This is a genomic window from Isoptericola halotolerans, from assembly GCF_003003075.1.
GTDB classification, from domain to species: Bacteria; Actinomycetota; Actinomycetes; order Actinomycetales; family Cellulomonadaceae; genus Isoptericola; species Isoptericola halotolerans_A.
Window position 1 is genome coordinate 166310 of sequence record NZ_PVTX01000001.1, and the last position, 112378, is coordinate 278687.

104 protein-coding genes (2 of these 104 cut by a window edge) are annotated in these 112378 nt (G+C 73.5%); 60 read left to right on the forward strand and 44 right to left on the reverse strand.

The annotated features are described in order from the left end of the window. From BCL65_RS00820 to BCL65_RS00845, 6 genes are all read right to left on the reverse strand, one after another. Positions 1–543, reverse strand: the 5' portion of a protein-coding gene (locus BCL65_RS00820) for an FAD-dependent oxidoreductase (RefSeq protein ID WP_243401092.1). It extends 453 nt beyond the left edge of the window; 543 of the gene's 996 nt are visible here — the first part of the coding sequence; its start codon is at positions 541–543; the stop codon falls past the left edge of the window. Between the two features lie 108 nt (positions 544–651). Beyond that, complete coding sequence (locus BCL65_RS00825) at positions 652–1608, reverse strand: NmrA/HSCARG family protein (RefSeq protein ID WP_106264302.1); 957 nt, start codon at positions 1606–1608, stop codon at positions 652–654. A 45-nt stretch (positions 1609–1653) separates the two neighbouring features. Continuing rightward, entirely contained in the window at positions 1654–2127 is a 474-nt protein-coding gene (locus tag BCL65_RS00830; protein WP_106264304.1) for a MarR family winged helix-turn-helix transcriptional regulator, read from the reverse strand. 101 nt (positions 2128–2228) lie between these two features. Continuing rightward, entirely contained in the window at positions 2229–2990 is a 762-nt protein-coding gene (locus tag BCL65_RS00835; protein WP_106264306.1) for an amino acid ABC transporter ATP-binding protein, read from the reverse strand. Further along, positions 2983–3636: an amino acid ABC transporter permease gene (locus BCL65_RS00840; protein WP_106264307.1), complete on the reverse strand. Its 654-nt coding sequence runs from the start codon at positions 3634–3636 to the stop codon at positions 2983–2985. Before BCL65_RS00840 ends, BCL65_RS00835 begins: the two co-directional genes overlap by 8 nt. Before the next feature lie 111 nt (positions 3637–3747). Next, the gene (locus BCL65_RS00845; protein WP_106264309.1) at positions 3748–4554 is read right to left on the reverse strand and encodes an amino acid ABC transporter substrate-binding protein; all 807 of its coding nucleotides are present in this window, start codon (positions 4552–4554) and stop codon (positions 3748–3750) included. 205 nt (positions 4555–4759) lie between these two features. On the opposite strand from BCL65_RS00845, the gene BCL65_RS00850 reads away from it, so the two are divergent. Both BCL65_RS00850 and BCL65_RS00855 read left to right on the forward strand, forming a co-directional pair. Further along, positions 4760–5239 carry a heme-degrading domain-containing protein gene (locus tag BCL65_RS00850; protein ID WP_106265122.1) on the forward strand — a complete coding sequence of 160 codons (480 nt, stop codon included), beginning with the start codon at positions 4760–4762 and terminating at the stop codon, positions 5237–5239. A gap of 19 nt (positions 5240–5258) precedes the next feature. Further along, positions 5259–6764, forward strand: a complete 1506-nt coding sequence (locus BCL65_RS00855; protein WP_374956666.1) for an amidohydrolase — start codon at positions 5259–5261, stop codon at positions 6762–6764. 63 nt (positions 6765–6827) lie between these two features. Here the strand turns inward: BCL65_RS00855 and BCL65_RS00860 are convergent, their stop codons facing one another. Continuing rightward, positions 6828–8711 carry a glycerophosphodiester phosphodiesterase family protein gene (locus BCL65_RS00860; protein WP_106264313.1) on the reverse strand — a complete coding sequence of 628 codons (1884 nt, stop codon included), beginning with the start codon at positions 8709–8711 and terminating at the stop codon, positions 6828–6830. A gap of 121 nt (positions 8712–8832) precedes the next feature. On the opposite strand from BCL65_RS00860, the gene BCL65_RS00865 reads away from it, so the two are divergent. The 8 genes from BCL65_RS00865 (at position 8833) to BCL65_RS17875 (ending at position 17133) form a co-directional block, all read left to right on the forward strand. Continuing rightward, positions 8833–9216, forward strand: coding sequence for a TraR/DksA family transcriptional regulator (locus BCL65_RS00865; RefSeq protein ID WP_243401091.1), 384 nt, complete (start codon positions 8833–8835; stop codon positions 9214–9216). Positions 9217–9286: 70 nt separating this feature from the next. After that, positions 9287–9907: a uridine kinase gene (locus BCL65_RS00870; protein WP_106264315.1), complete on the forward strand. Its 621-nt coding sequence runs from the start codon at positions 9287–9289 to the stop codon at positions 9905–9907. 164 nt (positions 9908–10071) lie between these two features. Continuing rightward, a complete protein-coding gene (locus BCL65_RS00875) occupies positions 10072–10815 on the forward strand; it encodes a hypothetical protein (RefSeq protein WP_106264317.1) in 744 nt (247 codons plus the stop codon). Beyond that, the gene (locus BCL65_RS00880; protein WP_106264318.1) at positions 10799–11287 is read left to right on the forward strand and encodes a phage holin family protein; all 489 of its coding nucleotides are present in this window, start codon (positions 10799–10801) and stop codon (positions 11285–11287) included. The genes BCL65_RS00875 and BCL65_RS00880 overlap by 17 nt, the downstream gene beginning before the upstream one ends. Beyond that, complete coding sequence (locus BCL65_RS18410; protein ID WP_106264320.1) at positions 11284–11865, forward strand: DUF3618 domain-containing protein; 582 nt, start codon at positions 11284–11286, stop codon at positions 11863–11865. The genes BCL65_RS00880 and BCL65_RS18410 overlap by 4 nt, the downstream gene beginning before the upstream one ends. Positions 11866–12054: 189 nt before the next feature. Further along, complete coding sequence (locus BCL65_RS00890) at positions 12055–13452, forward strand: class-II fumarase/aspartase family protein (RefSeq protein ID WP_106264321.1); 1398 nt, start codon at positions 12055–12057, stop codon at positions 13450–13452. A 76-nt stretch (positions 13453–13528) separates the two neighbouring features. Beyond that, positions 13529–15280, forward strand: a complete 1752-nt coding sequence (locus BCL65_RS00895) for a hypothetical protein (RefSeq protein WP_106264323.1) — start codon at positions 13529–13531, stop codon at positions 15278–15280. Between the two features lie 83 nt (positions 15281–15363). Continuing rightward, the gene (locus tag BCL65_RS17875) at positions 15364–17133 is read left to right on the forward strand and encodes a hypothetical protein (RefSeq protein WP_181340688.1); all 1770 of its coding nucleotides are present in this window, start codon (positions 15364–15366) and stop codon (positions 17131–17133) included. Positions 17134–17239: 106 nt separating this feature from the next. On the opposite strand, the gene BCL65_RS00905 is transcribed toward BCL65_RS17875, so the two are convergent. Next, the gene (locus BCL65_RS00905) at positions 17240–17581 is read right to left on the reverse strand and encodes an ArsR/SmtB family transcription factor (protein ID WP_243401090.1); all 342 of its coding nucleotides are present in this window, start codon (positions 17579–17581) and stop codon (positions 17240–17242) included. An 80-nt stretch (positions 17582–17661) separates the two neighbouring features. Here BCL65_RS00905 and BCL65_RS00910 point away from each other — a divergent pair, with 80 nt between their 5' ends. Together BCL65_RS00910 and BCL65_RS00915 are read left to right on the forward strand one after the other, a co-directional pair. Beyond that, complete coding sequence (locus BCL65_RS00910; protein ID WP_106264327.1) at positions 17662–19044, forward strand: FAD-dependent oxidoreductase; 1383 nt, start codon at positions 17662–17664, stop codon at positions 19042–19044. Between the two features lie 53 nt (positions 19045–19097). Beyond that, entirely contained in the window at positions 19098–19415 is a 318-nt protein-coding gene (locus tag BCL65_RS00915; protein ID WP_106264329.1) for a hypothetical protein, read from the forward strand. 20 nt (positions 19416–19435) lie between these two features. On the opposite strand, the gene BCL65_RS00920 is transcribed toward BCL65_RS00915, so the two are convergent. From BCL65_RS00920 to arsB, 5 genes are read right to left on the reverse strand one after another with little or no spacing between them, the layout of a single operon-like run. Next, a complete protein-coding gene (locus BCL65_RS00920; protein ID WP_106264330.1) occupies positions 19436–20710 on the reverse strand; it encodes an APC family permease in 1275 nt (424 codons plus the stop codon). A gap of 46 nt (positions 20711–20756) precedes the next feature. Beyond that, complete coding sequence (locus BCL65_RS00925) at positions 20757–22481, reverse strand: FAD-dependent oxidoreductase (protein WP_106264332.1); 1725 nt, start codon at positions 22479–22481, stop codon at positions 20757–20759. Continuing rightward, positions 22481–22894 (reverse strand): arsenate reductase ArsC, encoded by a 414-nt coding sequence (locus BCL65_RS00930; protein WP_106264333.1) that lies wholly within the window; start codon positions 22892–22894, stop codon positions 22481–22483. The genes BCL65_RS00925 and BCL65_RS00930 overlap by 1 nt, the downstream gene beginning before the upstream one ends. Before the next feature lie 47 nt (positions 22895–22941). Further along, positions 22942–24027: a metalloregulator ArsR/SmtB family transcription factor gene (locus BCL65_RS00935; protein ID WP_106264335.1), complete on the reverse strand. Its 1086-nt coding sequence runs from the start codon at positions 24025–24027 to the stop codon at positions 22942–22944. Continuing rightward, positions 24024–25133: an ACR3 family arsenite efflux transporter gene (arsB, locus tag BCL65_RS00940; RefSeq protein ID WP_106264337.1), complete on the reverse strand. Its 1110-nt coding sequence runs from the start codon at positions 25131–25133 to the stop codon at positions 24024–24026. Before arsB ends, BCL65_RS00935 begins: the two co-directional genes overlap by 4 nt. A 113-nt stretch (positions 25134–25246) precedes the next feature. Here arsB and BCL65_RS00945 point away from each other — a divergent pair, with 113 nt between their 5' ends. The 5 genes from BCL65_RS00945 (at position 25247) to BCL65_RS00965 (ending at position 30924) form a co-directional block, all read left to right on the forward strand. Further along, positions 25247–25996, forward strand: coding sequence for a TetR/AcrR family transcriptional regulator (locus tag BCL65_RS00945; RefSeq protein WP_106264339.1), 750 nt, complete (start codon positions 25247–25249; stop codon positions 25994–25996). Then, positions 25993–27024, forward strand: coding sequence for an ABC transporter ATP-binding protein (locus tag BCL65_RS00950; protein ID WP_106264341.1), 1032 nt, complete (start codon positions 25993–25995; stop codon positions 27022–27024). The genes BCL65_RS00945 and BCL65_RS00950 overlap by 4 nt, the downstream gene beginning before the upstream one ends. Further along, a complete protein-coding gene (locus tag BCL65_RS00955) occupies positions 27021–28706 on the forward strand; it encodes an ABC transporter permease (RefSeq protein ID WP_106264343.1) in 1686 nt (561 codons plus the stop codon). The genes BCL65_RS00950 and BCL65_RS00955 overlap by 4 nt, the downstream gene beginning before the upstream one ends. Positions 28707–28828: 122 nt before the next feature. Next, positions 28829–30253 carry an amino acid permease gene (locus tag BCL65_RS00960; RefSeq protein WP_279340827.1) on the forward strand — a complete coding sequence of 475 codons (1425 nt, stop codon included), beginning with the start codon at positions 28829–28831 and terminating at the stop codon, positions 30251–30253. Further along, positions 30250–30924 (forward strand): MOSC domain-containing protein, encoded by a 675-nt coding sequence (locus BCL65_RS00965; RefSeq protein WP_308701003.1) that lies wholly within the window; start codon positions 30250–30252, stop codon positions 30922–30924. Before BCL65_RS00960 ends, BCL65_RS00965 begins: the two co-directional genes overlap by 4 nt. Before the next feature lie 59 nt (positions 30925–30983). Here BCL65_RS00965 and BCL65_RS00970 read toward each other — a convergent pair whose 3' ends face one another. Further along, complete coding sequence (locus BCL65_RS00970) at positions 30984–31913, reverse strand: alpha/beta fold hydrolase (RefSeq protein WP_106264345.1); 930 nt, start codon at positions 31911–31913, stop codon at positions 30984–30986. A 285-nt stretch (positions 31914–32198) separates the two neighbouring features. On the opposite strand from BCL65_RS00970, the gene BCL65_RS17880 reads away from it, so the two are divergent. Together BCL65_RS17880 and idi are read left to right on the forward strand one after the other, a co-directional pair. Then, positions 32199–33740: an HNH endonuclease signature motif containing protein gene (locus tag BCL65_RS17880; RefSeq protein ID WP_165800040.1), complete on the forward strand. Its 1542-nt coding sequence runs from the start codon at positions 32199–32201 to the stop codon at positions 33738–33740. A gap of 18 nt (positions 33741–33758) precedes the next feature. Continuing rightward, positions 33759–34352 carry an isopentenyl-diphosphate Delta-isomerase gene (idi, locus tag BCL65_RS00980; RefSeq protein ID WP_106264346.1) on the forward strand — a complete coding sequence of 198 codons (594 nt, stop codon included), beginning with the start codon at positions 33759–33761 and terminating at the stop codon, positions 34350–34352. A gap of 7 nt (positions 34353–34359) precedes the next feature. Here idi and BCL65_RS00985 read toward each other — a convergent pair whose 3' ends face one another. Beyond that, complete coding sequence (locus tag BCL65_RS00985) at positions 34360–34890, reverse strand: PH domain-containing protein (protein ID WP_106264348.1); 531 nt, start codon at positions 34888–34890, stop codon at positions 34360–34362. Between the two features lie 4 nt (positions 34891–34894). Beyond that, complete coding sequence (locus BCL65_RS00990) at positions 34895–35542, reverse strand: histidine phosphatase family protein (RefSeq protein ID WP_106264349.1); 648 nt, start codon at positions 35540–35542, stop codon at positions 34895–34897. 116 nt (positions 35543–35658) lie between these two features. Here BCL65_RS00990 and BCL65_RS00995 point away from each other — a divergent pair, with 116 nt between their 5' ends. Together BCL65_RS00995 and BCL65_RS01000 are read left to right on the forward strand one after the other, a co-directional pair. Then, on the forward strand, positions 35659–36129 hold the full coding sequence (locus BCL65_RS00995; protein WP_106264351.1) for an NfeD family protein: 471 nt from the start codon (positions 35659–35661) through the stop codon (positions 36127–36129). Between the two features lie 44 nt (positions 36130–36173). Next, the gene (locus tag BCL65_RS01000; RefSeq protein ID WP_106264353.1) at positions 36174–37634 is read left to right on the forward strand and encodes a flotillin family protein; all 1461 of its coding nucleotides are present in this window, start codon (positions 36174–36176) and stop codon (positions 37632–37634) included. Positions 37635–37693: 59 nt separating this feature from the next. Here the strand turns inward: BCL65_RS01000 and BCL65_RS01005 are convergent, their stop codons facing one another. Continuing rightward, on the reverse strand, positions 37694–38323 hold the full coding sequence (locus tag BCL65_RS01005; protein ID WP_106264355.1) for a ribonuclease H family protein: 630 nt from the start codon (positions 38321–38323) through the stop codon (positions 37694–37696). Between the two features lie 200 nt (positions 38324–38523). Here BCL65_RS01005 and BCL65_RS01010 point away from each other — a divergent pair, with 200 nt between their 5' ends. After that, a complete protein-coding gene (locus BCL65_RS01010; RefSeq protein ID WP_106264356.1) occupies positions 38524–39633 on the forward strand; it encodes a VIT1/CCC1 transporter family protein in 1110 nt (369 codons plus the stop codon). 76 nt (positions 39634–39709) lie between these two features. Beyond that, entirely contained in the window at positions 39710–40006 is a 297-nt protein-coding gene (locus BCL65_RS01015) for a GNAT family N-acetyltransferase (protein WP_106264358.1), read from the forward strand. Between the two features lie 33 nt (positions 40007–40039). Here BCL65_RS01015 and pgm read toward each other — a convergent pair whose 3' ends face one another. Beyond that, positions 40040–41725 carry a phosphoglucomutase (alpha-D-glucose-1,6-bisphosphate-dependent) gene (gene pgm / locus BCL65_RS01020; RefSeq protein ID WP_106264360.1) on the reverse strand — a complete coding sequence of 562 codons (1686 nt, stop codon included), beginning with the start codon at positions 41723–41725 and terminating at the stop codon, positions 40040–40042. A 63-nt stretch (positions 41726–41788) separates the two neighbouring features. Here pgm and BCL65_RS01025 point away from each other — a divergent pair, with 63 nt between their 5' ends. Next, positions 41789–42262, forward strand: a complete 474-nt coding sequence (locus BCL65_RS01025) for a nitroreductase family deazaflavin-dependent oxidoreductase (RefSeq protein ID WP_243401089.1) — start codon at positions 41789–41791, stop codon at positions 42260–42262. Here BCL65_RS01025 and BCL65_RS01030 read toward each other — a convergent pair. Together BCL65_RS01030 and BCL65_RS17885 are read right to left on the reverse strand one after the other, a co-directional pair. Then, the gene (locus BCL65_RS01030; protein ID WP_106264363.1) at positions 42245–43855 is read right to left on the reverse strand and encodes a Na+/H+ antiporter NhaC family protein; all 1611 of its coding nucleotides are present in this window, start codon (positions 43853–43855) and stop codon (positions 42245–42247) included. The two genes, BCL65_RS01025 and BCL65_RS01030, sit on opposite strands and share 18 nt — an antisense overlap. Before the next feature lie 9 nt (positions 43856–43864). Further along, positions 43865–44041: a hypothetical protein gene (locus tag BCL65_RS17885; RefSeq protein WP_165800039.1), complete on the reverse strand. Its 177-nt coding sequence runs from the start codon at positions 44039–44041 to the stop codon at positions 43865–43867. Positions 44042–44187: 146 nt separating this feature from the next. Here BCL65_RS17885 and BCL65_RS01035 point away from each other — a divergent pair, with 146 nt between their 5' ends. Further along, complete coding sequence (locus BCL65_RS01035; RefSeq protein WP_125206553.1) at positions 44188–45387, forward strand: SH3 domain-containing protein; 1200 nt, start codon at positions 44188–44190, stop codon at positions 45385–45387. A 12-nt stretch (positions 45388–45399) separates the two neighbouring features. Here BCL65_RS01035 and BCL65_RS01040 read toward each other — a convergent pair whose 3' ends face one another. Beyond that, positions 45400–46167, reverse strand: a complete 768-nt coding sequence (locus BCL65_RS01040) for an SDR family oxidoreductase (RefSeq protein ID WP_106264367.1) — start codon at positions 46165–46167, stop codon at positions 45400–45402. Positions 46168–46281: 114 nt separating this feature from the next. Between BCL65_RS01040 and BCL65_RS01045 the strand changes: the two genes are divergently transcribed. Continuing rightward, the gene (locus BCL65_RS01045) at positions 46282–47127 is read left to right on the forward strand and encodes a helix-turn-helix transcriptional regulator (protein WP_106265129.1); all 846 of its coding nucleotides are present in this window, start codon (positions 46282–46284) and stop codon (positions 47125–47127) included. 16 nt (positions 47128–47143) lie between these two features. Here the strand turns inward: BCL65_RS01045 and purB are convergent, their stop codons facing one another. After that, positions 47144–48628 carry an adenylosuccinate lyase gene (purB, locus tag BCL65_RS01050; RefSeq protein WP_106264369.1) on the reverse strand — a complete coding sequence of 495 codons (1485 nt, stop codon included), beginning with the start codon at positions 48626–48628 and terminating at the stop codon, positions 47144–47146. Positions 48629–48751: 123 nt separating this feature from the next. Between purB and BCL65_RS01055 the strand changes: the two genes are divergently transcribed. Together BCL65_RS01055 and BCL65_RS01060 are read left to right on the forward strand one after the other, a co-directional pair. After that, the gene (locus BCL65_RS01055) at positions 48752–48982 is read left to right on the forward strand and encodes a hypothetical protein (protein WP_106264371.1); all 231 of its coding nucleotides are present in this window, start codon (positions 48752–48754) and stop codon (positions 48980–48982) included. After that, positions 48979–50532, forward strand: coding sequence for a hypothetical protein (locus BCL65_RS01060; protein ID WP_106264373.1), 1554 nt, complete (start codon positions 48979–48981; stop codon positions 50530–50532). Before BCL65_RS01055 ends, BCL65_RS01060 begins: the two co-directional genes overlap by 4 nt. A 5-nt stretch (positions 50533–50537) precedes the next feature. Here the strand turns inward: BCL65_RS01060 and BCL65_RS01065 are convergent, their stop codons facing one another. Continuing rightward, entirely contained in the window at positions 50538–50927 is a 390-nt protein-coding gene (locus BCL65_RS01065; RefSeq protein WP_106264375.1) for a phage holin family protein, read from the reverse strand. Positions 50928–50944: 17 nt separating this feature from the next. On the opposite strand from BCL65_RS01065, the gene hisC reads away from it, so the two are divergent. Next, positions 50945–52036 (forward strand): histidinol-phosphate transaminase, encoded by a 1092-nt coding sequence (hisC, locus tag BCL65_RS01070; protein ID WP_106264377.1) that lies wholly within the window; start codon positions 50945–50947, stop codon positions 52034–52036. A 4-nt stretch (positions 52037–52040) separates the two neighbouring features. Here hisC and BCL65_RS01075 read toward each other — a convergent pair whose 3' ends face one another. Continuing rightward, positions 52041–53780 (reverse strand): pyruvate dehydrogenase, encoded by a 1740-nt coding sequence (locus tag BCL65_RS01075; RefSeq protein ID WP_106264379.1) that lies wholly within the window; start codon positions 53778–53780, stop codon positions 52041–52043. Positions 53781–54163: 383 nt separating this feature from the next. Between BCL65_RS01075 and BCL65_RS01080 the strand changes: the two genes are divergently transcribed. Continuing rightward, positions 54164–54505 (forward strand): nuclear transport factor 2 family protein, encoded by a 342-nt coding sequence (locus BCL65_RS01080; protein ID WP_106264381.1) that lies wholly within the window; start codon positions 54164–54166, stop codon positions 54503–54505. Positions 54506–54526: 21 nt separating this feature from the next. Here BCL65_RS01080 and BCL65_RS01085 read toward each other — a convergent pair whose 3' ends face one another. The 4 genes from BCL65_RS01085 to soxR form a co-directional block, all read right to left on the reverse strand. Further along, positions 54527–55189, reverse strand: a complete 663-nt coding sequence (locus tag BCL65_RS01085; RefSeq protein ID WP_106264383.1) for an SDR family oxidoreductase — start codon at positions 55187–55189, stop codon at positions 54527–54529. A gap of 78 nt (positions 55190–55267) precedes the next feature. Beyond that, positions 55268–56191: an RNA polymerase sigma-70 factor gene (locus BCL65_RS01090; RefSeq protein ID WP_106264385.1), complete on the reverse strand. Its 924-nt coding sequence runs from the start codon at positions 56189–56191 to the stop codon at positions 55268–55270. 4 nt (positions 56192–56195) lie between these two features. Continuing rightward, complete coding sequence (locus BCL65_RS01095) at positions 56196–57419, reverse strand: NAD(P)/FAD-dependent oxidoreductase (protein WP_106264387.1); 1224 nt, start codon at positions 57417–57419, stop codon at positions 56196–56198. 40 nt (positions 57420–57459) lie between these two features. Beyond that, the gene (gene soxR / locus BCL65_RS01100; RefSeq protein WP_106264389.1) at positions 57460–57945 is read right to left on the reverse strand and encodes a redox-sensitive transcriptional activator SoxR; all 486 of its coding nucleotides are present in this window, start codon (positions 57943–57945) and stop codon (positions 57460–57462) included. A 53-nt stretch (positions 57946–57998) separates the two neighbouring features. Here soxR and BCL65_RS01105 point away from each other — a divergent pair, with 53 nt between their 5' ends. The 3 genes from BCL65_RS01105 to BCL65_RS01115 are packed head-to-tail and all read left to right on the forward strand — an operon-like array spanning position 57999 to position 60030. Continuing rightward, a complete protein-coding gene (locus BCL65_RS01105) occupies positions 57999–58694 on the forward strand; it encodes a thiamine pyrophosphate-dependent enzyme (RefSeq protein ID WP_106264390.1) in 696 nt (231 codons plus the stop codon). After that, positions 58691–59656, forward strand: a complete 966-nt coding sequence (locus BCL65_RS01110; protein ID WP_106264392.1) for a transketolase family protein — start codon at positions 58691–58693, stop codon at positions 59654–59656. The genes BCL65_RS01105 and BCL65_RS01110 overlap by 4 nt, the downstream gene beginning before the upstream one ends. After that, positions 59653–60030, forward strand: a complete 378-nt coding sequence (locus BCL65_RS01115; RefSeq protein ID WP_106264394.1) for a class I SAM-dependent methyltransferase — start codon at positions 59653–59655, stop codon at positions 60028–60030. Before BCL65_RS01110 ends, BCL65_RS01115 begins: the two co-directional genes overlap by 4 nt. 9 nt (positions 60031–60039) lie before the next feature. Here BCL65_RS01115 and BCL65_RS01120 read toward each other — a convergent pair whose 3' ends face one another. Both BCL65_RS01120 and pdxR read right to left on the reverse strand, forming a co-directional pair. Beyond that, entirely contained in the window at positions 60040–61245 is a 1206-nt protein-coding gene (locus BCL65_RS01120; RefSeq protein WP_243401087.1) for a Fic family protein, read from the reverse strand. A gap of 36 nt (positions 61246–61281) precedes the next feature. After that, the gene (gene pdxR, locus BCL65_RS01125; RefSeq protein ID WP_106264397.1) at positions 61282–62745 is read right to left on the reverse strand and encodes a MocR-like pyridoxine biosynthesis transcription factor PdxR; all 1464 of its coding nucleotides are present in this window, start codon (positions 62743–62745) and stop codon (positions 61282–61284) included. A 71-nt stretch (positions 62746–62816) separates the two neighbouring features. Between pdxR and BCL65_RS01130 the strand changes: the two genes are divergently transcribed. The 4 genes from BCL65_RS01130 to BCL65_RS01145 all read left to right on the forward strand — a co-directional run bounded on the left by BCL65_RS01130 (position 62817) and on the right by BCL65_RS01145 (position 66959). After that, on the forward strand, positions 62817–63527 hold the full coding sequence (locus BCL65_RS01130) for a pyridoxamine 5'-phosphate oxidase family protein (protein WP_106264399.1): 711 nt from the start codon (positions 62817–62819) through the stop codon (positions 63525–63527). Between the two features lie 60 nt (positions 63528–63587). After that, complete coding sequence (locus tag BCL65_RS01135) at positions 63588–64802, forward strand: pyridoxal phosphate-dependent aminotransferase (RefSeq protein ID WP_106264400.1); 1215 nt, start codon at positions 63588–63590, stop codon at positions 64800–64802. A gap of 77 nt (positions 64803–64879) precedes the next feature. After that, positions 64880–66133: an MFS transporter gene (locus BCL65_RS01140; protein WP_106264402.1), complete on the forward strand. Its 1254-nt coding sequence runs from the start codon at positions 64880–64882 to the stop codon at positions 66131–66133. Next, on the forward strand, positions 66126–66959 hold the full coding sequence (locus tag BCL65_RS01145) for a MerR family transcriptional regulator (protein ID WP_106264404.1): 834 nt from the start codon (positions 66126–66128) through the stop codon (positions 66957–66959). Before BCL65_RS01140 ends, BCL65_RS01145 begins: the two co-directional genes overlap by 8 nt. Here the strand turns inward: BCL65_RS01145 and BCL65_RS17890 are convergent. Then, a complete protein-coding gene (locus BCL65_RS17890; RefSeq protein WP_165800038.1) occupies positions 66914–67075 on the reverse strand; it encodes a hypothetical protein in 162 nt (53 codons plus the stop codon). The two genes, BCL65_RS01145 and BCL65_RS17890, sit on opposite strands and share 46 nt — an antisense overlap. A gap of 310 nt (positions 67076–67385) precedes the next feature. On the opposite strand from BCL65_RS17890, the gene BCL65_RS01150 reads away from it, so the two are divergent. The 6 genes from BCL65_RS01150 (at position 67386) to BCL65_RS01175 (ending at position 75897) form a co-directional block, all read left to right on the forward strand. Further along, the gene (locus tag BCL65_RS01150) at positions 67386–69068 is read left to right on the forward strand and encodes an ABC-F family ATP-binding cassette domain-containing protein (protein ID WP_106264406.1); all 1683 of its coding nucleotides are present in this window, start codon (positions 67386–67388) and stop codon (positions 69066–69068) included. A 354-nt stretch (positions 69069–69422) separates the two neighbouring features. Beyond that, positions 69423–70460 carry a hypothetical protein gene (locus tag BCL65_RS17735; protein WP_125206552.1) on the forward strand — a complete coding sequence of 346 codons (1038 nt, stop codon included), beginning with the start codon at positions 69423–69425 and terminating at the stop codon, positions 70458–70460. Positions 70461–70712: 252 nt separating this feature from the next. Continuing rightward, positions 70713–71879 (forward strand): pyruvate dehydrogenase (acetyl-transferring) E1 component subunit alpha, encoded by a 1167-nt coding sequence (pdhA, locus tag BCL65_RS01160; RefSeq protein ID WP_181340690.1) that lies wholly within the window; start codon positions 70713–70715, stop codon positions 71877–71879. Continuing rightward, a complete protein-coding gene (locus BCL65_RS01165) occupies positions 71876–72886 on the forward strand; it encodes an alpha-ketoacid dehydrogenase subunit beta (protein ID WP_106264413.1) in 1011 nt (336 codons plus the stop codon). The genes pdhA and BCL65_RS01165 overlap by 4 nt, the downstream gene beginning before the upstream one ends. Positions 72887–72909: 23 nt before the next feature. Further along, the gene (locus BCL65_RS01170) at positions 72910–74388 is read left to right on the forward strand and encodes a dihydrolipoamide acetyltransferase family protein (protein ID WP_106264415.1); all 1479 of its coding nucleotides are present in this window, start codon (positions 72910–72912) and stop codon (positions 74386–74388) included. Between the two features lie 216 nt (positions 74389–74604). Further along, a complete protein-coding gene (locus BCL65_RS01175) occupies positions 74605–75897 on the forward strand; it encodes an ABC transporter substrate-binding protein (RefSeq protein WP_243400779.1) in 1293 nt (430 codons plus the stop codon). Positions 75898–75991: 94 nt separating this feature from the next. On the opposite strand, the gene BCL65_RS01180 is transcribed toward BCL65_RS01175, so the two are convergent. Then, complete coding sequence (locus tag BCL65_RS01180) at positions 75992–77062, reverse strand: LacI family DNA-binding transcriptional regulator (protein WP_106264417.1); 1071 nt, start codon at positions 77060–77062, stop codon at positions 75992–75994. A gap of 143 nt (positions 77063–77205) precedes the next feature. Here BCL65_RS01180 and BCL65_RS01185 point away from each other — a divergent pair, with 143 nt between their 5' ends. The 3 genes from BCL65_RS01185 (at position 77206) to BCL65_RS01195 (ending at position 83092) form a co-directional block, all read left to right on the forward strand. Next, positions 77206–79245, forward strand: a complete 2040-nt coding sequence (locus BCL65_RS01185; protein ID WP_243400780.1) for a DUF2264 domain-containing protein — start codon at positions 77206–77208, stop codon at positions 79243–79245. Beyond that, entirely contained in the window at positions 79242–80243 is a 1002-nt protein-coding gene (locus tag BCL65_RS01190; RefSeq protein WP_106264420.1) for a hydroxyacid dehydrogenase, read from the forward strand. Before BCL65_RS01185 ends, BCL65_RS01190 begins: the two co-directional genes overlap by 4 nt. A gap of 119 nt (positions 80244–80362) precedes the next feature. Next, positions 80363–83092, forward strand: coding sequence for an exo-rhamnogalacturonan lyase family protein (locus BCL65_RS01195; RefSeq protein ID WP_106264422.1), 2730 nt, complete (start codon positions 80363–80365; stop codon positions 83090–83092). An 18-nt stretch (positions 83093–83110) separates the two neighbouring features. Here BCL65_RS01195 and BCL65_RS01200 read toward each other — a convergent pair whose 3' ends face one another. After that, positions 83111–83371, reverse strand: coding sequence for a hypothetical protein (locus tag BCL65_RS01200; protein ID WP_106264424.1), 261 nt, complete (start codon positions 83369–83371; stop codon positions 83111–83113). 121 nt (positions 83372–83492) lie between these two features. Between BCL65_RS01200 and BCL65_RS01205 the strand changes: the two genes are divergently transcribed. Beyond that, positions 83493–85523, forward strand: a complete 2031-nt coding sequence (locus BCL65_RS01205) for a cytochrome c oxidase assembly protein (RefSeq protein ID WP_106264426.1) — start codon at positions 83493–83495, stop codon at positions 85521–85523. A 42-nt stretch (positions 85524–85565) separates the two neighbouring features. Here BCL65_RS01205 and BCL65_RS01210 read toward each other — a convergent pair whose 3' ends face one another. Continuing rightward, entirely contained in the window at positions 85566–86738 is a 1173-nt protein-coding gene (locus BCL65_RS01210) for an FAD-dependent oxidoreductase (protein WP_106264428.1), read from the reverse strand. Positions 86739–86957: 219 nt separating this feature from the next. On the opposite strand from BCL65_RS01210, the gene BCL65_RS01215 reads away from it, so the two are divergent. Together BCL65_RS01215 and BCL65_RS01220 are read left to right on the forward strand one after the other, a co-directional pair. After that, positions 86958–89093: a S9 family peptidase gene (locus BCL65_RS01215; RefSeq protein WP_106264430.1), complete on the forward strand. Its 2136-nt coding sequence runs from the start codon at positions 86958–86960 to the stop codon at positions 89091–89093. A gap of 176 nt (positions 89094–89269) precedes the next feature. Continuing rightward, complete coding sequence (locus BCL65_RS01220; RefSeq protein ID WP_106264432.1) at positions 89270–90760, forward strand: mannitol dehydrogenase family protein; 1491 nt, start codon at positions 89270–89272, stop codon at positions 90758–90760. Here BCL65_RS01220 and BCL65_RS01225 read toward each other — a convergent pair. Both BCL65_RS01225 and BCL65_RS01230 read right to left on the reverse strand, forming a co-directional pair. Beyond that, entirely contained in the window at positions 90691–91824 is a 1134-nt protein-coding gene (locus BCL65_RS01225; RefSeq protein ID WP_207767664.1) for a protein kinase family protein, read from the reverse strand. The two genes, BCL65_RS01220 and BCL65_RS01225, sit on opposite strands and share 70 nt — an antisense overlap. Continuing rightward, positions 91811–92776 carry a sugar-binding transcriptional regulator gene (locus BCL65_RS01230; RefSeq protein ID WP_106264433.1) on the reverse strand — a complete coding sequence of 322 codons (966 nt, stop codon included), beginning with the start codon at positions 92774–92776 and terminating at the stop codon, positions 91811–91813. Before BCL65_RS01230 ends, BCL65_RS01225 begins: the two co-directional genes overlap by 14 nt. A gap of 155 nt (positions 92777–92931) precedes the next feature. Between BCL65_RS01230 and BCL65_RS01235 the strand changes: the two genes are divergently transcribed. The 3 genes from BCL65_RS01235 to BCL65_RS01245 are packed head-to-tail and all read left to right on the forward strand — an operon-like array spanning position 92932 to position 96172. Beyond that, positions 92932–94344: an ABC transporter substrate-binding protein gene (locus tag BCL65_RS01235; RefSeq protein ID WP_106264435.1), complete on the forward strand. Its 1413-nt coding sequence runs from the start codon at positions 92932–92934 to the stop codon at positions 94342–94344. Next, complete coding sequence (locus BCL65_RS01240) at positions 94344–95300, forward strand: carbohydrate ABC transporter permease (RefSeq protein WP_106264437.1); 957 nt, start codon at positions 94344–94346, stop codon at positions 95298–95300. The genes BCL65_RS01235 and BCL65_RS01240 overlap by 1 nt, the downstream gene beginning before the upstream one ends. After that, positions 95297–96172: a carbohydrate ABC transporter permease gene (locus tag BCL65_RS01245; RefSeq protein WP_106264439.1), complete on the forward strand. Its 876-nt coding sequence runs from the start codon at positions 95297–95299 to the stop codon at positions 96170–96172. The genes BCL65_RS01240 and BCL65_RS01245 overlap by 4 nt, the downstream gene beginning before the upstream one ends. Here BCL65_RS01245 and BCL65_RS18090 read toward each other — a convergent pair. Then, entirely contained in the window at positions 96165–96839 is a 675-nt protein-coding gene (locus BCL65_RS18090) for a TetR/AcrR family transcriptional regulator (RefSeq protein ID WP_207767665.1), read from the reverse strand. The genes BCL65_RS01245 and BCL65_RS18090 overlap by 8 nt on opposite strands. Positions 96840–96981: 142 nt before the next feature. Between BCL65_RS18090 and BCL65_RS01255 the strand changes: the two genes are divergently transcribed. Further along, positions 96982–99906: an MMPL family transporter gene (locus BCL65_RS01255; RefSeq protein ID WP_106264440.1), complete on the forward strand. Its 2925-nt coding sequence runs from the start codon at positions 96982–96984 to the stop codon at positions 99904–99906. Beyond that, entirely contained in the window at positions 99903–102278 is a 2376-nt protein-coding gene (locus tag BCL65_RS01260) for a YhgE/Pip domain-containing protein (protein ID WP_106264442.1), read from the forward strand. The genes BCL65_RS01255 and BCL65_RS01260 overlap by 4 nt, the downstream gene beginning before the upstream one ends. A 1-nt stretch (position 102279) precedes the next feature. Here the strand turns inward: BCL65_RS01260 and BCL65_RS01265 are convergent, their stop codons facing one another. Next, the gene (locus tag BCL65_RS01265) at positions 102280–102504 is read right to left on the reverse strand and encodes a hypothetical protein (protein ID WP_106264444.1); all 225 of its coding nucleotides are present in this window, start codon (positions 102502–102504) and stop codon (positions 102280–102282) included. 129 nt (positions 102505–102633) lie between these two features. On the opposite strand from BCL65_RS01265, the gene BCL65_RS01270 reads away from it, so the two are divergent. Beyond that, complete coding sequence (locus BCL65_RS01270) at positions 102634–103710, forward strand: hypothetical protein (protein WP_181340691.1); 1077 nt, start codon at positions 102634–102636, stop codon at positions 103708–103710. A 20-nt stretch (positions 103711–103730) separates the two neighbouring features. Here BCL65_RS01270 and BCL65_RS01275 read toward each other — a convergent pair whose 3' ends face one another. Together BCL65_RS01275 and BCL65_RS01280 are read right to left on the reverse strand one after the other, a co-directional pair. Further along, a complete protein-coding gene (locus BCL65_RS01275) occupies positions 103731–104450 on the reverse strand; it encodes a GntR family transcriptional regulator (RefSeq protein WP_165799928.1) in 720 nt (239 codons plus the stop codon). Between the two features lie 7 nt (positions 104451–104457). Then, on the reverse strand, positions 104458–104919 hold the full coding sequence (locus BCL65_RS01280) for a PTS sugar transporter subunit IIA (protein ID WP_106264448.1): 462 nt from the start codon (positions 104917–104919) through the stop codon (positions 104458–104460). Positions 104920–105049: 130 nt separating this feature from the next. Here BCL65_RS01280 and ptsP point away from each other — a divergent pair, with 130 nt between their 5' ends. Continuing rightward, a complete protein-coding gene (gene ptsP / locus BCL65_RS01285) occupies positions 105050–106723 on the forward strand; it encodes a phosphoenolpyruvate--protein phosphotransferase (RefSeq protein WP_106265135.1) in 1674 nt (557 codons plus the stop codon). Here ptsP and BCL65_RS01290 read toward each other — a convergent pair. Further along, positions 106704–106991 (reverse strand): HPr family phosphocarrier protein, encoded by a 288-nt coding sequence (locus tag BCL65_RS01290; RefSeq protein WP_106264450.1) that lies wholly within the window; start codon positions 106989–106991, stop codon positions 106704–106706. The two genes, ptsP and BCL65_RS01290, sit on opposite strands and share 20 nt — an antisense overlap. 48 nt (positions 106992–107039) lie before the next feature. Continuing rightward, positions 107040–107792 carry a TetR/AcrR family transcriptional regulator gene (locus BCL65_RS01295; RefSeq protein WP_106264452.1) on the reverse strand — a complete coding sequence of 251 codons (753 nt, stop codon included), beginning with the start codon at positions 107790–107792 and terminating at the stop codon, positions 107040–107042. Between the two features lie 91 nt (positions 107793–107883). Between BCL65_RS01295 and BCL65_RS01300 the strand changes: the two genes are divergently transcribed. Both BCL65_RS01300 and BCL65_RS01305 read left to right on the forward strand, forming a co-directional pair. Beyond that, complete coding sequence (locus BCL65_RS01300; protein WP_106264453.1) at positions 107884–108897, forward strand: ABC transporter ATP-binding protein; 1014 nt, start codon at positions 107884–107886, stop codon at positions 108895–108897. Then, complete coding sequence (locus tag BCL65_RS01305; protein WP_106264455.1) at positions 108894–109733, forward strand: ABC transporter permease; 840 nt, start codon at positions 108894–108896, stop codon at positions 109731–109733. Before BCL65_RS01300 ends, BCL65_RS01305 begins: the two co-directional genes overlap by 4 nt. A gap of 89 nt (positions 109734–109822) precedes the next feature. On the opposite strand, the gene BCL65_RS01310 is transcribed toward BCL65_RS01305, so the two are convergent. Beyond that, the gene (locus BCL65_RS01310) at positions 109823–110665 is read right to left on the reverse strand and encodes an aldo/keto reductase (protein WP_106264457.1); all 843 of its coding nucleotides are present in this window, start codon (positions 110663–110665) and stop codon (positions 109823–109825) included. 80 nt (positions 110666–110745) lie between these two features. Between BCL65_RS01310 and BCL65_RS01315 the strand changes: the two genes are divergently transcribed. After that, complete coding sequence (locus BCL65_RS01315; RefSeq protein ID WP_106264459.1) at positions 110746–110967, forward strand: hypothetical protein; 222 nt, start codon at positions 110746–110748, stop codon at positions 110965–110967. Between the two features lie 8 nt (positions 110968–110975). Here the strand turns inward: BCL65_RS01315 and BCL65_RS01320 are convergent, their stop codons facing one another. After that, complete coding sequence (locus BCL65_RS01320; RefSeq protein WP_125206473.1) at positions 110976–111851, reverse strand: potassium channel family protein; 876 nt, start codon at positions 111849–111851, stop codon at positions 110976–110978. A 101-nt stretch (positions 111852–111952) separates the two neighbouring features. Between BCL65_RS01320 and BCL65_RS01325 the strand changes: the two genes are divergently transcribed. Further along, positions 111953–112378, forward strand: the start of a protein-coding gene (locus BCL65_RS01325) for a GNAT family N-acetyltransferase (protein WP_106264463.1). 762 nt of this gene lie beyond the right edge of the window; only the first 426 of its 1188 coding nucleotides appear in the window; it begins with the start codon at positions 111953–111955; its stop codon lies off the right edge, out of view.

Below are 112378 nucleotides of genomic sequence, written 5' to 3' on the forward strand. Positions count from 1 at the left end.
GGGCAGCGCGTCCAGCGACGCTCGCACGATCGTCCCGCCGAGCGTCTCGACGCGTCCAGCGAGCCAGGCCAGGTAGACGGGCATGTCGACCAGCGGCGCCGTGAACGTCCAGCCCGCGGCGTACGACGGCGGCACGTCGGCCGTGCGGTCGAGCCGCGGCACGGCGTCGCGCCACCACGGGTCAGTCGGTGTCCCGGTGAACACCTCGGTGCCGGGGCGCATCCGCACGCCTGCCGCCGGGTCGTCGTCGGCGATCCCCGCGAAGACGTCGAACGACCGGGCCGCCCACGCGGTGACGCGGTCCTGGGGCAGCGCGAGGTACGGGTACCAGAGGGCGGCCGCGACCGCGGAGGTCGTGTCCTGGGGCAGCTCGCGGGCGCGGACCGCGACCCGGTGACCGGCCTCCAGGAGCCGGACGGCGCAGCTCAGGCCCATGACCCCGGCGCCGACGACGGTCACGTCCACCATGTCCCCCCCTGATGCCACCGCACCGTGCAGCGGTCGGTCCTCCTCGTGGAACGAGAGCCACGTCGGCCCGGTCACGAGACCTGCCCAGTGTTCCAGGAGGACGGTCCGCGGGACACCCCGGCCGGGACCGCCTGCCGCGCGGATACGGCCGCGTCGGCAGGCGGTCGACGGGACCCCGGCCGATCAGCTGATCGCGGCCTTCAGCGCCTCGGCATGCGCGGTTGCCCACGTGCGGAAGTCGCGCAGCGCGGGGTTGAGCAGGCGAAGCTCGTCGAGATCGCGGGCACCCGTGAACTGGTCGTCGAAGTCGCCGTAGTACTGGAACATGTTCGCGATCTCCTCCGCGGCGGGGATGGGAAGAGCGCGGAACGTGTCGTAGGGGACAGCCTCGAACCGGACGGTCTCCCCGATGACCTCGCCGATGATCTCCGCGTAGTCGGCGCCCGTCAGGTGGTCGCCGGCCAGGCTGACCGTCCGCCCGACGTACGTGTCTCCGGCGGCGAGGAGGGCGAACGCGGTGCGGCCGATGTCGTCGACGTCGACGCCGGCGAGGCGCTTCCCGGGCTCGAAGGGCAGCGTGAGCGTGACCACGCCGTCCTCCGCGCGACGTGGCGCGAACGCACCGACGAATCCTTGGAAGTAGTACGTGGTGTTCAGGAACGTCGTGGGCACCCCGGCCTCGGTGAAGAGACGGTTGCCCTCGCCCTTGGCGTCGAAGTGGGGCACGTTGTAGCTGTCCTGCAGGACGGGCATGCGCGGGTCGCTGACGGGGAGCAGGTCGCGGGTGTCCTCGAGCGTGGACCACACCACGTGGGAGAGCTTCGCGGAGGCTGCCGCCTCGGCGAGGTTGGCGATCTCCTGCGTCTCCTGGGCGGCGGAGAGGTGCGCCCAGAAGTTGGTGACGAGGAAGGCCCCGTCGGCGCCCGCGAACGCTGTCTTGAGAGTGGTCGGGTCGGTGAAGTCGGCCTGGACGACCTCCACGCCCCGGGCAGCGAGAGCCTGTGCGGCCGGAGACTGCGGGTCGCGGGTGATGGCGCGGACGGCGAAGCGCTGCTGCGGGTCCTCCAGGAGCGCGGTGACCATCCCTCCGCCCTGAGACCCGGTGGCACCTGCGACGACGATGATCGGCTTGCTGGTCATGATGCTTCTCCTGTCGATGAGTTCGGAACTTCGGAAGATCGGGGGTCAGGGGGCGTCGAGGTCGAGGTGTCGACGGATGGCGACGGCGGCCTCGTTCAGGTCGGTGAGCTGCTGGGGAGTGAATGCGTCGATGAAGACCTCCTTGATCGCCTGGAGGTGGGGGATGGTGCTGGCGTGGAAGGCGCGGGCGCCTTCGTCGGTGAGGAGGACGTGTGACCCGCGGGCGTCGTCCTCACAGGGTTCGCGGCGTACCAGTCCGCGCTTCTCCATCCGCCCGAGGTGACCTGACAGGCGGCTGCGTTCCCACTCGATGTGCGCGGCGAGATCGGAGGACCGCACCGTTCGCCCGTCCGCCTCGCTCAGGGCGAGCAGCACCTTGTAGTCCCCGCTCGAGAGCTTCGAGTCCTGCTGCAGCCGGGACTCGATGCGGGCGCGGACGACGTCGAAGGTCTCGACGTGCGCACGCCAGGCCGCGAGCTCCTCGCTCGTCGGGAGGTTCCTACGTCCTGCTGCACCCATCGCGTCTCCTCGGTAGTTGACATGTGAATCATATGGGCAAGTGATTCACATGTCAATCAACTGATGAGAGTGCCCCGATGGTCAGGCGCGGTCGATCCGCCTCAGTCGAGCGGCCGCAGGATCCGGTGCAGGAACTGCTTCGTCCGCTCCTCGCGGGGGTGGGTGAAGAGCTGCGCGGGCGCACCGCGCTCGGCCACCACGCCGCCGTCGAGGAACAGGACCTCGTCGGCGACCTCGCGGGCGAACTGGAGCTCGTGGGTGACCACCACCATCGTCCAGCCCTCGTCGGCGAGGCTCTTCATGACGTGCAGCACCTCGCCGACGAGCTCGGGGTCCAGGGCGGACGTCGGCTCGTCGAAGAGCAGGAGGTCGGGCTGCAGGGCGAGCGCCCGCACGATGCCGACCCGCTGCTGCTGCCCGCCGGAGAGTTCGCGCGGGTACGCGTCGCGCTTCTCGGCGAGCCCGACCCGGGCGAGCAGGTCGGTCGCCCGCGCCTCGGCCTCGGCCCGGGGGACCTTGCGCACCTGGACGGGGCCCTCGGTGACGTTCTGCAGCACCGTCTTGTGCGGGAACAGGTTGTGGTGCTGGAACACCATGGCCGACCGGTCGCGGGCCGCGAACCGCTGAGCCGCCGGCACGGGCCGCGAGAAGTCGATCTCGGGGCCGCCGTCGAACGCCAGGGTGCCGGCGTCGGGCATCTCGAGGCCGTTGAGCGAGCGCAGCATGGTCGTCTTGCCGGACCCGCTGGGGCCGATGAGTGCGACCACCTGACCCGGCCGCACGTCCAGATCGACGCCGCGCAGCACGTGGTTGTCCCCGAACGACTTGTGGATGCCGCGGGCGGACATCAGGGGCTCAGACATACTGCTCCAGCTTCTTCTCGATGCGGTCCTGCCCGAACGACAGCACGGTGCAGATGATCCAGTAGATGACCGCTGCCTCGGCGTAGATCAGCAGGAACTCGGTCGTGGACGCCGCGATCTCCTGCGCCTTGCGGAACAGCTCGGTCACGAGGATGAGCGAGGCGAGCGAGGAGTCCTTCACCAGCGAGATGAACGTGTTGGACAGGGGCGGCACGCTGACGCGGGCGGCCTGCGGCAGGATGATGCGCCGCAGCGTCCTGGCGTGCGACATCCCCACGACGTAGCCGGCCTCCCACTGCCCCGTCGGCACGGAGAGGATGGCGGCGCGGATGACCTCGGCCGCGTACCCGCCCACGTTGAGCGAGAAGGCGACGACGGCGCTCGGCCACGGGTCGATCGTCACGCCGATGGTCGGCAGCCCGTAGAAGATCACGAAGAGCTGCACCAGCAGCGGGGTGCCGCGGATGATCGAGACGTAGACCCGCCCGATGCCGGACAGGAGGCGTCGGGAGGACAGCCGCAGCAGCGCGACGCCCAGCGCGAGGACCAGCCCGAGCGCGAACGAGATCAGGGCCAGGGGGATCGTCCCGAGGATCGCGTCGCGCCACATCGGCCACCACGAGTCTTGCAAGAGCTGGACGTCCATGTGCTCACCTCACCATCGGCGCGCCCGTGGACGACGACGGCGCGCGGGAGACGTGCGGGAGCGCCGGTACCCGTGGGGTACCGGCGCTCCTGCGCAACGGTCGGGGACGACTTACTCGGAGACGTCCTCGCCGAAGTACTTGTCCGACAGCTCGGCGAGGGTGCCGTCCGACCGCAGCTCGTCCAGGGCGCCGTCGATCGCCTCGGCCAGCGCGGCGCGCTCCGGGGTGACGACGAACCCGGACTCCGAGGTCTCCTCGGTCTCCGCGGCGATCTCGATCGGCGCGTCGGGGTGCTCGTTGAGGTAGTCGAGCACCGTCAGGGAGTCGTTGATGGTGGCGTCCACCCGGCCCTGCTCGATGAGGGCGACGGACTGTGCCCAGCCCTCGACGGCCTCGATCTGCGCGCCGGACTCCTCGGCGAGGGTGCGCCAGTTGCTCGTGAGCGACTGCGCGGTGGTCTTGCCGTCCAGGTCCTCGAAGCTCGAGATCGACGTGTCGCCCTCGGGGACCACGACGACGCCGCGGGAGATCGTGTACGGCTGGGAGAACTCGTACTTCTCGACCCGCTCCGGGGTCATCGAGACCTGGTTCGCGATGGTGTCGACGCGGCCGGCGTCGAGTGCGGCGAAGATGGCGTCCCACTGGGTCTCCGCGAACTCGATCTCGAGCCCGAGCTTCTCGGCGACCGCTTCGGCCACCTCGACGTCGTAGCCGACGAGCTCGCCCGAGTCGTCGTGGAACGTGAACGGCCGGTACGTGCCCTCCGTGGCGACGGTCAGCGTGCCGTCGTCGGTGAGGTTCAGGTCCGAACCGGCGTCCGCGCCGTCGGATCCGTCGCCGGAACCGCCGCACGCCGCGAGCGCCAGGGCGGTCACGGTGGCCGTGGCGGTGGCGAGGATGGCGCGGTGGCGTCGCATGGAGGTCTCCTGTGTGCTGGTGGCCGTCGGCGGGATGTACCGCGGCGCGGGGGTCCGGATCGTCGCATCGAATCCGTCGATCGGTCGGATCGACGCCTGCGATGCTCGCAAGGCGTCAACAGGGTGGCACGCAGCACGCATTCCCGCTGTGAGCGAGGACACGGCCGTGTGCACCCGGTCGGGCCCGGCGTGGCAGGCTGGCCCGATGAGCACCGACGTCACCGCCCTGATCGCCGAGGTCGAGTCCGCCGAGCGCCAGCTCGTCCTGTCCCGCTTCACGCACGACGACGCGTGGCGGCTTGGCTGCCTGCTCGTCGAGCTGGCCACCGAGCGGGACCTGCCGGTCACGATCGACGTGCGCAAGGGCACCCAGCAGGTGTTCCACGCGGCGCGAGAGGGCACGACGGCGGACAACGACTCGTGGGTGGAGCGCAAGGTGCGTGTCGTGTACCGGTTCGGGGCGTCGTCGTACCTCGTCGGTCTGCGCGCCCGCGCCCAGGGCCGGGACTTCAACGAGACGCACCAGCTGCCGCTGCAGGAGTACGCGGCGCACGGCGGGGCGTTCCCGGTCCGGGTCGAGGGTGTCGGGATCGTCGGGGTGGCGACCGTGTCCGGGCTGGCCCAGGGCGACGACCACGCGCTCGCGGTGGAGGCCCTGCGCTCCTTCGCCCCGCCGACGGCCTGACGCACCGTACGGTGTGCCCGTGACCGCACTCCTCCTCGCGAACGCGCGCCGCGCGGGCCGGTTCGACGGACTCGTGGACGTCGCTCTCGACGGTGGCCGGGTCGTCGCCGTCGTCCCGGCCGGCGAGCGCTCGGCCGCCGGGCTGCCCTCGGGCCCGCCGCCCGAGACCGTGGACCTCGACGGGCGTGTGCTGATCCCGGGCCTGTGGGACGCCCACACCCACCTCACGCAGTGGGCGCTGGTACGGCACCGCCTGGACGTCTCGGAGGCCACCAGCCCCGCGCACGCCGCGGCCCTGGTCCGCGCGCGGGTGCACGGCGCGACGACGCCGGTGCCGCAGGGCCAGCCGCTCGTCGGCTACGGGTTCCGCTGGGCCGGCTGGGACACCGAGCCCACGGCCGCCCACCTGGACGAGGCCGTCGGCGACGTGCCGGTCATCCTGCTCTCCGGTGACCTGCACAGCGCGTGGGCCTCCTCGGCCGGGCTGCGCTACCTCGGGATCGCCTACCACCCGACGGGGCTGCTGCGCGAGGAGGAGTGGATGCCCGCCAGCCCGCGCATCGTCGCGGTGGACGACGACGTCGCCGACGAGCTGGTGGCCGACGCCGCCCGCGCGGCCGCCGAGCGGGGCGTCGTGGGCGTGGTCGACTTCGAGGTGGCGGACAACCTCGCGGTCTGGCGCCGCCGGCTGGCACGCGGCTGGGGCGGTCTGCGGGTGCGTGCCGCGGTGTGGGAGCAGTACCTCGACGCGGTCCTGGCGGCCGGCCTGACCGACGGCGACCCGCTGACGGACGGCGCCGGGCTCGTCACCCAGGGTCCGCTGAAGGTCATCAGCGACGGCTCGCTCAACACCCTCACCGCGTTCTGCTTCGACGAGTACGCGGGGCTGGCGGGCGACGGGGCCCACGGGATCCTCAACATCGCGACCGACCAGCTCGTGCCGCTGATGTCCCGCGCCCGCGACGGCGGGCTGCGCTGCGCGATCCACGCGATCGGCGACCGCGCCAACTCCCTGGCGCTGGACGCGTTCGCGGCGTCGGCGGCGCGCGGCTCGATCGAGCACGCGCAGCTCCTGCGGCCCGACGACGTCGCCCGGTTCGCGGCGCTGGGCGTCACGGCGAGCGTGCAGCCCGAGCACGCGATGGACGACCGCGACATCGCCGAGGAGCTGTGGCCCGACCGCACGGCGCGGGCGTTCCCGCTCGCCGACCTGCGCCGCGCCGGGGTGCGGCTCACCCTCGGGTCGGACGCCCCCGTCGCCCCCCTCGACCCGTGGGCCGCGGTCGCCGCGGCCGTCACCCGCTCGCGGGACGGCCGCGAGCCCTGGCACCCGGAGCAGAGCCTCGACCTGCGCACGGCCCTCGAGGCCTCGGTGGACGGCCGGTCGCTGGACCTCGACGCCGGAGGGCCGGCCGACCTGGCGGTGCTCGACGTCGACCCGCTCTCCGTCGACCCGGACGGCCTGCGCGAGATGCCGGTCGCCGGCACGCTCGTGGCGGGGGAGTGGACGCACCGGACGTTCTGACGGGCCGACCCCGCGACGCCGCCGCGCACCGGCCCCGGGGCGCGGCCCGGGGCCGGTACCCGGTCAGCCGCCGACGGCCGCGATCTCGCCGACCTCCGCGAGCAGCGTGTCCCGCGCCGCGCCGTCGGGCACGTGCTTCGTGATCGTGGCGGTGAGCCGCTCCCAGTCCTCGGCGTCGAGCGCGGACAGCAGCTGCCGGAGCTGCCCGGTGCTCACGTCGAGCCCGGCCAGCCGGGACCGGAGGCCCGCTGCCGTGACGACGACGGCGAAGGTGCTCGTCGCGGTCGCCTCGCCGCCCTCGCCGGCCACGGTCGCGACCACGGAGTGCTCGCCGAGCGCGAGGTCGGCGGCGGCGACCGAGGTGCCGTTGTCCACCGGGTCGCCGTCGAGGGTGAGGGACACCTCGTCGGCGTCGGTCGCGGTCGCCGCGACGACGACGGTGTCGCCGCGCTCGACGGCGGCACCGTCGGCGGGGGCGACGACCCGCACCGTCGGCGTGGCGGGCTCGGGCGCCACGACCTGGCCCTGCGCCGTCTTCCAGCCCGCGAGCTCGCCCGCACGGTCCGTGATGATGCCGTCCACGCCGACGTCCGTGAGCTCGCGCCACTGGCCGGCGCTGTTCGCGGTCCAGGCGAAGACGCCGACACCGGCGGCGTTGAGGTCGGCGACGGCGCTCGGCCGGGCCAGGGCGTCGGCCGCGGGCGGGTTGTAGTAGTCGAGGCCGAGCTCGGCCGCCGTGGCGACCGGGTCCGCCGACAGGTTGCCCAGCAGGCCGATCGGGATCTGCGGCGCACGCTCGCGGGCGTACCGGAGGGCGTTCGCGTCGAAGGACTGGACGACGACCCGGTCGTCGAGGCCCGCGTCCACGATCATGTCGACCACCCGGTGCACCTCCGCGCGCGTCTCCGGCCCCTTGATCTCCAGCAGCATCCCGGAGGGCCCGGTCTCCATGAGGTCGAGCATCTGGGCGAAGGTCGGTGCCGGCTGCCAGCGGTACGCCGGGCTGAACCACGAACCCGCCTCGAGGCTCGTGAAGTCGTCGGACGCCAGCGCCGCCACGTCGCCCGTGCCGTCCGTCGTGCGGTCGACCCGCTGGTCGTGCAGCACGATCGGCACGCCGTCGGCCGTGGTGTGGACGTCGATCTCGACCCACTCGGCACCGGTCCGCATCGCCGCGGCGTACGCCGCCAGGGTGTTCTCCGGCGTGACGGCGGAGTAGCCGCGGTGGGCGGCCACCTGGGGCAGCTCGCCGTCGTCGAGCACGGGGGAGCGCGGCTCGATCTCGGTCACGACGACGTCGTCGATGCTGATGCGGGCGCCGTCGTACGAGAAGCCGAGCACGCCGTCGTCGGACCGTCCGATGCGGCCCTCGAGGACCTCGGTGCCGTCGAAGATCCACGTGGCGTGCGCGCCCTGCACCTCGATCGCGATGCGAACGTCGTCCCCGACCCCGGCGTCGGACGGGGCCGCGGCCGTGGAGGGCACGTTCCACGCGTTGCCCGCGGTGCGCTCGGCGATCTCGATGCCGTTGCTCGCCGTCGTGGTGCTGCGCATCGCGGCCTGCCACCAGGGCACACCGCCGGAGGGGTCGATGTCGAGGATCGGCGCGAGCCACCGGCTCGGGTTGTTGACCGCCTCGAACCGGACGGTGGCCTCGAGACGATAGTTGTCCAGGTGCGGGCCGAACGTGATCCGGCCGATGCTCGCGGGCTGGGCGACGAGCCGGCCGTCCTGCACGGCCCAGTCGCCGGCCACGGCGTTCCAGCCCTCGGGGAGCTCGCCGTCCGCGACGGCGTCGAAGTCCTGGGCGTAGGCGACGTCGCCGGGCTCGGCAGCCGCGGTGGTCGTCACGGTGGTGAGCGGTGCGGCGACGGCCAGTGCGAGGACGGTGGCCGCGCCCGTGAGGGCGGTCCGTCGGCGTCGGCGAACGGTCGGGGTACGGGGCACGATGGCACTCCTCCTGCGTCGGGGATGGCCCTTCGGACGCTATGGACGCCGGGTGAGCAGCGACCCGACCAGGGGGTGAAGCGCGGTCGACCGGCAGGGGAACACCTGGTTGGCTGGGTGCATGGCCGCCGACAGCGACCCCGTGAGCGACACCGACGGCGGTATGCCCGACGACGTCGCGACCGCGCGCCTGCGCTCGCGGCTCGCAGAGGTCGAGGCGCGGATCACCGCGCAGCGCCGTCTCGTCGACGGGATCGTCGCCTCCGTGCGCGGCGAGAACGTCGACGACGAGCACGACCCCGAGGGCGCCACCCTGGCGTGGGAGCGCCAGCAGGCCGTGGCGCTCGCCGCGGAGGCCGCCACCGAACGGGACGAGCTGCTCGCGGCGCTCGACCGCGTGGCCGCCGGGACCTACGGCGTCTGCGAGGTGTGCGGCCGCCCGATCCCGGCGGGGCGGCTGGAGGTCCGGCCGGCGGCGACCCGCTGCGTGGAGCACGCCCGCTGACCCCGGCGCGGAGGGCGACCGGCGGTGCAGCGAAGATCCGGGGCTGCGCGCGGCGTGGCAGCATGGCCGGGTGCAGGTCCAGCCGATGACGTCCGACGGCGTGGTGGGGCACGTCGTCGCCCTGGTCCTGGCGCGTCCCGCCGACCGGCCGGTGCGTCTCCTGGTCGACGGCCACCCGTCGACCCAGCCTGCGGTCCTCGCTGACGCCCTGGTCGATCCGCTCCAGACGGCCGGGCGGCCCGTCGCGCGCGTGCGGACCCGGGACTTCTGGCGGCCCGCGTCGCTGCGGCTCGAGCAGGGCCGCCGCGACCCCGACGCGCTGCTGGACGAGTGGATCGACGTCGACGGCCTCAACCGGGAGGTCCTCACCTCCGTGGCCCGGCGGGGCCGGTGGCTGCCCACGCTGCGCGACCCGGAGACCGACCGGTCCACACGCGCGGCGCCCGTCGACGCCCTGCCCGGCACCGTCGTCGTGCTCGACGGATCCCTGTCCCTGGGCCGCGGGCTGGACGTCGATCTCACCGTCCACCTCGCGCTGCGGCCCGCGACCGAGACCCGCAACACCCCCCTCGAGGACGCCTGGACCCTGGCCGCGTACGGGCGCTACCGGCGGGAGACCGGCCCCGAGCGGATCGCCGACGTCGTCGTCCGCTCCGACCACCCGGACCGGCCCGCAGTGGTGGTGCACTGACCCGCCGCGGTCCCAGATGTGAGCATCGGCGACCTGCGTGATGGTCGAGTCAGGTCAGGAAGCGGCCACGGGAGATCGGCACGGACCGGCGGACGTCGGTACCGGACCGGTACGTGTCGGCTCCCTCCGTGCGAACGCCCCCAGCGGGCGGAGCGGAGGCAATCATGAGTGACACGTCCTACCCGCCGAGGTCCGGCGCAGCCCCCACGACCGGCCCGGCGCCGGGATCGTCGAGCGGCAGCAGCCGGGGTGACGGCGCTCGCGAGCGCGCGTCGCAGACGGCGTCGCACGCGGCCGACGCCGGCCGTGACGTCGCCCACGAGGCCCAGGAACGTGCGGGGGAGGTCGCGCACGAGGCGGCCGACCGCGCCAAGGACCTGTTCGGCGAGGCGCAGAAGCAGGCCTCGTCGCAGGTGTCCGAGCAGCAGGGCCGGTTGGCGGAGGGCCTGCGTCATCTCGGCTCCGAGCTGGACCAGATGAGCCGGAGCAGCGACGACCCCGGGTACGCGAGCCAGGCGGCCGATCGCGGCTCGCAGGCCGCGAACCAGCTCGCCGACTGGTTCGAGCAGCGCGAGCCGGGCGACGTCCTGCACGAGGTCGAGGACTTCGCGCGACGGCGTCCGGGAGCGTTCATCGCGATCGCCGCCGGAGCCGGCCTCGTCGTCGGGCGCCTGCTGCGCGGCGCCAAAGACGGCGGCACGTCGGGCTCGTCGGGCTCGTCGAGCAGGTCCGGGTCCTCCCCGGCGCACCTGTCCACGGGCGTCGGCCCCGACGCCAGCGCTGCCACCGGGCCCGTCACCGGTGTCCCGACCGGCAGCCCGACCGGCACGTCGACCGGTGGCTACGGAACCACCCCGGGCGCCGTGCCCGCGACGACGGGAGGTATCTCCGATGTCGACCGACCCTGACGCGCACCGTTTCAGCGAGGCGGACCGGACCGTGCCGCGTCGCACGGGGACGTTCAGCGGCGCGTCCGGCACCGCGGGCACCGACCCCGGGCAGCGGAGCCTCGGCGAGCTCGTCTCGGAGGTGACGCAGGACCTCTCGACGCTGATGCGTCAGGAGATCGAGCTGGCCAAGGCCGAGGCCACCGAGTCCGCCAAGAACGCGGGCAAGGGCGCCGGGCTGCTCGGGGGCGCCGGCTACAGCGCCGGGATGACCGCCTTCTTCCTCTCGGTGGCGCTGTGGTGGGCGCTCGGCACCCTGATGGGTCTGGGCTGGTCCGCCCTGGTCGTGGCGGTGATCTGGGCCGTCGTCGCCGGCGTGCTCGCTGCCGTGGGCCGCAAGGAGGTCCAGCGCACGCAGGGCCTTCCCCGCACCACGGACTCCCTGAAGAAGATTCCCCACGCACTGCGAGGACAAGAGGAGAAGAACCCATGAGCACCACCGACCCGGACCAGGTCCGCGCTGACATCGAACGCACCCGCCGCGAGCTGAGCGAGGACGTCGACACGCTGGGTGAGCACGTCCGGCCCAGCTCGGTCGCGCACCGCCAGACCGATCGCGCCAAGGCGGGCATGCACCGCCTGCGCGACCGCGTGATGGGCTCCGCGAAGTCCTCGAGCCACCAGGCGGGCGACTCCGTGAAGAACGCGGCGAGCAACGTCGGTGACAAGGTCAGCGGCGCACCGCAGGCCGTCAAGGAGCAGACCCGGGGCAACCCGGTGGCCGTGGGCGTCGTGGCGTTCGGCCTCGGCCTCCTGGCGGCCTCGGTGCTCCCGGCCACGCGCCAGGAGGCGGAGGCGGCGACCAGGGTCAAGGAGGCCGCCGAGCCGCTCGTCGAGGACGTCAAGGAGGCAGGCAGCAGCATGGCCGAGGGCCTGCGCGGCACGGCCCAGGAGCACGCCCAGGGCCTCAAGGAGTCCGCCACGGAGGCCGGCCGTGACGTCGCCGGGCACGGCAAGGAGTCCGCGCAGGACGTGGCCGGCGAGGCGCGGGGCGGGTCCTCCGGGACCTGACCCGGCGCCCGGCCGGTTCGAGGGGCCACGACGGCGGCAGCCCGTCCCCGCGGAGGGGGCGGGCTGCCGCTGTGCCGGGGCGAGCGGTCTCGCGGGCCGGTCGGGGCTCGCATTTGGCGGCGATGAGGACGATCATGCTGCCCACCGCCGTCGGCCCGCCGGCCGCGGGCGGCGGCCCGAGGAGGAACCATGATCGTCGCACCGTTCGGCCGCTTCACCGAGGGCCGCGTGCCCGACCCGGGGATCGCGGCGCTGTTCACGCGCGAGAACCGGTGGCAGGCCCGGCTCGACGTCGAGGCCGCGTTGGCGCTCGCCGAGGCGGACGCCGGCGTCATCCCGAAGGAGTCCGCCCGCGCCATCGCGTTGACGGCCCGCATCGAGAAGCTCGACATCAAGCGGGTCCTCGCGGCGACGGCGGAGGCCAGCCACCCGCTGGTGCCGCTGATCGAGGAGTTCGCCCGCGCCGTCGGCTCCAAGCACGGCGGCTGGGTGCACTGGGGCGCGACGACGCAGAACATCACCCAGACCGCCGACGTCCTGGTGCTGCGCGACGCCCACCGGGTGCTCCTGCACCAGCTCTCCCGGGTGCTGCGCTCGGCGGCGGGTCTGGCCGAGCGGTCGGCGGAGCTGCCGATGGCGGGCCGCACCCACTCGCAGCACGCCGTCCCGGTCACGTTCGGTTTCAAGGTCGCCGTGTGGATCGACCAGCTCGTGGCGCACACCGAGCGCCTCGAGCGCCTCGACGACCGGCTGTTCTGCGTCCTGATGGGTGGCGCGGCCGGGACGTTCGCCTCCTTCGGGGACGCCGGCCGGGTCATCGAGGCGGGAGTGGCGCACCGGCTGGGCCTGCACCCGATGCGCGTCCCGTCGCGGTCGATCAACGACGGGATCGTCGAGCTCGTGCTCGTCCTCGCGCAGCTCGCCGGCACCATCGGCAAGATCGCCAAGGACGTCTACGCGCTCATGCAGCCCGAGTTCGCCGAGGCCTTCGAGCCGGTGCCCGAGGGCACCGTCGGGTCGTCGACCATGCCGCACAAGCGCAACCCGCAGCTCGCGCTCGACCTGCTGACGATGTCCGCGGAGCTGCGGGCGCTCGCCGCCCCGGCGCTGGAGTCGATGCTGCACGACCAGGAGGCCAACGGCGCCATGACGGCGCTGCTGGAGGACGTGGCGGCGTCGGCGGCGGTCCTGGCGGGGGACATGCTCGCCCGGATGGAGGTCATCGTGGGCGGGCTGGTGCTCGACCCGGCGCGGATGCGGGACAACATCAGCCTCTCGGCCGGGATGATCGGCTCGGAGTCGCTGATGCTCGCCCTCGGGGAGAAGATCGGGCGCCAGAAGGCGCACGACGTCGTGTTCGACGTCGCGCAGGCGGCCGCGCGGCGGGACCGCCCGTTCGTCGAGATGCTGCTGGACGAGCCGGTGGTCGCGGGGGCCTTCGACCGCGCCGAGCTCGGCGAGCTCATCGACCCCGCCGCCTACCTGGGGCTGAGCGCGGAGATCGCTGGCGAGCTCGCCGCCTGCGCGACGACGACGGCCGACCGGCTGGACGCTCTGCCGGCGCGCGCGCCGCTCATGACCCGCTGACGGAGCTGCTGTTGCGCAATGTCGACCGAGGCGCCAAAGTGGTACGCGTCACGGTCTGACGAGCAGGGGGCTCTGCATGGCACGCGCAGGCGGCAGCACGGGGGCGACCGGCCTCCGCCGCTGGACGCTGCGCGCCGCCGGGGTCGCGCTCGGGACCGCCGTGACCAGCCTCTGCCTCGCCACGGGTGCATCGGCCGACGACGGCGGGTCCGACGACCGCTCCGGCGGCGGCCTGCTCGCGGGGGTCGTGAAGGCGACGACCGACCACGTCACCGACCCGCTGCTGGACACGGTGGGCAAGACGGTCGAGCAGGTGACCGAACCCGTCACCAAGACGGTCGAGAAGGTGACCGAGAAGGCCACGCCGCCCGCTGAGAAGCCGGCCGCTGAGAAGCCGGCCGCTGAGAAGCCTGCCGCTGAGAAGCCTGCGGCGGAGAAGCCAGTGAAGCCCGCGGAGAAGCCGGCCGACAAGCCGGTCGAGAAGCCCGCGGAGAAGCCGGCCGACAAGCCGGCCGACAAGCCGGTCGACAAGCCCGCGCCGAAGCCGGCCGCCGAGCAGCCGGACAAGCAGCCGGCGACGACTGACGGATCGGCGGCCCAGCCGGACGAAGCGTCCGCAGAGCCCGCCGAGGCCGACGGCACCGAGCCTCCCGAGGATGCCACCACGGAGACCTCGGGGACGACGACGGAGCCGACCGAGGAGCCGACCGAGGCGCCGAGCGGCCCGGTCAGCGGACTCCTCGACACCGTCGCGGGCGGCGTGGTGGCGCCGGTCACCGAGACGGTCGGCGGGACGCTCGAGGCCGTCGTCGACCCCGCGACCGGTGGGCTCGCGCCGGTGACCGACGCGACCGGCGAGGTCGTGGCAGGTGTCACGGGCCCGGTGACCGAACCGCTCCAGCCGGTGACCGACGCCGTCGGCGAGGCGCTCCGCCCCGTCACGGAGGCGACGGCGCCCGTGCTCGAGCCGGTGGGCTCCCTGGTGGTATCGGTGACCGACGGGCTGGACCCGGTGGTCGCGCCCGTCGCGGCCGTCGTCGAGCCCGTGGTCGATCCCGTGCTGGATGCCGCTTTGCCGGCCGTGGGTGCCCTGGTCCCGGTCGTGGACGTCCTGGAACCGGTCCTCGAGCCGGTCGTGCGGCCCGTCGTCGACGTGGTGCGCCCCGTGGTGCGCCCTGTGGTCGATGCCGTCGAGCCGGTCCTGGACCCTGTGGTCGACCTCGTCGAGCCGGTGGTGCGGCCCGTGGTGCGCCCCGTCGGTCCCGTCATCGACGCGGTGGACCCGGTCCTCGATCCCGTGGTCGACGTGGTCGACCCGGTGCTGGACCCGGTGGTCGACGTCGTCCAGCCCCCGGTGACCGCCGGCCCGGACGAGGGCCTCCCGGCCGTCACCGTTCCCTCCGCACCGGCCACCTCGCCGGCGCCCGCCGTCGAGGCGGCGAGCGGTGCCCCGGAGACGGTGGGCGCCCGGACCGCACCGGCCGCCACGCCGGTCGTGGTTCCCGACACCTCGGCCCTCCAGGGACCGGCCGCGCCGGTCCTCGCGGGGACCACCACCTTCACGGCCGACGAGGCCTCGTCCGCCCCGTCCGCCCCGCACGACGCAGGCACGTTCGGGCACGACGCGCCCGAGGCCCCGGCCGGCACCGCCGCCGTGGGCACCACCAGCTCCTCCACCTCTGCGCGCGGAGGTGCGGGCCACGGCGACCTGGTCGCGCAGCTCGCTCCCGCGTCGCACGCCGGCGCCGGCCACTGGCTGCTGCCGGCCGACGAGGCCTTCGCACCGCTGCCGGTGCGCGACTTCGAGATCCCTGTCTCTCCTGCCTGACGTGGCCACGTCGCGCCGCTGAGCGCGACCAGCCGCGGGTGGCGTCTGCTGCCCGTTCCTACGTCACACGGCAGGAGAGAACTATGCGTACGAACGCGCGACGGGTGCTGCAGGCAGTGCTCGTCACGGGCGGCCTCGTGGTCGCCGGGGCCTATTCGGCCCATGCTGCGGAGGACGACGTCGTCGACGTCGAGATCGGCGAGGACACCTCGGTCGACCTGAACCTCGAAGAGGTCTCGGAGGAGGTGTCGGACGCGTCCCTGGACACGCCCGTCGACCTCCCCGAGGTCGACACCCAGCCGGTCGAGACCGTCGTCGACGACCTCGTCGGCGAGGACGGCCCGGTGGACGACCTCCTCGGTGCCGACGAGCCGAGCGAGACCACCACGGACGACGTCGTCGACGTCGTCGCGGAGGACGTCAGCCAGACCGTCGAGGACGTCACCTCCGGTGACGTCGAGGCCGTCGTGGACGACGTCGTGGCCGAGGACGGCGTCGTGGACGACGTGCTCGAGGACGGCGGCGCAGACGCCGCCGTCGAGGACGTGGTCGAGACCACGGAGACGGTCGACGAGGCGCTCGGGACGGACGGTGCCGTCGAGGAGACTGCGTCGTCCGTCCTCGGGGAGGACGGGCTGGTCGACGACGTCGTCGGTCCGGACGAGCCGGAGGAGGGCGTGACGGACGGCGTCGTGGAAGAGGTCGTCGAGGACGTCGACACGACGGTCGACGACGCCCTGGAAGGTGACGTCGAGGCGGTCGTGGACGACGTGGTCGCCGAGGACGGCGTCGTGGACGACGTGCTGGAGGACGGCGGGGTGGACACGGTCGTCGCGGACGTCGTGGACACGACCGGTGCGGTCGACGAGGTGCTGGGTACCGATGGTGAGGTCGAGGGCCTGGTCGACGGGCTGGTGGGTGACGAGGGCGTGGTGGACGACGTCGTCGGTGCCGACGAGCCCGAGGCCGGTCTGACCGACGAGGTCGTCGAGGAGCTGCTCGACGACGTCGACTCCACGCTGGACAGCGCCCTCGAGGGTGACCTCGACGGTGTGGTCCGCGACGTCCTCGACCAGGACGGCGTCGTGGACGACGTGCTGGAGGACGGCGGGGTGGACACGGTCGTCGCGGACGTCGTGGACACGACCGGTGCGGTCGACGAGGTGCTGGGTACCGATGGTGAGGTCGAGGACCTGGTCGGCGGACTGATCGGTGAGGACGGGCTGGTCGACGACATCGTCGGTCCGGACGAGCCGGAGGAGGGCGTCACGGACGGCCTGCTCGACGAGCTCCGCAACGACCTCAACGAGACGGTCACGGACCTGCTGGAGCTCGATCTCGTCGGCGTGGTGGACGACGTCCTCGCCGAGGACGGCATCGTCGACGACATCCTCGAGAACGGGACGACGGACACGGATCCGGGCACGGACCCGGGCACGGACCCGGGAACTGACCCGGGAACTGACCCGGGCACGGACCCGGGGACCGATCCGGGCACGGATCCGGGGACTGACCCGGGGACCGATCCGGGCACGGATCCGGGCACGGATCCGGGCACGGACCCGGGGACCGATCCCGGTACGGACCCCGGTACTGACCCGGGCACCAACTCGGGTGACGGCACCGGCACGGATTCCGGCTCCACGCCGGGCACCGGGTCGTTCGGCGGCGTGACCGGCACCGTCTCGGGCGGGGGCCCGGGCACGGTGACGGTTGCCGCCGAGGGGACGACGGGAGCGGAGGCGCTGGCGACGACCGGCGCGAGCTCCGGTCAGCTCGCCGCCCTGGCCGTGCTGCTCATGGTGGCGGGCACCGTGCTCGCCGCTCGACGTCGCCGGCTGCCGGTCGGCTGACACCGCGCACCACTGAGCCGGTGCGGGCGTGGGACGTCGCAGGGGGGCGACCCACGACCGCACCGGCTGTGCGCCCGGGTCATGCCGCAGGCCCGGGAGGTGTGCGTCAGGCCAGCTCGCGCAACGTGTCGGCGAGGCGGTCGAGCGCCCCGGGCACCGGCGCGTAGTAGGACCACCGGCCGCGCTGCGTGCGGCTGAGGAGCCCGGCGTCGACCAGGATCTTCAGGTGGTGGCTGACCGTCGGCTGGCTCAGTCCGACGGGTTCGGTGAGGTCGCAGACGCAGGCCTCGCCCTCGGCGGCCGCGGTGACGGTGGACAGCAGCAGCACACGCGTCGGGTCGCCCAGCGCCTTGAAGACACGAGCGACGCGCTGCGCCTCCTCGGTGTCGACGGCGGCGCGCGCGGGCGTGCAGCAGGTCGGGGACGCGAGGGGCAGCGCGGTGGTCATGCCCTCTATGTTGCCACGCATCGAAGTTTGTGGATACGTTGTGGTCGACACATTGAAGTTCTTCGATGAGGGAGCGTGGCATGGAGACGACGACGCAGCACCCGGTCGTGGTGATCGGCGCGGGGCCCGTGGGGCTCGCCGCGGCGGCACATCTGCTGGAGCGTGGGCTCGAACCGCTGGTGCTCGAGGCCGGCGCGGGACCGGGGGCCGCCGTCGGCGACTGGGGCCACGTGCGCCTCTTCTCGCCGTGGCGCTACTGCATCGACGCGGCCGCACGTCGGCTGCTCGAGGCGGGCGGGTCGTGGCGCGAACCGGACCTGGACTCGCTGCCCACGGGCGCCGATCTGGTGCGCGACTACCTCGCCCCCCTCGCCGCGACGCCCGCCCTGGCCGACCGCGTCCGCTACGGCACCCGCGTCACCGCCGTCGCCCGCCAGGGCGCCGACCGCACGCGCTCGCTCGGACGGGAACGCCAGCCCTGGTTGGTCCGCACGGAGGCCGACGGCGTCACGCAGGACGTGCTGGCCGCCGCCGTCGTCGACGCCTCGGGCACCTACGGGCAGCCGAACCCTCTCGGTGGCAGCGGGCTGCCGGCCGTGGGGGAGCAGGAGGCGGAACCGTTCCTCGCCGGCCCGCTGCCGGACGTGCTGGGCCGCGACCGCGACCGCTTCGCCGGCCGCCGGACCCTCGTGGTCGGGATGGGGCACTCCGCGGCGAACACGCTGCTCGCGCTGACCCGCCTGGCCGAGGAGGTCCCCGGCACCGAGGTCGTCTGGGCCATCCGTGGCGGGTCACCGCGCCGGCTCTTCGGCGGTGGCACCGACGACGAGCTGCCCGCCCGCGGGCTCCTGGGAACCCGGCTGCGCGAGGCCGTCGAGGCCGGCCGGCTCGAGCTGTGGACGCGGACCACGATCGAACGCCTCGCGGCGGCCGACGGACAGGTCGTGGTCTCCGGCGTCGGGCGGGCCCCGGGCGCCCGGGAGGGAGGCGCGTTCGAGTGGCGCGTCGACGTGATCTCGGCGGCCACCGGGTTCCGCCCCGACCTCGACATGCTCCGCGAGGTCCGTCTCGACCTGGACGACGTCGTCGAGGCCCCGGCGCGGCTGGCACCGCTCATCGACCCGAACCTGCACTCCTGCGGCACCGTGTCACCGCACGGCGAGAGCGTCCTGGCCCACCCCGACGAGGGGTTCTACCTCGTGGGCATGAAGTCGTACGGCCGGGCGCCCACCTTCCTGCTCGCCACGGGCTACGAGCAGGTGCGCTCCGTGGCCGCAGCCCTGGCCGGCGACCGCGCCGCGGCGGACGCCGTGGAGCTGGAGCTGCCCGAGACCGGCGTCTGCTCGTCGGACCTGGCAGGCGACGAGGAGCTCACCGGCGGCGCGTGCTGCGGGACGGCTCCGGCAGAACCGGCGGCCGCCGCCGGGCCCCAGCTCGTCGAGCTCACGGTCGGGCCCCGCTGAGCCACGCCCCGCGGGTGCTCGCGTGTGCGCAGCACCCGTGGGAGTCTGGGGTCATGACCGGCGACCGGGCGCGCAGGCTCCTGCCGACGGCGGCGCTCGCCGTCGTCGTCCTCGTCGCCCTCACGGCGTGCGCGGCCGGGCCCAACCCCACCCTCGACACCGCGTCGACCGTGCTCGGCGAACCGGCCGGCTTCTGGCTCGGCCTCTGGCAGGGGATGATCCTGCCGGTCACGTTCGTGGTCTCGCTGTTCACCGACACGGTCTCGGTGTACGAGGTCCACAACAACGGCAACTGGTACGACGTCGGCTACGTGCTCGGCATCTCGTTCGTCTTCGGCGGCCCGCTCGGCGCGAGCCGAGCGCGTCGCTGACTACCTCGGCAGGGGCGGTACTACCTCGCGGGGCGGAGGCGGAGACGCAGCTCCCGCAGCGCGATCCCGACGGCGAACACCGCGAGGCCGGCCAGCACGGCCGACGGCGGCAGCGTCACCACCAGCACCACGCACGCCACGAGGCCCAGCACCTGCAGCCACCGCGGGTAGAGCCGGTCGCTCCCCGTCTGGGTGAAGGCCGCCGCGTTGGCGACGGCGTAGTACAGCAGCACGCCGACGCTCGAGAACCCGATCGCGCCCCGCAGGTCCACCGTGAGCACGAGCACCACCACGACGGCGGCCAGGGTCACCTCGGCCCGGTGCGGCACCCGGAAGCGCGGGTGCACCGCCGACAGCCACCGTGGCAGGTCGCCCTCCCGCGCCATCGCGAGCGTCGTCCGGCCGATCCCCGCCACCAGGGCCAGCAGCGCACCGAGCGACGCCGCCGCCGCCCCGACGCGCACCACGACCCCCGCCCAGGACGAGTCCTCGACCGCGACCGCCAGGGGCGCCGTCGTGCCCGCGATCCCGTCGAGGCCCAGCGCGGCCAGCAGCGTCAGGGCCACCACGGTGTACACGACGACGGCGCCGCCGAGCGCCAGCAGGATCGCCCGCGGGATGGTCCGGCGCGGGTCCCGCACCTCCTCGCCCATCGTGGCGATCCGCGCGTAGCCGGCGAACGCGAAGAACAGGAGCCCGGCGCCCTGGAGCAGGCCGTACGCAGCGGTCCAGCCGCCCGCCACGCTGTCCACCGCAGCCCCGCCGTCGACCGCGACCGGTGCGGGCGTCCCGCTCCACACGACCGCCGTCCAGGTGGCCAGCGCCAGCAGCACGAGCGCGACGATCCATCGCGTCAGGCGGGCCGTGCGGGTGACGCCGCGGTAGTTCACCGCCGCCAGCGCGACGACGGCCGCCGCGGCGACGGGACGTTCCCAGCCGGTGGGCGCGGCGTAGGCGGCGAAGGTCAGCGCCATCGCGGCGCAGCTCGCCGTCTTGCCCACCACGAACCCCCAGCCGGCGAGGTAGCCCCACCGGTCGCCGAGGCGCTCGCGGCCGTAGACGTACGTGCCGCCGGCCACCGGGTACTGCGCGGCGAGCTGGGCGGACGACGTCGCGTTGGCGTAGGCGACGACGCCGGCGATCGCCAGGGCGCCGAGCAGCGCCCACCCGGTGCCGGCGGGCAGCACGGCCGCGGCCGCGGGGCCGAACGCGGCGAAGACGCCGGCACCGATCATCGAGCCGAGGCCGATGGCCACGGCGTCGCGGGTGCCGAGCCGGCGGGCGAGCTGGGTCACGGGTGGAGGGTCCTCTCCGGGACGTGCACGGGGGCCTTCCCCGTGGTCATCCTGCCGGTGGGTGGGGTGTGCGGGCGAACTGCTGGTAGTTCTTGTTGCCGCCGGACAGGTTGGCCACGTCGGTGAAGCCGAGGTTGCGCAGCACGTTCTGCCCGGCGTTGCCGGTGACGCCCTTGTTGCAGTACGTCACGGTGGGCAGCGTGGGGTCGAGCTCGCCGGCGCGCGCCCGCAGCTCGGCCAGCGGGATGTGCACCGAGCCCTCGACGAACCCCTTGGCGCGGTCCTTGGCGGAGCGGACGTCGACCACCTGGATCTTCTCGCCGGCAGCGCGTCGGCGGTCCAGCTCGGCGGGGGAGAGGAGCGGGGCGGATCCCCGCACGGCGTTGTCGAGCGCCATGCCCGTGTAGTGCACCGGGTCCTTCGTGGTGGCGTACGTCGGGGCGTAGGCGAGGTCGAGGTGGAACAGGTCGTCCACCGTCGCGCCGTACGTGATCGCGGTGGCGAGCACGTCGATGCGCTTGTCGACGCCGGAGGGTCCGATCGCCTGTGCGCCGAGCAGCCGCCCGGTGGCGCGGTCCGCGACGGCCTTGATCAGCATCTCGCGCCCGCCGAGGTACGGCGGACGGTCGGGCTTGATGTTGTGCACGACGACGACATCGTGCCCGGCGGCGCGGGCCCGGTCCTCGGTGAGCCCGGTCTGGGCGACCGCCTGGTCGAACACCCGCACGATGGACGTGCCGAGGATGCCGCGGTGCACCAGCGAGCCACCGGTGAGCGCGTCGCCGGCGACGCGGCCCATCTTGTTGGCGGTCGAGCCGAGCGGCACCCAGGTGGGCTCGCCGGTGATCACGTCGAAGCTCTCGGCGACGTCCCCGACGGCCCAGACGTGCGGCACGTCGGTGCGGCCCTGCCGGTCGACGGCGACGGCCCCGGTGGGTCCCACGGTGGCGCCGGCGGCGCGGGGCAGGTCGAGGTTCGGGCGTACTCCGACGGCGACGAGCACCAGGTCGGCAGGGAGGGTGCGCTCGCCGTCGGCGTCCTGCACGACGACGGCGCTCACGCCGCCGGACGGGTCCGCCTCGCCCGGAGCGCCCGGGGAGCCCGGCGTCCCGGCCCCCTCGACACGGACCAGGCGCGTGCGGGTGAGCAGTTCCACGCCGTGGGCGCGCAGCTCGGCGTCGACGCGTGCGGACATGTCGCCGTCCATGCGCGGCATGGCGTGCTCCTGGGCCTCGACCACCGTGACGTCGAGGCCGCGGCCGACGAGCTGCTCGGCGGTCTCCAGGCCGATGTACCCGGCCCCCACCACGACGACGCGGGTGACGTCGCGGTCGGTGAGCCAGGCATGGACGCCGCGCGCGTCACGCGGGTTGCGCAACGTGAACACACCGGGTCGGTCGACGCCGGGGACGGGCGGGACGACGGGGGAGACCCCGGTGGCGAGCACGAGCTCGTCGTAGGTGTCGGTGAAGGTCTCGCCGGTCGCCAGCTCGCGCACGCGGACGGTCCGGGCGTAAGGGTCGACCCCGGTGACCTCGTGGCCCGTGCGGACGTCGACGCCGTAGCGCTGCGCGAACCAGGCGGCGTCGCGCGGGGTCAGGTCGTCGATGCTCTCCACCTCGCCGCCGAGGTAGTAGGGCAGGCCGCACCCGGAGTACGAGATGTCGGTGTCGCGCTCGTAGATCGTGATCTGCGCGTCCTCGGTGTTGCGGCGGGCCTTGGCCGCGGCGGACGTTCCGGCGGCGACGGATCCCACGACGACGATCTTCATCAGGCGACCGCCTCGACGTCGAGGGACGCGAGCAGGCCGCGGACGCGCCGCTCGATCTCGTCGCGGATGGGGCGCACCGCCTCGATGCCCTGGCCGGCCGGGTCGTCGAGCTGCCAGTCCTCGTACCGCTTGCCGGGGTAGATCGGGCAGGCGTCACCGCAGCCCATGGTGATGACCACGTCGGACGCCTCGACGGCCTCGGTGGTGAGGACCTTGGGCTGCTCGGCGCGGATGTCGATGCCGCGCTCGAGCATCGCCTCGACGGCGACCGGGTTGATGGTGTCCTTCGGCGCGGAGCCGGCCGAACGGACCTCGACGGCACCGCCGCCGAGCTCGCGCAGGAACCCGGCGGCCATCTGCGAGCGCCCGGCGTTGTGGACGCAGACGAACAGGGCGGAGGGTGTGGTGGGCATGGTGTGCTCCTCGGCGGCGGGGCGGGTCGGTCAGCAGACAGGGGCGGTCAGCGGGGCAGGATCAGGTCGGGCAGCAGGTCGGTGAGCAGGGCGCGGACCCGCACGTCGAGCTCGTCGCGGATGGCGCGCACCCCGGACGGCGAGGCGAGGGCGGGGTCGCCCACCGTCCAGTCCTCGTACCGCTTGCCGGGCAGCACGGGGCAGGTGTCCCCGCACCCCATCGTGACGACGACGTCCGCGGCCCGCAGCGCGTCGTCGGTCAGGGGCTTCGGGTACGCGACCGCGGCGGCGGCGTCGGCAGCGTCGGCGGGGTCGGGCTCGAGCCCGAGCTCGGCGAGGAACGGGGCGACCGCCGCGTGCACGCCGCCCGTGGGAGCCGACCCGGCGGACCGGACGACGACGCGGTCACCGGCGTAGTGCCGGAGCAGGGCGGCGGCGAGCTGGGACCGGCCGGCGTTGGCGACGCAGACGAAGAGCACCTGCGGGGGTCTCGCCGCCGCCGAGGTGCCGCCGTCGGCACGCTCCGCCGCGTGGGCCGCGGCGGCGTCGACGAGCCGCTGCCGGGCGAAGTGCTCGGTCAGCGGCACGAGGTGGGCGGTCATCCCCCCGCGCCGGGCGAGCGCCGTGTACGACTCGCGGACCACACGCAGCGCGTCGGCGGGGTCCGTTCCCCGGACGCGCTCGGCGAGCGACCCGGCGAGCCGGACGAGCTCGGGCTCGACGTCGGACAGGCCGGTGAGCGCCGGCGGGCGATCGGCCCGCTGGTGCTCGAGCGCGGCCGGCGCGAACCGGTCCAGGAGCGTCGTCACGGCGCCCCGGTAGTCGGGCGCGATCCGGTACCAGACCCAGGTGCCACGCCGCTGGGACGTCAGGACGCCGACGTCGCGCAGCACCTTGAGGTGGTGGCTCACGGTGGGCTGGGAGACGTCGGCGAGCTCGGCGAGGTCGCACACGCACGCCTCGCCGTCGGCCGTGGTGGCGATGGCGGACAGCATGCGCAGCCGCAGCGGGTCGGCGAGCGCCTTGAGCGTCGTGGCGACGACCTCCGCGGCGTCGGCGCCGATGGCGTGGTCGGCCGCGGTGAGCCGGGGTGCACAGACGGCGTCGTCGGTCGCCGGGGTGAGGGTGGTCATGGCTGGGCCTCCACGGATGCTGGCTGCGGTGCGGCGCTCGCCCGTGGGTCGACGCCGAACCAGCGGCGCCCGGCCCACAGGCCGACGTAGACGAGGCCCACGAGCACGGGGACCTCGATGAGCGGCCCGACGACGCCGGCGAGGGCCTCGCCGGAGGTGGCGCCGAAGGTCGCGACGGCGACGGCGATGGCGAGCTCGAAGTTGTTGCCGGCCGCGGTGAAGGCGAGGGTGGTCGTGCGGGCGTACCCCAGGCCGAGCGCCTTGCCGGTGACCATGCCGATGCCCCACATGAGGCCGAAGTAGACGAGCAGCGGCAGCGCGATCCGGGCGACGTCGGCCGGGTGGGAGGAGACCTGCTCGCCCTGCAGGGCGAAGAGGAGCACGATCGTGAACAGCAGGCCGTACAGGGCCCACGGGCCGACGCGCGGCACGAAGCTCGCCTCGTACCAGTCCCGGCCGCGCGTGCGCTCGCCGATCGCGCGCGAGGCGAACCCGGCGGCGAGCGGGATGCCGAGGAAGACGAGCACGTTGAGCGCGATCTGGCCGATCGAGACGTCGAGGCCGGCGGTGTCGAGGCCGAGCCAGCCCGGCAGCACGGTGAGGTAGAAGTAGCCGAGCAGGGAGAACATCACGACCTGGAACACGGAGTTGATCGCCACCAGGACGGCGGCGGCCTCCCGGTCGCCGCAGGCGAGGTCGTTCCAGATGACCACCATGGCGATGCAGCGGGCCAGCCCGACGATGATGAGTCCGGTGCGGTAGGCCGGCAGGTCCGGCAGGAAGATCCACGCGAGGGCGAACATGAGCCCGGGGCCGACGACCCAGTTCAGCACCAGCGAGCTGACCAGCAGCCGCTTGTCGCCCGTGACGGCGGCCATCCGGTCGTAGCGGACCTTGGCCAGCACCGGGTACATCATGACCAGCAGGCCCAGCGCGATGGGCAGCGAGATGCCACCCACCTCGAGCGTGGCGAGCAGGTCGCCGAGGGCCGGGACGAAGCGTCCGAGGAGGAGACCGGCCACCATCGCCAGCCCGATCCAGGCGGGCAACCAGCGGTCGAGGGTGGACAGGCGGGGGCTGACGGGCGCCTCGGCGGTCGTCGTCATCGTGCTCCAGACGTGGTTGTTTCGAAGGATCTCAATATAGACGGATCTCGATACAGAGGTCCAGCCGCCGGAGGTCTTGCGGACCGGCTGAACACTTGTTTAGTCTGTTGAACATGAGTTCAGCCGAGGCCGGTCCGGTGCCGGAGGGGACGTCGTCGACCGGGCGGCCGCCGTCCGACGGCTCGACGCGCGACCGCATCCGCGACGCCGCCGTGCTGCGCTTCGCGCGTTCCGGGTTCGGCACCTCCGTGCGCACCATCGCCGCCGACGCCGGCGTGAGCCCCGCGCTGGTCATCCACCACTTCGGGTCCAAGGACGCGCTGCACCGCGCCTGCGACGACTTCGTGCTGCGCTGGATCGTCGCGGCCAAGCGGCAGAACATGGGCAGGGCCGCGGGCGGTCAGCTCCTGCAGGTCATGGCCGAGGTCGACGAGTTCGCCCCGCTCCTGGGCTACGCCGTCCGGTCGCTGCAGGCCGGCGGCGAGGTCGCCCGGGCGTTCGTGCAGCACATGATCGAGGACGCCCAGGTCTACACGCGCGAGGCGGTGGCCGACGGGATCGTCAAGCCGAGCCTCGACGAGGACGCCCGGGTGCGGTACCTCGTGCTGTCCTCCCTCGGCACCCTGCTGCTCTCCCTGACCCTCGACCCGCCGGACGACCCGGAGGACTTCGGGGCGAACGTCCGCGCCTTCATGACCGAGCAGTACCTGCCGATGATCGAGCTGTTCACCCAGGGCTTCCTCACCAGCCGCCGCATGCTCGACGACTACCTGCTCTACGTCGGGGACCCGCCGTCCGGAACCGGGACCGATCCCGAACCCGACCCCGAGCACGTCCCCGAGACCACGAGCGAGGAACGATGAACAGCACCACCACGGGCACCACGGCGCCCGCGATCGAGATCCACGACCTGCACAAGTCCTTCGGCGCGGTCCAGGCCCTGGACGGCCTCGACCTCACCGTCACCCACGGCCAGGTCGCCGGCTTCCTCGGCCCGAACGGCGCCGGGAAGTCCACCGCCATCCGCGTCCTGCTGGGGCTGCTGCGCAAGGACTCCGGGCAGGTCCGCCTGCTCGGCGGCGACCCCTGGTCCGACGCCGTCGCGCTGCACCGGCGGCTGGCCTACGTCCCCGGCGACGTCAGCCTGTGGCCGAACCTGTCGGGCGGCGAGTCGATCGACTACCTCGCCCGCCTGCGCGGCAAGGTCGACACGAAGCGCAAGGACGAGCTGCTGGAGCGGTTCGGCCTCGACCCCACCAAGAAGACCCGCACCTACTCCAAGGGCAACCGGCAGAAGGTCGCCCTCGTGTCGGCGTTCATGTCCGACGTCGACCTGCTCGTCCTCGACGAGCCGACGTCCGGCCTGGACCCGCTCATGGAGGCCGTGTTCATGGAGTACGTCCGCGAGGCCAAGGACCGCGGCACGTCGGTGCTCCTGTCGAGCCACATCCTGTCCGAGGTCGAGAAGGTGTGCGACACCGTCACGATCATCCGCCAGGGCCGGGCCGTCGAGTCCGGCACGCTGGAGGAGCTGCGCCACCTGACGCGCTCGAGCGTCACCACCGTGGTGGCGGGCGACCCGGCGGCGCTGTCCGCCCTGCCCGGGGTGCACGACGTCGCCACGGTGGGCACCGACGAGGGCACGCGCGTCACGTTCGACGTGGACAACGCGCAGATCGGCGGCGTCCTGACCGCGCTGAGCACCCTGGACGTGCGCAGCTTCACCGCGGCCCCGCCGTCGCTCGAGGAGCTGTTCCTGCGGCACTACGGCGAGGACGTCTCCGACGCCGCGGCCGGCTCCGACGCCGGGTCCGACGACGGTACCCACGTCCGCCCGGACGACCGGCCCGGCAAGCACACCCGGGCCGGCAGCAAGGCGGGTGCGCGATGACCGCGACCCTCGAGCGCACCGCACCCGCGGCGTCGTCCGCCGCCGGCCGGGGTGGGTCGACCCTGACCGGGACCGGCAGCCTCGTCCGCTTCATCCTGCGCCGGGACCGGGTACGGCTGGCCGTGTGGACCGGCTCGCTGGTGCTGTTCTACGCGTACTTCACCGCGGCGCTCGGCATCATGGGCGAGACGGAGGGCGCCCTCCAGGCGCGCGGGGCCCTCATGGAGACGCCGTCGGGCATCGTCATGGGCGGTCCCGGATACGGCGTCGAGAACTACACCGTCGGCGCGGCCATGGCGAACGAGGGCACGGTCTGGGTCGTCCTCGCGCTCGCGCTGATGAGCATCCTGCACGTGGTGCGGCACACCCGCGCCGAGGAGGAGTCCAGCCGCTCGGAGCTGGTGCGCGCCGCACCGGTCGGCCGGCACGCCCCTGCGGTCGCGGCGGTCGCCACGCTCGTCCTCGTCAACGCCGTCATCGCCGTCGTCTCGGCGCTCGCGATGACCGGCGTCGGCGGCGCGGAGGAGATGCCCCTGGTCGACTCGCTCGGCATGACGGTGGGCTCGGGGCTGAGTGCCATGGTCTTCGGCGCGATCGCCCTCGTGTTCTGCCAGCTCGTCGAGCACGGCCGGGGCGCGACCGGCCGCAGCGTGGCCGTGTTCGGTCTCGCGTTCGCGATCGAGGTCGCCGGCAACCTGCGCGAGGTGCCGGGCGGCAGCACGCTGTCCTGGTTCTCCCCGATCGCGTGGGCGCAGCAGACCCGTGCGTTCGTCGACCTGCGCTGGTGGCCGATGGCGCTGAGCGTCGTCGCGATCGTCGTGCTGCTCGTCGCTGCTTCGATGCTCGCGTCCCGGCGGGACTTCGGCGGCGGCATGATCGCGACGCGGGCCGGTCGGCCCGACGCCCGCGAGTCGTTGCGGGGCCCGCTCGCCCTCGCCTGGCTGCAGCAGCGCACGGCACTGCTGTGGAGCTGCCTCGGCCTGGGGCTGATGTGGCTGGCGTCCGGCACGCTCATCCCCGAGATCGGCGACATGATCGGCGACCTCGTCGTCGAGAATCCGGCGATGCAGGCGTTCTTCGGCGGGGACACGTCGCAGCTCGAGGCGGCGTTCCTCGGCGCGATCATGCTCTACGGTGCCCTGTGCGCCGCCGCGTACGCCATCGTCATGGGGTTGCGCCCCAAGGCGGAGGAGACGACGGCGCGGGCCGAGGTCGTGCTGTCCGCCCCGGTCTCCCGCGGGCGCTGGCTCGGCGCGCAGCTCCTCGTCGCGGGTGCCGGCACCGTCGTGCTGCTGGCGGTGGGCGTGTACGCCCTGTGGGCCGGTGCGGCCTCCGTCGGCGTGACCGAGCCCGGGCTGGGCACCTACACGGAGGTGCTGGTCAGCTATGTGCCCGCCGTGCTGATCTACCTGGGACTGACGGCCGCGCTGTTCGCCTGGATCCCGAGGGCCACCGCCGCCGGGTGGGCGCTGCTGGCCTACACGTTCGTCATCGGCATGTTCGGCGGGCTCATCGAGGACCTGCCCGAGGCTGCCCGCTGGATCTCGCCGTTCCACTGGGTGCCGGAGCCGTTCGTCGCGGACTTCGACGCCGGGTCCTTCGCCGGTCTCACCGCGGTCGCCGCGGGGCTGCTCGTCCTGGCGTTCGTCGGCTTCCGCCGTCGGGACCTGCAGTCCACCTGATCCCGTCGACCGGTCGGAGCGGGGCGCGGGGAACCGGCGCCCCGCTCCGGCCGGTCAGCGGTCGGTGTGCATCGCATCACTGGCGGTCTGCTGCGCCGGAACGGGTACTACCGTGGTTCGCCGTGACCACACCTGATCGGGCGACCGGCCCTCACCTGGACGTCCCGGACGAATCGCTCGCGCACGGGCTGCGTCCGCGGCACCTGACGATGATGGGCCTGGGGTCTGCGATCGGCGCCGGGCTGTTCCTCGGCTCGGGCGAGGCGATCGCCACCGCCGGCCCGGCCGTGCTCATCAGCTATGCCATCGCCGGCGCCATCGTCGTGGCCGTCATGCGGATGCTGGCCGAGATGGCGTCCGCGCTGCCCGCCTCCGGCTCCTTCTCCGTCTACGCCGAGGTCGCGCTCGGACGCTGGGCCGGGTTCCTGCTCGGCTGGCTGTACTGGTTCACGCTGATCATGGTGCTCGGCGTGGAGGTCACCGGCGTGGCGGAGATCGTCGCCGGCTGGTGGCCGGCCGTGCCGCAGTGGGTGGTCGCCGGCGTCGTCGTCGTGGTGCTCGGCGGCATCAACCTGATCGGCGTGCGGCAGTTCGGCGAGGCCGAGTTCTGGTTCGCGCTGATCAAGGTGGGCGCCATCGTGGCGTTCCTCGCCGTGGGCGCGCTCATCGTGCTCGGGGTCATCCCGGTCACGGGCAGCGTGCTCGGGCAGTGGGCCGAGCACGGCGGGTTCGCCCCGGCGGGCGTCGGCGGCATCGCGGCCGGGCTGCTGGCCGTGGCCTTCGCGTTCGGCGGTATCGAGATCGTGGCCATCGCCGCGGCCGAGGCGCGCGACCCCCGGGACGCCGTCGCGCGCGCCACCCGCACGATCCTGTGGCGCATCATGCTCTTCTACATCGGCTCCGTCGCGATCATCGTGGCGCTCCTGCCGTGGGACGACGCGACCGCGCTCACGTCGCCGTTCGTCGGGGTCCTCGAGCTGGCAGGGTTCGACGGCGCGGCGCGGCTCATGGAGGTCGTCGTCGTGCTGGCGCTGCTCAGCGCGTTCAACGCCCAGGTGTACGGCACGTCGCGGATGCTCTTCTCGCTCGGCGAGCGGGGTGACGCTCCCGCGGCGGCCACCCGGGTCTCGCGCCGGGAGGTGCCGTGGGTGGCCGTCCTGGTGTCCGTGTTCTTCGGCGTCGTGGCGGTGCTGCTGAACTGGCTGCTGCCGGAGGCGCTGCTCTCCGTGCTGCTCAACGCCGTCGGCTCCGCGCTCTTCGTCGTCTGGCTGCTCATCACCCTCTCGCAGCTTCGTCTCCGGCCGCGCCTGGAGGCCGAGGCGGAACGCTCCGGCGAGCCGATGCGGCTGCGGATGTGGGGCTACCCCTGGCTGACCTGGGTGACCCTCGCGGCCCTCGTGGGGCTCGCCGCGCTGATGCTCACCGACGACGCCGCACGATCGCAGCTGGCCGCCACCACCGGGCTGGTGGTCGTCATCCTGGGTGCGTACCTCGTGCGCCGTGCTCGCGGCCGGCGCCAGGCCTCGTCGCCGGAGGTGGGAGCATGAGCGCCATGGGAGAGCTCCTCGCCGTCTGCCGCGTCCACCAGCTGCTGCCCGATCCGGGGACCGTCGGGGTCACCGCCATCGACAAGCGGCCCGTCCAGGACCGGGTGCGCGCCGGTCGGTACGGGCTCTACGGTGACGTCCAGGCGGACCGCGCCGACCACGGGGGCCCGGACCAGGCCGTCTACGCCTACGCGGCCGAGGACGCCGCGTTCTGGGAGCCGGAGCTCGAGCGCGAGATCCCGCCGGGCCTGTTCGGCGAGAACCTGCGGACCCGCGCCGTCGACGTCTCCGGGGCGCTGATCGGCGAGCGCTGGCGGATCGGGACGGCGCTGCTCGAGGTGACCCAGCCCCGGACGCCGTGCGCCACGTTCGCGCGCCGCCTCGGTTCGCCCCCGCGATGGGTGCGGCGCTTCACCGAGGCGAACCGCACCGGGGCCTACCTGCGGGTCGTGGAGCCGGGAGAGCTGGGCGCGGGCGACGCGGTCGAGATCGTCTCCCGGCCCACCCACGGCGTCTCCGTGGCGGACTGGTACGGCACCTGGAGCGCCGGCGCTCCGGCGTTCGCGGCGGCGGCCGAGCTGGCCGGGGCGCTGCGGACGGCTGCCGTGGCCGGCGAGGTGCGGCTGAGCGACGAGATGGATGCACGCGTCACCAAGGCTCTGTCGCGCTGAGGCTCTGTCGCGCTGAGGCGGTCGGGCTCCCCGGTCGGCTGTCAGGGCTGTCAGGGCTGTCAGGTCGCGATCGCGGCGATCGCCCTCTCGAGCTCGGCCGCCGAGCGCGGGCCGCCGTGGCCCTCGTCGAGGATGACCAGCTCGCTGCCCGGCCAGGCGCGGTGCAGCTGCCACGCCGTGACGGCCGGGCCAGAGATGTCGCGGCGTCCGTGGATCAGGACGCCGGGGATCCCGGCGAGCCGGGGCATCCGGCCGGGGATCTGGTCGCCCCCGAAACCCGACCGCGACCAGTAGTGCGTCACGAGGGTGGCGAGGACGTCCCGGGTCGGCGGGGTGTGCCATCGAGGGTCGGGCTCCCAGCCCGGCCCGAGCGAGACGTGCACGTCCTCCCATCGCCCCCATGCGGCCGCGGCGCGGTCGCGCACCTGGACGTCGGCGTCGCGCAGGGAGCGGGCGTAGGCGTCCACGACGCGCTCGCCGGGAAGACGATCGACGGAGTCCCTGAAGAGTTCCCACTCCTCGGGGAAGACCCGACCCATCGACTCCGTGATCCACTCGACCTCCGCCGTCGACGTCGTCGTCACCGCGAAGAGCCCGAGGCCGGTGACCCGCTCCGGGTGGGCCTGGGCGTAGGCGAGGGCGAGCGTCGTGCCCCAGGACGCCCCGGTGACCATCCATCGTTCGATCCCCAGGTGCTCCCGCAGCTCCTCGATGTCCTCGATCTGTGCGGGGGTCGTGTTCGTGTCCAGCAGATCCAGGCGTTCGGTCACCAGGGGTCGGCTGCGGCCGCAGCCGCGCTGGTCGAAGGTGACCGACTGCTGCCGCGCTGGATCGATCCTTCGTCGGTGCCCTGCCGTGGCACCGCTGCCCGGGCCGCCGTGCAGCCACAGCACCGCCGGACCTTGCGGGTTGCCGACCGCCTCCCAGTACAGCTCGTTCCCGTCAGCGACGCGGAGGTGGCCGGTGCGCAGCGAGGTCTCGACAGGCATCTGGCGAGGATATCCAGTCGCCGGTGAGGTGACCGGTCACCGATGGCCGGGCGCTGTCTCCTGTCGTCGCTGGTCAGGCACCCGGTCTCTCCCTGAGACCTCTTGCGCTCCCTGTCGACCTTCGCTAGGGTCGAACACATGTTCGAAGACGACGCTTCCCACCCGGCGCGGCACGCCGTCGGGGCTCGTCGTGCGCGAACCCCAGGTCCCGGTGCGGTCGGTGCCCCGACCGCACCGGGACCGACTCTTCCTGATGCGCGGCCGACCGTCGGGGACGCAGCGTTCGTGGACGACGGCGGCACGGGTCTCGAACGTGAGCTGGCCGACCTGCTGGCGGTCCGTATCGGCGCGGCGCACCCCTACACGGCGCTCGAGCTGTCGCCCGCCCTCGGCCCCGGCGCCGACGGTGGGGTGCGCGTCCACGGTCATGCTGCCGCCAGTCGGGCGCTCACCCACGACGGCGGCCTGACGGCTGGGGGCCCGGCGATCGAGGCCGCGCTCGCGGACGCTCCGGGGCCGTCCCTGGCGGCGAAGCTGGCGGGTGCGGAGCCCGCGGACCTCGACGACACGTCCCTCGTCGAACTGTTGGCCGCCTGGGAGCGGCTGGCGGCCTGGGCGCAGGCAGGTTCCGCCGCGGCGCTCGGCGAGCTGCTGCACCGGACGCGAGGCTCCTCCCGGCACGAGTTCGTCGTCGACGAGGTCTCGGCCAGCCTGGGGCTGAGCCGGCACGCCGCGGCGCAGCACGTCGCGGTGGCCCACGGGGCGCACGCGATACCCGAGGTCGCGGACGCGATGTCGGCGGGAGCGGTCGACCGGCGCAAGGCCGAGGCGCTGGTCTCGACCGGCCGGCTCGACGACGCCCGCCGGCGCGAGGTCGTCCGCGAGCTCCGGCCCGACCTCGAGCACCTCACGGTCCGGCAGATCCGCGACCGGCTGCGGCGGGCCGAGATCGCTGCGGACCCGGCCGGTGCCGCTGAGCGTCACACGGAGGCGCGGCGCACCCGCTCGGTGGTGCTGGAGCCGGTCGACGACGCGATGGCCTACCTGACCGCCTACCTCCCCGCCGACGACGCCGCGCGGGCCTTCGCGGCGATCGACGGGACGGGCGTCGCGATGCACAGGACCCCGGGAGAGGTGCGACGGCTCGACGAGTGCCGGGCCGATGCGCTGGTCGCCCTCGTGACGGGAGCCGTCGAACCTGCCGCCGCGGGCGTCACGCCCAGCGCCCGGCCGTCCGGCACCCGGCCGTCCGGCACCCACCCTTCCAGCACCCACCCTTCCAGCACCCAGGCGTCCGGCGTGCAGGTCACCATCGCGGCCTCGACGCTGCTCGGCACCGACGACCTCCCGGCGATCCTGGCGGGCTACGGCCCCATCCCGGCCCCGATGGCGCGGACGATCGCCACCGACCCCGACGCGACGTGGCAGCGGATCCTCACCGATCCGGTCTCCGGGGTGCTGACCGACCGCTCACCGCTCTCGTACCGACCGAGTCCTGCGCTGCGCGCCGCCGTGGTGGCCCGCGACGCCACGTGCACGTTCCCCGGCTGCTTCGTGCCGGCGTCGCGCGGCGACCTGGACCACATCGAGCCGTTCGAGCGGGGGCACGACGGTCCGCAGACCCACGGCGACAACCTCCACCCGCTGTGCCGCGCGCACCACCGGGCCAAGACGACCGGCGGCTGGTCGGTGGCGCGGGACCCCGTCACGGGGGCGAGTACCTGGACGTCACCCACGCAGCACCGGTATGTGCGCGCGCCGTACCGGGCGGACCCGGCGCGCTCCCGGCCGCGTCTGCGGGCCGGCGATGCCCCGCCGCCCTTCTGAGCGTGCCAGGATGGACCGATGGAGTCGCACACGCCCGTCACGGCCGACCATGTCGTGACCTGCGACGACGCCGGTCGCAGGATCGGTACCGTCGCTCGCGCCGAGGTACACACCACCGACACACCGCTGCATCTCGCCTTCTCCTGCTACCTGCTCGACGCCGAGGACCGGCTGCTCGTCACCCGACGTGCCCTGGTGAAGCGCACGTGGCCGGGGGTGTGGACCAACTCGTTCTGCGGGCACCTGCGGTGGACGGAGAGCACCGAGCAGTCCGTGGTCCGGCACGCCGCGCACGAGCTCGGTGCCGAGGTGGCGGGCATCGAACCGGTCCTCCCGGGCTTCCGCTACCGCGCCGTGGACGCCTCGGGGATCGTCGAGAACGAGATCTGCCCCGTCTACGTCGCGCGGGTGGTCGGGGGAGTGACGCCCAACCCTGACGAGGTGTCGGAGCACGTGTGGGCTCCCGCGGACCAGGTGCGTGCCGCCGTCGAGGCGACGCCGTGGGCGTTCAGCCCGTGGATGGTGCGCCAGCTCGCCGACGCGGCCGCCCTCCCCGCGGCAGACCGGTCCGCCGGCGCGCAGGAGCTCGCCCACGCCCTCGGCCTCGCCTGACGGCTGGCTAGCGGACCCGGCGGCGCGGCTCGCGCGGCGGCCACTCGCCGTCGTCGGAACCGTCGTCGGCCGCGAAGAGCAGCTCCTGCAGCCGGCGGTGCACGTCCTCGACGTCGGGGACGTCGTGCAGCACCATGCCCTGTTTCTCGGTGGCGTCGGAGACCACGAGGGTCCCGCAGCCGAACATGCGGTCGACGATCCCCTTCTCCATGGAGACGTCGTTGATCCGGTAGAGCGGGATGTCGCGTCCCACGCGAGTCACCAGCCCGGAGCGCATGGCGATCCGCTGGTTCGTCACCGAGAAGGACGTGGTACGCCACTTCAGCCACGGCAGGAACACCCAGACCACCGCGACGAGGGCGAGCACCCCCAGCCCGACCCATCGGCCGACGCCCTCGGGCGCCAGCGTCACGACGGCGACGGCGCCGACCAGCACCCCGACCAGCAGCGCCGCAGGCCATACCAGAGCCTTCGGGTGCTCCCGCAGCTCCATGACGACGTGCTCGCCGTCGATGAGGTTCTTCTCGCTCAGCGCCATGGCGTCATCCTGCCACCAGGTTCCACGCCTCGATCGACTCCAGGCCGTGCGAGGTGCCGAGCGCGCAGATCGCCGCGGTGCCGAGCTCGAGCCGGGCCCCGAACGCCGGGTCGACGTCCAGCCACGCCGTGGCGAGGACGCGCAGCAGGTGGCCGTGCGCGACGACGAGCACCGTGCCGCCGTCGTCGAGCGTGGGACGCGCCCGGGCGACGAACCGGTCGGCGCGCGCGCGGACCTCGGCGAGCTCTTCGCCGCCCGGCGTGCCCCCGTCGGGCGCGCTGCCGGCCGGGCCGGCCGGCAGGACGCCCACCCCCTCGCGGAAGATGTCGAACTCGCGGCCGATGACCTCCGAGATCTCGGCGCTGGTGCGGCCCTCGACGGGTCCGTAGTCCCACTCGGCGAGGTCCGGGTCGACGACGGCGTCGGCGAACCCCGCGAGCTCGGCCGTGCGGCGGGCGCGCAGGAGCGGCGAGGTGTACACCGCCGCGGGGTCGAGGTCTCCCAGACGGTGCCGGGCGCCCCGGGCCTCCCGCTCCCCGGCGGCCGTGAGCGGCAGGTCGGTGCGGCCGGTGTGCTTCCCGGCGGCCGACCAGGTGGTCTCGCCGTGCCGGAGCAGGACGAGGCGGGCGGTGTCGGAGGGTGGCAGGTCCATCGTCCGATCGTCGCGCACTTCCGACCGGATCGCGGAGGGGGTCGCGCCGGAACGTCCGGATCTGGCATTCTTCACACGCTCGACACATTCTCGAACCTCGACGCTCGGAGTCCTGCGTGCTCGTCTTCGTCCTCATCGGTGCCGCCGGACTCGTGCTGCTCCTGCTCTCCCTGGTCGTCGGAGAGCTCCTCGACCTCGGCGACGGCGCGCTGTCCGGCACCTCGCTCGGCGTCGGGGCCGTCGTGTTCGGCGCCGTGGGAGCGATCGTCACCGTCAACGAGCTGTCCCTGTGGGTGGCCTACGCCGCGTCCGCCGTCGTCGGCCTGCTCGCCGCCGGCGTCGCGCAGCTCATGATCCGCCGGCTCAGCGCCACCGAGGACAACGCGAACGTCTCGCTCGTCGGGGTGCAGGGGACGGCCGTCACGGACATCACCCAGGCAGCGGGCGAGGTCTCCCTCGACGCCGTGAGCGAGCTCGAGCGCCGCCTCGCGTGGTCGCTGGAGCCGATCGCGGAGGGCACGCGCGTCGTGGTGCTCGAGCACCAGCCCAACAGCGTGCGCGTCGGGCCCTACCGGCCCGAGGCGTAGTCCCGCACCACCCTCCCGGAAGGAGCCGCGCTCCGGCGCGCACCATGACCGACTCGTCCAGCTTCGTGACCACCCTCGCGGTGGTCGCCATCGTCATCGCGTTCCTCGCGGTGGGGATCTTCGTCGCCCAGCGCATCCGCCGGGTGCCGCCCAACCAGGCACTCGTCATCGTCGGCCGGGGAGCCGGGCGCAAGGAGGTCAGCGGGCAGAAGGTCGTCATCGGCGGCCGGACCTTCGTGTGGCCCATTCTGCAGCAGGGCTTCGCGATCTCCCTGGAGCAGCGCCAGATCGGCATGACCGTCGAGGGTGTCGACGCGAACCGCATCAAGATCGCCATCAAGGCGTCGATCAACTTCAAGGTGCGCGGTGACGAGGAGGGTGTGCGCCGGGCGGCGCAGCGCTTCCTGTCCCAGCAGGAGCTCCTGACCGAGATCATCGCCGAGTCCCTCGAGGGCTCGCTGCGCTCCATCGTCGGCGACATGTCGATCGAGGAGATCATCTCCGACCGCAAGGGCCTGTCCGACCGCGTGGTCGAGTCGACGAAGAAGGACCTCGCCGAGCAGGGCCTGCAGGTCGACATCCTCAACATCTCCGACATCTCCACGCCGGGGTCCGACTACCTGGCCAACCTGGGCCGCGCCGAGTCGGCACGCGCCCGTCAGGTCGCCGAGGTGTCCGAGGCCGAGGCGCAGCGTGCCTCGGAGTTCGCCGTCATCGAGGCCGCCGAGCAGATCGCCGAGCGCCAGAAGGCGCTCGACCTCAAGAAGGCCGCGATCAAGGCGGAGACGGACCGTGCGCAGGCCGAGGCGGACGCCTCCGGCCAGCTCGCGCGCGCCGAGCAGGACCGGCTCGTGGCGCAGCAGGAGCGCGAGGCGCTGTCGGAGAAGGCCCGCGTGGAGCAGGAGCGCCTCGACATCGAGGTCCGCAAGCCGTCCGAGGCCAAGGCGTACGCCGAGGTCCAGGAGGCCAACGCGCGGCGCGACTCGGAGAACGCCGCCACGGAGGCGGAGGCCTTCAAGCGCAAGACGATCGCCGAGGCCAACAAGACGGCGGCCATCCAGGACGCCGAGGCCGCCGCCGAGACGGTCCGCCGGTCCGGCGAGGCGGAGCGTGACCGCCAGGTGGCGCTCGCCGCCGGTATCCGGGCCGAGGGCGAGGCCCGTGCCGCCGCCATCGAGGCCGAGGGGCGCGCCGAGGCGGCTGCCACGGACGCCAAGGCCATCGCGCTGGAGAAGTACGGCGAGGCGGCGCTCGTCCAGGAGCTCATCGAGCGCCTGCCGGAGATCGTGCGCGCCGCGGCCGAGCCGATCGGCAGCATCCAGGGCATGACCGTCATCTCGACGGACGGTGCGTCCGCGATCACCAAGAACGTCAGCAGCGTCCTCGGTGAGGGCCAGGCCGTCGTCAAGGAGCTCACGGGCGTGGACATCAACCAGCTGATCGCCGGCATCGCGAGCAAGAACGGCGCGGCACAGGCCGTGGCGACCAACGGCACGGCGAACTGACCGCTGCAGCGTACGAGGCCCGCACGACCCGACCGGGTCGTGCGGGCCTTCCGCGTCCGTCAGTCGAAGAGCGTGTCCAGCTCCCAGCCGGGGCCGGAGGTCGCGGAGGTGCGGGAGCGGTCGCCGTCCCCGGAACGCGCGCCGACGGGCTCGGGGTCCCGCGCCGACTGCTCGGCGGCGGTGCGTCCGGACGGCTCGTCCCGCCCCGCGCCGGCGTCCGCCGCGTCCAGCAGGAGGCCGTCGACCGCCCCGCGCCCGGCGGCCCAGTCCTCGGCGGCGAGCCGCGCGAGCTGCTGGGCCCGTTCCGTGAACGGGCTGTCGACGTGGCCCCGCACCCAGCGGAACCGGACCGGGCCCGAGCGGTCGGTGATCGCCTGGTCGAGGGCCTGCACCAGCTCGAGGTGCTGCACCGGGCCGCCGGACGCCGTCCGCCAGCCGTGGGCCTTCCACCCCTCGAGCCACTCCGAGGCGCAACGGATCGCGTACTGCGAGGCGGACTCCACGAACAGCGGTTCCTCGCCCGGGTGGGCCTCGACGGCGCGTCGCAGCGCGGTGAGGTCGGCGACCTGGGGCGTGCCGTCGACGGCGCCGCCGGAGTCGAAGCGGCCTGAGCCGTGAGCGACCCACGCCCAGCCGATCGCCCCGCCCGTGTCGGTCAGGCTGGAGCCGTCGGTGCTGACAATGATCACGCCGTTGTCCCTCGGTGTTCCTCGGTTTCCCACGGAGTATGCCGCCTCGTCGGGCGACGGGGAACATTCTGCCCTGCCCCGGTGACATCCGGGTGAATCCCCAGCATACGGATCACCGAAACCGCGCGTCCGACCCCCCGGAAGGCCGCTGGTCGGGCCCCGGAACCGCGGGCCGCCGTCGACGGGGATCATGGTGACCCATGGAAGACGCCACCCCTGCCCCCGACCGCACCCCGGCCGACGTCCGGCGGTGGCGCCGGTACCTGGCCGCCGAGCGGGCCGAGGCCGCCGTCTACCGTGATCTCGCCTCCCGCCGTCGCGGCGAGGAGCGCGAGATCCTGCTCGCGCTGGCCGCCGCCGAGAAGCGGCACGAGCAGCACTGGATCGACCTGCTCGGCGACGACGTCGGCATGCCGCTCCAGGGCGACCTGCGCACCCGGTTCCTCGCCTTCCTCGCGCGGAGGTTCGGCGGCGTCTTCGTGCTGGCGCTCGCCCAGCGGGCCGAGGCCCGGTCGACGTACGAGCTCGACGAGCACGCCACCGCGCAGATGGCCGCCGACGAGCAGATCCACGAGGAGGTGGTGCGCAGCCTCGCCACGCGCGGCCGCAACCGGCTCTCCGGCACGTTCCGCGCCGCCGTCTTCGGCGCGAACGACGGGCTCGTGTCCAACCTCGCGCTGGTGCTCGGCATCGGGGCGTCCGGCGTCGCCACGGGGACCATCCTCGTCACGGGCGTCGCCGGCCTGCTCGCCGGCGCGCTGTCGATGGGTGCGGGGGAGTACGTCTCGGTGCGCTCGCAGCGCGAGCTGCTCGAGGCGTCGACGCCCGACCCGGAAGCGACCAGGGCGCTGCCGCACCTCGACGTCGACGCCAACGAGCTCGCTCTCGTCTACCGGGCCCGCGGGCTGGAGGCCGAGGCGGCGCAGACCCGTGCGGACGCCGTGCTCGCCCGGCTCGCCGCGACCGGTGCCGTGGAGGGCCTCGGGGACGACGGCGGGGAACCGGCCGACGGCGACGACGTGCACGAGACGCACGGCACGGCCTGGGGTGCCGCGATCTCCAGCTTCTGCTTCTTCGCCTCCGGGGCGGTCGTCCCGGTGCTGCCGTACCTCGTCGGGATGGAGGGGCTCGGTGCCGTCGTCGCGGCGTGCGTCCTGGTCGGCGTGTGCCTGGCCGTCACGGGTGCCGTGACGGGACTGCTGTCCGGCACCTCCCCGGTGACCCGGGCGCTGCGTCAGCTCGCCATCGGGTTCGGCGCGGCGGGCGTCACGTACGTGCTGGGACTCGCCTTCGGGACCACGGTGGCCTGAGCGCGCTGCGCCGACGCTCGCCGACGCTCGCCGACGCTCGCTGGCGCGCGCCGGACGGCACGGCCAGGATGGACGGATGAACGACACGCGACCCACGGTGACCGTCCGCTCCGATCCCGCCCGCAACGCCTACCTCGCCCTGCTCGACGACGGCACGGAGGCCGGTGGCGCCTACTTCCGCCGGCACGACGGCGTCGTCACGTTCACCCACACCGAGGTCTCGCCGGAGCTCGAGGGGCAGGGCGTGGGCTCGGCGCTCGCGCGCGGCGCCCTGGACGACGTGCGCTCGCTCGGCGAGAAGATCGTCCCCCGGTGCCCGTTCATCAAGGCGTACGTGGACGAGCACCCGGAGTACCAGGACCTGCTCGCCTGACGCCGGACCGCCCGGTCCGGCGTCAGGCGTACCTCAGGAGAGGGCGTCGCCCACGACCTGCTTCGCCTCGGCCTGGACCTCGGCGAGGTGCTCGGCGGAGACGAACGACTCGGCGTAGATCTTGTAGACGTCCTCCGTGCCGGAGGGGCGGGCCGCGAACCAGGCGTCCGCCGTGGTGACCTTGAGCCCGCCGATCTTCGCGCCGTTGCCCGGCGCCTCCGTGAGCTTCGCGGTGATCTCGGAGCCCGCGAGCGTCGTCGACGCCACCTGGTCCGGGGAGAGGGCCGCCAGCCGGGCCTTCTCGTCACGGGACGCCGGGGCGTCGACCCGGGCGTACCAGGACTCGCCGTGCTCGGCCACGAGCTCGGCGTGGTGCTGCGACGGGGACTTCCCGGTCGTGGCGATGATCTCCGCGCCGAGCAGCGCGAGGAGCAGACCGTCCTTGTCGGTGGACCAGACGCGACCGTCGCGGCGCAGGAACGACGCACCGGCCGACTCCTCGCCGCCGAACCCGATCTCGCCGGTCAGCAGGCCGGGCACGAACCACTTGAAGCCGACCGGCACCTCCGTCAGCCGGCGGCCCAGCCCCGCGGCCACGCGGTCGATGAGCGCGGAGGAGACCAGGGTCTTGCCGATCGCGGCGTCGGCCGGCCAGTCGGGCCGGGCGCCGCCGTACAGGTACTGGATCGCCACGGCCAGGTAGTGGTTCGGGTTCATCAGGCCGGCGTCCGGCGTGACGATCCCGTGGCGGTCGGCGTCCGCGTCGTTGCCGGTCGCGATGTCGTACGGCGCCGCACCTCCGCCGTCGGGCGTCATGGTCGTCACGAGCGACGCCATGGCGTGCGGGGACGAGCAGTCCATGCGGATCTTGCCGTCCCAGTCCAGGGTCATGAAGGCCCAGCGCGGGTCGACGCGCGGGTTCACGACGGTGAGGTCGAGCCCGTAGCGTTCGCCGATCGCCCCCCAGTACTCGACCGACGCCCCGCCGAGCGGGTCGGCGCCGATGCGCACGCCCGAGGAGCGGATCGCGTCCAGGTCGAGCATGTTCGCGAGGTCGTCGACGTACGTCGACAGGTAGTCGTGCCGGTGCGTCGTGGCCGCGGCCAGCGCGGTCTCCAGCGAGACCCGGTGGATCCGGGACAGTCCGCCGGCGCGCAGCAGCTCGTTGGCGCGGTCCGCGATCCAGCCCGTCGCGTCGGAGTCCGCGGGGCCGCCGTGCGGCGGGTTGTACTTGAAGCCGCCGTCCCGCGGCGGGTTGTGCGACGGGGTCACGACGATCCCGTCCGCGGCGCCCGGCCCGGAGGTCCGCAGTCCCTCGTCGGACGCCGCCCCGTTGTGGATGAGGATCGACTGCGAGACCGCGGGCGTCGGGGTGAACGAGTCGCGGGCGTCGATCATGACGGTCACGCCCGCGCCGGCGAGCACCTCGAGGGCGGTCTGCCAGGCGGGCAGCGACAGCGCGTGGGTGTCGCGGCCGAGGAACAGCGGGCCGTCCGTGCCCTGGGAGGCCCGGTACTCCACGATCGCCTGCGTGATCGCGGCGATGTGCGCCTCGTTGAAGGCGGTGTCCAGGCTGGAGCCGCGGTGGCCCGAGGTGCCGAACGCGACCTGCTGCGCCGGGTCCTCCACGTCGGGCCTGCGGTCGTAGTACGCGCCGACCACCTGGTCGACGTCGATGAGGTCCTGGTCCTGGGCCGGCTGCCCTGCGCGCTCGTGCATGCCTCGATACTGCCAGCCGCGAGGGGGTGTGTCTCCCCCCTCGTGTGCCGGTACGGTCGAACGGTGAACCTCGCCGCGCGCCTCCTGCACACCCGCGCGCTGGTCCGCGCGCCGATCTGGCTGTATCGCGCCGGGCTCGGCTTCCTCCTGGGGGACCGGCTCCTGCTGATGCAGCACCGGGGCCGGGTCAGCGGGCAGGCACGGTCGGTGGTGCTCGAGGTGGCGGACCGCCCCGCGCCGGACCGGCTCGTCGTCGTCTCCGGGATGGGACCCACGGCCCAGTGGTACCGCAACGTCCTGGCCGAGCCGAGGGTGCTGGTCTCGGTCGGGACGCGCCGCGACGTCCGGGCGCTGGCGCACGCCCTGTCCCCGGCCGAGGCTGCCGCCACCCTCGAGGCGTACGCGCGGGACCGGCCCCGGCCGTGGGCCGCGCTGCGGCCCGTCCTGACCGAGTGGGCCTTGCCGCTGGCCGCGGCGACGGGCGAGGACCGCTGGGAGCGCGTCGTGCCCGTGATCGAGCTACGGCTGCTCGACTGAGGTGGCGCGCTCGGCGCCCTGGTCGGCCTCCTCGACCGGTCGGCGCAGCACCCGGGCGACGACCACCACGACCACCAGCGCGACCACCGCGACGAGCAGCCCGACGGCGGTGCCCGCCCCGAGCGCGACCGCCACGTAGCCGGCGAGCGCGGCGAGACCCGCCGCACCGGCGTAGGGCAGCTGGGTCAGCACGTGCGTGATGACGTCGGACCCGGCGCCGGTGGACGACAGGATCGTGGTGTCCGAGATCGGTGACGCGTGGTCGCCGAGGACCGCGCCCGCCAGGACGGCGCCGAGGGCGGGCAGGAGCAGATCGGTCTCCCCGATGGTGTTCATGATGCCGCCGACCAGGGGCAGCAGGAGCGCGAACGACCCCCACGACGTGCCGGTGGAGAACGCCATCGCGGCCGCGAGGACGAAGATCACGGGCACGAGCCAGGAGGCCGAGAGGTCGGCGTCCTCGACGAGTCCGCCGAGGTAGGCGCCGGTGCCGAGCTGATCGATCAGGCCTGTGAGCATCCAGGCCAGCACGAGGATGCTCACGGCCGGCCACATCGCCTTGACGCCCTCGACCCATCCGCGGCCGAAGTGCTTGCCGGAGAAGCGCGGGTTGGGCGCCGTGTAGCGGAGGTAGTAGTAGACCGCCGCGACGAGCCCCAGGGTCCCGCCGACCACGAGCGCCGCGCTGGTGTCGGTCTCGGCGAGGATGTCGACCACCGCCCAGGAGCCGGCCGCCGCGTAGCCCGTCCAGACGATGCCGCCGAACACGCCCAGCACCAGCAGCACGAACGGGACGAAGAGCGCCCGCCGGGCGCCGGGCTCGTGGACCGGCAGGTCCTCCGAGAGCTGGCCGGGCACGGTGGCGTCGTCGGCGAAGGTGCGGCCGTCGGCGACGGCCCGCCCCTCCTCCTGGCGCATCGGGCCGACGTCGAGCCGCAGGGCGACCGTGAGCCACACGAGGAGGACGGCGACGATCCCGTAGTAGTTCGCGGCCGCGGCGCCGAGGAACGCCTGCACGCTGGACATGGACAGCGCCGATGCCGCGACGATCGGGGCGAGCAGCCCCATGATGTAGGCGCCCCAGCTCGAGAACGGCGCGAGGACGGCGACCGGTGCGGACGTCGAGTCGATGATGTAGGCGAGCTTCGCGCGGGACACGCGGTGCCGGTCCGTGACCGGCCTCGCGACCTGCCCGACGGCCAGGGCGTTGAAGTAGTCGTCGATGAAGACGACGATCCCCATCACGGCGGGCAGGACCTGCGCCCCGCGGCGGGTCCGGATCCGTTCCACGGCCCAGTCGGCGAACGCCTTGGTCCCGCCCGACATCATGATGAACGCCGCGATGACGCCCAGCATCAGCGTGAAGACGAGGATGTAGACGTACCAGGTGTTCACGGCGCCGTCGGTCCAGAAGATCGCCGCGAACGACTCCCAGACCAGCCGCAGGGTCTCCAGGGGGTCCAGGTCGGCGACGAGGAGCGCCGCCGCCAGGATCCCCGCTCCCAGGCTGACGAGCACCCGCTTGGTGATCACCACCAGCACGATGGCGATCACCGGGGGCAGCAGCGTCAGGATCGGGTAGCTCTCGAGCATGGGTGACCGTCAGCCGGCGTCGAACCGGCGCTCTCCCGCCTGCTCGCTCGTCTCGTAGCGCGCGTCCTCCGCCGGGGGCGCGTCGGCGAACCTCGGGTCGGTCACCGTCGGGTCGCGCCGGACCAGCTCGAGGGCGAACGCGCTCGCCGGGACGCGCGGGTCCCGCTCGGGTGCCTGGGTCGTCATCGTGTCTCCTCTCGTCGGTGCCACCGTGATGACACCGTAGGCGTGCCGCCGCAGGCCCGCAGCGTCGACGCGCGCGACGGCGTGACTCGCCGTACGGTGATGTGCGCGAGCAACAGTTCTCGCCACGACCGGCACGGAGGCTGGCCATGACTCAGACCCGACGCAGGGCCGCCACGATGTTCCTGGCCGCCGTGACCGCCCTTGGCCTCGCGCTGACCGGAGCGGTCGCCGCGGCCCCCGCCCAGGCCGCGGCCCCCGTCGCCGCGCCGCTGAAGGACAAGACGTACGCCCTCTCCTCCTACTACGGGCCCCGTTGCATGCCCGTGCGCGGATCCTCGACGTACCACCTCGGGCAGGACTTCGGGGCGTCGTCGGGCAGCGACGTGCGCGCCGTCGCCGACGGCACCGTGTCGCGTGCCGGGACCGTCAGCGGGTTCGGCCAGTGGGTCGTCGTCGACCACGTGGTCGACGGCGTGCGGTTCTCCTCGCTGTACGCCCACGTGATCGACGGCGACCAGCGCGTCAGGAAGGGCCAGAAGGTCCGCAAGGGGCAGCACATCGCCGACGTCGGGTCCACCGGGACGTCGACGTCACCCCACCTGCACCTCGAGATCTGGCGTGGCGGCTACCCGAACGGCAAGGCCGTCGACCCGCTGCGGTTCCTGAAGAAGCGGGGGATCGACCTCACCCAGCGCTCGACGCGCAACTACGCACGGACCGTGGCGACGTCGTGCCGGTACTTCACGGCGGCGAAGGTCCGCCTGCGCAGCGGCCCGGGGACCGGATACGGCGTCCTGCGCACCCTGCAGCCGAACGTGGTGCTCACGGCCAAGCCGGGCGACGGTTCCGGCGAGTGGCGCAAGGTCACCCGGTCCGGGAGGACCGGCTGGGTGCACCGGGACTACGTGTCGCCGAGCTACACCTCGCAGGGCACCCGCTACACCCTGACGTCCCTCAACATGCGGGCCCGGCCGAACACGTCGTCCCCGGTGCGCCGCACGATCCCGGCGGACACGAGCCTCACCATGCTCCGCGACGTGAAGGGCGACTGGCAGCGCGTGCGCTACGGCAGCACCAACGGGTGGGTCTCCGCGCAGTACCTCTCGGACACCCGGGACGGTGCCCGCGTGGTGCCGAAGAAGTCCGGCAACACGCACTCCTGGGTGGACGTGAAGAAGCTCTACCTGCGCAAAGGGCCTTCCACCTCGACGTCCAAGGTCATGACGCTGCGCCGGGACCAGCGCGTCCGGCACCTCGGCAAGATGCGCAACGGCTGGCTCGAGGTCAAGCACGGCGGCAAGCGGGGATACGTCGCCTCGCGGTACCTGACCTCGAACAAGCCGTAGCCGCGGACGCGGTCAGCCGGCGGCCGCCGGCACGTCCAGGCCGTTGAGCTGTGCGATCGTCTCGGCGTACCGGCCGTCGACCTCGGCCCGCCGCAGGGGCTGCACGGCGTCGACGAGGATCTCGTGCGCGTCCGGGTCGGCCGCCAGCAGCGCCATGACCTCGTCGGCGAACGCGTCGAGCGGCATCGCACCCGGGTGCTCCTCGAGGATGGGCGTCAGGCTCGTGGACACGGCCGGCGGGACGATCTCGACCAGGCGGACCCCTACCGGCTCCAGCTGGAGCCGCAGCCCCTCCGAGAGGCTGTGGATCGCGGCCTTCGTCGCGTTGTAGACGGGCGTCGCGGCGAGCGGCACGTGCGCCAGGCCGGACGACACCGTGACGAACGTGGCCCCGTCGCGGCCCTGCAGGTGCTCGGTGAAGGCCGCGAGCAGCCGCAGCGGGCCGAGGAGGTTCGTGGTGACGACCTGCTCGGCCGTGGCGAGCACGGCTGCCGAGCGCCAGTCCTCCAGCGGCATGATGCCCGCCATCGCGACGACGACGTCCAGGTCCGGGTGCTTCGCGAGGACCTCGCGGGACGCGGCCTCGACGCTCGCCGGGTCGGCGGTGTCGATCTCCACGGTGTCGATCCCGGGATGGTCCGCCGCGATCGTCGCGAGCCGCTCGGTGCGGCGCCCACCCACGATCACGGTGCTGCCGGCCGCGTGCAGGCGCTGGGCGAGAGCGAGGCCGATACCGCTCGTGGCGCCGGGGATGAAGACGGTGCTGTGCGTGATGTCCATGGCTCCACCGTGCGCGCGGCGGTCCGGCGGCGGGAGAGGACCCCTCATCGGGGGACCGGCGATCCCTGGTTGGGCACTGGCGCACGGGGGCGCCGTCGTCGGACCATGGTGGACATGGACCGCGCCGCGCTCGCCGCCTTCCTCCGCCGCCGCCGCGCGGCCGTGCAGCCCGCCGACGTCGGGCTCGCGCCCGGTGCCCGACGACGGACCGCCGGCCTGCGCCGCGAGGAGGTCGCCGCGCTCGCCGCCATGTCCGTCGACTACTACACGCGCCTGGAGCAGCAGCGCGGCCCCCAGCCGAGCGAGCAGATGCTCGCGGCGATCGCCCGGGCGCTGCGCCTGACCGACGACGAGACGGACTACCTGTTCCGCACGGCCGGGCGCGGCACGCCCGACCGCATCGTCTGCCACCCCCACGTGGCGCCCGCCCTGCAGCGGGTGTTCGACCGGCTCCAGGACACGCCCGCGGTGATCATGTCCTGCGTCGGCGAGGCGCTGGTCGCCAACGACCTCGCCGTCGCCCTGTTCGGCGACCACTCGCAGGCCCGCGGCTGGGAGCGCAGCGAGTTCTACCGGTGGTTCACCGACCCCACGAGCCGGGAGATCTACCCGGTCGCGGACCGGGACCGCCACGGCCGGGCCGTCGTCGCGAACCTGCGCGCCGCCGTCGGGCTGGTCGGCGCGGACTCGCCCGCCGGTGAGCTCGTGCGCGTCCTGCAGGCGGCCAGCCCCGAGTTCGTCGAGCTCTGGGAGCGGCACGAGGTCGCCCGGCGGTACGAGGACCACAAGGTGCTCGTGCACCCGGAGGTCGGACCGATCGAGCTGGACTGCCAGGTGCTGTTCACGCAGGACCAGACGCAGTCGCTGCTCGTCCTCACTGCCGCACCGCGCTCCGCCGACGCCGAGAAGCTCGCGCTGCTCTCCGTCGTCGGGCAGCAGGAGATGACGCGGTCGCGCTGACCGCGGCCGCCCCGCGTCAGGCCAGGTGGTCCTCGACCAGTCGTGCCGCGATGCCGGTGTACGTGGCCGGGGTGAGCTCGGCGAGGCGGGACGCGACGTCGTCGGGCAGCCCGAGGGTGCCGACGAACTCGCGCATGCGGGCGGCGTCGACGCGCTGACCGCGGGTGAGCTCCTTGAGCCGCTCGTAGGGGTTCTCCATGCCCTCGACCCCGGCGACGGACGCGGCGCGCATCGCGGACTGGACCGGCTCGCCGAGCACCTCCCAGTTGTGGTCGAGGTCGTCGGCCATGAGGTCGGCGTTCACGGCGAGGGCCTTCAGGCCGCGGCGCACGTTGTCGATCGCGAGCAGCGAGTGGCCGAACGCCGGGCCGATGTTGCGCTGCGTGGTGGAGTCCGTGAGGTCGCGCTGCAGGCGGCTCGTGACCAGCGTGGCCGAGAGCGTGTCGAGCAGGGAGCAGGAGATCTCGAGGTTGGCCTCGGCGTTCTCGAACCGGATCGGGTTGACCTTGTGCGGCATCGTCGAGGAACCGGTGGCGCCCGCGACGGGGATCTGCGTGAAGAACCCGAGCGAGATGTACGTCCACACGTCGGTCGCGAGGTTGTGCAGGATCCGGTTGAAGCGAGCCATGTCGGCGTAGACCTCGGCCTGCCAGTCGTGCGACTCGATCTGGGTGGTCAGCGGGTTCCAGGTCAGGCCCAGGTGCTCGACGAACGCCTGCGAGACGGCCGGCCAGTCGGCTCCCGGCACCGCGACGGTGTGGGCGCCGTAGGTCCCCGTGGCGCCGTTGAGCTTGCCGAGGAACTCGGCACCGGCGATGCGACGGAGCTGGCGGCGGAGGCGGTGGGCGAGCACCGCGATCTCCTTGCCCATCGTCGTCGGGGTCGCGGGCTGGCCGTGGGTGCGGCTCAGCATCGGCACGTCCGCGTGCTCGCGGGCCATGTCGGCGAGCTGGTCGGTCAGCGTCTCGGCCGCGGGGAGCCACACGTCGACGACGGCGCCGCGCACCATCAGCGCGTAGCTGAGGTTGTTGATGTCCTCGGACGTGCAGGCGAAGTGCACGAGCTCGCTCGCCGCCGGCAGGCTCGTCTCGCCGAGCTCGTCGGGGGCGGCGGCGATCCGGCGCTTGATGAAGTACTCGACCGCCTTGACGTCGTGCACGGTCTCGCGCTCGATCGCGCCCAGCTCCGCGATCTCCTCCGCGCCGAACGTCGCCGGGATGCGGCGCAGGTAGGCGGTCTCGGCGTCGGTGAGCGCGGGCGCGCCGGGGACCACGGCTCCGGGCGTGCCGGCGGTCCCGTTGCACAGCGTGATCAGCCACTCGACCTCGACGTGGATGCGTGCGCGGTTCAGCGCGGCCTCGCTCAGGTGGTCCACCAGCGGCGCCACCGCACGGCGGTAGCGGCCGTCGAGCGGTCCCAGCGCGATCGGCGGGGTGACGTCGGCGAGGTCGACACGGGCGGGCTGGTCAGGCTGCGGCACGGTGGAGGTCACGCCCGGCATTCTCCCACGGGCCGGTCACCCACGGTCGCGCCGAGGGGGTCGAGGCCACCCGGGGAGGTCGTTCTCCACAGGTCGACGGGGCTGCCCGACGGCGGCACCGGCGGCCCGCCTAGCGTCCCGGCCATGCTGATGCCGACCTCCGACGTCGCCGTGGCGGCCGCCCGGCTGCGGGACGCGCGCGCCGCGCTCGACGACTCCGCCGACCTGCTGCGCCGCGCCGCCGACCTCGACTGGGACTCGGCGGCCGGTGCCGGCTGCCGCACCGCCGTCGGCGACCTGCTCGCGACGATCGTGGCCGACGCCGGCACGGTCGACCTGGCCGCGCGGGTCACCGCCGGCGTCGGGACGCCGTGAGCCGGGACCCCCGCGACACGCTCGTCGTCGTCGGCGGGCGACCTGTCGCGCACGTCGACGCCGCGGGGATCCGCGCCGCGGCGCTGCGCCTCGCGGACGCCGCGGAGGACCTGCGCGTCGCCACCGCCGCGTGCGCGGCCGCACGGTCCGCGCTGGACCGGGACCTGTGGAGCCCGCCGCCCCTCGGCGCGCCGGACCCGACGCGGACCGGTCGGGTCCGCTGGGCGCGGGCGCTCACCGACGACGCCGCGGTCGCGCTCGCCGCCCGGGCGGAGACCTGCGCGAGCCTGCAGCACCGGCTGCTGCTCGCCGCGGGGCTCTACGAGCACGCCGAGTCCACGGCGGAGCGGGCCCTCGGTGCCGTGGTGACGGTGGGTTCCGGCGCCGCCGGAGCCGTCATCACCGGGTGGGTGAACGACCCCCTCCAAGGGCTCCCGCTGCGCTGGAGCGGCGTGCTCGGTCTGGGCCTGCTCGCTGCGCTGTCCGACGACCCCGACGCCCCGCGCGAACCGCCGGTCGCCGTCGCGCCCGACGCCGAGCCCTCCGGCGACGGAGGGCTCGGCGGGTCGGTCCTGCGGGGCACGGCCCCGTTCGTCGACGAGGCCCTCCGGGGCGCTGGCTTCGGGGTCGCGCTCGCCGCGCCGGTCGCCGCGCACGGAGACCTCTCCGTGACCGGCGGTGCACGCGTGCTGTCCACCGCCGTGCGCAGCGCGCTGCCCGACGTCGAGGTGAGGGTGGAGCCGCTGGACGCGGGGCGCTTCACCGGGGGAGTGCCGGCGTGGCAGGGGACGGCCGCCGGCAGCGTCGCCGAGGCGCTGGCCCGCACCGCCGACCTCTACCCCCACGGCAGCAGCATCCCCGGGCGTCCGGCGCCCGGCCCGCCACCCGGCACGATCGGGGTGGAGCGCGTGGTCCACGGCGACGGCACCGTGAGCTGGACGGTCCTGGTCCCGGGGACCCAGGAGCTGTTGTCGGCCGAGAACCCGTTCGACGGCGCCACCGACCTCGACCTCATGGCGGGCCGTGCGGCCGACGTCATGGTGGCCGTCGAGGAGGCGCTCGGGCACGCCGGGGCCGCCCGGGACGAGCCCGTGGTGCTGGTGGGTCACTCGCTCGGCGGGATCGCCGCGGCCTCGCTGGCGGCGTCGCCGTCGTTCCGTGCGAAGCACCGCGTCGGTGGTGTCGTGACCGCCGGGGCGCCCACCGCGACGTTCCGCACGCCCTCGGGCGTCCCCGCACTGCACCTGGAGAACACCCAGGAGCTCGTCTCGCCCCTCGACGGGCGCTCCACCGCGGAGAACCCGGCGACGCCCGACCGGGTCACGGTGGGCCGGGACCTGGCCGCCTCCGACGACCCCCGGGACCGGGCGGCGTCGGGCAGCGTCGCGCAGGCGCACGGCGTGCCCACGCACCTGCGCACGCTGGAGCACGCACAGGCCGTGGGCAACGTGCAGGTGGCCGGGGTGGTGGGGCCGATCGAGGAGCTGCTCGCGGGGACCGGCGCGGGGACGACCTTCTACACGGTCCGGCGTGCGTCCCCGGGCCGGTGACCCGCTCAGTCCCGCTTGTCGCCGGGGACGACCCAGCCGATGACCGTCTGCAGGACAGCGAGGATCAGGGCGATCCACAGGTACCACCAGAAGCCGCCCGTGACCTCCAGCCCCCAGTCGCCGATCTGGTCGGTGAGCCAGGAGGTGATCCACAGCATCAGCGCGTTGATCAGCAGGTAGAACAACCCGAGCGTGAGGATCAGCAGGGGCAGCGAGATGAGGGACACGATCGGCTTCACGATCATGCTGACCAGCGAGAAGATCGTCGCCACACCCACGATGACGAGGATGCGCCCGAGGGCGTCGTCCCCGCCGTAGATCTCGAGGTTGTCGAAGATCAGGTCGCAGATCCACAGCGCCAGCGAGGTGACGACGATCCGTGCGATGAGGTTCATGGCGGCATCGTGGCACGATGGCGCCCGTGGACACACCCCCCGACACACCGGTCACCGTCCCGCTGCGCGCCGCCGTCGCGGCCCTGCCCGCCTACGTCCCGGGCGCACGGCCGAGCGGCCGGGCGTACAAGCTCTCGTCGAACGAGAACCCGTACCCGCCGCTGCCGTCGGTGCTCGCCGCGATCCAGACGGCGGCCGCCGAGGTCAACCGCTACCCCGACATGTACGCCACCGAGCTCGTCGAGACGATCGCCGGGTACGTGGGCGTCGGTGCGGACCAGGTGGTCGTGGGCAACGGGTCCGTCGCGGTGCTGCAGCACGTGCTCGAGGCCGTCGTCGAGCCGGGGGACGAGGTCGTCTTCCCGTGGCGCTCCTTCGAGGCCTACCCGATCATCACGGCCGTGGCCGGAGGCACCGCCGTGACGGTCCCCGTGACCTCGGCGGGGCGCCTCGACCTGCCCGCCATGGCGGCCGCCGTCACCGAGCGCACCCGCGCCGTGCTGGTCTGCACGCCCAACAACCCCACCGGGCCCGTGGTGCACGCCGACGAGCTGGAGACGTTTCTCGCGACCGTCCGCCGCGACGTGCTCGTCGTCGTCGACGAGGCGTACCTGGAGTTCGTGCGCGACCCTGCGTCGCCGGACGGTCTCGACGTGCTGCGGCGCCACCCGAACGTCGTCGTGCTCCGCACCCTGTCCAAGGCGTACGGGCTCGCCGGCCTCCGGGTGGGCTACGCCTTGGCCGCGCCCCGGCTGGCCGCCGGGATCCGGGCCACGTCCACGCCGTTCGGGGTGAACCACCTCGCCCAGCGGGCCGGCATCGCCGCGCTGCAGCCACCCGCCCTGGCGGAGATGATCGAGCACGTCGAGGCGATCGTCGCCGAGCGCACCCGCGTGGCGGACACGCTGCGCGAGCAGGGCTGGGACGTACCGGAGACGCACGCGAACTTCGTCTGGCTCGGCCTGGGGGAGCGGACGGCGGAGCTGGCGGCGCAGGCCGCGGCGGCGGGCGTGCTCGTGCGGCCGTTCCCTGGGGACGGCATGCGGGTCAGCATCGGCGAGGTCGCGGCGAACGACGCGTTCCTGGCGCTGGCCGCCGGATGGCGCTGAGGCGTCAGCGCGGCAGGTTCCGCAGGTTCGAGCGGGCCATCGACATGACCTCGCCCATCCCGCCGCCGAGGATCTCCTTGGTCATGGCGGTGGCGAACCCGCGGATCTGCCCGGACGTGATCGACGGCGGGATCGACAGCGCGTTCGGGTCGGTCATGACCTCCACGAGCGCCGGTCCGGGGGCGTCCAGGTGCTCGGCGAGCACCTTGCGCAGGTCCTTCGGCTTCTCGACGCGCTGCGACGGGATCCCGACGGCGGCCGCGATCGCCGCGTAGTCCACCTCCGGGGAGTCGGTGCCGTGCGAGGGCAGCCCCTCCACGAGCATCTCCAGCTTCACCATGCCGAGGGACGAGTTGTTGAAGACGACGATCTTGACCGGCAGGTCGTAGGCGCGGACCGTGATCAGCTCGCCGAGCAGCATGGAGAGCCCGCCGTCCCCGGCCAGCGCCACCACCTGGCGGTCGGGCTGGGCGAAGGACGCCCCGATCGCGTGCGGCAGGGCGTTGGCCATCGAGCCGTGGATGAACGAGCCGATGACGCGCCGTCGTCCGTTCGGCGTGAGGTACCGCGCCGCCCAGACGTTGTTCATGCCGGTGTCCACGGTGAACACGGCGTCGTCCGCCGCCGTCTCGTCGAGCTGGACGGCCGCGTACTCGGGATGGATCGGCGTGTGCTTCTCCACCTTGCGGGTGTACGCGCCCACCACCTTGGTCATGGTCTCGGCGTGCTTGTCCACCATGCGGCGCAGGAACTTGCGGTTCGACTTGCGCTGCACGAGCGGGTTGAGCAGCCGGAGCGTCTCGGCGACGTCGCCGTGCACCGGCAGGTCCAGGCGGGTGCGCCGGCCGAGGTGGGAGGCGTCGATGTCGATCTGGGCCGTGGGGACGTCCGCGGGCAGGAACGACTGGTAGGGGAAGTCGGTGCCCACCAGGACCAGCAGGTCTGCCCCGAACACCGCCTGGTGGCACGAGCCGTACCCGAGGAGGCCGGACATGCCGACGTCGTGCGGGTTGTCGTACTGGATGATCTCCTTGCCGCGCAGCGAGTGACCGACCGGCGCGGCGGCGAGGTCGGCGAGCTCGAGCACCTCGTCGCGGGCGTCCCGGGCACCCGCGCCCACGAACAGCGTGACCTTCTCGGCATCGTTGATCGCTCGGGCGAGGGCGCTGACGTCCGCCTCGTTCGGCAGCACGCGGGCCGGGCACGCGCCGGGGATGAGGATCGGCGCGTCGTCGTCGGCCACCTGCTGGTCCGCGACGTCGCCGGGCAGGGTGAGGACGGCGACGCCCGGCTCGGCCAGCGCGTGCTGGATCGCCGAGCGGGTGACGCGGGGCAGCTGGGCGGCCGTGGAGATCATCTCGGAGAACACGGACGCCTCGTTGAACAAGCGGTCGGGATGCGTCTCCTGAAAGAACTGCGTGCCGATCTCGGCGCTCGGGATGTGCGACGCGATGGCCAGCACCGGCAGCTTCGAACGGTTCGCGTCGTACAGGCCGTTGATGAGGTGCAGGTTGCCGGGGCCGCACGACCCGGCGCACACGGCGAGCTTCCCCGTCACCTCGGCCTCGGCGGCCGCGGCAAACGCGGCCGCCTCCTCGTGGCGCACGTGCACCCACTCGATGCCGTCCGTGCGGCGCACGGCGTCGACGACAGGGTTCAGCGAGTCCCCGACGATGCCGAAGATGCGCTCGACGCCGGCGGCGACGAGCTGGTCGACGAGGTGTTCGGCGACGGAGCGGGCCATGGCGGAGACCTCCAGGGAGCGGGTGCCGGTCCCTTGCGATGCTGCCTCAGGTGGGCCCTCGCTGCGCGGGGAAGAGCGGTGGCGCTCGGCACAGCACGGGGCCGCCCGGAGGCGGGCGTCGATCGGGATGTGTCAGGAGCGCGGGAACGGTGACACCACAGCGCGCTCGGCTCACGCCTGGCGTGAGAATCACGCAATGCGTGATTCACGCGTGCGCAGCATTCCCGGATCCTGCGATGCGGGCGACCCGCGAACGGACCTCGTGCGCCCCGGGGCTGAGGTCGTGAGGTAGGCGGACACGATCCCCACCACGCCGGTGTGCTGCTGCCCGACGCGCTGCGCTGGCTCTGGCGTGCACGGCAGCCCGCTCCTACCGTCGGACCATGAGCGAAGCGATGATCGACGAGCTCCTGGCGATCGACGACCGGCTCGCCCTCGGCGCGGGCGCCGACTACGCCGAGGTGCTGCACGAGGACGCCGTCGTCGTGGTCCCCGGCGCGGTGCTGGACAAGGCCGGCTGCGTGGCGGCGATGGACGCCTCGCCCGGCTGGGACGAGGTCGACCTGGGCGACGCCCGCCTGGTGCGCGGCGGGGACACCGCCACCGTCGTGTACCGGTTCACCGGGCGGCGCGGCACGGACACCTACGCCGCGACCTTGGCCAGCACCTACGTCCGGTCGGACGGCCGCTGGCAGCTGCTGCTGCACCAGCACACGCCGGACTGACGGCGCTCCGTCCCGGCGTCCTCAGCCGCGCAGCGCGTCCGGGATCGGCGTCTCCCCGCTGCGGAAGCGCACGAAGGCTCGCACGGTCAGCGGCTCGTGCAGCGCGTCGGCCACCACCTGGGCGACGTCCGCCCGGGGGACGGCCGAGTCCTCGCCGCGGGCGAGGCTCACACCCTCCGCCACGCGCTCGATGCGACCGGTGGGGTCGTCGTCGGTGAGGCTGCCCGGTCCGAGGATCGTCCAGTCGAGGGCGGTACCTCGCAGGTGGTCGTCGGCGGCGAGCTTGGCGTCCGCGTAGGCGTAGAAGCTCGAGTCGGCGGGGATGCCGTGGTCCGGGACCGAGCCGATCCAGGACACCATCACGTAGCGGGGCACACCGGCGTTCGCGGCCGCGTCCATGGAGCGGATCGCGGCGTCGCGGTCGACGGCGTAGGTGCGGTCCGGGTTGCCGCCCCCGGCACCGGCGGACCAGACGACGGCGTCGGCGCCATCGAGCGCCGACGCGATCTCCTCGGTGCTCGCCTGCTCGACGTCGAGGAGCAGCGCCTCGGCGCCCAGGTCGGTCACCTCGTCGAGCTGGGCGGGCTTGCGGACCACGCCGACGACGTCGTCCCCGCGACCGGCGAGCAGCGGGAGCAGGTGGCGCGCGACCTTGCCGAGCGCACCGATGACGACGACCTTCATGAGGACCTCCGGGAGTCTGGGGAGTTCGGGCGGACGCTCCCACCGTGACCTACGTCGGCGTCGGACGCCAGCGAGGAGTCACGACTGCTCGTGCCGGGCCCGGACCGCCCGGGCCTGCACCGCCCAGGCGTCGGCCACGGGGCCCAGGTGCGCGAGCTTGTCGGGGTTCATCACCCCGCGGACCGTCTGGATGTGCCCGTCGAGCACGTCGAGCGCCATGACGGCGAGGAGCTCCCGCTCCGCGGTCGAGACGACCAGGCCCGGTTGGTGGTTGACCTCGTGCTGCTCGACCACGAGGTCGCCCGCCGACAACAGGTCGGCGAAGGCCGCGAACGCCCGGACCACCTTCTCCCTGCCCGAGACCGGCCGGGGGAAGGCCGGCGCCTTGCCGCCGCCGTCCCCGGTCACCAGGACGTCGGCCGCCAACAGCTCGGTGAGGCCGTCGACGTCGCCCTCGCGGAAGGCCTCGACGAACCGGGCCGCGAGCTCCTCGCGCTCGCGGCGGTCGGCGTCGAACCGGGGTCTGCCGGCAGCCATGTGCCGGCGGGCCCGGACGGCGAGCTGCCGGCAGGCCGACTCCGAGCGGTCCACCGCCCCGGCGATCTCGGCGAAGTCGAACGCGAAGACCTCGCGCAGCACAAACACGGCCCGCTCCAGCGGGCTGAGCCGCTCGAGCAGGAGCAGCGCCGCCATGGACACGGAGTCGGCGAGCTCGGCGGAGCGCTCCGGGTCCTCGTACGGGTCGTCCAGCAGCGGTTCGGGGAACCAGGCGCCGGTGTACTCCTCGCGGCGCACCCGCGCCGAGCGGAGCACGTCGATCGAGATCCGGGTGACGACGGCGGACAGGAACGACTTGACCGACGCCGGCTCCGCCGTCGTGCCCTCGTAGCGCAGCCAGGTCTCCTGCATGGCGTCCTCGGCCTCGCTCACGCTGCCCAGGATCCGGTAGGCGATGGCGAACAGCAGCGGCCGCAGCGCCGTGAACTCCTCGGTGCGGGACATCTGCTCAGCCTGCCACCGGCGCCGCGACCGCGGCGGCCGCGCGGTCGGAACCGGGCCAGCGGATCGCGCCCGGCACGCGGCGGGCGACGCCGATCGCGGCCACCACGCCGCGCACCTGGAAGCGCTTCGCCACGACGGCGGCGCGTCCGGTCACCGCGCGGTCGGTCGCGACGTCGTCGCGGTCGGTGACCTGCAGCACGGCGGCGCGGCCGCCGATGCTGACGCAGCGCCCCTGGAACCCGAGGTCGAGCGGTGCCGGACCGCCGTCGGGGACCGCGCCGAGGGCCTCGGCGGCCAGCACGTCGGCGGCGTGCGCGCCCGAGGGGAAGGCGAACTGGCACGACATGCTGTACCAGCCGCCGTGGGGCGCGACCGTGTGCCCGGCGTCGCCGACGGCCATGACCTGCGGGTGGGACACCGACTGCAGGGCGCCGTCGGTCAGGACCGCCCCGGCCGGGTCCACGGCGAGGCCCGCCTCGCGGGCCAGGGGCGGCGCGGCGAAGCCGCCGCACCAGACGGTCAGGTCGGACGGGACCTCGGCGCCGTCGTCCAGCAGGAGGCGGTCGGGCTCGACGGACCGGACGCGGCTGCCCTCGACGGACTCGATGCCGAGCCCGTCCAGGCTGGCGCTGACGTGCGCTGCGGCCCGGGGCCCGAACCAACCGGTGGCCGCGCCGGAGGTCACCAGCCGGACCCTGAGGTCGGGCCGGCTCCCGGCCAGCTCGCCGACGGTCTCGAGCCCGGTGAACCCGCCGCCGACGACGGCGACGTCCGCCCCGGCGGGCAGGTCGGCGAACGCGGAGCGCAGGCGCTGGGCCGCCGCCAGGTCGGCGACGCCGTGCGCGTGCTCGCCGCCGGGAACCGGCACCGGCTCGGTGGTGCTGCCGGTGGCGAGGACGACGCGGTCGAACCCGAGGGTCCGCACGCCGTCCGGTCCGGAGACCGTGGCCCGGCCGGCGTCCGGGTCGAGGTCGGTGACCCAGCCCTCGACGAACGTGACGTCGGTCCCGAGCATCCGGCGGACGTCGGGTGCCGGGACGTGCTGGCCGGTGGCGACCTGGTGCAGGCGCAGGCGGTTGACGAACGTCGGGCGCGGGTTGACGACGGTGACGTGCACCCGGCCGCGGGAGCGTCCCGCGAGCCGGACCGCTGCCATGCCGCCGGCGAACCCGGCGCCGACGACGAGGACGTGGGTGCTGGGCGTGGTGCGTGTGGTGTGTGTGCTCATACCCACGGGACGAGACAGCGTCCGTGGGTGTGACACCGGGTCAGGAGGTGGAGCTGCCGGCCGCGCGCGCGGCGTCCAGCGGGCTGTCGCCCTCCAGGTACCGTGCGCCCGGACCGAGCGCGGCGGCGCGGTCGGCGGGGTTCTGCAGCACGCACCGCTCCAGCGAGAGGCAGCCGCAGCCGATGCACGAGTCGAGGTCGTCGCGGAGCCGCTCGATGGCCGCGATGCGCGCGTCCAGCAGGGGACGCCAGGAGCGCGAGAGCCGCGTCCAGTCCTCGGCGGTGGGGGTCCGGGCCTCGGGCAGGGTCGCGAGGGCCTCGCCGATCTCGTCCAGCGTGAGCCCCACGCGTGACGCGGTCCGGATGAACGCCACCCGCCGCAACGTGGTGCGCTCGTAGCGGCGCTGGTTGCCCGGGGTGCGCTCGGAGGAGATGAGCCCGAGCGACTCGTAGTAGCGCAGGCCCGACGGCGCCACGCCGCTGCGCTGCGCGACCTCGCCGATGGTCAGGTATCGCTCGATCGGCACGCTGCCTCCCGCCCTCTTGACCTCAAGTGAGGTTGAACTTACACGATCGCGGTATGACATCCTCCGGCACCGTCCCGCGGCCCGTCGTGGACCTCGTCGCCCGCGTCACCGGCGACGAGAAGCACGACCCCAGCGCCCACTCCACGCTCGACGTCGTCTGGGTCCTGTACGACCAGGTGCTGCGCGTGTTCCCCGACGACCCCGAGCATCCGGACAGGGACCGGTTCCTGCTCTCCAAGGGGCACGGCCCGGCCTCCACGTACGCCGTGCTGGCCGCCCGCGGATTCTTCCCCGCCGAGTGGCTCGACGACGTCGCCTCTTGGGACTCGCCGCTGGGCCACCACCCCGACCGGACGCTCGTGCCCGGCATCGAGATCGGCAGCGGCTCGCTCGGGCACGGTCTGCCGATCGCCGTCGGCATGGCACTGGGGCTGCGGGACCGGTCGCGGGCACGCGTCGTCGTCCTCGTCGGCGACGCCGAGCTGGACGAGGGCAGCAACGCCGAGGCGATCGCCGTCGCCGGCCGGTTCGGCCTCGACAACCTGACCTGCGTCGTCGTCGACAACCACAGCGACCACCTCGGCTGGCCCGGCGGCATCGGCGCGCGCTTCGCGCTCGAGGGCTGGGCGGCGGCCGACGTCGGCACGAGCGACCACGCGGCGCTCGCGGCCGCGCTGCGGGCCACCGCGCCCGACCGGCCCACCGCCGTCGTCGTGGACGTGCCGGCAGGTCCGGAGGCGGCGGCATGAGCGCGGCCGGCGGTGTCCCCGACGCGCGCTCCCGGTTCTACGCCGAGCTCGACCCGGTGCTCGTCGCGAACCCGGACGCCGTCCTCGTGCTGGCGGTCATCGGGGCCGGCTACGTCGGCGACACCATCGCCCGAAGGCCCGGCCAAGTGGTCGACGTGGGGATCCGTGAGCAGGCCATGATCGGCGTGGCCGGCGGCCTCGCGCTGGCCGGGCGGCGGCCGATCGTCCACACGTTCGCGTCGTTCCTCGTGGAGCGGGCCTACGAGCAGGTCAAGCTCGACCTCGGCCACCAGGACGTCGGCGCGCTGCTGGTCAGCGCCGGGGCGTCGTACGACGTCAGCTCCGGCGGACGCACGCACCAGGCTCCCGGCGACGTCGCCCTGATCTCCGCGCTGCCCGGCTGGACCGTGCACGTGCCCGGCCACGGCGACGAGGTCGCGGAGATCCTGCACCGGGAGGCCGCGCGGAGCGGGCGGGTCTACGTGCGGCTCTCGGGGCAGCGCAACGCGAAGCCGCAGCCGGTGGACGGGCGGGTCCACCTGGTGCGTGACGTCGCGTCCGGGGGGCAGGCCGGCGCGTCGAGCGCGCCGCTGGTGCTCGCCGTCGGGCCGATGCTCGACGTCGTTCTCGAGGCCACGCGCGACCTGCCCGTGCGCGTGGCGTACACCGGTACGCCGCACCCGCTCGACACGGCCGGGCTGCGCGACCTGGCCGGCCCGACGCCGGTGCTCGCGGTCGTGGAGCCGTACCTGGCGGGGACGAGCGCGGCGGCCGTGGCGGCGGCGCTGGCCGACCGGCCGTCGCGCGTGCTGCACGTCGGGGTGCCCCGGGACGCCGAGCTGCGCCGGTACGGCACCCCGCGGGACCACGCCGCCGCGCACGGTCTGGATGCCGCGGGCGTGCGGCGGCAGGTGAAGGCGCTGCTGGGCGGAGCCGCGTGGCCTGCAAGAATCGGGGCATGACGCGCCTCGAGATGTCCGCGGCCTGTGCCGGACGTGCGGCGGAGTACATCGACCGGCTGGGATCCGTCGAGGCGATGCCCGAACTGGCTCGCGCCCGCATCGCGACCTGGGCGACCGGTCTCACGGGGCCGGTCCTCGACGCGGGCTGCGGCCCCGGCCACTGGACGGACTTCCTGGCGAGGCAGGGCTGCGACGTCGAGGGCGTCGACCTCACCGCGTCCTTCGTCGAGCACGCCGTCTCGACCGCCTGGTTCTGGCCGGTCCCGGAGATGAGTGCGTTGCTCGAGCGGGCGGGGTTCGAGGTCCAGGATGTCGAGCGCCGCGCCGACGACGGAAACCGCCCCCACGCAGCGATCGTCGCCCGCCGCTGCTGAACCCGCCAGCTACTGCCGCAGCAGCATCCGGGCGTACTCGTCAAGGACGGTGAGCACCCCCGGGTGCTGCCACACGCGGTTGCGACGAAGGCCCGTACGTTCGACCAGGACTCCGGCGTCGGCCAGCTGTGCCAAGGCGTTGTGCGCGCTCTGGTTCCCCATCCCCAGATGACTGGTGAGGAACCGTGCGTTGATGACCGGATGAGAGATGAGGTGGGGCAGCACCTTCCACGCCGCTGCCTGCGGCCGGAGCCCTCGAAGCCGTTCCCTGGACCACTCGACCTGCGCAGCGAGGTCGTCCACGAGCCGTGACCCCGACGTGGCCGCGAACCGGGCGGCGTCGGAGAACCTCTCGACGATGGGGCGCGCGTCGCCGTCCCGGTAGGCCGTCAGGGCGTCGAAGTACTGTTCGGTCTGTGTCAGGAGACCGGCAGACACAGGGGCGATCGTCGTCGTCGTGATGCCCTTGGCCCGGAGGATCGAGTGCACGATCGCGCGTCCGGTCCGTCCGTTGCCGTCGGTGAACGGGTGGATGGTCTCGAACTGGGCGTGCGCGACGGCCGCCTGGACGAGGACCGGCAGGTCTTCCCGTGCGACGAGGTGCACAAGGTCCTCCATGGCGGGCGCGACGAGCGGGGCCTGCGGGGCCACGTGAGAGGCGCCCCGTGGGCTGAGCGCGCTCGTGCCGATCCACACCAGTTGTTCGCGCCATCGGCCTGCATGGTCCTCCCAGCCTCGTTGTCCGGACAGCAACGCCCGGTGCATCGCGAGGATCGCGCTCGTGTCGAACCGCTCGGCGAGGTCGAGCGCCGCCTCCATCGCTCGCACGTTGGCCACGACGGTCCGTGCGTTCTCGGAGGACGACTGGTCGAGCTCGGCGAGTGCGAGCTGCCGGGCGCCGACGGTGAGATTCTCGATCTGGGAGGACGAGGTCGACTCGGTGCGTAGCAAGATCGCGCTCATCGGGCCGAGCGTGGGGTTCACGGCACCGAGGGTTGCCGCCGCGTACGAGTCGAACCGGCTCAGTGCTGCGGTCGCTTCCTCGGTGTTGGCGGTGAGGTCGGCCGGGATCGACGGGGCCCACATGGCGATCGACGGCGGCACCGACGACCGGTAGGGCCCGGAGGCAGCGGCCATCGCCGACCGGCTCGCCATCCCGTCGGACTCGGCAACCCAGTACTCGTCGATGTATTCCTGCGCAGGAACGTGGAGCACCCAGCCATCTTAATCCAAGTTTCGCCGAAACGTGGATCAAGGCTTCCGATCTGATCCAGCTTCTGCGCGGATCGTGCGCAGCGCGCCGCGCAGCACGGTGGCCGACGGCGGCGCGTAGCCGAGCACGATGCCGTTGAGCTCCAGACCGGACCCCGGCACCACGTAGTCCTGCAGGTCGGCGACCAGCACGCCCCGGCCCGCCAGGCGGGCGACCAGGTCCGCCGCCGGGATGCGGTCGAGCTCGAGGACCGCGTGCAGCCCGCCGTCCAGCGCTCGGACCCGCACGCCGGGCACCCCCTCGAACGCCTGGGCCACCATCCGTCGCTTGGTCCGGTAGTCGCGACGGCATCGGGCCACGTGACGACGCAGCGCACCGGTGGACATGAGGTGAGCCAGCGCGTGCTGGGTCACGCTCGCCACCGTGGCGCCCCGGCCCGAGCGCGCGGCGAGGATGCTCGCCCCGGCCGGGGTGCCGTCGTCGGGCACGGTGCTGCCCGCAGGGAGGACGAGGTAGCCGCACCGCAAGCGGGGGTCGAGCACCTTGGAGAACGACCCGACGTGCACGACGACGCCGGTGCGGTCGAGCGCCGCGAGGGCCGGCAGCGGGGAGCCGCGGTGGCGGAACTCGGAGTCGTAGTCGTCCTCGACCACCAGGACGCCCTCGGCGGACGCCCATGCCAGCAGCTCGTGCCGCGCGGCGACGGGCATCGCGCTGCCCAGCGGGTACTGGTGGCTCGGGGTGACCAGCACGGCGTCGAGGCGCTCGCGGGCGTGGGCGACGCGCAGGGCGTCGAGGTCCATGCCGCCGTCGTCGACCGGGACGGGCACGACGACGCCTCCCGCCGAGGCGATGGCCCGGCGGCCCGCGCGGTAGCCCGGGTTCTCCACGGCGACCCGCGGGACGGGGCCCGGGCCGGACCGTCGGGCGACCGCCTCGACCACCAGAGAGATCGCCTCCGCCGTGCCCCCGGTGACGACCACGCGCCCGGCGTCCGGCGCGAAGCCTCGGCTCAGGGCGAGCTGGTTCGCGACCTGGGCGCGCAGCGCCGGCTCCCCGGCCGGATCCGGGTAGGCGGCGACCAGCGGCTGCGCGGCCGCGTGCCGCCACGCCGCACGCCAGTCCCGCGCCGAGACGGCGGAGACCGCGGGAACGCCCGGCTGGAGGTCGACGACGGCGGTGGGTCGCGTCGTCGGGCCGGGAGCGGCGGCCGGACGGGGCCATGGTCGCGGTGCGGCGTCGGCGGATCGTGCGGTGTCGGTGGGGAGCACTCCGAGCGTCGCCGCGACGCGGGGGACCGCGCCGTGGCGGAGCACGACGTACCCCTCGCCGTCGAGCTGCTCGTAGGCGGCGGTCACCGTGCCCCGGGCGAGACCCAGCTCGGCGGCGAGCGCCCGGGTGGAGGGCAACGGGTCGCCCTCGGCCAGGCGGCCGTCGTGGACCATGCCGCGGACCAGGTCGGCGACCTGTGCGGCCTTGGTCGGGCGCGGGGGAGGAGGCATCGAGCTGGTCCATTCGATCGCGTCAGTTCTGGACTACACGGTAGTCCAGCAGGGTGCCTAGGTTCGGACGCATGACCACGACGACCACGTCCACCCCGCCCGCCGCACCGGCCGGCTGCCCGAGCCTGACCGTCGGCCGCAAGCCCGACCGTCAGAGCGAGGACCCCGCCGTGCTCGACGGGATCCTCGCCGACGGGTTCCTCGCCCACGTCGCCATGGTCCGCGACGGGTACCCGGTGGTGCTGCCGTACCTGTACGGCGTCGGCGACCTGGACGACGGGCTCGGCCGCCGCCTCCTGCTGCACGGGTCCACCGGCGGCGGGCTCTTCCTCGACGCGGGGACGGACGGCGTGCCCGTCTCCGTGGCGATCTCGCACCTGGACGGGCTGGTCTACGCCAGGTCGTTGAACGACAGCTCGGCCAACTACCGCTCCGCGATGATCGCCGGACGCGCCACCGTGGTCCCCCGCGAGCAGCGGGTCGAGGCGCTGTGGCAGATCGGCGACCACCTCATGCCGGGGCGCCGCGCCGAGGTGCGCGAGATGACCGCCAAAGAGGTCGCCGCCACGCAGGTGCTCCAGGTGCCGCTCGACCGGGTGAGCGTGAAGACCCGCTCGGGCGGCGTCGGCGAGCGGCTGGACGACGGCGAGGACCACGGCGTCTGGGCCGGCGTGCTCCCGCTCGCGGTCCGTGCCGGCACCCCGGTGCCCGGTGATCTTGCTGCCGGGACCCCCGTCGCGCCGTCGGTCGAGGCGCTGGTGGCACGCCTGGGCCGGGGGTAGGGGCCACGCGTGTCGGATTGGCTGTTCGCGCGAGCGGGACGGACCGGCGAGGATGGCCCGGTGCGCACCATCCGACAGAGCAAGAAGCTCCGCGGCGTCCGATACGACGTCCGTGGCCCCATCCTGACCGAGGCCCAGCGTCTCGAGGCCGAGGGTCATCGCATCCTCAAGCTGAACATCGGCAACACGGCGCCGTTCGGCTTCGAGGCACCCGAGGCGATCCTCGCCGACGTGGTTCACCACCTGCCCGAGGCGCAGGGGTACAGCGACTCGCGGGGCATCTACGAGGCCCGCACCGCCGTCGCGCAGTACTACCAGTCCCGTGGTCTGCGGGACACCATGGTGGACGACGTGTTCATCGGGAACGGCGTCTCCGAGCTCATCTCGATGGTGCTGCAGGCGTTCGTCGACGACGGCAACGAGATCCTCGTGCCCGCTCCGGACTACCCCCTGTGGACGGGCGCCGTGACGCTGACCGGTGGCACGCCCGTGCACTACGCGTGCGACGAGGCGAACGGATGGATGCCCGACCTGGCGGACATCGAGTCGAAGATCACCGAGAACACCCACGCCCTGGTGATCATCAACCCGAACAACCCCACCGGCGCGGTGTACAGCAAGGAGATGGTCGAGGCGCTCGTCGACATCGCACGGCGCCACGACCTCGTCGTCATGGCCGACGAGATCTACGAGAAGATCCTGTACGACGACGCCGTCCACCACCACGCCGCCACCGCCGCCGGGGACGACGTGCTGTGCCTGACGTTCAGCGGGCTGTCGAAGGCCTACCGGGTGTGCGGCTACCGGGCCGGGTGGGTCATGATCTCCGGGCCGAAGGAGACCGCGACCGAGTTCCTCGAGGGCCTCACGCTGCTCGCCAACATGCGCATGTGCGCCAACGTGCCGGCCCAGCACGCCATCCAGACGGCGCTCGGCGGCTACCAGTCCATCGACGAGCTCATCGTGCCCGGCGGGCGGTTCTACGAGCAGACGATGCTCGCGGACCGGCTGCTGAATGAGATCCCCGGGGTGTCCTCCGTGCGACCCCGCGGTGCGCTGTACTGCTTCCCGCGCCTCGACCCTGAGGTGTACGCGATCGACGACGACCAGGACTTCGTCATCGAGCTGCTGCGCGCCAAGAAGATCCTGGTCACGCACGGCACCGGGTTCAACTGGACGGCGCCCGACCACTTCCGGCTCGTGACCCTGCCCGACGTCGAGGTGCTCGAGGAGGCCATCGGCCGGATCGGGGAGTTCCTGGCGACGCGGCGGTAGACGGGTCGACCTGCGGCGGGACCAGTGCCGGACGTCACCCTTGACCCCGACGCGACGTCATAGTTCTCACTGGTCCCATGAGACTCGTCCCGATCGCCTACCTCTCCTCCTACACGCTGTCCCTGCTGGGCAACTCCGTCGCCGGGATCGCGCTGCCGCTGATCGTGCTCCAGATGACCGGGAGCGTGCTGGGGATGGGGGCGCTCGCTGCGGCGACCGCCGTCCCCGCGGTCCTCGCCGGCCTCTTCATGGGCGTGGTGATCGACCGGATCAACCGGCGCACGTCCTCGGTGCTCACCGACCTCGTCTCCGCAGCCGCCATCGCGGCCCTGCCGATCGTCGACCTGGTCAGCGGGCTCAACCTCGGCTGGTTCATCCTGTTCGGGATCATCGGGTCCGTCGGCGACGTGCCGGGCCTGACCGCGCGGGACGCCCTCCTGCCCGCGATCGTCCGGCACGGCAACATCTCCGCCGAGCGGTTGATGGGACTGCGGGAGAGCCTGGGGGCGGTGGCGATGCTGCTCGGCCCCGCGGCAGCTGGCACCCTCATGGTGGTGTTCGACGGCTCGACGGTCCTGTGGATCACCGCGGGGACGTCCCTGCTCGCCGCCCTCGTCACGCTCCTCGTCCCGCACCGGGTCGGTGACATCGTCCGCGACCTCCCCCAGGCCGACACGGACGCCGTGCCGGCGACCGGCTGGGCCCAGCTGCGGGAGGGGTGGCGCGTGCTGTTCCGCAGCCGGTTCCTCAGGGCGACCACGATGCTCAGCATCGTCTCGGTGGTGGTGCTGGCCGCGCTGCAGGGCCTGGTCCTGCCGGTCTACTTCACGCTCGCCGACCAGCCGGGCATGCTCGGGTACGTCCTGACGGCCCTGGCGGCGGGGATGCTCCTCGGCGGCGGCGCCTACGCGCTGCTCGGGGCGCGGGGACGGCGCCGGTGGTGGTTCGTCGCCGGGATCGTCGGGACCACCGTGGGCTTCGCCGTCGTCGCGACGCTCGCCTCGGTGTGGGTGGTGTTCGCCGGTGCGTTCGTCGTCGGGCTGTCCGGCGGGTTGTTCAGCAGCCTCGTCGGGGTGCTGATGATCGAACGCATCCCCGAGCAGATGCGCGGGCGCGTCATGGGGACGCAGAACTCGATGATGACCGCCGGGCCACCGCTCGGGATCGTCGTGGCTGCCGTCGTCACCGAGCTCGCCAGCCTGGAGGCGGCAGCGATCACGCTCGCGGGCGTGTGGTCGGTCGCCGCGGTGGTCGGGCTGTCCGTGCGGTCGCTGCGTAGCCTGGAACCCACGGAGGAGACGGAGGCGACGGTGGTGAGGACCGGTGCGTAGCAGCGAGCTGGCCCGGCTCGCCGGGGTCTCGGTGCGGACGTTGCGCCACTATCACCGGGTCGGTGTCCTCGACGAACCCGCGCGTGGCGGCAACGGCTATCGCCGCTATGACGTGCACGACCTGGTCCGCGTCCTGCGGATCCGGCGCCTGGCGGCCCTCGGGATCCCGCTCGCACAGGTGCCGGCCCTGCTCGAGAGGACGGAGACCGACGGCCCGGCGGCCGACTCCGACCAGCTCCTGGACGAGCTGGACCGGGAGCTGGCCGGCCAGATGGCCCGTCTCGCGCGTCAGCGGGAGGTGATCGCACAGCTCCGCGACCACCACGCGGCTCCCGACCTGCCGCCGGAGCTGGCACCCTTCTTCCGTGCCTCCCCGTCGGTGGGCGTCCTGGCGAGGATCGACCGTGACCAGACGGTCCTGCTGGCCCACCTGGCCGGCGAGGAGGGGATGCCCCACCTCGCCAGGCTCTACGAACGGCTCAGCGACGCCCTCCTCGCCGCGCGGGGGAGCGACCTGTCGGAGCGGTTCGACCGGCTCGGCCCCGACAGCTCGGACGCGGAGGTCACGGCCCTGGTCGACGCCTTCCTCGAGGTCTACGGTCCGGTCGTGGACGAGCTCGCTTCCGCCCGGGTCCCGCTTGACCTGGGCGGCACGGAGGACTACTTCACCGAGTTCACCGACACCCTGCTCAACGAGCAGCAGCTGCGGGCCTTCAAGCTGCTGGAGGCCCGGCTCGTGGAGCGGAGCACGAGGGACGAGGTCGCCGTCGAGCCGCCGCCTCAGACCAGGTCGCGCGGGATGCGCCGCTCCCAGTTCTGGGAGTAGACGCGCGGGTCGCCCTGCTGCGCGTCCAGCTCGTAGGCATCGAGCTGTGCGTTGACGAGGAACTCCTCGGCGGTGCAGGTCAGCACCGTGCGGGTCTCGCCCCGCACGGACGTCACGCGTTCCGACGGAAGCCGTACCACTCGCGGCGGCTGTCCCGCGAGCGACGCCACCACGGGCCCCGAGTGCCCGCAACAGCCGTGACGGCGGCCGGAAATCCGTTGCGCCGGCACGTCGTCGGTGGCATCCTCGTCGTCGTCCCCGCGGGCAGGCCGCGTGTGAGAGGGGGCGGGCGGAAGGATTCTCGGTGACGGACACGGACGGCGGTCCCTCGACCTCGCGCTGACCTCTGCTCGCCCGCACCCGGACCGGTGCACCTCCTGGCGGTGGACGACGTCGGCGCACGCCGCAGCGTCCCTCGGAGCTCCTGTGCCCACTACTCCCGCCGTCGTCCTGCACGACCTCACCTTCTCCTGGCCCGACGGGGCCACCCCGATCGCCGGCGTGTCCGGCGCCTTCGCCACGGGCCGTACCGGGCTGGTCGGCCTCAACGGCACCGGCAAGTCGACCCTGCTGCGCCTGATCGCCGGCCGGCTGACCCCCACCTCCGGCTCGGTCACCGTCGCCGGCACCGTCGACCACCTGCCCCAGCGGATCACGTTGGACACGGACGCGACCGTCGCCGACCTGCTCGGGGTGCGGCACGTGGTCGACGCCGTGCGCGCCATCGCCGACGGCGACGTCCGCCCCGAGCTGTTCGACGTCGTCGGCTCCGACGGGTGGGACCTGGAGGAGCGGGCGGTCGCCGCGCTCGACGCGGCCGACGTCCTCGCGGGGTCCTCTGCCGCGGCGTCGGCCGGCTCGTCGCCGGGTGGGGTGCTCGACCGCCGCGTCGGCACGCTGTCCGGCGGCGAGGCCGTGCTGACCGCCGTCACGGGCATCCGGCTCCGGGCGGCCGACGTGGTGCTGCTCGACGAGCCGACGAACAACCTCGACGGCCGTGCCCGCGAGCGCCTGCACGAGCTGGTGCGGACCTGGCGCGGCGCCCTGGTCGTGGTGTCGCACGACCGCGAGCTGCTCGAGCTCGTGGACGCGACGGCGGAGCTGCGCACGGGCGGACTGAGCACGTTCGGCGGTACCTACGCGCAGTACCAGGAGTGGCTGGCGGTGCAGCAGGAGGCTGCGCGCTCGACGTTGCGCGACGCCGAGCAGCGGCTCCGGCGCGAGAAGCGGCAGCGCATCGAGGTCCAGGAGCGCATCGCCCACTCCGAGCGCCAGGGCCGCAAGGACGTGGCTAACCGGAAGTACGTCAAGGCCGTGGTGGACGACCGGCGCAACGCTGCCGAGAAGTCGCAGGGGGCCCGTCGCGGCGCCGCCGCCGAGGCCGAGTCACGGGCCCGCGACGCCGTGGCCACCGCGGAGCGTGCCGTGCGCGACGACGACCGCATCGTCGTCGACCTCCCCGATCCTGACGTACCCGCCGGTCGCCGCCTCGCCGTCCTGCGCGGGGCCGACGGCCGCGAGGTCGTCCTCGCCGGACCCGAGCGCGTCGCGCTGACCGGCCCGAACGGCGTCGGCAAGACGACGCTGCTCGAGCAGCTGGTCGGCACCGGCGCGTCCAGCCCGGGCGCCGTCGGGCCATGCGGGGCCGGGCCCGACGGCGCCCCGCGGGCCACGGCGCAGCGGCTCACCGAGCGCGTGGGCTACCTGCCCCAGCGGCTGGACGGGCTGGACGACGCCGCGACGGTGCTGGACGAGGTCCGGCGCCGGGCGCCGCACGTCGTGCCGGGCGAGCTGCGCAACCGTCTGGCGCGGTTCCTGGTGCGCGGCGACCAGGTCGACCGGCCGGTGCGGACCCTCTCCGGCGGCGAGCGGTTCCGGGTGGCCCTGGCGAGCCTCTTGCTGGCCGACCCGCCGGCCCAGCTCCTGGTGCTGGACGAACCGACGAACAACCTGGACCTGGCCAGCGTCGACCAGCTCGTGCAGGCGCTGGCCGCGTACCGCGGCGGCCTGCTCGTGGTGAGCCACGACCGATCGTTCCTGGAGCGGGTCGGGCTGACGGCGGAGCTGGCGCTGGGGCGGGACGGAGCGCTGGCCGAGGTCAGGCGGTAGGGCACAAAGCATCGGACGACCGATGGCGGCTGCCGCGACGAAGCTCGCAATAGAGCACAGGGCGTGCCCTCCGCGTCACTCGCACGCAGGTGGCTAGGGTTGCGGTGCGTGAGGCTCAATAGAGTGTGGGTGCCCATAGGCGTCGTGCTGATCGTTCTTGGCTTGCGCAGGCCGGTGCAGTCCGAAGCGGCTGCAAAGACCCGGAGCTGTGGAGTGTGCGGTGCCGAAGGCGGGGGCCTTGCAGGAGAACTCCGTCCAGTACTGGACAACGGTTCGAGCTCCGTGCTGTGCGATGTGTGTTTGGCTCGAGACCTGCGTAGGTCTGACGTATCCGCCGGCTTGATCGTCCGAGCGGTGATGGCCGCATTTCTCGGGGCTCTGGTTGTCGGCCTCGCCGTTCAGCTCGTGGCGCGTCCTGGCCGAGAGGCGGATCCTCCTTCCCTGGCCAACACCATTCTTGGTGCATTCGCCTTCCTGAGCCTCAAAGGGATCGACGTTGCTGCCGCGATTGGCTTTCTCTCCGTCGTCGCTGCCATTTCTATCGCTGTTGCAGTCGTCCTGGACCGAAGTTCAGTACGGGCAGCGCAGCTCGCCGCCGCAGTCGAGGACAGGGAGGTCTATGACATGCGTGTCGCTCGTGAACTACTTCAAATCGAGAGGTTCGGAGCGTTCCAGTGGCTTGTCGTGCTAGTCCTGGCGGGCATGTGCAGTGGACTGGCGTTCAACCTCGTGAGAGGAAGCGCAGCAGAGGTGCCAGTCGGAGCTCTCGCCTTGGTGGTCGCGGCCTGGATGTTCGTCGAATGCCTTCGTCTGGAGAGAGTGACGCAGGTTGCGCGTTCGGCGCGAGAAAGCATGCGCTCGGGCGAAGTTGCCGTTGCGGCCGGTCGGCAACGAGCAGCCGCAGGGGAATCCCAGCGGGCAGCGTGGATCTATGCCTTGTCGATTCCGTTGGCGAGCGGGCTGGCTATCGCTGTTGCCACGTGGCCCGAAGCCTCGAATGCTGGAATTGGCTCGGGGCATATGAATCTAGTCTGGCAGGTGACCGCCGCACTGATTTTCGGGGCAGCAGTGGGAGTAGTAGGCATCCTGGCGACAGCGTCACTGGCCTTGTGCACTCAGTGGCGAGGGTGGATCTATTGCTTTGTGGGACTCTTGACGTTGTCATGGATCGTTTCGGGCGTCGGCGCGGCCGCACGCGTGGGGGTCGTCACCGGGCCCGAGGAGGGCCGTTTCGTAGCGGCGGCCGCCGCCTTTGCCGTGCTCTGGGTCGTCGCTGCAATCGGCGCCTGCGGCTCGGGACCGATGCGTGCCCTGGTGCGATTCGCCCTCCCCTTTGCGCGGCTGCAGAGTCGGTTCGAGAGGGCTATGGAGGGCCGCGGCCGTCCGGCATGACGGTCCTAGGCGGAACGCTGACGGAGGAATGATGTGCGGGCGGTGGGACATCGTCCCGGCGCCTGCCAGATGTCGCTGTTGGAGGAATCCTCCAAAGGCCGGGGGTGAGCGTTGGCCGCCGCACCGGGAGCCAGGACCGGGTGCCGACAACCTACGCTTGCGTAGGCTACGAAGGCGTAGGTTCGGCACCTGCTCGAGACACGGGCACCGGACCTCGACGCGGCGCAGCCGCCCGTCAGGGAAGGAGACCGTGTGAACCCCGACGCCTCTCAGGGCGCGGCAGCCGAGGAGGACCTCGTGCAGCTCGTCGCCCCGGACGGCCGCCGCACCGACGGTGAGCAGGCCGCGGCCTACCGCGACCGCGCGGCCCACCTCGGCACCGACGAGCTGCGGGCGATGTACCGCGACATGGTGCTGACCCGACGGTTCGACGACGAGTCGACGGCGCTGCAGCGCCAGGGCGAGCTGGGCCTGTACCCGCAGGGTCGTGGCCAGGAGGCCGCCCAGGTCGGCTCCGGGCACGCGCTGCACCCGCAGGACTTCGTGTTCCCCTCCTACCGGGAGCACGGCGTGCTGCAGGTCCGCGGCGTCGACCCCGTCGACCGGCTGCGCATCTACCGCGGCACCGAGCACGGCGGCTGGGACCCGGCCGACCACAACGTGCACCTCAACACCCTCGTCCTCGGCTCGCAGACCCTGCACGCCACGGGCTACGCGCTCGGCGTGCAGCGCGACGGGCTGGTCGGCACCGGCGACCCGCAGCGGGACACCGCCGTCGTGACCTACTTCGGCGACGGCGCCTCGAGCCAGGGCGACGTCAACGAGGCGCTCGTCTTCGCCGCCGTGAACAACGCCCCCGTGGTGTTCTTCTGCCAGAACAACCAGTGGGCCATCTCGGAGCCGACGTCGCGGCAGACGCGTGTGCCGCTGTACAAGCGCGGCGAGGGCTTCGGCATCCCCGGCGTGCGCGTGGACGGCAACGACGTCCTGGCCTCGTACGCGGTGATGGCCGAGGCGCTGGAACGCGCCCGCACCGGCGGCGGGCCCACGTTCGTCGAGGCGTACACGTACCGCATGGGCGCGCACACGACGTCGGACGACCCGACGCGCTACCGCGAGCGCGCCGAGGAGGAGGAGTGGGCGCTGCGCGACCCGATCGACCGGCTCGCCGCGCTCCTGCGTGCCGAGGACCGGTGGGACGACGCGTGGGCGGCCGACGTCGAGGCGCAGGCCGACTCGCTCGCCGAGCGACTCCGTGCCGACCTCCGCGCCCTCGAGGACCCGGCGTCGACGTCGATGTTCGAGCACGTCTACGCGACGCCCCACTCCCAGGTGGAGGCCGAGCGCGCCTGGTTCGAGGCGTACGAGCACGACACCGCCCAGGACGAGCGGGACAGCAGCAGGGAGGCCGCCCGATGAGCACGCAGACGATGACCTTCGCGAAGGCCCTCACGGCCGGGCTGCGCGCCTCGCTGGAGGCGGACGACCACGTGATGATCATGGGCGAGGACGTGGGCCGGCTCGGCGGCGTCTTCCGCATCACCGACGGCCTGCAGAAGGACTTCGGCGAGCACCGGGTCGTGGACACGCCGCTCGCGGAGTCGGGGATCGTCGGCACGGCGATCGGCCTGGCGATGCGCGGCTACCGGCCGATCTGCGAGATCCAGTTCGACGGGTTCGTGTTCCCCGCCTACGACCAGATCACCACCCAGCTCGCCAAGCTGCACTACCGCTCGCGCGGCGCGATCCGGCTGCCCGTGGTCGTCCGGATCCCGTACGGCGGCGGCATCGGTGCCATCGAGCACCACTCCGAGTCGCCCGAGGCGCTGTTCGCCCACACGCCGGGCCTCCGCGTGGTGTCCCCCGCGACGCCGCAGGACGCGTACGACATGATCCGCGCCGCCGTCGTCTCGCCCGACCCGGTGCTCTTCTTCGAGCCCAAGGGCCGGTACTGGTCCAAGGGCGAGGTCGACCTGGACAGCCCCGTCGCGACGGCCACGTCCGACGGCGGCACACCGGACCCGCTGGGCCAGGCCCGGATCGCCCGGGCCGGCACGGACGTGACGCTGGTCGCGTACGGCCCGACCGTCGCCACCGCGCTGTCGGCCGCCGACGCGCTGGCTGCCGAGGGCACCAGCGCAGAGGTCGTCGACCTGCGGTCGCTGTCGCCGATGGACGTGCCCGCCGTGGTGGACTCGGTGCGCCGGACCGGGCGCTGCGTCGTCGTGCACGAGGCCCCGACGTTCTTCGGCGCCGGTGCCGAGCTCGCCGCCCGCGTCACCGAGGAGTGCTTCTACTCCCTCGAGGCGCCCGTGCTGCGGGTCGGCGGGTTCCACACGCCGTACCCCGTGGCCAAGATCGAGCACGACTACCTGCCGAGCACCGACCGCGTCCTCGACGCCGTCGACCGCGCCCTGGCGCACTGACCGGCCCGCGAACGAGGAGACCGATGAGCACCCAGCGCTTCCCCCTCCCGGACGTCGGCGAGGGACTGACCGAGGCGGAGATCGTCGAGTGGAAGGTCGCCGTCGGCGACACCGTCGCGGTCAACGACGTCATCGTCGAGATCGAGACCGCCAAGTCCCTGGTCGAGCTGCCGTCGCCGTTCGCCGGGACGGTCGTGGCCCTGCTCGCCGAGGAGGGCACCACTGTCGACGTCGGCACCCCGATCATCGAGGTCGGCTCCGCGGACGCCTCCGCGTCCGAGCCCGCACCGTCCGGTGCGCCGGCCTCGCCGGGTGACTCGTCCGGCGGATCGACGAACGGCGAAGGTTCCGGGTCGGTGCTCGTGGGCTACGGGACGGGCGACGCCGCTGCCGGGTCGCGCCGCCGCCGTCGGCGCGCCGAGGAACCGGCAGCACCGGCTACCGCCGCCTCGAAGCCGGCCCCTGCACCGGCCCCTGCACCGGCCCCGTCGTCGGCCCCGGAGCGGACGCCGGGTATCGCCAAGCCGATGATGAGCGTCCCCGCCGCCGTCGACGGCGCCGGTGCCGCGTCGTCGGGCACGACGCCGGCCGGCCGGATCCGGGTGCTCGCCAAGCCGCCCGTGCGCAAGCTCGCCAAGGACCTGGGCGTCGACCTGGCCTCCGTGCAGCCGACCGGCCCCGGCGGGATCGTCACGCGCGAGGACGTCGTGGCCCGCGCGGACGCCGCCGAGCCGCGGACGCTCGCGACCTACCCGGACGACGACCAGCCGTGGCTCGCCTCGGGGTCCGTCACGAACGACGGCCGCCAGACGCGCGTGCCGGTCAAGTCGGTACGCAAGCGCACCGCCGAGGTGATGGTGGCCAGCGCGTTCACCGCCCCGCACGTCACCGTGTTCCGGACGGTCGACGTCACCCGGACCATGAAGCTCGTCGAGAAGCTCAAGGCCGACCGGGACTTCGCCGACGTGCGGGTGACCCCGCTGCTGATCGCCGCCAAGGCGGCGCTGCTGGCGATCAAGCGCCACCCCGAGATCAACGCGAGCTGGGACGACGAGGCCCGCGAGATCGTCTACAAGCACTACGTGAACCTGGGGATCGCGGCGGCGACCCCCCGCGGGCTCGTGGTGCCCAACGTCAAGGACGCGCACCGCCACGAGCTGCTGCCGCTCGCCCGTGCGCTTGCCGAGCTGACGGCGACGGCCCGGGCGGGGCGCACCAGCCCGGCCGACATGTCCGACGGCACCTTCACGATCACCAACGTGGGGGTCTTCGGCATCGACACCGGCACGCCGATCCTCAACCCCGGCGAGGCCGGCATCCTGGCCTTCGGCGCCATCCGGCAGCAGCCCTGGGTGCACAAGGGCAAGGTCAAGCCGCGCTGGGTCACCCAGCTCGCGCTGAGCTTCGACCACCGGCTGGTCGACGGCGAGCTCGGCTCGCGCTTCCTGTCCGACGTCGCGCGCGTGCTGGAGGACCCGGCCCACGGGCTCGTCTGGGGCTGACCGCCCCGCCGTCCACCACCCCTGCGTGCCGAACGTCGTGGTCCGGACCGCTGTGGCGCGCCAAAGCGGTCCGGACCACGACGTTCGGCACGGTGACGGTGACGGTGACGGGGGCGTGCACGTTTTTGTCCGCTCGTCCTCCGGCGCTCCCTCGGGCTGCCAGCATCGGGGCCAGGACGCCGTCGACCGACGGCACACGTGCGCAAGGAGGCACACATGGTGACCATGACTGGTCGACGGGTGCGCGGGGGCACCGCCGTCCTCGCCGCGAGCGCGCTGGCGCTCACCGGCTGTGCGGGCGGGGCCGACGGAGACGCCGGCGACGACGGCGCGGCGACGATCACGTTCGCGTGGTGGGGTGACGCGACCCGCGCCGACCGGTACGAGGAGGCGATCGACCTCTTCGAGGAGCAGAATCCCGGGGTGACGATCCAGACGTCGTACGCCGGCTGGGGTGACTACTGGACGGCACGCAACACCGAAGCGGCCGGCGGCGCTCTGCCGGACGTCTTCCAGATGGACGTCGCCTACCTGCGGCAGTACGGCGCGACGGGACAGATCCAGCCGCTCGACCAGTACGTGGGCGAGCAGATCGACATCTCCTCGTTCCCGGAGTCGGTGATGCCGGCGACGAAGATCGACGACCAGATCTACGGCATCCCCACGCAGACGACGATCCTCGGGACCTTCTTCAACAACGACCTGCTGGACCAGGTGGGTGTGGACGTGCCGTCGGGTGACCTCACCTGGGACGAGTACGACGCGTTCCTGGGCGAGGTCGGCGCGGCGGGTGCCGACGCCGACCCCCGGATCGAAGGGTCGGTCCAGTACGTGCAGATCTGGTCCGTCTTCGAGATCTGGCTGCTGCAGCAGGGCAAGTCGCTGTACGCCGAGGACGGTGGGTTCGGCTTCACCGAGGCGGACCTGGCGGCCTGGTGGGGCCGGGCGGCGCCACTGTTCGCGAACGGCGGGTTCATGGACCCGGGCAGGGCCGAGCAGATCGAGAGCGACCCGCTGAGCGCGCAGTACACCGCCAGCGAGATCAGCTTCTACAACTTTCTGGTGCGCTTCACCGAGGGCACCGGCGGCGACGAGTTCTCGATGACGGGCGTCCCCGCCGACGACCCGGCGAACCGGGGCGTCTACCTCAAGCCCGGTCTGCAGCTGTCGATGTCGGCCCAGACCGAGCACCCGGAGGTCACGGCGGAGTTCATCGACTTCCTCACGAACGACCCGGCCGTCGAGGAGATCTTCGAGATGTCCCGCGGTGTGCCTATCTCGGCCGGCGCGCGCGAGGGGATCCAGGCGGAGGGCCTCGACCAGGAGATCCTGGCGTACTGGGAGTCGGTCGAGGCCACGGCGATCGACGCCCCCGCGCCGCCGCCCCAAGGTGCGGGTGCCGTCGAGGCGGAGTTCACCCGCATCGCTCAAGACATCGGCTTCGGTGCCCTGTCCGTCGAGGACGGTGTCGAGCAGTTCTTCCTCGCCGGCACCGACCTGCTGGGATAGGGCGACCCACGAGACGTGGCCGCCGGCACGGGCCCTGATCCCGTGCCGGCGGCCACTGCGCTGCCGGCTGCGCGTCGAGATGCCGAGGTGCCGCTCAGACCGCGGCGACGGCCCCGCACGACTCCCGGACGGTGAGCCGGGGGAGCAGCTCGACGTGCCGCGGGGGCCGCCGGTCGCCGCCGTCCTCGGTGAGCCGGTCGACGAGGAGCCGCAGCGCCTCGCGACCGAGCTCGCGTCGGGGCGGGGTGACGGTGGTGAGCGGCACCGCCGCGAGCTCGGCGTTCTCGTCGTCGTAAGCGACGACGGCGAAGTCGTCCGGCACTGTGACCCCCCGGTCGAGCGCGACCTCGAGCAGGCGGGCCGCATGGTCGTCGGTGTGCACGAACGCGGCGCGCGTCCCTGTCGCGAGGCAGTCGTCCAGGAACGACTCGAGCTCGGCACGCAGCCTCGCGGGGTCGTCGTCGCCCTTGGACAACGAGACGTCCGGCCCGGCGACCAGGCCGAGGCGCTCGACGGCGGTCGTGAAGCCGTCCCGCACGTGGCGTGCGGTCGGCGTGCGGTCGTAGACGGCGACGGCTACCTGCCGGTGACCGAGCCCGTGCAGGTGCTCGACGGCCACCACGGCACCGTGGGCGTGGTCCGTCCGTACGAGGTCGAGCTCGCTGAGGCTCGTGGTGCCGTCGATCCGCCGTTCGACGAGCACGACGGGTACGGGGATCGATCGCAGCCAGGCGGCGAGCTCCTCCGAGGTCCGCCCACGAGTGGTGGGGGCGACGGCCAGCGCCGTGGCACCGAGAGAGAGCAGGCGGTCGACCTGGGTGGCCTCCACCTCGGGGCGGTAGTGGGAGACACCGAGGACGAGGCGGACGCGGAGCGCGGGAGCGAGGGCCTCCATACCGCGCACGACGTCGGGGAAGTGAGCGGTGGTGCTCGGCACGACCAGCCCGACGAGAGCTCGCGCCGCCTGCGGCCCACGGTTCGCGCTGAGCGCGATCGCGCCGCCGTGCACCCGCGCGAGCCGGCCCGCGCGGTCGAGCTCGATGATGTCGCGGCGGACGGTCACCTCGGAGACGCCCAGGTGGGTCGCGGCCTCGCCGGAGCGGACGCTGCCGCGCAGCGCGATCTCACGCAGCAGGTACTCGTGCCGTGCGCGGGGCAGGTGCATGGATCTCCCGTCTCCGTCGACGTCGGTCGCGCGCCGTGGTCTCGTGGCGGTCCGGACCCCAGGACTGTAGCGCGGACGGTGGGCGGCTGATCGAAAATGTCCGAGCGGACGACATCGGCTCCGCACGCACGCAGGATGCCGACGTGACGGATGCAACGACAGCGGTGGTCACCGCGGCACTGGAGCCGACCCGACGGTGGGAGCGGCAGCACTGGCTCGCCACGGCCGACAGGCTGCTCGCCGCCGTCGAGCCGTACGCGTCGTCGGGGCGCTCCCTGATCCGGCTGCCGGGGCCCACCAGCGCCTCGGGAGCCTGGAGCGACGGGCTCGAGGGGTTCGCGCGCACGTTCCTCCTCGCGGCGTTCCGCGTGCGGGGCGAGCAGGGGGCCGACCCGCACGCGCTGCTCGAACGCTATGCCGAGGGGCTGCGGCACGGTACCGATCCCGCCGGCGCCGAGCGGTGGCCCCGGATCGACGAGCGTCGGCAGGCCGTCGTCGAGGCGGCATCCGTCGCGATCGGGCTGTCCGAGACGCGCCCGTGGCTCTGGGACCGGCTCGACGACGCCACCCGCGGCCACGTCGTCGACTGGTTGGCGGGCATCGTCGGCACCAGCGGCTACCGCAACAACTGGGTCTGGTTCCAGAACGTGGTCGAGGCGTTCCTCGCCTCGGTCGGCGGCCCGTGGGACCAGGCCGACCTCGACCGCAACGAGGAGCTCGCCGAGGGCCTCTACGTGGGAGACGGCTGGTACTCCGACGGCCGCGGACGCGACGGGCGGCGCCAGTCGTTCGACTACTACGCGGGATGGGCGTGGCACCTGTACCCGCTGCTGCACGCGCGGATCGAGGGCCGTCCGCTGGATCAACGGCACGCGGAGCGGCTGCACGCCTACCTCGGGCAGGCGCAGCACCTCGTCGGCCCGACCGGCGCGCCCGTGCTCCAGGGAAGGTCGATCACCTACCGGTTCGCGATGCTGGCGCCCTTCTGGGCCGGGGCGCTCGCGGGCTCGACGCCGCTGCCACCGGGTGCGACGCGGGCGATCACCTCCGCCGTCGCTGAGCACTTCGCGGCCGCGGGGTCCGTCGACGAGCGTGGGCTCCTCACCACGGGGTGGCACCACCGGTACGACGGCGTGCGTCAGCTCTACAGCGGCGGCTCGTCGCCGTACTGGGCGAGCAAGGGCTTCCTCGGGCTGCTGCTCGACGCCGACGACCCGGTGTGGACGGCCGCGCCCGAGCTGCCGCCGTCGTGGGCGGAGGACCGCGTCACCGCCCTGCCCGTGCCGGGCTGGCTGGTGTCCACGACGCCGGGCGACGGCATCGTCCGGGTCCTGAACCACGGGTCGGACCGGTTGCTCGAACCGGTCGTGCAGCAGCGTGCCGACGACCCGTTCTACCGCCGGTCGGGCTACTCCAACGTGACGTCGCCGCAACTGACGACCGACGCCGTCGCGGCGCCCGTCGAGTCACATGTCGCGCTGCTCGACGGTTCGGGGGCCCCGTCGCACCGCGACGGCATCGACCGGGTCCGGCTGTCCGAGGACGTCGCCGTCTCCAGGTCGCGCGTGCACTGGCTCGACCTGCCGGGCGGCCGGCCGAGCGACGCGGCGGTGTGGTCCTCGATGCGACGCGGACCGTTCGTGACCACGGCGGCGGTCGTCCGTGGCCGGTTCGAGGTGCGGCTCGCCTGGTGGGACCCGGTGCGTGCCGCCGTCGGGCTGCCGCCCGCGACCCCGGTCCCCGCCGCCGCCCTGGACGCGGAGGCGGCCTGGCCGGCCGACCTCGGACCCTGGCACGTGCACGTCGGCGGCTGGCCGCTCGCGGCGGGGCGCGGCCGGGACCTGCACGTCGAGACCGACGTGGACTGGGTGCGGGTGACCCGGCAGGACGGCACCTCGTCGCTGGTCCGCGGGCTGCGGGGCCTCGACCGCGCCGGCACGACCTTCCGCACCGGTGCCGACCCGTACGGGGAGGCGTCCGTGACCCCGTGGGTGCGCAGCCGGTCCACGGTCGGCCCCGGCGACGTCTCGGCGGCGCTCGTCGTGCTCAGCGGGCGCGGCACCCCGTGGGTGCGCGACGTCGACGCGGTGACCGAGGTGCGGCACGACGAGGGCGAGGTCCACGTCGTGTGGCGGGACGGTCGGGTCGACACCCTCTCCGTGACCGACGCGGCCGACGCATGAGACGTCTGCGTGCCGCCTTCGCGCTGCGACAGCCCGAGCTCCTGCCCGACCTGTTCGACGCCACGGCCCGCGATCGCCTCGTGGCGGTGGCGGACGTCGCCCCGGAGGCCGTCACGGCCGCCGACGGCGAGGGCGTCGACCGTGTGCTGCGCGACGTCGAGGTCCTGGTGACCGGTTGGGGAGCGCCTCGTCTCGACGCGGAGCTGTTGGCCCGCGCGCCGCGGTTGCGCGCGGTGGTGCACGCGGCCGGGTCGGTGAAGAAGTTCGTCACCGAGGAGGTCTGGACGCGGGGGATCGACGTCTCCAGCGCCGCGACGGCGAACGCCCGACCGGTCGCGGAGTACACGCTCGCGATGATCCTCCTGGCCGGCAAGCGGGTGCTCGAGTCGGCGGCGGCGTTCGACCGGCATCGGTCCTTCACCGGTTGGCACCTGCCGCCGCACGGGAACAACGGGCTGGTGGTCGGCCTCGTCGGTGCCTCGCGCACCGGCCGCCAGGTCCTGGAGCTGCTCGCGCCGTTCGACACGGACGTGCTGCTGCACGACCCGTTCGTCGACGCCGCGGAGGCGCGCTCCCTGGGGGCCACCGCCGTCGGGCTCGACGAGCTGCTGCGCCGGTCCGACGTCGTCTCCCTGCACGCCCCCGCGCTGCCCGAGACGTACCGCATGATCGGTGGGCGTGAGCTCGCGCTCCTGCGCGACCACAGCACGCTGCTCAACACGGGACGCGGGCAGCTGGTCGACACCGCCGCGCTCACGTCCGAGGTGCTCGCCGGCAGGCTGCGGGCGATCCTCGACGTCACGGACCCGGAGCCGCTGCCCGCGGACCACCCGTTGTACGGGGCGCCCGGTGCGTTGCTGACGCCGCACGTCGCCGGGTCGTCGGGCAACGAGCTGCGCCGGCTCGGGGACAGCGCCGTCGCGGAGGTGGAGCGGCTGGCCGCGGGCCGGGGACTCGCGCATCCCGTCCGGCCCGAGCACCTGGCCCGGACGGCCTGACGTGCCGTCCACCTGGCCGCGTCCGGTTTTGATCGTTTGACCGCGGGGCCGCCACGGACCTCCCACCCTGAGGGTGTCCATCGAGGGGCACGACAACCCGTCACGAAGGAGTGACCACCATGGCCGACGTCAGTCGCCGAACCGTCCTGACCAGCGCCCTGACCGCAGGCGCCGCCACCGCGCTCGGGTCACAGGCCGCCCAGGCCTCGCCGGTGGCGGCGCAGGCCGCCGCCACGCCAGACCTCACGGGTCACGACCCCGTCGACGTGCGGTGGCTGGAGGGCACGCCCGCGGCGCTCGCCGCCGGGACCACGTGGGGCGTGCCCTGGCCGCGGGGTGCGCTCGGGACCAACCAGCGGTTCGCCCTGACGGCCACCACCGGCGAGGACGTCCCGCTCCAGACGTGGCCGACCGCCTGGTGGCCCGACGGCTCGGTGAAGTGGACGGCGCACGCGGTGAGCGGCGACGCCCCACGGGCCGCGTCGTACCGGCTCGGGCCCGGCCGACCCGCACGGCCGGAGGTGGCCGTCGTCGTCTCCGAGCGGCACGACCGGGTCGTCGTCGACACGGGGACCATCGAGGTCGTCTTCGCGCGTCACGGCCAACGCGTCGTGCGCACGATCACCCGGGACGGCGAGGTGATCGCCCGTCACGGGCGGCTCGTCGCCTCGCGGCAGGACGCCGCCGACACGGACGACCCGCGCAGCGTGCGGTACGAAGACTTCGACGGCACGGTCGAGGACGTCACGGTCGAGCAGGCCGGCCCGGTCCGGGCCGTGATCAAGGTGGAGGGCAAGCACCGCCGCGGGGCGCGCGAGTGGCTGCCCTTCGTGCTGCGGTTCGCGTTGTTCGCCGGCTCGGACGGCATCCGGCTGGTCCACACCTTCTTCTACGACGGTGACGAGGAGCGCGACTTCGTCCGCAGCCTGGGGGTGCGGTTCACCGTCCCGATGCGCGGGGAGCTCTACGACCGGCACGTCCGCCTCGCCGGCACGGACGGCGGCGTCCTCGCCGAGGCGGTCCGAGGGATCACCGGGCTGCGGCGCGACCCCGGGGAGGCGGTGCGGGCCGCGCAGGTCGACGGTCGGGCCCTGCCGGACCCCAGCACGTGGGACACCCGCGTCACGGACCGGCTGCACTGGATCCCCGCCTGGGGCGACTACAGCCTCTCCCAGCTCACGGCGCACGGTTTCGAGATCCGCAAGCGCACGGGGAACGGGCATTCGTGGGTCCGGTCCGACGCCGGGACCCGCTCGGCGGGCCTGGCCTACGTCGGCACGCCCTCGGGCGGGCTCGCCTTCGGCATGCGCAACTTCTGGCAGCTGCACCCCACCGAGCTCGAGATCTCCGGGGCCGCGGGCGACGAGGCGGAGGCCACGGTCTGGATGTGGTCCCCCCGCGCCGACGCCATGGACGTGCGGTTCTACCACGACGGCATGGGGCAGGACACGTACGAGGAGCAGCTCGACGCGCTCAACATCACCTACGAGGACTACGAGCCCGGCTTCGGCACGCCGTACGGCGTCGCCCGCACGACCGAGCTGATGTTCTGGGCGCTGCCCGCGACGCCCACGCCGGCCCGGTTCGCCGAGCTCGCCGAGGCCAGCGCGACGCCACCGCTGCTGGCGAGCAGCCCGCAGCACAACCACTCCACGGGGGTGTTCGGCTCCTGGACGCCGGTCGACCGCTCGAACGCCGCGAAGGCCGAGCTGGAGGACCGGCTCGACGCGATCCACCGGTACCACCTCGAGCAGGTGGACCAGCGCTCCTGGTACGGGTTCTGGGACTACGGGGACGTCATGCACTCCTACGACGGCGACCGGCACCAGTGGCGGTACGACGTCGGCGGGTACGCGTGGGACAACTCGGAGCTGTCGACGGACATGTGGCTCTGGTACCACTACCTGCGCACCGGCGACGCCGCGGCGTTCCGGTTCGCCGAGGCCATGACCCGGCACACGGGGGAGGTGGACGTCTACCACCTCGGGGTCTGGAAGGGCTTGGGCACCCGGCACAACGTCCAGCACTGGGGCGACAGCGCCAAGCAGGTTCGGATCAGCAACGCCAACTACCGGAGGTTCTACTACTACCTCACCGGCGACGAGCGCTGCGGGGACCTGCTGCGCGAGCTGGTCGACTCCGACCGGACGTACCTGGAGCTCAACGCGACGCGCAAGATCGACGGTTCGACCGGCGAGTACGACCCGGACCCACGGGCCCTGCCGCTGGGCACCACGACGGACTGGGGCGCCATCGCCGGCGCGTGGCTCACGGAGTGGGAGCGTCGCGGCGACCCGGAGGCGAAGCGGCGGCTGCTACGCAGTGCGCGGTCGATCGCCGCGCTGCCCAACGGCTGGGTCCAGGCCGGCACCACGTACAACCTGCACGACGCCGTCTTCAGCTCGGGCGACGAGAAGGCGGTCGCCGTCGGCAGCCTCAGCTCCGTCTTCGGCCTGATCGAGGTCATGACCGAGCTCCTCGACCTGGTCGACGAGCCCGAGGTCGAGGCAAAGTGGGTGGAGTTCTGCCGCCTGTACAACGCCTCCCGGGAGGAGCAGGCGGAGGTCACGGGGGAGCACTGGGGCAGCCTCAACCTCCGCCAGTCGTACTCCCGGGCGACTGCCTACGCCGCGGTGAAGCTTGAGGACGACGCCCTGGCGGACCGCGCGTGGCAGGAGCTGCGCACCGGTCACGCCGGCTACCCGGACGACCACGACTGGGGAACGCGACGGATCGAGCCGCCCGCCGTGCTGCGCCCTGTCGACGAGGCGGACTTCTCGACCAACGCCAGCGCGCAGTACGGCCTGGCGGCCATGCAGTGCCTCGCGCTGGTCGGAGACCGCCTGTGAGGCGCTTGCGGCGGGACGTCAGGGCCCGAGCGCCCCGACCGGGATGACCGGAACACCGTCGTCGCGGCGATACCCGTACCCCGTCGCCGTGATCACGGCGTCGGGGGCTACGGACGCGGCTTCCCGTGCGGGGCGATCCGTGTCGTGGCGCACTGCCGTCGCGGCTTCCTGGGCGGTCGCTGTCTTGCCGCACGCCTTCGGCCCCTCGATCAAGACGGCCCCGGACGTCTGCAGAGCGATCCTCAACTCATCGTCGACGACACGGCGTCTGTACTCCACCGCTCCTCATCAAGGACTGGACCGACAGGTTGCACCGGTTCTGATCGACAGGTTGCACTGCGCGTCGCGTCTCACAGCGCCGGCGTCCGGGAGCGCCGGCGGGCCCCTCTAGTCTGGTGAGGTGACCTCCACAGCTCCCGCCGGCCAGCGCCCGCGCGGCACCGCGCCCGCGCCCGCCCGGCCCTGGTGGATCATCGCCGCCGGGCCGGGCGCCGTCGTGGCCGCGATCCTCGCGCTGCTCCTCGCGGGCTCCTGGTCCGGGGCCTTCGAGGCGCTCGGGACGTTCTCCGACCCGGGGGCCGTCGCCCGCTGGGGGTCGCCCCTCGCCACCGTCCTGGCCGAGCTCGGCGTGGCCGTGACGCTCGGCAGCCTGTTCGCGGCGGCGTGCCTCGTGCCGCCCGGGCGGGCGCAGGCGCGCCTGCTCGACGTCGCGGGGTGGGCCGCCGCGGTGTGGGCCGTCGCCGCGGTGGTCGAGCTGGTCCTGCAGTACGCCGTGGTCTCGGCTCTGTCGCCCACGGCGGGCAACTTCGGGCAGGGCCTGACGCAGTTCGTGACCGACGTCGAGCTCGGCCGCATCTCCCTCGGCATCATCGCGCTCGCGGCGGTGACCTCAGGGGTCGCGCTCGCCGTGCGGGGTCCGGTGGGTGCGCTCTGCACGGCGCTGCTGCCCGTCGCGGCGCTGACGCTGCAGTCCACCACCGGCCACGCCGCCGGGGCGGCCGACCACTTCCTGGCGATCGGCGCGATGTGGCTGCACCTGATGGGCGCCGCGCTGTGGCTCGGCGGGCTCGCGGCGCTGGCCGTCCTCGTCGTCGGCCGGTTCGACGACGTCACCACCGCCGCCGTCGCGCGGTACTCGCCCGTCGCGGCCTGGTGCCTGGTCGCGGTCGGGGTGTCCGGCGTCGCCAACGCGTGGATCCGGATGGAGGGGTTCGACGACCTCGCGACGAGCTATGGCGTCCTGCTGGTCGTGAAGATCGTCCTGACCGCTGCCCTGGGCGTGCTCGGGTGGGCGCACCGCACCTGGATCGTCGGCCGGCTGGCGCGCGGGGCGTCCGCGGTGCGCCGGCTGTTCTGGCAGCTCCTCGCCGTCGAGCTCCTCGTGATCGGTGCGGTCTCCGGGGTGGCGGTGGCGCTCGGGTCCACCGCGCCGCCGGTGCCGGACGAGGTGCCCACGGACGCCTCGCCCGCCTACCAGCTCACCGGCTACGCGCTGCCCCCGGAGCCGACGGCGACGCGCTGGCTCACCGAGTGGGCCGTGGAGCCGATCCTCGCGTTCGCCTGCGTCGCCGGGATCGTCGTCTACCTGCGCTGGGTGGTCCGGCTGCGGCGCCGCGGCGACCGGTGGCCCCTGGGGCGGACGCTGACGTGGTGCGCGGGGATGCTCGTGCTGATCTGGACCACCAACGGCGCCCCGACCGTCTACGGGCACGTCATCTTCAGCGGCCACATGGTCCAGCACATGACCCTGGCGATGCTGGTGCCGCTGCTGCTCGTGCTCGCCGCCCCGGTCACGCTGCTGCTGCGCGCGGTGCCGGCCCGCAAGGACGGCTCGCGGGGGCCGCGGGAGTGGGTGCTGGCGCTGGTCCACTCCCGGGTGGGCACCTTCCTCGCGCAGCCGGTGGTCGCCGCCGTGCTCTTCGCGGGCGGCATGATCGCGTTCTACTTCACGCCCCTGTTCGAGCTCGCCCTGACGAACCACCTGGGGCACCTGTGGATGATCGTGCACTTCACGATCGTCGGGTACCTCTTTGCCAACGCCCTCGTCGGCATCGACCCGGGTCCGCAGCGTCCCGGCTACCCGATGCGTCTCGTGCTGCTGTTCGCCACGATGGTGTTCCACGCGTTCTTCGGCGTGGTGCTGACCACCGGGACGTCCCTGCTCGTGGCGGACTGGTACGGCAACATGGGCCGCGACTGGGGCCTGAGCGCCATCGCCGACCAGCAGCGCGGCGGCGGCATCGCGTGGGGCATCGGTGAGCTGCCGACGCTCGCGCTGGCGATCATCGTCGCCGTGCAGTGGACCCGGTCGGACGAGCGGGAGGCCCGGCGTCGCGACCGGCAGGCCGAGCGCGACGGCGACGCGGAGCTCACCGCCTACAACGACATGCTGGCGCGGATGGCCGACCAGGACGAGACCGCCGGCCGCTGACGCTCCGACCGGCCGACGCGCCGGCACGTGCCCGACGGGCCGTCAGAACAGCCCGTCGAGGACCCGCGGCGCCAGGCCGAGCGCCGTCGTCGTCGCCAGGCCGTCCGCGACCGTCACCGTCCGCACGCCCGGCATGGGCTCGGTGAGGACGAACGGGTCGTCCGCGCCGGGCCCCGGGGCACGGACGATCTCCGTGACCGACCAGCGGCTGCGGACCGTCGGCCGGCCGGTGCCGAGCAGCGCCGCCGTCTCGCGCAGCAGCAGCTCGTCGACGTCCTCCGAGCGGCCCGTCGCGTCCGCGGGCGCCCGCCCGTCGCCGACGACGACGGAGCCGTCCTGCTGCGCCGTGAGCGTCAGGTGGATCTCGGCCGCGAGCAGCTCGGGGTGCCGGGTGCGCAGGCGCTCGCGGACCTCGCCGAGCGCGCGGCTGTGCAGGTAGGCGCCGTCGCGCACGAGCGTGCTCGCGCCGACCAGCACGGGACCGGTGGCGAGCCGCTCGGCCGGTGGGCCGCCGTCGGGCAGCGGGGGCGCGATCCGCAGCATCTGGCGACGCACGGGCAGGAGGCGGTCGCCGACCTCGCCGAAGAGCTGCCCGACGTCGTGCCCGACCGCGACCACGACGCGCTTGGCGACGACCTCCCCGCGCGAGGTCCGCACGAGGGTGCAGCCGCTGCCGGCGTCGAAGGTCTGGGCAGCGGTCGACCAGGCGACGTGCGCCTGGGGGCGCCCGCCGAGCCAGTCCGCGACGATGCCGAGCGCCGCCGCGGGCTCGACCCGCAGGTCGAGGGGCAGGAACACGCCTCCGACGGCGTCGGCCACGGGCGTGCGGTCCGCGACCTCGCGGCCCGTCAGGAGCGTGGCGTCCCCGGCGCGCGCGGCGACGAGGTCGTCCAGGACGGCGAGCTCGTCCGGGTGCCCGGCGGCGACGACGGCGCCGCACTCCCGGACGCCGAAGCCCGCCTCGCGGCCGAGCTTCAGCCAGCGTTCCCGGGAGGCCAGGGCGCAGGCGAGCGCGGTGGTGTCCTGGGTCGTGATGGCGAGGTGACCACCGCGCCGAGCGGCGCTGCCGACCGGTCGCCGGGCGGCGTCGACGACGAGCACCGACAGCCCGCGCGCGTGCGCCTCGACGGCGTGCGCGAGCCCGACCGCACCCGCTCCGACGACCGCGAGGTCGACCTTCGCAGGGAGCGGGGGCTGCGCGCTGTCGTGGTTCACGTCCAGAATCTGCCTGAGCACATGGCCGGCGTTCAAGGCGGGGATGGCCTGTGGACAAGGTGTTCGGCCAGTGTTCACCTGCGGTTCGGTCCGGCGTTCCCGCAGGGTCGCGCCGGCCCTCCGCCGGCCCTCCGCGAGGCCCTCCGCGGGGCCCTCCGCGGGGCCGTCCGTGGGCCCGTCCGCCGGGCGGTCCCGGGCAGTTGTGGTAGACCCGTCTGCGTGACCCAGGACACCTCGGCGGACGCCGCTCCGCACCCCCAGACCCCGTTCCACGACCTCGACTCCTACCTCGCGCTCGGGCGCGTCGGAGGGCTGGTGCTCAGCCCCGACGGCACCCGGCTCGTCACCGCGGTGCAGAGCCTCGACCCGGGGCGCACCGGCTTCGTCTCGGCGCTGTGGGAGGTCGACCCGGCCGGCGAGCGCCCGGCCCGGCGCCTCACCCGCAGCGCCAAGGGCGAGTCCTCCGCAGCGTTCACGGCCGCCGGTGACCTGCTGTTCACCTCGGCCCGCCCGGACCCGGACGGCACGCCGGACGACGACGCCCGCGCCGCGCTGTGGAGCCTGCCCGCCGGGGGCGGCGAGGCACGCGTGGTGGCGACCGCTCCCGGTGGCCTCGGCGGCATCTGCACGGCGCGGGACGCCGACGTCGTGTCGGTGACGGCGCCGGTGCTGCCATCGGCGGCGGACCTCGCCGAGGACGCCGGTCTGCGCAAGACCCGCAAGGACCTCAAGGTGGACGCCGTCTGGCACACGGGCTACCCGGTGCGGCACTGGGACCACGACCTGGGCCCGGACGCGGACCGCCGGTTCGCGCTGTCGCTCGGCCGGCTCGCCGAGGGGGAGCAGGCCGAGCTGCGCCAGCTGACCGGGGCCGGCCGCCAGCTCGACGAGGCGGGAGCCGCGCTGTCGCCCGACGGTGCGACGCTCGTGACCTCCTGGACGGTGGACGACGCCGGTGCCGCCCGGCGCGAGACGCTGGTCGCCGTCGACACGGCCACGGGGGAGCGGCGCACCCTGGTCGACGACCCCGACGCCGAGGTCGGCTCGCCCGTGGTCTCGCCGGACGGGCGCTGGGTGGCCTACGTGACCTCGACGATCACCTCGCCGACCGAGTCGCCGGTGGTGCGGGCGGGTCTGGTGGCGCTGGACGGCAGCGGTGAGCCCCAGGTCCTGGCCGACGACTGGGACCGCTGGCCCACGTCGCTGGCGTGGCTCCCCGACTCCTCGGGCCTGCTGGTCACGGCGGACGAGGACGGCCGCGGCCCGGTGTTCCTGCTGACCTTCGACGGCGCCCCCGGTGCGGGGTCGGTGACGGTCGAGCGGGTCACGGCGGACGCCGCGACGTTCACCGACGTCCAGGTGGCACCGGACGGCTCGGCGTCCTACGCGCTGCGCACCTCGTACGCGGCACCGTCGGAGCCCGTCCGGGTCGACCTGGCGGCGTTCGTGGCGTCCGGCGCACCGGGGGAGCGCGAGCCGGTGGTCGCCGTCGTCCTCCCGTCGCCCGCGCCGGCGCCGGAGCTGCCGGGCACGCTCACCGAGGTGGAGACGACGGCGGAGGACGGCTCGCGCGTGCGGGCCTGGCTCGCGCTGCCGGCCGGTGCCTCGGCCGCGGATCCGGCGCCGCTGCTGCTGTGGATCCACGGCGGGCCGCTGAACTCGTGGAACGCCTGGTCGTGGCGCTGGAACCCGTGGATCATGGTCGCCCGCGGGTACGCGGTGCTGCTGCCGGACCCGGCGCTGTCCACCGGGTACGGGCAGGAGTTCGTGCAGCGCGGCTGGGGCGCGTGGGGCGACAAGCCGTACACCGACCTGCTGGCGATCACCGACGCCGCCGAGGCGCTCGACGAGATCGACGCCTCGCGGACCGCGGCGATGGGCGGCTCGTTCGGCGGGTACATGGCGAACTGGGTGGCGGGGCACACGGATCGGTTCCGCGCGATCGTCACCCACGCCTCGCTGTGGGCGCTCGACCAGTTCGGCCCGACGACGGACCACGCCTACTACTGGGCGCGCGAGATGACGCCGGAGATGGCCGAGGCGCACAGCCCGCACCGGTACGTCGGTGACATCCGCACGCCGGTGCTGGTGGTCCACGGCGACAAGGACTACCGGGTGCCGATCGGCGAGGGGCTGCGGCTGTGGCGCGAGCTCCTGGCCGACTCCGGGCTGCCCGCCGCCGACGACGGGACCACGGTGCACCGGTTCCTGTACTTCCCGACCGAGAACCACTGGGTGCTCACGCCGCAGCACGCGAAGGTCTGGTACTCCGGCGTGCTGGCGTTCCTGGCCGAGCACGTGCTCGACGTGCCGGAGGGCGAGGGCGACAGGGTCCTGCCGACCACGCTCGGCTGAGGCCCCACGCCGAGGCGCCCCGCCGGGATGCCGAACGTCGAGGTTCGGACCGCTATAGGGAGTCATAGCGGTCCGAACCTCGACACTCGGCGAACAGAGTGGGTGCTCATCTGGGCGAGCGCCATCGCTCATCTGTTACGTTGGGGTCCCTGGACCCGACGGAGCAAGGACGCGCCATGACCGCACTCAGCGACGAGAACCTGGGCACCCTGCGCAGCGCCGGGGGCGGCGCCGGCGGGCTGGCCCTGCCGGGATACGACCGCTCCGCGCTCCGCGCGGGGATCGTCCATCTGGGGGTCGGCGGCTTCCACCGGGCGCACCAGGCGATGTACCTCGACCGGCTCATGGCCCGGGGCGAGGCGCTCGACTGGGCCATCTGCGGCGTCGGGGTGCTGCCGCACGACGCGCGCATGCGCGACGCGCTCCGCTCCCAGGACGGCCTGTACACCCTGGTGCTCAAGCACCCCGACGGTGCCCTCGAGGGCCGCGTGATCGGGTCGGTCGTGGACTTCCTGCTCGCCCCGGACGACCCGGAGGCGGTTATCGAGAAGATGGCCTCGCCGCAGATCCGCATCGTCTCCCTGACGGTGACCGAGGGCGGCTACAACGTGCACCCGGTGACCGGGGAGTTCGACGAGTCCGACCCGGCCGTGCAGGCCGACCTGGCACCCGATGCCGTGCCCGCGACGTCGTTCGGCCTCGTGACCGAGGCCCTGCGCCGGCGCCGGGACCGGGGGATCGCCCCCTTCACCGTGATGAGCTGCGACAACATCCAGGGCAACGGCGAGGTCGCGCACAAGATGTTCGGTGCCTTCGCGCGGCTCAAGGACCCGCAGCTCGGTGCGTGGATCGAGGAGCACGTGCCGTTCCCCAACTCGATGGTCGATCGGATCACGCCGGTTACCACCGACGACGACCGCGCCATGGTCGCCGAGCAGTTCGGGGTCGACGACGCCTGGCCCGTGGTCGCCGAACCGTTCTGCCAGTGGGTGCTCGAGGACCGCTTCGCCGACGGGCGTCCGCCGCTCGAGGACGTCGGCGTCCAGGTGGTCGACGACGTCGAGCCCTACGAGCTGATGAAGCTGCGGCTGCTCAACGCGAGCCACCAGGCGCTGTGCTACCTCGGCTACCTGACCGGGTACCGGTACGCCCACGAGGTGTGCGCCGACGAGACGTTCGTGCGGTTCCTGCTCGACTACATGGAGCGCGAGGCCACCCCCACGCTGCAGCCGGTCCCCGGCATCGACCTCGACGACTACCGGCGCACGCTCGTCGAGCGGTTCGCGAACCCCGCGGTGCGGGACACGCTGGCCCGGTTGTGCGCCGAGTCCTCGGACCGGATCCCGAAGTGGTTGCTGCCGGTGGTGCGGGAGAACCTGGCCGACGGCGGGGAGATCCACCGCGCGGCCGCCGTCGTCGCTGCGTGGGCCCGCTACGACGAGGGCGTCGACGAGCAGGGCGAGCCGATCGAGATCGTGGACCGGCTCGCCGACCGGCTCCGCGCGGCGGCCGCCCGGCAGAGCGAGGACCCGCTGGCGTTCCTGCGCGACCGCGAGCTGTTCGGCGACCTCGTGGACGACCAGCGCTTCACGGCCGCCTACCTCGCGGCGCTGGAGTCGCTGCACCGGGACGGCGCCCGGGCGACGGTGGAGGTGCTGGCAGGCTGACGAGGGCCGCCTGCCGGGCAGCCTCGTACGGATAGGGCGTCTCCCGGCTCTCCTGCCGGAACCGGCGGTGGAAGTCGCCCACCACCGCGGCGACCGGCGCGTCGCGCGCGAGGATGGCCGCGACCGCCGTCGGAGCTCCCTCCGGGACGACACCATGGGGCGCAGGAGCGCACGAACGCGCGGCGTTCCTCCGGCGCGAACCCGTACAGGGCGACGGCCAGCCAGTTCACGAGGTACGTCGCGGCGTAGTCCTGGTCGTAGGTCTGGTGCTCATCGAAGAACGTGGCCTCGTCCGGCGCCAGCTCGAAGCGCGACGAGACGGCCAGGCCGTAGTCGGCGACGTAGAGCCGGTGGCCGTCGGTGAGGATGTTCTCGAAGTGGGCGTCGAGGTGCAGCAGCCCGCGGGCGTTCATGAACCCGACGGCGGTCCGCAGCTCGTCGTCCACCCAGGCGCACGCCGCCTCGGCCACCTCGTCGCCGGCGTCCACCCGGGCGCTCAGCCAGTCGTGCAGGGTCTGCGGGATGTGCTCGAGGAACAGCAGCAGGCTCGCGGACGAGTCCCGCAGCTCCTCGATCCGGCGGCGCACCGCTGGTCCGCCGCCCCAGTAGGCGACGGCTCGCTCCACGTCGGCCAGCTCCGCGGGCAGCGGGTGGCCGGCGTCCGGCAGCACCCGCCAGTGGTGCATCAGCGGGAAGCCCTCGTGGTCCCCGGCGATCACCCAGCCCGTGGTCATCGTGTGCACGGCGAGCTCGCGCCAGGCGCCCCACCCCGGCCCGCCGATCGTGCCGATGCCGTAGTGGGAGAAGGTCGGCAGCCCGAACACGTTCGCCGTGGACCGGACGTTCTCCGGCCGCCGCTCGAGGTCGGTCAGCCGCACCCGCTTGACGAACACCGGGGTGCCGTCGACGTCCAGCCGCAGGGTCGTGCCACCGAACCCGGACCCGATCGCCGGAGCGGCGTCCACGAGCTCGCGCAGCCGGTGGTCGCTGTGCAGGGACAGCGCGGTGGCGACGGCGGCGTGGGCAGCGAGGCGAGCGACCCGCGTCCTGTCAGAGGTGGTCAAGGATGCCGGCGGGCGGGTCCGCCAGGAGGTGCTCGAGCTCGACCGCGGCGGCGTCGTCCATGACGAGCACCGTGGCGATCCCGCCCAGGACGGCGCCCCGCAGCCCGGCCGCCGCCTCGGTGCCGTAGCCGATCGCCACCACGTCCGGCGTGCGGACGAGCTGGTCGAGCGTGACGCCCACGACGCGGGCGTCGAGCGGCGTGACCACCGCGCGCCCCCGGGTGTCGAAGAGCCGGCCGGAGCACTCGCCGACGGCGCCGGCCTCGGTGGCGGCGCGCCGCTCGGCCTCGGTGACCTGCGGGTAGACGGTGGAGCCCGTGGCGTTCCAGCTGCCGATCGACACGACGGCGAGGTCGAGGGCGTCGGCCCGGTCGAGCGCGGCGGCGATCTCCGGCTGCTGCCGCATGCCGCGCGCCGTCGCGGGGTCGCCGACGAGGAGAGGGGACCAGACGGGCCAGGTGCGCACGCCGGCCATGGTGGTGAAGCGCTGGATGAGCTCGAGCGAGTTCCCGCTGCCGTGCACGGGCAGCGCGCCGACGAGCTGGACGACGTCGCAGGGCGGCAGGGTGCCGAGGGTGCGGACCGCCGCCTCGATGGTCCGGGACCACGAGACGCCGACGGTCGCACCGGAGCTGACCCGGGCCGCCATGACTCGCGCGAGCTCGCGGGCGAGCGCCTCACGCGTCGTGTCCCGGTCGTCGGCGCCCGGGACGATGACGACCTCCTGGGCGCCGAGCCGCTCCGCGAGGCGCCGGGCCCGTCCCGCGTCGAGGTGGGCCGGTGCGGCGATCTCGATACGCACGATGCCGGCGTCGCGGGCCTCGGTGAGCAGCCGGGCCACCTGGAACCGCGAGATGCCGCGGTTCTTCGCGATCTCGACCTTCGACAGCCCGTCGAGGTAGTAGTCCGTGCTCACCTCCACGAGGAGGCGCGTGTGCTCGGCGTCGGTCACTGGTCCTCGTCTCCCCGGCGACGCTGGTCTCCGGCAACGCTGCGCGAAAGTTTGAGCGGATGGCCTTGCTCACGTGAGCATATCGAACTATGGTCGGTTCAGATGAGCAGCACTGCTGCTCTCATCTGAGCGGACGACTCGACGTGAGGACAACGATGTTCCAACCATCCGGCGCACGGCGCCGACCGGATCGACGCAGGGCACCACGGCTCCTCGCCGGTGCGGCAGCCCTCACTCTCGGTCTCGCGGGGTGCGCCGGTGCCGGTGCCGTCGGCGGCGACGGGGAGCAGATCGTCGTCGCGATCGTCTCCAACCCGCAGATGCAGGACGCCATCTCGCTGCAGGACCACTTCCGCGCCGAGCACCCCGGCGTCGACGTCCAGTTCGTCAGCCTTCCCGAGAACGAGGCGCGGGCCAAGATCACCGCCTCCGTCGCGACGGGCGGCGGCGAGTTCGACGTCGTGATGATCTCCAACTACGAGACCCCCATGTGGGCGGAGAACGGCTGGATCGAGAACCTCCAGCCGTACGCCGACGCCACCGAGGGGTACGAGCCCGACGACTTCGTGCCGAGCGTGCGGGAGGCCCTCTCGGTGGACGGCGACCTGTACTCGGTGCCGTTCTACGGGGAGTCGTCGTTCCTGGCCTACCGCCAGGACATCTTCGACGAGCGGGGTCTGGAGATGCCCGAGCGGCCCACCTGGGACGACGTCCGCGACCTCGCCGCCGAGCTCCACGACCCGGCCCAGGACTTCTCCGGGGTCTGCCTGCGCGGGTTGGCCGGCTGGGGCGAGGTCATGGCCCCGATGGGCACCGTGATCAACACCTTCGGCGGCCGCTGGTTCGACGAGGACTGGAACGCGCGGCTCGACAGCCCGGAGGTCCGGGCCGCCGCCGAGACCTACGTCGAGACCGTCCAGCAGTACGGCCAGCCCGGCGCGGCGACCTCCGGGTTCGGTGACTGCCTCACCCGGTTCGCCCAGGGCAACGCCGCCATGTGGTACGACGCGACCTCGATGGTCTCCAGCGTCGAGGACCCGGCGTCGTCCAACGTCGCCGGCGACGTCGGCTACGTCCCGGCGCCGGTCAGCGAGACGGACGCCGCGGGGTGGCTCTACTCCTGGTCGCTGGCGATCCCCTCGACGAGCGAGCACAAGGACGCCGCCTGGGACTTCGTCTCCTGGATGACCGACCAGGACTACATCGAGCTCGTCGGTGAGGAGCTGTCCTGGGAGCGGGTGCCGCCGGGCAGCCGGTTGTCCACGTACGAGATCCCCGAGTACGCCGAGGTCTCCGAGGCCTACGCCGAGGCCACGCTGACGGCGATGGGCGAGGCGACGCAGGAGAACACGATGACCGAGCCGGTGCCGTACCCGGGCATCCAGTTCGTCGGCATCCCCGAGTTCCAGGACCTGGGGACCCGCGTGGGTCAGCAGATGTCGGCCGCGATCGCCGGGCAGAAGACGGTCGCCGAGGCGCTCGAGCAGTCCCAGTCCTACGCCGAGACCGTCGCCGAGACCTACCGGGACGAGGCCGACGCCGCAGCCACCACCGACGGAGGCTCCTGATGACCACGCTCACCTCCCAGGCGGCGAGCGCCCGCCGCGCGCAGGAACAGCGCGCCGCGCGCGCGGAGCACCAGACGAGTCGCGCCGAGCGCTGGCGCCGGCGCGGGCCGCTGCTGCCGGCACTGCTCTTCACGATCGTCGTCACGCAGATCCCGTTCCTCGTGACGATCTGGTACTCGCTGCACTCGCGCAACCTGCTGCGACCCGACTCCGACCTGTTCGTCGGCTTCGCCAACTACGGGGACATCGTCGGTGACTCGACGTTCCGCGGGGCGGCGGTGAACTCGGTCGTCATCACGCTGGGGTGCGTGCTGGTCGCGATGGCCCTGGGCATCGTGCTCGCGCTGCTCCTCGACCGGCCCTTCCGCGGGCGGGGGGTGGCCCGGACGCTGCTCATCACCCCGTTCCTCATCATGCCCGTCGCGAGCTCGGTGCTGTGGTCGATGGCGATGCTCAACCCGACGTACGGCCTGTTCAACTGGACGCTGGGCCTCGTCGGGATCGACCCGGTCGACTGGACGTCGACGTACCCGATCGTCGCGATCCTCATGGCGCTCGTGTGGCAGTGGACGCCGTTCATGATGCTGCTCGTCCTCGCCGGCCTGCAGGCGCAGCCGAAGGACGTCATCGAGGCGGCGTCGGTCGACGGCGCAGGCCCGTGGCGCACGTTCACGTGGATCACGATGCCGCACCTGCGCCGCTACGTGGAGCTGGGCGTGCTGCTCGGGATCATCTACGTGGTCAACACGTTCGACCAGATCTACCTCATGACGGCGGGCGGGCCCGGCACGGCGAGCGCCAACCTGCCCTTCTACATCTACCAGCGCGCGTTCCTCGGCTTCGACGTGGGTCAGGCCGCCGCGATGGGCGTGGTCGTCGTGATCGCCACGATCTTCGTCGCGATGGCCGCGCTGCGTCTCATCTTCCGCAGCTTCGACGTCAAGGAGCGCTCATGACCACCACCGCACCGGCCCCGACGTCCTCGCGGCCCGCCGCGCCCGGCGGTGCACGGCGGCGACGCCCCCGGACCGCGGGCACGCTCCTGACGGCCCTCACGTGGATCCTCGCCCTCGGGTTCTTCTTCCCCGTCGCCTGGATGGCGATGACGGCCTTCAAGCAGGAGAGTCAGGCGTCCTCCAACCCGCCCACGTTCTTCTTCGAGCCCACGCTCGACCAGTTCCGTGCCGTCGTCGGCGAGTCGGGCACCTACGTGGCGAACTCCCTCATCGCGACCGGCTTCTCCACGCTGCTCGTGCTGCTGCTCGGGATCCCGGCCGCCTACGCCCTGTCGATCCGGCCGGTGGAGAAGGTCGGCGACGTGCTGTTCTTCTTCATCTCGACGAAGATGCTGCCGGTCGTGGCCGTCATCGTCCCGATCTACGTCATCGCGGGCCAGCTGAAGGTCCTGGACAACATCTGGACCCTGGTCGTGCTCTACACGGCGATGAACCTGCCGATCGCCGTGTGGATGATGCGCTCGTTCCTCCAGGAGGTGCCCGCCGAGGTGCTCGAGGCGGCGTCGGTCGACGGGGCCGGGCTGCTGCGGACCATGCGCTCCGTCCTGCTGCCGATGGTCGCGCCGGGGATCGCCGCGACGGCGCTCATCTGCGTGATCTTCGCGTGGAACGAGTTCTTCTTCGCTCTCAACCTCACGGCGTCGCAGGCGGCCACCGTGCCGTTGTTCATCGTGTCCACGATGACGAGCGAGGGCCTGTTCCTGGCCCGGCTCTGCGCGGCCGCGCTGCTCGCGTCCCTGCCGGTGATCCTGGCCGGGTGGATCGCCCAGAAGCAGCTCGTGCGCGGCCTGTCGATGGGCGCCATCAAGTAGCGGGCGGATCCTCCCGCGGAGCGAGGAGCAGGTCCACGAGGGCCTCGAGGCGGCGGGTCGGCGGTGCGGGCTCACCCGCGCCGGCGGCCGGCCGTTCGAGCAGGTCCGCCCGCCCGGCGGCGTCCTCGGCGGACATGAGCAGGTCGACGGCGGTGGGCATGTCGACGACGAACCGGAGCCCGAGGCCCTCGAGGATGCGGTCGAGCACGGCGCCGACCTCGGCCCGGATGCGCCGGTGCTCGGTGAGGTACAGCTCGGCGACGGCGGCGTCGCGCAGGGCGAGGAGCTCGAACTCGGCGGCCACGAGGCACCACTGCCGGCGTGCGCTGCCGTCGGGGCGCACGGCCGCCATGACGGTCCCCAGTGCCGCACGGAAGCCCTCCGGGGTGCCGAGGCTGCCGGCGTCGATGGTCTCGACGGCCTGCTCGAGCGCGCCGAGCTGGCGCGTCGCGTCGCGCTGCATGAGCGCGAGGAACAGCTCCTCCTTCGACGCGAAGTTGGAGTAGAACGCGCCACGCGTGAACCCGGCCGCCTCGCAGACCGCCTCGATGGACGTCGCCTGCATCCCGACCTCGGCGAACACGTCGAGCGCCGCGTCGAGCAGACGCTCCCGGGTGCGCGTACGGCGCGGGGAACGCACGCTGGTGACGTGCTCCGTGGTCCTCACAGGGTGGCCTCCTCGGTCGGGCGGTTGACCCACTCTAGTCAATGCAGGGCTGTATCGGATACATTCCTGTATCGGATACAGTGCTGTATCGGCCCGCTCGAACCAGCGGGGCCCTGACCCTCCGTCGCACCCGGGAGCCTCTGTGTCCTCCGTCCTCTACCAGCTCGGTCGTTGGGCCGTGGGCGCCCGTCGCCTCGTCGTCATCGGCTGGCTCGGCATCCTCGTGATCACCGGTGCGGCCGGGGGCCTGGTCTTCCAGGGCTTCGACAACTCGATCACGATCCCGGGCACCGAGTCGCAGGAGGCGCTCGACCAGCTCTCGGCGACGTTCCCAGAGGTGAGCGGCACCTCGGCCCAGGTGGTCGTCGTCGCTCCCGACGGCGGCACCATCGAGGACGACGACGTCCGCGGCCCCGTCGAGGACGCCGCCGACCGCATCGGTGACCTCGACGAGGTCGCCGCCGTCGCGACCCCCTACGACGAGCAGGCCCCGTCCCCGGTCAGCGACGACGAGGCCGCGACCATCGTGACGGTCCAGCTCGACGGCGACGCGTTCGCCATCAGCGACGCGACGAAGGACGAGCTCGGCGAGATCACCGACGATCTCGCCGCCGCGCTGCCGGACGGTGCGCAGGCGTCCCTGGGCGGGCAGCTCTACGCGAACGAGCTGCCGCACCTGAGCATCATCGAGGTCATCGGCGTCGTCGTCGCCCTGATCGTGCTGCTGTTCACGCTCGGGTCGCTGGTGGCCGCCGGCCTGCCCCTGGTCAACGCGCTGCTCGGCGTCGGCGTGTCGATGCTGCTGCTCCTGGCGGCCACGGTGTTCGGGCCGATCAACTCCACGACGCCGATGCTCGGGCTCATGCTCGGTCTCGCCGTCGGCATCGACTACGCCCTGTTCATCGTCTCCCGGCACCAGGAACAGCTCCGGGACGGGATCGACGTGCGTGAGTCCGTCGCCCGGGCGACGGCGACGGCCGGGTCCGCGGTGATCTTCGCCGGCCTGACGGTGATGATCGCCCTGGTCGGCCTGGGCGTCGCGGGCATCCCCTTCCTCAGCGTCATGGGCATCGCCGCGGCGGCCGCCGTCGGCGTGGCCGTCCTGGTCTCCCTGACCCTGCTGCCTGCGCTGCTCGCCATCGCCGGCGACCGGCTCCGTCCCCGCGCGACGAAGCGCCGCACCTCCCGCCGTGCGTCGCGCCGGGCGGACCGCGGTGCGGACGCTGCGCCCGACGGCGCCGCCCACCACAACCGGTTCTTCGCCGGCTGGGTGCGGGGCGTCACCAAGGTGCCGATCGCGACGATCGCGATCGTCGTGGTCGCGCTGGGCGCCCTCACCCTGCCCGCGGCGAACCTCCGTCTCGCGCTGCCCGACGCCGGGTACCTGCCCGAGGACAACTCGGCACGGCAGACGTACGACCTGGTCAGCGAGTACTTCGGCCCCGGCTTCAACGGGCCCCTCATCGTGACGGGGTCGATCATCACCAGCACGGACCCGGTCGGGCTCATGGACGACCTCGCCGCGGAGATCGAGGACCTGCCGGGGGTCGCGAGCGTCCCGCTGTCCACGCCGAACCAGACGGCGGACACCGGCATCATCCAGGTGGTGCCCGAGGGCGCGCCGGACTCGGAGGAGACGAAGGCCCTCGTCGAGGAGATCCGCGGCCTGCACGACCAGTTCCTCGACGAGTACGGCGTCGACCTGGCCGTCACCGGCGCGACCGCCGTGGGCATCGACGTCTCGGACAAGCTCGGTGACGCCCTGGTGCCGTTCGGGCTCGTGGTGGTGGGGCTCTCGCTGCTGCTGCTGACCATGGTGTTCCGGTCCGTCTGGGTCCCCGTCAAGGCGACCCTCGGCTACCTGCTCAGCGTCGGGGCGGCGTTCGGCGCCGTCACGCTCGTCTTCGAGGAGGGCCTGTTCGCCGAGGCGCTGAACGTCACCAAGCTGGGTCCGGTGATCAGCTTCATGCCGATCATCCTCATGGGCGTGCTGTTCGGCCTCGCGATGGACTACGAGGTCTTCCTGGTCTCGCGCATCCGGGAGGACTACGTGCACAACGGCGGCCGCGCACGTCAGGCGATCCTCACCGGCTTCCAGGGGTCGGCGAAGGTCGTCACGGCGGCGGCGATCATCATGTTCGGGGTCTTCGTGGCGTTCGTGCCCGAGGGCGACATGACGCTCAAACCCATCGCGCTCGGGCTCGCCGTCGGCGTCGCCGTCGACGCGTTCGTCGTGCGGATGGTCCTCGTCCCGGCGGTCCTCGCGCTGCTCGGCGACAAGGCCTGGTGGATGCCGCGCTGGTTGGACCGCGCGCTGCCGACGTTCGACGTCGAGGGCGAGGGGCTGGCGAAGGAGCTGCGGCTCGCGTCCTGGCCCGGCGCGCGCCCGGACGGCGGGGTCGACGCCGTCGTCGTGCGCGACCTCGAGGTGAGCGGCCCCCGCGGTCCCGGCCTGGGCGAGCCGCCGCTCGTCGGCCCGGTCAGCGTCCGGGTGCCCGACGGCGGCACGCTCGCCGTGCACGGCGACGCCGCGGCCCCGGTCAACGCGTTCCTCCTGGCCGTCGCCGGACGGATCCGCCCGGACGCCGGCGTCGCGAAGGTCACCGGTCTGGTCCTGCCCGAACGGGCGTCGTCGGTGCGCTCGCGCGTCGCCGTGGTCGACGCCGTGGCGGAGGACGGCGATCCGGCCGCTGCCGTGACGGCCGCGGTGCGCCAGGGCGCCACCGTCGTGGTGGTCGACCGCACCGACGTCGTCGCCGACCGACCGGCGCGCGAAGCGCTCGCCACGACGCTGTCCCGCGCGCACGCCGCCGGGGTGACGCTCCTGGTGGGCGCCACCGGGGTCGTCGCGACCGACCTGCTGCCGGGGCCGACGCCGGTCCTCGACGTCGGCGTCGGCTGGGGCGCTCCGGCGACCCTGCAGGGCGGGGAGGAACCACCACCCGTGCCCCGGCACGAACCCCGGCACGCACCGGGGCACGAGGCCGAGGACGGCGCCGGGCCGGACGGCCAGGGCGAGCCCGAGGCCGCCGAGACGGACGACACCACCGAGGAGGTGCGGGCATGAACCGCGTCAAGCAGAACCCCTGGGCGATCGTGCTGGTCGCGCTCCTGCCCGTCCTGGTGCTCGGCATCCTGCTGGCCGCCCTGTGGAACCCGATGGACCGGCTCGACACGGTGCCGGCCGCCATCGTCAACAACGACGAGCCCGTCGAGGTGGACGGCCAGACGGCGCCGCTCGGGCGCCAGCTCGCGGCCGGTCTGGTCGAGGGCGGCACCGACGACGCGGAAGGGTCCGACGTCAACTACGACTGGACGGTCACCGACGCCGAGCACGCCACCGAGGGGCTCGCCGACGGCACGTACGCGGCCGTGGTGACGATCCCGGAGGAGTTCTCCGCTGCGGCGACGTCGTTCGGCGGGGACGACGCCGCCGACGCGCGGCAGGCCACCATCGACATCAGCACGCCGCCGGGCGGTCGGGTGGTCGACGACGCGCTGGCCAGGATCGTGGCCACGACCGCGACCACGGTGATGGGGTCCACGCTCACCGAGACCTATGTGGACAACGTCCTCATCGGGTTCGACCAGCTCTCCGACGGCATCGGCCAGGCCGCGGACGGCGCCGACCAGCTCGCCTCGGGCGCCGGGGACGCGGCGGACGGTGCGGACGAGCTCTCCGACGGGGCCGGGCAGCTCTCCGACGGTGCCGCGCAGCTCGCGGACGGGGCGACCGACGCCTCCTCGGGTGCCTCGCAGCTCGCCGGTGGTGCCGGCGAGCTGGCCGGTGGTGCGGACCAGGCGGCGGCGGGCGCGTCCGAGCTCGCGGGCGGCGCCGGGCAGGTGGTCGCCGGCGCGACCGGGCTCTCGCAGGGGGCGTCCCAGCTGGCGGACGGCGCCGGGCAGGTGGCTGCCGGCGCGAAGGGGATCACGGGCGGGATCACCGAGAGTGCCCGCGGCGCCGACGACCTCGCCGACGGTGGCTACGCGTTGGCGGACGGTGCGGACCAGGTCGCCGACGGTGTGGGACGGCTCGCCGACCAGGTCGGCGCCGTGAACGACGACCTTCCCGGCACGGAGGAGATCGAGGCAGGGCTGGGCGAGGTCGAGGCAAGGCTCGAGGGCAGCAGCGCCACCGTGGAGACGGCGCTCGACGAGGCGTCGACCGCGCTCGGGTGCGACGGCGCCGAGGTGCCGGACCCGGCCGCCTGCGAGCGGGTCGCCGACGCGCAGGCTGCGCTCGCGGGCGCGTCCGAGGACTTCGTCGACGAGTTCAACGCGGCGTCGACGGCGATCGTGGACGCTCGCGGCCAGCTCACCGGGCTGGCTGAGGGCACCTCGCAGCTCGCGCAGGGCGCCGAGGAGGTCGCCGTGGGCACGCGGGGTATCGCGGACGGCAACGCCGAGCTGGCCGACGGGCTGGACGAGCTGGCCGACGGCAACCGCCAGGTGGCGGCGGGTGCCTCCGGCGTCGCCGACGGCGCCGACGAGCTCGCCACCGGCGCCGGGCAGCTCGCCACCGGAGCCTCCGGGATCTCGAGCGGTGCCTCGGGACTGGCCGACGGCGTCGGGCAGCTCGCCACCGGAGCCTCCGGGATCTCGAGCGGTGCCTCCGGCCTGGCCGACGGCGTCGGGCAGCTCGGGTCCGGGGCGTCCGAGCTCGCGACGGGTACCGACGGCCTCGCCGACGGCGCCTCCGGCCTGGCCGACGGCGTGGACCAGGTCGCCGGGGGCGCCGACGACCTCGCTGACGGCCTCCAGCAGACGGCCGACGGCATCCCCACCTACAGCGACAGCGACCGGGAGAATCTGGCGTCGGTCGTGGCCGACCCGGTCGCGGCACCGGGTGTCGACGACCTCACGACCGGGGCGACCGGACCGCTGTTCGCCGTCGTCGCGCTGTGGCTCGGAGCGCTGGGGCTGATGACGGTCCTCCCGCCCGTCGCGGCCCGCGCCCTCGGGTCGACGCGGTCCGCGCTGCGGCTCACGCTGGGCACGCTGGCCGTGCCCGCGGCCGTCGGTGCCGGGACGGGTGCCGCCGTCGGCGCCGTGCTCGCCGGGGTGGAGGGGCTCTCGCCGGTCGGGTGGGTCGGCACCATCCTGCTCGGGGCGCTGGTCTCGGTCAGCTTCGTGGCCGTCCACCTGGGGTTCCTCGCGTGGCTGGGGAACGTCGGCCGGGGGATCAGCCTGCTGATCGCGGTGCTGATGATCGGCACCGGCGTCGTGGCGACCGTGCCGGCCGTGCTCGTCTCGGTGGCCGACGCGCTGCCGACCGGGGCGGCGCGCGACGCGCTCGCTGCCGCGGTGGTGCCGGAGGTCGGCGGCCTCGGCGGGGCGGTGACCGCGGTGGTGCTGTGGGGTCTGGTGGGCCTCGGGCTCGGCGTCGGGGCGGCGGCCCGGGCGCGCCGCACCCGCGTCGCCACCCTGCTGCGGGCCTGACTCAGCAGTGCGCCCGCGGGAGCTCGGCGACGAGCCCCCGCGGGCCGGCGTCGCGGAGACCGGTCCGGGTGGCGTCCTGCCACCGCGCGACGAGCGCGGCGTCGGCCTGCCAGCGTGCCGAACGGTCGAGGTGGCCCACCTGCCGGTAGGCGAGCAGCGCCGCCAGGTCGTGGCTCAGCGCCCAGTGGACCGCGGAGTGGACGTCGTCGGGCGTCGGATGTGTCATCACCTGGTGAGAGGGTGAACCTTCGACTTCATGACGTGGGTTGCGTCACATTTCTTCGAAGCGCTTCCGCGTCAGTGCTCCCGGCGTGCCGGACGCGCGCCGTGCGGCACGGTCCGCCAGACTCCCACCATGGACCTGACGCACGCTCGCGAGACCAAGGCGCAGCTGACCGCCTACGCCCGTGACCTGGCCGAACGCTACGGAGCGGTCGCGAGTCCGCAGCTGGCCGACCGCACCCCGGCCGACGCCGTCCGCGCCCCCACGCTGGCCATCGGGATCGCCCCGTCGACGGCGGCGGGCGGCTACGAGATCGCGATCCGCTACCGCCTGGGCGTGCCGGCGGCGCGCGCCGTCGTCCGCAAGGTCGTGGCGGAGGCCGGCTCCGCGGTGGACGTGCGCCGTACGGGGCGCATCCGGCGCCTGGGGCCCGGACGGCGGGGCAGCGTCCGGGCCGACGTGCTCGAGCGCCAGCCGCCGGTCGCCACGGCGCTCGCCGAGGGCGAGACGGACCGCGTCCGGCCGCTGCGCCCCGGGGTGTCGATCGCGCACGTCGACGTCACGGCGGGGACGCTCGGCGGGTTCGTCGTGGCCGACCCCGCCCGCTCCGGCCCCGGCGTCCCGGAGCTGCCGGGCGGCGCCGACGCGCTGTACGCGCTGTCCAACCGGCACGTGCTGGACGGAGTCCCCGGGGACGGTGTGCTGCAGCCCGGCCCCGCGGACGGCGGCACGGACCCCGCGGACCGGGTGGGCACGATCGCCGCCGTCGTGCCGCTCGCTCGCGGTGAGCGGGCGTCGGTCGACGCGGCCCTCGCGCTGCTGGACGACCCGCAGGTGGACCTCGACTACCCGGTGGGCCGCGTGACGACGACGGCGGAGGCCGTCCCGGGCGACGAGGTCGAGAAGATCGGGCGCACCACGGGCCACACCCACGGGCGGGTGTCCGCGATCGAGATGGACGACGTGCTGGTCGGCTACGGCCCGGAGCTGGGCGTGCTCGCGTTCGACGGCCAGATCGAGGTCGAGTCCACGGGACCCGGGCCGTTCTCGCGCGGCGGCGACTCGGGCTCGCTGGTGTACCGGGCGGACGGCGTCGCCCTCGGCCTGCTCTTCGCCGGCTCCGAGACCGGCGGCCCGGACGGCGCGGGGCTCACCTACGTCAACCCCGTCGACGCGGTGCTCGGCGCGCTGGGGGTCCGGCTGCGCTGATCGTGCGGGGCACCCTCGGGTCACGCCCACCGGGGGACCGGTGAGCGGGCCTCTCCCAGCGGGACGAACACGCTGTACCGGTCACCCCGGTAGGAGAACCGTGAGTGGATGAGCGGCACGTCAGCGGCGTACGTGCGCCGCTCGATCCGCATCACGGCGTGCGCGGTGGTCATGGCCAGCAGGCGCCGCTCGGAGTCCGTCGCGTCGGCCGCGCTGATCGTCTCCTCGCCACCGGTGGGCACGTGGCCCCGGTCGCGCAGCGCCTGGTCGAGGGACTCGGGCACTCCGTCGTCCAGGAGATCGGGCGCCAGGTGAGCCGGGATCCAGGCGTCCTCGACCGCCCAGGGCTCCGCGTCCGCCGTGCGGACCCGCAGCACCCGGTGGGCGGGCTCGCCGACGGTGAGGGCGAGCAGCTCGGCGACCGCCGCGGGGCACGGCGTGGTGTGCGCCCGCAGCACCTGGGAGGCCGGGGTCATGCCGCGGCGGCGCACCTCCTCGCCGAACGTCGTCAGCCGCATCTCGAAGTCGGCCCGCGGGGGAGCGACGAACGTGCCGCGGCCCTGCGCACGCTCGAGGACGCCCTCGATGACGAGGGCGTCGATCGCCTGGCGCACCGTGGTGCGGGAGACGCCGAGCTGCCGGGTCAGCGCCCGCTCGGAGGGAACGGCGTCGCCCACGGTCAGCTCGCGTGCCACCAGGTCCGCCAGGTGGGCGCGGACGGCGACGTACTTCTGCGTCACCCGCGGCTCACCGGTCACCCAGCTCGAGCAGCGGGTCCCCGGCCGAGACCTCGGTGCCGGGCAGGGCGGTCAGCCGGACGTCCTCGACCGGCGCCTCCAGCAGGACCACCGGGCACACCGCGGACAGGCCGCCGGCCCGGACCGCGGCCGGGTCCCACTCCACGAGCAGGTCGCCGGCGCGGACGAGGTCGCCCTCGCCGACGTGCAGCGTGAACCCCTCGCCGCCGAGCCGGACGGTGTCGATCCCGAGGTGGACGAGCACCGCCTGACCGCCGGCCGCCTGGACGACGCAGGCGTGCGGGTGCAGCTTCACCAGGCGACCGTCCAGCGGTGCGAGGACCCGGTGGCCGGACGCGCCGGGCTCGACGGCGGTCCCGGGGCCGACCATCCCCTCGGCGAACACGGGGTCGGGCACGTCGGCGACGGGGACGACCGTCCCGGCGACGGGGGAGCGGACGAGCAGGGTCATGGTTCTCCTGGCGTGAGGGCCTGCGGCGTGCCGGATATTGACACAGGGTGCCGCATCGACCACTGTGCGAGCCAACGGTCCTGCTTGCGTGTCGAACGATGCCGTCCAGGGCGTACGGAGGTCAATGTCGATGAGCACGACTCTCACCGGTGCGCCGGTCAGCCCCGGACGCGCCGCGGGCCCCGCCGTCACGATGCCCGACCCGGTGCCGGAGCCCCGGACGACCCGGCTCGCGAGCGCCGACGTCGAGGCGGCCGTCCAGCACCTCACGGCGGCGGCCGCCGCGGTGCGCGACGACCTCACCGAGCGCGCCGGTCAGGTCACCGGGACGGCCGCGGACCTGCTGTCGGTGACGGCCGCGATCGCGGCCGACCCGTCGCTGGCGGCCGATGCGGAGCGGCTCGTCCGGGCCGACCACCTCACCCCGGAGCGGGCGGTCTGGGACGCGGCCCGGGCGCTGGTCAAGCAGCTCGAGAAGCTCGGTCCGCCGCTGTCCGAGCGTGCCCGGGACGTCCGGGACGTCCGCGACCGGATCGTCGCCGAGCTCATCGGTGTGCGGCCACCGGGCGTCCCGCGGCCCGACCACCCGTTCGTGCTGGTGGCCGACGACCTCGCGCCGGCGGACACCGCGACGCTCGACCCCGCCGTCGTCCTCGGCGTCGTCACCGCCGGCGGGGGGCCGACGTCGCACACCGCCATCCTGGCCCGCGCGCTCGGCATCCCCGCCGTGGTCGCGGTCAGGGGAGCGGAGCGGATCCGCGACGGCGAGACGGTGCTCCTGGACGGGGGTGCCGGCGTCGTCGTCCTCGACCCGGCTCCGGAGACGGTGGCGGCCGCGCAGCAGCGCGAGACCACGCGGCGGGCCTTCGACGGTCGCGGGCGCACCGCCGACGGCACCCGCGTGGAGCTGCTCGCCAACGTCGCCGACCCCGCCGGGGCGCAGGCGGCGATCGAGGCCGCGGCCGAGGGCGTCGGCCTGTTCCGCACTGAGTTCTGCTTCCTGGGGCGCAGCTCGGAGCCGTCGGTCGAGGAGCAGGTCGCCGCCTACCGGCGCGTCCTCGCCGCGTTCCCCGGGCGCAAGGTCGTGGTGCGCACGCTCGACGCGGGCGCCGACAAGCCGCTGCCGTTCGTCACGTCCGACGGCGAACCCAACCCCGCGCTCGGCGTGCGGGGCCTGCGCACGGCGGCGCCCCACCCCGGGGTGCTGGACCGCCAGCTCCAGGCCGTCGCCACGGCCGCCGAGGCGGAGAACGCCGAGGTCTGGGTGATGGCGCCGATGGTCGCCACGGCGGCCGAGGCCGCGGAGTTCGTGACGGCCTGCACCCGGCACGGCCTGCACACCGCGGGCGTGATGATCGAGGTGCCCGCCGCGGCGCTACGGTCGGCGGACATCTTCGCCCGGGCCGCGTTCGGGAGCCTCGGCACCAACGACCTCATCCAGTACACGATGGCCGCGGACCGCATGCTGGGCGAGCTGGCTGCGCTCTCGACGCCGTGGCAGCCCGCGGTGCTGGAGCTCGTCCGGCTGTCGTGCGAGGGGGCCGCCGTCCACGACCGGCCCGTCGGGGTGTGCGGCGAGGCCGCCGCGGACGCCACGCTGGCCCCGGTGCTCGTCGGCCTCGGAGTGCGCTCGTTGTCGATGACCCCGCGCGCGCTCGCGGACGTGGCGGCGGTGCTCGCCCACGTGACCCTGGACGAGTGCCACGAGCTGGCCCGCGTCGCGCTGGCCGAGCACGACCCCGTCGCGGCCCGCAACGCGGTGCGGGACGCGATCCGGCCGGTGCTCACCGACCTGGGTCTGTGAGGAACTCCTCGAGGGCGTCGAGCGCGTCCCGGGCGCGGTCCAGGTCGGCCTCGGCCGCGTCGTCGGGCACGTCGACCTGCAGCGTGACGTCGGTGCCGGCGTCGGCCCCGAGCGTCATGATCGCGAGGATGCTCGCGGCGTCGACGGGAGGGTTCCCGTCCCGGGAGATGCGCACGGGGACGGGCTGGGCGGCGGCGAGCCGGGCGAACTGCGCGGCGGGGCGGGCGTGCAGTCCCTCGGGGATCGCGACCACGGCGTGGCGTTCCATGTCGACATCATGGCGGATGCTTCCGGCGCGCGCCGGTGGGAGCAGCCGTCAGGCCGCCGCGCGGTCGATCGCGAGCTCGATGCCGTCGAGCAGGCGGTCGAGGGTCGCGTCGAAGGACGCGTGCCCCGCGTCGAAGCCGCCGGCCTCCCAGACCTGGGTCATCGTGGGGTACCTCTCGGGGTCGAAGTAGGTGCCCCAGAACGTCGACATGGAGTCCCAGTAGTCGTCGTTGCTCAGCCCGGACTCCGAGCCCTCGGACTGCTCGGCGATGCTGGCGCGCGCCACGCCGCGCACGTACGTGTCCACGAGCCCGATGACCTCGACCACCTGGGTGGCGGGCAGGCCGGCGCCGACGAGCACCCGCAGCCCGGCCTCCTCCGCGTCGAGCACGTGGGGCGCCAGCGGGAGCCGCCACATGTTGGTCTGCAGGATCCACGGGTGGCGCAGGTAGAGGTCGCGGTGCTCGCGGGCGTACCGGGACATGGCGGCGCGCCACGGCTGGTCGGCACCGGGGAGGTCGAGCTCGGCGAAGGCGCGGTCGATCATGAGGTCGACCAGCTCGGTGCGGCCGGGGACGTAGGTGTAGAGGGTCATGGCGCCGACCCCGAGGTGCGCGGCGACCTTGCGCATGGACAGGCCCTCGAGGCCGGCGTCGCGCACGACGGTGGTCCCGGCGTCGACGACCTCGTCGAGGCTGAGGCGGGCCTTGCGGCCGCGGCCGGAGGGCTGCGGCGGGTCCCACAGCAGGGCGAGGCGGCGCTCGCCGTCGGTGGGCACGGACGTCGGCAGGCTGCTCGTCATGGTTCCTCTGTCGGGGTTCCTCACTATTCTCGTACAGTGTATGCTCAACTCGACCGAGCATTCCGGTACAACGTACGAGAGGCGGGTCGTGATGATCCGAGCGAGAGGTCTCACCAAGACCTTCACGCGGGGCAAGGACACCGTCGAGGCGGTCAGAGGAGTGGACATCGACGTCGCGGAGGGCGAGCTCGTCGCCTTCCTCGGGCCCAACGGGGCCGGCAAGTCCACGACGCTGCGCATGCTCACCTCCCTGCTGCAGCCCACGGCCGGCACCGCCACGGTGGCCGGGTACGACGTCGGCACCCACCCCGCGCAGGTGCGCGCCCGCCTCGGCTTCATCGGCCAGGGCAACGGCGGCGGCTTCAGCTACCAGGTGCGCGACGAGCTGCACAACCAGGGCCGCTTCTACGGGCTCGCACCGGCCGAGTACAAGCGGCGGGCCTCCGACCTCGTCGAGGCCCTCGAGCTGGGCGGGCTCGAGAAGCGGACCGTCCAGTCGCTCTCCGGCGGGCAGCGGCGGCGCCTCGACGTCGCGCTCGGCCTCATGAACCACCCGCCGCTGCTGTTCCTCGACGAACCCAGCACCGGCCTCGACCCGCACGCGCGCGCCAACCTGTGGGAGCACATCGTCGCGATGCGCGAGCGGTACGGCATGACCATCGTGCTCACCACGCACTACCTGGACGAGGCGGACGACATGGCCGAGCGCGTCGTCGTCATCGACCACGGCCAGATCATCGCCGACGCCTCGCCCGAGGCCCTCAAGCGCGAGCACGCGGACGACGTCCTCGCGCTCACCGTGCGCGGCGACTCGGCCGAGGCCGTCCGGGCGGCGCTCGGGACCGTCGTCGGCCCGGACGCCCCGCACCCCGGCGAGGTCACCGTGCCCGACGGCGGCACCCCGGCCGCGGACGGCGGCCTGCGGGTCCGGGTGGCCACCACGCACGGGGCCGACCGCCTGCCCGAGGCCATCGAGGCCCTGCGGCTCGCCGGCCTGACCACCACGTCGGCGGCCGCCCGGCAGGCCAGCCTCGACGACGTGTTCCTCAACCTCACCGGCCGCAGCCTGCGCGAGGAAGCGACGACCCAGGCGGTGGCGGCATGACCACGCACGAGGACACGAGCACCCGGACCGAGGCGGTGCACGAGGAGGCCCGCATCGTGGTGCGGACGGGGCCGGGCAAGTTCGTGGCGGACACCCGCGCGGTGTTCGTCCGCGAGATCCTGCTCATGCTGCGCGACCCGTTCACGCTGATCTTCTCGCTGCTGCAGCCGCTGGTGTTCCTGGGGCTGTTCGCCCCGCTGCTGACCGGGACGTTCGGCGGCACCGGGATGTCCACGGCGGACACCTTGCAGTGGTTCGTGCCGGGCGTGATCGTCATGATCTCGCTGTTCGGCACCTCGATGACCGGGTCGAACCTGCTGTACGAGCTGATGACCGGGTCCTACGAGCGGGTGCTCGCGACCCCGCTCGACCGGTCGGCGATCCTGGTGGGGCGCGCGCTCAAGGAGTTCGCCCCGCTGGTGGTTCAAGGACTGCTGATCGCGGTGCTGTGCCTGCCCTTCGGGTTCCGGTTCAACCCGCTGCACGCGGTGGCCGCGCTGGTGCTGCTCGGCGTGTTCGGCGTCGGCGTCGGGGCGTTGTCCTACGCGCTGGGCCTGGCCGCGAAGAACCGCGAGTGGCTGTTCTGGGGCGTGCAGCAGGCGCTGATCTTCCCGCTGCTGATCCTCTCCGGGATGATGCTGCCGCTCGAGGCCGGCCCGGGCTGGATGCAGGTCGCGGCGCGCTTCAACCCGCTGACCTACATCGTCGACGCCGAGCGGGCGCTGTTCGCCGGGAACGTCACCGACCCCGTGGTGCTGTGGGGCGTGCTCGCGGCCGCGGTGACGTGCGCGGGCGGTCTGTTCGTCGGGATCCGCACCACCCGCCACGCCACCTGAGCCTCCCCTTTGGGGTTGTGGGCGGGAAATCTGGCCCGGTATGCGTTATTTATACCGATGCTGGCCCCCGATTTCCCGCCCACAACCCTTCAGCGGCCGGTGTTGTTCATCTCGTCCGGGTGCGAGCCGACGCGCTCGCCGCGGTCGAGGGCCGTGATGTCTGCCATGTCGGCCTGGGACAGCTCGAAGTCGAACAGCCGGAAGTTCTCCCCGATGCGCGCCGGCGTCACCGACTTGGGGAAGATGACGTCGCCACGCTCGATGTGCCAGCGCAGCACCACCTGGGCGGGTGTCCTGCCCAGGTTCTCGGCGATGCGCGCGATCGTCGGGTCCTCCAGCACGCGGCCCCGGCCCAGCGGCGACCACGCCTCGGTCACGATGCCGTGCTCGGCGTCGACGGCCCGCACGTCCTCGTTGCCCAGCCACGGGTGCACCTCGACCTGGTTGACGGCCGGGACCACGGTGGTCTCGTCCATCAGGCGGCGCAGGTGGTGCGGCTCGAAGTTGGACACGCCGATCGCCCGGGCGCGGCCCGAGCGGTAGATCTCCTCCAGCGCGCCCCACGCCTCGACGTACCTGTCGACGGCCGGCAGCGGCCAGTGGATGAGGAACAGGTCGACGTGCTCGAGCTGCAGCTCCTCCAGGGTCAGGTCGAACGCCGCCAGGGCGTCGTCGTGCGCGTGGAACGCGTTGTTGAGCTTGCTCGTGACGAAGTAGTCGGCGCGGTCCAGGCCGGAGGCGGCCAGCGCCTCACCGACGCCGCGCTCGTTGCGGTACATCTGCGCGGTGTCGATGTGCCGGTAGCCGATGTCCAAGGCGGTGGACACGACGTCGCGGGTCTGCTCCGGCGGCACCTGGAACACCCCGAAGCCGAGCTGCGGAATCTGGACGCCGTTGTTGAGGGGCAGGGACGGGATCGACTCGTTGCTCATCCGACCATCCTGCTCACATCTCGGATCATGATGCGACCCGTCCAGCGGGTGCACAATGGAAGGGCACCGGGAGGTTGACGATGGTCACGAGGGACGAGGCGCGGACGGCCAAGAGCACGTTGCGTGAGAGGCTCGGCCGCGTCGAGGGCGTGTGCGGGGTCGGCCTGGCGCAGCGCGGCGACACCCACGACTGGGTGCTGCAGGTCAACGTGCAGAACGTCAGCGCCCGCAAGGACGTGCCGCCCGACGTCGACGGCGTCCCGGTCCGCGTCCACGTGGTCGGCGCCGTCGAGGCGCTCTGACCCCAGCCTCACGCCGGCGCGTCGACGCGGTGGTCGGCCCGGAAGGCCTCGACGATGCGGTCGGTGCCGCCCCCCACGTGGAGGAACTGGGCGTCGAGCACGCGCGCGAGCTCGTCGAGGGCCTCCTCGAGCATGCTCCCCAGGTGCCGGACATCCGGCAGTCCCGATTGCTGGGCCGCTTCGGTCAGGTCCTGGGCGTGGACGATCGTGTCGGCCAGCGACGTCGACCGGTCCTGGTCGCGGAAGTAGTACGTCTCGGAGTACTGGATCAGGTCCACGTGCACCTGCTCGACCTGCTGGGTGACGCCCTCGAGCAGGAGCGCCGCGGTCGCGTTCTCCATCGAGGGCAGCCTCGCCGCGGCTCCGCTGCGGTGCAACGTCATGAGGCGCAGGGCGAGTACGCGCCGGCGGGTCAGCGCCGGGTAGACCTGCAGCACCCAGGAGACGGCGGCGGTGAGGAGGGCGAAACCCAGCAGCCCCTCGACGGGGGTGACGATCCGCAACCAGGGGGCCAGCGGGGTGATGTCGCCGTAGCCCAGGGTCGTGACGGAGACCAGCGAGAGATAGAGCGCGTCCACCACGGTGCTGCGCGTCGCGGGGTCGATGCCGGTGGCGTACAGGAATCCCGCGGGCATCCACGACCAGAAGATCAGGGCCCAGCCGAGCACCATGAGAACGGCCCAGCCGCCGATCGCCGCCACCATGGCCGCCGCACCGCTGAGGCGGCGACCGTACGTCCCGAGGTGTCGCGACGCCCGCCACACAGCGTGCATCAGGGACTTGCTGAGGCGACCCTGGCCCGTCGGGTGCCACAGCGTGTGAAAGACGTCCCACATCACGACCAGGACGAGTGCCCCGCCCAGACCGGTCATCAACCAGCTCACCCTCGGACGCTAGGCGGGCGGGCGGGTGCAGGCACGTCGGAGCGATGCCGTCGCATCGGATAATCCCTCGCCCGCCGCTCTCCGCAGGCGCACAGTGGAGCATGACCACGGCACCGACGCCCGCCCCGCAGGCCACCTGGCGCATCATCGACGCACCCCACGGCGCGTCGCTCGACGCCCCGGAGGCGTGGGCCTACCGCGGCATCGCGGAGGTCGAGCGGGAGTGCGCCCTGGACGAGTTCGGGCACGACGACGTGGCGCAGCGTGCGATCGACGTCCTGGTCGGCATGCAGGACCAGCGGTACCTGCGCCGACGTCGGTTGGTCGCCGTCGAGGACCAGCCCGACGGCACGCCGCGCGTCGTCGGGCACGCCGTGCTGTACCTGCCGCAGACGTCGAACGAGCACCTCGCCGACGGCCGGGTCGCCGTGCTGCCCTCGCACCGCCGTCGCGGGATCGGAGCCCAGCTCGCCGAGCGCCTGCGGCAGATCGCCGTGGCGGAGGGGCGCACGACGGCGTTCGCCGAG

Excerpts from the sequence above, each read along its gene's own strand:
- BCL65_RS00825 (WP_106264302.1), bottom strand. The coding sequence starts at position 1,608 with ATGACCAGCAAGCCGATCATCGTCGTCGCAGGTGCCACCGGGTCTCAG.
- BCL65_RS00830 (WP_106264304.1), bottom strand. The coding sequence starts at position 2,127 with ATGGGTGCAGCAGGACGTAGGAACCTCCCGACGAGCGAGGAGCTCGCG.
- BCL65_RS00835 (WP_106264306.1), bottom strand. The coding sequence starts at position 2,990 with ATGTCTGAGCCCCTGATGTCCGCCCGCGGCATCCACAAGTCGTTCGGG.
- BCL65_RS00840 (WP_106264307.1), bottom strand. The coding sequence starts at position 3,636 with ATGGACGTCCAGCTCTTGCAAGACTCGTGGTGGCCGATGTGGCGCGAC.
- BCL65_RS00845 (WP_106264309.1), bottom strand. The coding sequence starts at position 4,554 with ATGCGACGCCACCGCGCCATCCTCGCCACCGCCACGGCCACCGTGACC.
- BCL65_RS00850 (WP_106265122.1), top strand. The coding sequence starts at position 4,760 with ATGAGCACCGACGTCACCGCCCTGATCGCCGAGGTCGAGTCCGCCGAG.
- BCL65_RS00865 (WP_243401091.1), top strand. The coding sequence starts at position 8,833 with ATGGCCGCCGACAGCGACCCCGTGAGCGACACCGACGGCGGTATGCCC.
- BCL65_RS00875 (WP_106264317.1), top strand. The coding sequence starts at position 10,072 with ATGAGTGACACGTCCTACCCGCCGAGGTCCGGCGCAGCCCCCACGACC.
- BCL65_RS00880 (WP_106264318.1), top strand. The coding sequence starts at position 10,799 with ATGTCGACCGACCCTGACGCGCACCGTTTCAGCGAGGCGGACCGGACC.
- BCL65_RS18410 (WP_106264320.1), top strand. The coding sequence starts at position 11,284 with ATGAGCACCACCGACCCGGACCAGGTCCGCGCTGACATCGAACGCACC.
- BCL65_RS00890 (WP_106264321.1), top strand. The coding sequence starts at position 12,055 with ATGATCGTCGCACCGTTCGGCCGCTTCACCGAGGGCCGCGTGCCCGAC.
- BCL65_RS00895 (WP_106264323.1), top strand. The coding sequence starts at position 13,529 with ATGGCACGCGCAGGCGGCAGCACGGGGGCGACCGGCCTCCGCCGCTGG.
- BCL65_RS17875 (WP_181340688.1), top strand. The coding sequence starts at position 15,364 with ATGCGTACGAACGCGCGACGGGTGCTGCAGGCAGTGCTCGTCACGGGC.
- BCL65_RS00905 (WP_243401090.1), bottom strand. The coding sequence starts at position 17,581 with ATGACCACCGCGCTGCCCCTCGCGTCCCCGACCTGCTGCACGCCCGCG.
- BCL65_RS00910 (WP_106264327.1), top strand. The coding sequence starts at position 17,662 with ATGGAGACGACGACGCAGCACCCGGTCGTGGTGATCGGCGCGGGGCCC.
- BCL65_RS00915 (WP_106264329.1), top strand. The coding sequence starts at position 19,098 with ATGACCGGCGACCGGGCGCGCAGGCTCCTGCCGACGGCGGCGCTCGCC.
- BCL65_RS00925 (WP_106264332.1), bottom strand. The coding sequence starts at position 22,481 with ATGAAGATCGTCGTCGTGGGATCCGTCGCCGCCGGAACGTCCGCCGCG.
- BCL65_RS00930 (WP_106264333.1), bottom strand. The coding sequence starts at position 22,894 with ATGCCCACCACACCCTCCGCCCTGTTCGTCTGCGTCCACAACGCCGGG.
- BCL65_RS00935 (WP_106264335.1), bottom strand. The coding sequence starts at position 24,027 with ATGACCACCCTCACCCCGGCGACCGACGACGCCGTCTGTGCACCCCGG.
- arsB (WP_106264337.1), bottom strand. The coding sequence starts at position 25,133 with ATGACGACGACCGCCGAGGCGCCCGTCAGCCCCCGCCTGTCCACCCTC.
- BCL65_RS00945 (WP_106264339.1), top strand. The coding sequence starts at position 25,247 with ATGAGTTCAGCCGAGGCCGGTCCGGTGCCGGAGGGGACGTCGTCGACC.
- BCL65_RS00950 (WP_106264341.1), top strand. The coding sequence starts at position 25,993 with ATGAACAGCACCACCACGGGCACCACGGCGCCCGCGATCGAGATCCAC.
- BCL65_RS00955 (WP_106264343.1), top strand. The coding sequence starts at position 27,021 with ATGACCGCGACCCTCGAGCGCACCGCACCCGCGGCGTCGTCCGCCGCC.
- BCL65_RS00965 (WP_308701003.1), top strand. The coding sequence starts at position 30,250 with ATGAGCGCCATGGGAGAGCTCCTCGCCGTCTGCCGCGTCCACCAGCTG.
- BCL65_RS00970 (WP_106264345.1), bottom strand. The coding sequence starts at position 31,913 with ATGCCTGTCGAGACCTCGCTGCGCACCGGCCACCTCCGCGTCGCTGAC.
- idi (WP_106264346.1), top strand. The coding sequence starts at position 33,759 with ATGGAGTCGCACACGCCCGTCACGGCCGACCATGTCGTGACCTGCGAC.
- BCL65_RS00985 (WP_106264348.1), bottom strand. The coding sequence starts at position 34,890 with ATGGCGCTGAGCGAGAAGAACCTCATCGACGGCGAGCACGTCGTCATG.
- BCL65_RS00990 (WP_106264349.1), bottom strand. The coding sequence starts at position 35,542 with ATGGACCTGCCACCCTCCGACACCGCCCGCCTCGTCCTGCTCCGGCAC.
- BCL65_RS01000 (WP_106264353.1), top strand. The coding sequence starts at position 36,174 with ATGACCGACTCGTCCAGCTTCGTGACCACCCTCGCGGTGGTCGCCATC.
- BCL65_RS01010 (WP_106264356.1), top strand. The coding sequence starts at position 38,524 with ATGGAAGACGCCACCCCTGCCCCCGACCGCACCCCGGCCGACGTCCGG.
- BCL65_RS01015 (WP_106264358.1), top strand. The coding sequence starts at position 39,710 with ATGAACGACACGCGACCCACGGTGACCGTCCGCTCCGATCCCGCCCGC.
- pgm (WP_106264360.1), bottom strand. The coding sequence starts at position 41,725 with ATGCACGAGCGCGCAGGGCAGCCGGCCCAGGACCAGGACCTCATCGAC.
- BCL65_RS01030 (WP_106264363.1), bottom strand. The coding sequence starts at position 43,855 with ATGCTCGAGAGCTACCCGATCCTGACGCTGCTGCCCCCGGTGATCGCC.
- BCL65_RS17885 (WP_165800039.1), bottom strand. The coding sequence starts at position 44,041 with ATGACGACCCAGGCACCCGAGCGGGACCCGCGCGTCCCGGCGAGCGCG.
- BCL65_RS01035 (WP_125206553.1), top strand. The coding sequence starts at position 44,188 with ATGACTCAGACCCGACGCAGGGCCGCCACGATGTTCCTGGCCGCCGTG.
- BCL65_RS01040 (WP_106264367.1), bottom strand. The coding sequence starts at position 46,167 with ATGGACATCACGCACAGCACCGTCTTCATCCCCGGCGCCACGAGCGGT.
- BCL65_RS01045 (WP_106265129.1), top strand. The coding sequence starts at position 46,282 with ATGGACCGCGCCGCGCTCGCCGCCTTCCTCCGCCGCCGCCGCGCGGCC.
- purB (WP_106264369.1), bottom strand. The coding sequence starts at position 48,628 with ATGCCGGGCGTGACCTCCACCGTGCCGCAGCCTGACCAGCCCGCCCGT.
- BCL65_RS01055 (WP_106264371.1), top strand. The coding sequence starts at position 48,752 with ATGCTGATGCCGACCTCCGACGTCGCCGTGGCGGCCGCCCGGCTGCGG.
- BCL65_RS01065 (WP_106264375.1), bottom strand. The coding sequence starts at position 50,927 with ATGAACCTCATCGCACGGATCGTCGTCACCTCGCTGGCGCTGTGGATC.
- hisC (WP_106264377.1), top strand. The coding sequence starts at position 50,945 with ATGGCGCCCGTGGACACACCCCCCGACACACCGGTCACCGTCCCGCTG.
- BCL65_RS01075 (WP_106264379.1), bottom strand. The coding sequence starts at position 53,780 with ATGGCCCGCTCCGTCGCCGAACACCTCGTCGACCAGCTCGTCGCCGCC.
- BCL65_RS01080 (WP_106264381.1), top strand. The coding sequence starts at position 54,164 with ATGAGCGAAGCGATGATCGACGAGCTCCTGGCGATCGACGACCGGCTC.
- BCL65_RS01085 (WP_106264383.1), bottom strand. The coding sequence starts at position 55,189 with ATGAAGGTCGTCGTCATCGGTGCGCTCGGCAAGGTCGCGCGCCACCTG.
- BCL65_RS01090 (WP_106264385.1), bottom strand. The coding sequence starts at position 56,191 with ATGTCCCGCACCGAGGAGTTCACGGCGCTGCGGCCGCTGCTGTTCGCC.
- BCL65_RS01095 (WP_106264387.1), bottom strand. The coding sequence starts at position 57,419 with ATGAGCACACACACCACACGCACCACGCCCAGCACCCACGTCCTCGTC.
- BCL65_RS01105 (WP_106264390.1), top strand. The coding sequence starts at position 57,999 with ATGACATCCTCCGGCACCGTCCCGCGGCCCGTCGTGGACCTCGTCGCC.
- BCL65_RS01110 (WP_106264392.1), top strand. The coding sequence starts at position 58,691 with ATGAGCGCGGCCGGCGGTGTCCCCGACGCGCGCTCCCGGTTCTACGCC.
- BCL65_RS01115 (WP_106264394.1), top strand. The coding sequence starts at position 59,653 with ATGACGCGCCTCGAGATGTCCGCGGCCTGTGCCGGACGTGCGGCGGAG.
- pdxR (WP_106264397.1), bottom strand. The coding sequence starts at position 62,745 with ATGCCTCCTCCCCCGCGCCCGACCAAGGCCGCACAGGTCGCCGACCTG.
- BCL65_RS01130 (WP_106264399.1), top strand. The coding sequence starts at position 62,817 with ATGACCACGACGACCACGTCCACCCCGCCCGCCGCACCGGCCGGCTGC.
- BCL65_RS01140 (WP_106264402.1), top strand. The coding sequence starts at position 64,880 with ATGAGACTCGTCCCGATCGCCTACCTCTCCTCCTACACGCTGTCCCTG.
- BCL65_RS01165 (WP_106264413.1), top strand. The coding sequence starts at position 71,876 with ATGAGCACGCAGACGATGACCTTCGCGAAGGCCCTCACGGCCGGGCTG.
- BCL65_RS01170 (WP_106264415.1), top strand. The coding sequence starts at position 72,910 with ATGAGCACCCAGCGCTTCCCCCTCCCGGACGTCGGCGAGGGACTGACC.
- BCL65_RS01175 (WP_243400779.1), top strand. The coding sequence starts at position 74,605 with ATGGTGACCATGACTGGTCGACGGGTGCGCGGGGGCACCGCCGTCCTC.
- BCL65_RS01180 (WP_106264417.1), bottom strand. The coding sequence starts at position 77,062 with ATGCACCTGCCCCGCGCACGGCACGAGTACCTGCTGCGTGAGATCGCG.
- BCL65_RS01190 (WP_106264420.1), top strand. The coding sequence starts at position 79,242 with ATGAGACGTCTGCGTGCCGCCTTCGCGCTGCGACAGCCCGAGCTCCTG.
- BCL65_RS01195 (WP_106264422.1), top strand. The coding sequence starts at position 80,363 with ATGGCCGACGTCAGTCGCCGAACCGTCCTGACCAGCGCCCTGACCGCA.
- BCL65_RS01220 (WP_106264432.1), top strand. The coding sequence starts at position 89,270 with ATGACCGCACTCAGCGACGAGAACCTGGGCACCCTGCGCAGCGCCGGG.
- BCL65_RS01235 (WP_106264435.1), top strand. The coding sequence starts at position 92,932 with ATGTTCCAACCATCCGGCGCACGGCGCCGACCGGATCGACGCAGGGCA.
- BCL65_RS01240 (WP_106264437.1), top strand. The coding sequence starts at position 94,344 with ATGACCACGCTCACCTCCCAGGCGGCGAGCGCCCGCCGCGCGCAGGAA.
- BCL65_RS01245 (WP_106264439.1), top strand. The coding sequence starts at position 95,297 with ATGACCACCACCGCACCGGCCCCGACGTCCTCGCGGCCCGCCGCGCCC.
- BCL65_RS01260 (WP_106264442.1), top strand. The coding sequence starts at position 99,903 with ATGAACCGCGTCAAGCAGAACCCCTGGGCGATCGTGCTGGTCGCGCTC.
- BCL65_RS01265 (WP_106264444.1), bottom strand. The coding sequence starts at position 102,504 with ATGACACATCCGACGCCCGACGACGTCCACTCCGCGGTCCACTGGGCG.
- BCL65_RS01270 (WP_181340691.1), top strand. The coding sequence starts at position 102,634 with ATGGACCTGACGCACGCTCGCGAGACCAAGGCGCAGCTGACCGCCTAC.
- BCL65_RS01280 (WP_106264448.1), bottom strand. The coding sequence starts at position 104,919 with ATGACCCTGCTCGTCCGCTCCCCCGTCGCCGGGACGGTCGTCCCCGTC.
- ptsP (WP_106265135.1), top strand. The coding sequence starts at position 105,050 with ATGAGCACGACTCTCACCGGTGCGCCGGTCAGCCCCGGACGCGCCGCG.
- BCL65_RS01290 (WP_106264450.1), bottom strand. The coding sequence starts at position 106,991 with ATGGAACGCCACGCCGTGGTCGCGATCCCCGAGGGACTGCACGCCCGC.
- BCL65_RS01295 (WP_106264452.1), bottom strand. The coding sequence starts at position 107,792 with ATGACGAGCAGCCTGCCGACGTCCGTGCCCACCGACGGCGAGCGCCGC.
- BCL65_RS01300 (WP_106264453.1), top strand. The coding sequence starts at position 107,884 with ATGATCCGAGCGAGAGGTCTCACCAAGACCTTCACGCGGGGCAAGGAC.
- BCL65_RS01305 (WP_106264455.1), top strand. The coding sequence starts at position 108,894 with ATGACCACGCACGAGGACACGAGCACCCGGACCGAGGCGGTGCACGAG.
- BCL65_RS01310 (WP_106264457.1), bottom strand. The coding sequence starts at position 110,665 with ATGAGCAACGAGTCGATCCCGTCCCTGCCCCTCAACAACGGCGTCCAG.
- BCL65_RS01315 (WP_106264459.1), top strand. The coding sequence starts at position 110,746 with ATGGTCACGAGGGACGAGGCGCGGACGGCCAAGAGCACGTTGCGTGAG.